The sequence below is a fragment of the Marinobacter sp. S6332 genome (assembly GCF_023016045.1).
In the GTDB taxonomy this organism is placed as follows: Bacteria; Pseudomonadota; Gammaproteobacteria; order Pseudomonadales; family Oleiphilaceae; genus Marinobacter.
The window spans coordinates 1-113,280 of the sequence record NZ_JALKAP010000001.1 but is presented as its reverse complement, the minus strand read 5'-3'; the positions used below and the strand labels follow the sequence as shown (position 1 = coordinate 113,280).

The window sequence follows — 113,280 nt, the reverse complement described above, 5'->3', positions numbered from 1 at the left end:
CATTTTTCGAAGACCTTCATTTGCTTGTCCACCTGATTTCGTTTGCTTATTACACTTTCCAAACGAGTGATGGCTTTCGGGTACATCAACTCCTCGAGGTGGAATTGGCTGGCGTTCCGGTAGGCATCAAATGCTTTATTAAAATCACCTCGAATTTCATAAATAACGCCCATGTTGTATAGCGCGGCGGCTCGATCCTCATCATTTTGGGTGCGCTCAGTGATCTGTCGGAATATTGACATGGCTTGTTCTTCGCGCCCCAGCTTTGCGTAGTCAGCACCAAGCTCAAGATGATCTGTATCGCCGAGCTTTAATTTATAGGTTTTGCGTACTCGGTACGGCGTTATATCCTGACTGATCTTCATGGCGAGAGTTGTCATCAGTTGCCGCTGGATTCTGGCTTCAGATTTAAGCTCAGCTTTTGCTGCGCTATAGCTATCTCTGGAGCTTTCTTCATCTGAGTATTCTTCGGTGTAGCTTTCAGACCAGGTTTGGCCATTCGCGCTCAGGGTGTAGCTGGCGGTGAGGGATTTTCGCACCTTGGCATGATAGCGATAGCGAGTTTTTCCTTTGCGCTTATATTTTTCTCGCCAAGTTTCATACTTTGTACGTGTTCCATCCAGCGAACCAACAATGTGCCCCTGTGCTCCCTTTTGCTTTAACTTAACGAAACCTTGCTGGGTTAGCTGGCCAGCTAAAAGGCGCGCAAAAGTAGTGCCATGCTCTCGACCTTCCCCTGTAAAGGGCTGAATTGAAACAGATTCCACAGCTATCCCTTTTTGCGACGGCTCCATGGCATCTACGCGCCACTTGGTATAACTCGCGCAACCCTGCATAACCATAACGATGAGAGCCAACAGCGGGATGCAAGCTCTTGTGTACTTGGAGGTCAGGTTTGAGGGGATTTCAGCTTTTGTATTCATTGAGGTTCCTTTTTTATTCGGTGTTCAAACGCATCGAGCCAGACTTTTCAGCTATCGGTTTTAGAAGAGAGTAATTGCTCATATTGGCTTAAGCGCCCCGTCACTTTTCGGAGGTAGTTTACAGTCTCTTCGTAGGGTAAATTTTTCAGCAAGTGGGTATAGACCTGCTCAGGAGACATGCCGTTGGCAATGGCAATCGCAGGGGTTAGTCTCATTTCTGCGCCTGTTAAAGCCGCCGAAACATTGCCAGGCCCGGTATTGTAGGCTGCAATGGAGCAATAAAGCCGCGATAGAGGGTTTTCGATGCCTCGAAAATACTGGTAATACAAAATATGAAAGTAAGCTGCCCCGATACGGATATTGTTATCCGCATTGTAAAGATAAGATGGCGCCAATATGCGAGGCTCGCCGAAGATCTTTTCCGTGGCGTCCTGGCCTGCACTTTGCGGCACAATCTGCATAAGCCCAAACGCCGGGATAGGTGATTTGGCCATAGGGTTGAATGCAGATTCGGTCTCGATGATTGCCAGTAGCAGCTCAGCAGAGAGGTCAAATTCGCGATGTTGTTTGTTAATGGCCTTGAGGAATGGCCTAGCTTGAGCTGGGAGGCTTTGCTGACTATCGGGTCCTATTGGGCGTGATTGCAACACAGCTCGCGCCCGCTTTTCAGCCGCGATTTGTGGTGGGCTAACGGTCTCTACAGGACGCTGCTTGGGTTTCTCTAATGATTTACCAGATGTGATCGGGAAGACCCAAGCTATCACAGACTGCCCGTTTTGCTTAACAGTGCTTTTCTCACCAGCGGCCATCATGGCATCAACCGCCATGTTGAGCTTTGCTTCCGAGACGTTACTTTCACCAAAAATGAAGCCTGATAGCAACTGATCAGAATCATCTATAGAGTCTGTTTCTAGGTGCCTGAAGTTGCGGCGGCTTTCTTCTTCAACTTCCTGAGCAACTTCATCTTGATCAAAAGCGTCTTGACGCGTCATGACCAATAAATTCGCTAACATCTCGCGAGCACTTGCACGGCTGAGCGTCGAAGAGCTAGCCAGACTCTCGGGTGTGGACCAGATAATTTGCTTCTTCTCGAAGTCCACAACCCGTTTAAGCTGGTATCCCTCTTGATAGTGTACCCAGCGAGTTTGTGACGATGTCTCTGGGTCTTTCCATATTTCAGATATGCGACCGGTGTATGCCTCGGATACCCGGTCATGCAAACCAGAGAACTCTGCAAACTCCTCCTGGACTGAGCGTTTGTAAGAGTTGAAGGCCTTCATTCTCTTCGCTTTGTACTCCGAAAAATCTTTGGCCGAGTTCTTCCAGGACGCTGACGTGTCATTGCCTGCGCCATAACTTTGCTGGCCAGCAACCAGCAATGGCAAGCTTAGCGCAAGCGCTGAGAGCGCAGAACGAAAAGGGATCACAGATTAGCCCCCTAAAGCGTTTTTAAGTTCATCGGCTGCGCGCTTGGCGCGGAACTCTTGATAAAGCAGAGCTTCGTTTTCGGGTGACATCTGACGGTTGGAACGATCGATAATCTGTTCAAAGATTTTACGATTCTTCTCAGGAGCCATCACGACCATGCTGCAGAACAATGTCGTATCGTTAGGTCCTTTTATGTAGTCAACACGCTCAGGAATGGCTCCACTCAACATTTGGTCGGTAACCTGCTTGGTGACACTGGAAAAGGTCGAACCGGAACCTGACTGCCCACCGTTTTCGGTTAAATCGCGGTAGGTATCGTCCATTGCTTGAACATTAACCTGAATTTGTTGTGCCAAATTTCCCCGTGCCAGAGCAATAGATTTGGCTTTTAAGATAGACATACCGGCATTGGCTGATACGCACTCAGTTGCTACCAGCGAGCCATCATCAACCAAGTTGCCAGGGGTGATAACCCACGCTGGAAGCCCGCTAGTGGCGCTGGATTGATCAGATGGTTGGGTGCTGGCACATGCGGCGATCAGGCTGGCTGAGCCAAGAACGGCTATGAATTTTGCGGTTAATTTGATCATGTTAACTCCTGAAACCCAGTTTATTGGTAAGCTGACAGGTAGTGCGCAAGGTCTGTCGGCCCTAGTATGGTTTTGCGAATTTCGGAAAGGCTAAGATTACCCCAGCCGTACAGATTGGGGGTTAAGGCCTCGCGGACATCTGAGCGAGCTTTATTCGTGTTTCCACCGGTGAGCTGTTGCTTGTAGAGTTCGCTTAAGCCAGTAGAGTTCTCGCCCGTGCCGTAGTTAATCCAACCCGCATAGGCGCTCTGGTTAAGTGAGCCTCCACCAAGATTGACGTTCTCCAGATAAAAAGCGCTGTTTTTGGTCCAATCAACGGCAAAGTCTTCTGGCATGCCTTTTAGGTCTGCAAATGTAACCTCCCCAAGAGGGCCTCCCCAGTCTGCAAAAGCGTCTGGGGCAAAGCCCTCTGCAAGGCTAATCACCGTAAAAGCACTTACTTCTTGGTCTCGGACGACTAAGGTTAGAAGGTATTTAGCATCGAAGTAATAAACTGCGCTGAGCCCATTACTAAGTTCTTTGCTCACCTGAGGGGTACCAAAAATTTCTCTCGCGTACTCCAAGTTGATGCCAGCCCGGAGATAAGATAGGTCTTTGTACTCGGGAATATTGGTAAAGGTTGAGACCACCCTGTCCACTGCGCTCTCAACAATCATGACGGCTTCGGAGAAGTTGCCCAATGCAATCACTGGCAGGGATAAGGCTGCCACCCAAGTGACTACCCGCTGGCGAACGCTGGACTTTGGAGTGGTTTCAGTTTGTGGTTTTGGTTGGCTCATGGGCAGCGATCCGAAATATGATAATGATGCTCAATACGCTGAGAAGTATAAAGAAATAGTGGTTTGGGACTCTCTCAGGATAAACGATGTGTAGCTTGATTGTTCATGATTTTGTTGGTGAATTGTAACCAATCTCCAGAGCGTGATTTGTTGGTATTGATGGCAACGCTTCTCCCAAAACCCGGCACTAATTAAGCTCACCACAGGTGCAGAGCTGCTGAGTTATTTCCGTTAGTATGGGTGTATGCCCCTGCCGGTGCATCGTGAGAAACATACAAAGCTCACGGCTTTAATAGAAAACAACCCCAGTGAAGGAGAGTTTTAATGACACAGTTTCAGGAGCAGCCTGAGGATCTCTATTTTGGTGAAGAGCCGGTAGACAACCGAATTGGCGTTTCTCTTCAAGAGAGTGAGAGATCTCTGCTAGATGCCGCCAGCCGTATTCTTGCTGCAAAAATTACGGCTGGAGGCAAAGCATCAGGGCCTATCGAGGGAGAGGATATAAAGGAGTCAGTCGCCACCGCGATTAAAATGGCGAGATTCATAGACAAAACGGTCCGAGCCGACAAAGAAAGGTAACCGGTAAATCATTATTTAAGGCCAAACCTTTTGGCTGAAATCGCATCATGAGCTGTTCTGATATTCTTGTCGGTGATGCAGTGCCTGCCGCCTAGGCAGGCCGGAATGTCGTAGCTTCTTCAATAAGCTGACGCACTCTGGCTTGAGTTTTGCCCAACGCGTTGGCGAGTTCCTCACAAAGAAATTCCATGCCAAGGTTCAGGTGCCTGCGGTCAGTCATGCTCAACGCATTTTGTTCTTGCATCACGCTTAGTCCTTTCACTACTTCAGCGTAGCCGTATGGGTCGCCTTTATCGATAGCAGCCTGATTTGCTGTTGACCGGGTTTTCCATTGCTCGCTTAGCTTGCCTTGCCAGCTCTTCAAATGATTAATGATCTTTTTTGCCTCTTTGGCACTCATTGGCATGCGAATCGTGCTGGGGATGTCGCTAGCGCGCACCAGCCAAGTGAGATCGTCACGCTCGAAATAGAATTTAACGAACTTGGCTTTGTCTTCGCCAAAAAAGCTCTTTTTGCGAATAGATTTAACAATACCGATGCCGTGCCCGGGGTGATAAATGCGGTCACCTTGATTAATAGTGATGATGTTCTCCTTGTTTTAGTTGTAGAATCCATTTTGATAAAAAAATAAATATAATCAGCATGTTACATTATTTTTGGTATTATCTCAAGGCGAGCTGCCTTGCAAGCTATTTTAGCTTGTGAAGCCTCCGCAGATCACCGAGATGACCTGAGCGAATCTATCTGAATAGATCGATTTCAATCTCGTAGCTGGGCTCAGGCTTCTTAAACAGGTACTCCCCATTACGAATCGATGCCAGTACATCTGCCCTCTGGCGAACGGCTTCAAATGGGTTGCTGGCATCCAGCACCAGAAAGTTGGCTGGCTTGCCCACATCCAGACCGTACTGGTCTTCAACGTTTAATGTTTTGGCGCCGTTGAACGTGATCAGGTCAAGGCAGGTATCAAGTTGCGGTAACGACATGGTTTGCGCCATATGAATACCGTTATCCAGAATATTCATCAGGTTTCCATTGCCAACGGGATACCAAGGGTCGTTAATGGAGTCTTGACCAAAGCATACATTTATATCGCTCTCCCAGAATTCCTTTACGCGAGTCATGCCCCGGCGTTTGGGGTAGGTGTCTTGCCGCCCTTGGAGGTAGGCGTTTTCAGTTGGCAGGGCAATAAAGTTCAGGCCAGACTGCTGAAACAGCCTCATCATGCGAAACGCATAGGCGTTATCTGCAGAACCGAAGGAGCAGGTATGGCTGGCGGCCGTACGGGGCCCGATGTCTTCGATCATGGCTAGGGCGTTAAGAAGCTCCACGAAGCGGCTCATCACATCGTCTGTTTCATCACAGTGCACGTCGATAAGCTTGTCATATTTGACGGCCAGCTCAACGGTTCTATGGATGGATTTCTCTCCTATTTCACGGGCCCATTCAAAATGCGGGATACTGCCTACGCAGTCGGCACCCATCTTCAACGCTTCTTCGACCATTTCGTCACCGCCTTTGTAGGCGTACATTCCCTCCTGTGGGAAGGCGACAATCTGAATGGTCACTTTGTCCTTTAATTGCTCACGAACCTCCAGCATGGCCTTTAACCCTGTCAGGTTCGGGTCGCACACGTCGATGTGGGTACGGATGAACTGCACACCCTTGGAGACTTCCTCGTGTATGCCTCTTAATGCACGAGCTTTGGCATCCTCAATCGATTGGTTCTTCTTTACATCGTGCCAGCGGGCTATGCCTTCGAAAAGAGTGCCTGTTTGGTTCTTGGCTCCTTTGCTTCCAGCGGTGTACACGTAGTCAAGATGCAGATGGGCGTCCACATAAGGCGGCACAACGAGCCGGCTTTTCAGATCGATGACTTCGTCTGCCGGAGGTAAGTCAGTCCCAATATTTCGAATAACACCATTTTCTACGAGGATTTCAGAAGCGTCGCTGTTGCGATACAGGTTTGCGTTGATAAATTTTTTCATTGTTGGGTCCTCGTGTGATGGATTGAGTGTGCAATGCTGGTCTCGCTGTAAAGCATCTCGCTGCGATGGTGCGCATGCAATAGTAGTTTAGACGCAGGGTGGTACTGGTGCAGTAAAGGGCGATCGAGCGGTTACATGTGCGCTTGAGCGTAGCAGACTTGCCTGAGTTGGGCTCAAAAGGCAACGTCAGCAAAATCCTCAACGGAGCGGAAGGGAAGAGGCTCACCCGCAAACACATGGAAGCTTTGGGAGAGCGCTTTAAAGTTTCTCCGGCTTTATTCTTCTGATTACAAGCCAAAAATCAGATCTTTGCTGCGTCCTCACTGCCAAGAAGTGCAATCAGGCAAAGGTCATAATTACCGTACCAAAAAAAACAGTTTAAATTCGTGGACACACCAGAGGCACTTTTTAGACACCGGAAATTAAAAAGGCCCTACGCTTTCACGTAAGGACTTGAAAAGTAGGGCGCGCCTGACAGGGTTTGAGCGTGTGCCCCCTGCCTTCGAAGGAAACCATCCGAAAATGGACAGCGTGCGTTACCAGATTTTGGGGGGTGAGTGTTCACTGAGCCTCACGCTCGCTTCAACAATGCAGTATTCCGTCATCCGCATAGCGACAGAATAAGATTCCCGCTGATGAACGATCAGCCAAAGGAGCTTGGTTCCTGCGCTCCGAGCCTATTAAAGACACTCTATCGCTACTACGAGCCAATCTGTCCTCAAATCATGCATTGATATTCTGAGGGGGCGAGGTCGTGGGTAGGCTAAAGCACTGAAAACTGGTTGTCGCTTGAGCTACGCAAAAAGTCGGGGCGAGTTATCTAAGCAAACTACGCGCGAGCATTGGTTTACAGTATTTTTCATCCAAAGTTGGATTTTGGATATTTTATCGGTGTAGACTGTCGAAGAAAGCCATGAGGGTGCGTCGAAACAACGACCACTCGGTGGTGTTGGGTATTGCAGAGGCCGAAACACTGTTTCGACCTGGATAAATAAAAAATACAATCCGGAGAAAACAAAAATGAAAGCAATCCTAAAGACACTGGCAATCGGTACTATGGCTGCAAGCTTGGCATTTCCTGCTATTGCCGATGACGTCAAGTTGCGGTTCGCAGGTGTGTTCCCGATTGATCATCAAGGCACAAAAATGATGGAGCAGGTCGCCGCAGAGGTGAATGCAGCGAACGTCGGTTTGGACATGACGGTGTTTCCATCTAGCCAGCTTGGTTCTGCTGAGGCCTTATTTGAAGATGTGGCGCGCGGCAATATCGATTTTGCGTCAGCCTTCATTTACTCAGACACGGATTCGCGTCTTGAATTTCTAAATATGCCGTTTTTGGTCAGTAATTTCGACGATCTAGAAAACGTGCTGTTAGATATGGACTCGGCTTACAACCAAATTTTGCAGAGCATTGCTAACGAATATGGGGTTCAGGTCATGGCCGCTAACCCCGAAGGTTTCGTCGGCATTGTTGCGACTAAAGAGCCTGCGAACTGGAGTAACTTCGAAGACAAAGACATGAACATTCGTGTTTGGTCTTCAAACACGGTTAAGTCGACGGCTGAAAGCTTAGGCTATCGTGCCACCACAATGTCATGGGGCGAAATTTTCCCGGCGTTGCAGTCAGGCATCGTAGACGGTGCGATTTGCTGCACAAAGTCAGCGACTTACTCAATGTTCGCTAAGTCAGATGTGGGCAGCCATTTCATCGAGTACAACGCTTTGCTCGAGCAGACGTTTTACTATGGCTCACAGCGCACTTTGAACAAGTTAAATGACGAACAGCGTAGAGTCATTCAAAACGCCATGTCTCGTGCTTCTGCCGATTTCTTTGCGTTTAACCGGGCTAGTGATGCTGAGTTCACACAAAAGCTTTTGGATAGTGGATACACCATTTTAAAACTCAATCCTGAAGAGCAAAAAGCCATGACTGAGCACGTTCGTGCCGAGGTTTGGCCGATGCTTGAAGACACCGTTGGTAAAGATGTGGTTGAGCAGGTTTTGACAGCCGTTCAACAATAATCAACCCCCAAAAGGCGGCATTCGTGCCGTCTTTTTGTTTGGTCTTGTATCCACTCTAATACCTCCGCAGGTGTGTCTTATGGTCCGAGTCACAGACGAACTGCCACGATTTATCGGTCTTCCGCTGACATGGGTGCTCTGGATCATGAAAGTTTTCGTGATTTTCTCGGGTGCCTTAATGGCCGTGACCTTCTGTTTAGTAGTCATTATTCGTTATGGTTTTGGGGGCGACCTGTTCGCTTACGAGGAATGGCTGCTTGCGATCAGTTTGGTTGGATTCTTCGCGGGCGCCGTCTTGGCGTCCGAACGCAAGCTGCACATCAACGCAGACATTCTGGACATGGTCATCAAGGACAAACGCTGGTTATGGCGACGTGACCTGCTGGTGCAGGTGATCGAGTTGATGGTCATTTTATTTATCGTGTACGCGTGCTTTGTGTCGTTGGCGGACGACTTCTCCTTCCCGCGTTTGCGCGCAACTTCGGCGCTACGAATTCCGTTTGTGTCATGGCGAATTGCCATTATGGTTGCCTTTGGTTTTATGGCTGTGTTTTCTGCAGCCCACTTATATGTCCACATCCGTATTGGGTTGGGCTTGCCCTTAAAATCTGAACTGGCACAGGGAGCAAGCCGATGATCATCATTGGTAGTCTAATCATTGTTTGTCTCATGCTGTTGCTTGGCGTCAGCGTTTTTGTCTCGTTTGGTGTGGTTCTAGCTTTTATTGCGTTGGTCGGCGACCAGTCTATTTCAGGTTACTTGCCGACCGGTGAAACGGGTTTGCGCTCGTTGGTCTTGTTGGCCATACCCTTGTTCATGCTGGCGGGTGGCATTATGGAGCGGGGCAAAATTGCCGCGCCTCTGGTGTCATTGTCGGCCATGTTCGTCGGCCATTTAAAGGGAGGGTTAAGTGCAGCGGCCGTGATGGCTTGTGGCTTGTTTGGTTCAATCGCCGGCAGTGCCAATTCAACGCTGATGTGCATTGGCAGCATTATGATGCCTCACTTGCGCAAGGCAAATTATCCACAGGGTAAATCCGCTGCGCTGCTGGTGTCGGCGAGCCCTCTGGGGCTGCTTATTCCACCCAGCGCTAACCACATTTTGTATGGCTGGATTGCTCAGCAGCACGTCCTTAAGTGTTTTTTGTCAACGGTCATCCCTGCATTTATCTTGTTGACCTTGCTAATCATCGTCAATCAGTTTTTGTTGCGTCGCCACGATGACATTAAGTTGTCTGACTTTCCTCGGCCTTTCTTGCCGGGCTTGATTGCTCAGGGGCGCGCTGCAGGTCCAGCCTTAATGATGCCGCTAATTATTTTGGGAGGGATTTACGGAGGCATCATGACTCCGACCGAGGCGGCTGGAGTTGCGGTGGTTTATGCGATCCCGATCGCTATCTATATCTATAAAGGCCTGACTTGGAAAACTTTGGCCGAGAGCCTGCACAAGTCAGGCATTACGATTGGCGTGGTCATGCTGATGATCTTTATGGTTTTGATTGTTTCCGACAATTTGATCGCACAGGGTGCGCCACAGATTGCCCAAAACCTCGTTTACGCGGTGTCCGATAACCCGATTGTGATTTTGTTGATGATTAACGTTGTGATGATTTTGATCGGAATGTTGATGGATGATATTTCTGGCTTATTGCTATCGACCCCGATTTTGTTACCCATCGCGCAAAGTGTGGGGATGGATCCGATCCATTTCGCGGCAGTGATTGCGGTCAACTTAGGCATGGCAAACATTACGCCGCCGACAGCACCACTGCTCTATCTCGGTTCACAGATTACCGATACCCCTATTGCAAAAATGTTGTGGCCTACACTGGTCTTTATTGTTTTTGCGTGGCTCCCGACCTTGATGTTAACCACCTTCGTGCCCTCTTTGTCGATGTGGTTGCCCGAATTTTTGATGGGCTAATTCCTAAACAGGCCCGCTGGTCCAGTGGGCTGAACGATTCCCCTAAAGATATATTGGATTTTGGATACAATCGTTGTATGGTGTCACCAAGCATCTGTAAAAGAGCTGTGTGCAATAAAAACTGACCGATTCAGGGTAGTCGGGCAGAACCTTAACGAGGAGGAGTTTCTTTATGTCTACAAATATCTTCACCGGTACCATGCCGGCGCTTATGACGCCCTGTAACGCTGATCGAACCCCTAACTTTGACGCGCTGGTCAAAAAGGGTAAGGAAATGATGGAAGCGGGCATGTCGGCGGTCGTTTATTGCGGTTCAATGGGTGATTGGCCTTTACTGACCGACGCTGAACGTATGGAAGGTGTTGAGCGTTTGATTGAGGCTGGCATTCCAACCATCGTGGGTACCGGTGCAATTAACACCAAATCGGCCGTTGCCTTAGCTGCACATGCGCAGAAGGTTGGTGCCGCCGGTTTGATGGTAATTCCACGTGTTCTGTCGCGTGCCACTTCAGTGGCTGCGCAAAAAAATCATTTTAAGGCCATTTTGAACGCGGCTCCGTCAGTTCCCTCGATTATCTACAATAGCCCGGTCTACGGCTTCGCGACTCGTGCTGATCTCTTTTTTGCACTGCGTTCCGAGCATCCGAATTTGATTGGTTTTAAAGAGTTCGGAGGCAAAGCGGATCAACGTTACGCGGCTGAATATATCACCAGCCAGGATGATGATGTGACTTTGATGGTGGGTGTGGATACTGAAGTTTACACAGGCTTTGTTGATGCCGGTGCCACCGGCTCGATTACAGGCATCGGTACTGCGTTGCCCAAGGAAGCGCTGTTGTTGGCCGATTTATGCCGTCTTGCCAGTGAAGGCAACGCAGAAGCCCGCGCTCGCGCACTCGAGCTGGAGGAGGCTATCTATGTGTTGGCCCTTTTTGACGAAGGAACGGATCTGGTTCTCTACTATAAGTATCTGTTGGTTCTGAATGGTGAAGAAGAGTACCGATTGCACTTTAACGAAACGGACGAACTCAGCACCGCTCAGCGCCGCTACTGTGAGCAACAGTACACGCTATTCCGGAACTGGTTTGCCGATTGGTCAAAGCAAGGCGGAGTGATCGACCAGTGCATGTAGTTGATAGTCATACAGGTGGTATGCCCACCCGCGTGATTGTGAGCGGAGGGCCCTCACTGTGTGAGGGCCCACTGGAGCAGCAGGCGAAAGATCTGGCTGACAATCATAAATCGTTCTGCGATGCCGTGCTGCGCGAGCCCCGAGGGCAACCGGGCATGGTAGCCGCATTACTCGTCAACCCAACTGACCCACAATGCACCACAGGCGTGATCTATTTTGATGTCGATGCTGTTTTGGGCATGTGCGGTCATGGCACCATCGGATTGGCGGTCACCTTGGCCGACATGGGGCGTTTAAGCTTGGGTGTTCATAAAATTGAAACACCCGTGGGCATTGTTACTGTTGAGCTGCACGACGCCAACACTGTGTCAGTGACCAACGTAGACAGTCGGCTGGTTAAACCCGATGTCGCGGTTAAGCTGAACGATGGGACTTGGGTAACTGGCGATTTTGCGTACGGTGGAAACTGGTTTTTTATCGCCCCTGCGCCTATTCCTGTAGAAGCCACCAACATTGACGCGCTAACGGACTTGGCCATTTCGATTCGATCAGCCTGTCATGCCGCATTAATCCAAAGCCCCGAAGGTCAGCCGGTAGATCACGTGATTTTAGTTGACCAGAATAACCATGGCTCGGCATGGAGTCAGAATTTCGTTTTGTGTCCGGACAACGAATACGACCGATCCCCGTGTGGCACTGGCAGTTCGGCACTTATCGCGTGTTTGGCAGCCAAGCAAGAGGTCGAGGAACGCCAGACCGTAACCTTCAAAAGTGTGATTGGTAGCAACTATCAAGTGTCGTATCAATCAAACGGCGACAATACAATTCGCCCCACTATTAAAGGTCAAGCGCATGTGATGGCGAAAAGCGAATTGGTGTTCTCTCCAAGCGACCCCTTTATTAGCGGCATTCGGTAAGACCTGTTATTTTTCGGGAGGTTTAGGTGACTAAAAAGATCTGCGTTATTGGTGCAGGTATTGTCGGAATTAGTGTCGCACTCAAGCTATCTCAGCAAGGCCATCAGGTCACTGTGCTGGATCGTGAAGGTGTCGCGTCTGAGGCCTCCCAAGGAAATGCCGGGGCGTTTGCATTCACCGATGTGCTGCCGCTGGCTTCACCTGGAATTATGCGCAACGCACCAAAGTGGCTGCTGGATCCTTTAGGGCCGTTGTCAGTTTCGCCCAAATATGCGCTTCAGATTGCACCCTGGTTGTTTCGGTTTTGGCGCGCCAGTTGGCCTGACCGACACGAGGCCTCGTTGCAGGCGCAAACCCAGTTGATGGCTCTGGCCAAAGCAGCTCTGGAGCGCCAGATTGCAGATAACAAAGCTGAACACATGATTCGTCGCGAAGGTCAGCTGCAACTTTATCAGGGTGAGTCCTCTTATAAAGCCAGTTTGCCAGCCTGGGAGTTGCGCCGTGAACGTGGCATTCGGTTTGAGTTGCTGGAATCGCCGGGTGCGATTGCCGACATTCAACCCGGTTTGGATTCGTCCTTTACCCATGCCGGTTACACGCCAGACTGGATGAATGCGACGGATCCTAAAGCCTGGACTGACTTTCTGGCCGAGCGCTTTCTGGCCTCGGGGGGGCGCATTGATATAAGGCAGGTCGAGTCCCTCGAAGGTACGGAGTCCGGGGCTCGTATTCAGTGTCAAGACGGGGACGTGGTTTGTGATCATGTGGTGGTCTGTGCGGGTGCCTGGTCACACCGCTTGGCAGCGACGGTTGGGGACCGGCTTCCGCTCGAGACAGAGCGGGGGTATAACACAACCTTGCCGGATCATGAGCTGGATTTACGTACACACCTGACATTTCAGGACCATGGTTTCGTGGTATCTAAAGTAGCTCAAGGCGTACGAGTTGGAGGGGCAGTTGAGTTTGGCGGGCTGACTTTACCTCCGAACTACAAGCGGGCGGAAGCGTTGCTGAAAAAGGCGCAGGTTTTTATTCCTAAGTTAAAGGTGAGTGGAGGCCAGCAATGGATGGGTTTCCGTCCATCTCTCCCTGATTCGCTGCCAATCATTGACTGCTCTCCCAAGGCGCCTAATATTTTTTATGCGTTTGGCCATGGGCATTTGGGCCTAACTCAATCGGCGGCGACCGCAGAATTGATTAGCGATTTAATTAGTGGTGAGGCTCCATCGATATCGATGAAGCCTTATGCAGCAAGTCGCTTTGTTTAATCAGCCTTCAAGACTCTTCAGGTCCTCGTACAAAGCTTGAGGGATCTCTACGTAGCCACGCGCGAGGTTGGTCGCGCGTGCTGCGAAGCGTCGTTGTGAGGGTAGTCGCGCGCCTTGGTCGACAATTTCATTGAACAGGTGCTCGGCAGCGTCGTTGTCTGTGTCTTCGGGGTCGTAACCAAAGCGTGCCGGATCAAAGGCCAAAACAATTTGCCCGTGGTAAGGAGCAACGCCTGGTATCTGATCGGAAAAGTCAAGGCTGCCAAGACTGGTTAGATCGTTGATAAGCGGGCCTGCCATTAATTCAATCATAATCGCTAAAGCCGACCCCTTGTGACCTCCAAATGTGAGCATTGCGCCCTCCAATGCTTCATCTGGGTCGGTCGTGGGCTGACCGGCGGCGTTGATCGCCACGTGGTTCGGCAAGGGCTTTTGAGCGCGTTGGTACAGTTCGATTTCGCCTCGAGCAAAGGCACTGGTAGCAAAGTCGAAGGTAAAGGGGTGGCGCCCCGGCCTCGGCCAAGAGAACGCAATGGGGTTTGTGCCGAGCGCACCTCGCTTGCCACCGGCCGGCGCGACCCAAGCATGACTTGGGACCATCGATAGGCCGACTAAGCCTTGGGCAGACAGTTTTTCGACCTCTGGCCAAAGTGCTGAGAAATGAAAGCAGTGGTTGATGGCCATCGCGGCCAGGCCATACTTTTTGGATTTTTCAACCAGCAAAGGAAGGCCGGAATTAAACGCTAGCAGAGACATGCCGTCTTGAGCGTCGACCTTAACGATGGCGGACTCGTCGCTGCTAACTTTGGGTTTCGCCGCCCCGTTTATTTTGCCGGCCTGCATCGTGCTTTGGCAGCTCAGCAATCGGTATACGCCGTGCGATTGGCAGTCATCCAGTTGGCAGGTATACAGCATGTCGGCGATGGCCTCGCTGTGTTCTCGGTTATAGCCTGACTGAATGAGTATTCGATAGCTTAAGTTACGGACTTCATCCAGCGACACTTTAACGGTGGGGGTCATGTCTTGCTCTCGTCAATATTGTATATTGTATATTGGATATTTTGAGCTAGATGATACATAAGTGGGTTGAGATTACAATGCCAGCTGCTTCGCCTTAAGCAAAAAAAACGGTTATTATCCGCTGTTAAATAAATGGATCCAAAATTCGAGCGAGAGTATATGCCAGTCAAACGACTCATAAAAAAAGAAAGCCTACCGGAGATAATTGCCAATGATCTGCGCCGGCGCATCTTGTCTGGCGAGTTATCGGAAGGCGAGGCGATTCGCCAAGAAGCTCTAACCGAGGAGTACGGAGTGTCTCGAATGCCGGTGCGCGAAGCGCTTAAGCGTCTAGCGGCTGAAGGACTGCTGAACTGGGAAAATAATCGCGGTGGGTCTGTCGTTAAGCATTCATTGAGTGAAATCGGCGAGATATTCGATCTACGGGCCTTGTTGGAGGTCGATCTCTATCGTCAGTCAGTGCCTTTGCTGGAGTCTTCAGATTTTGCCTTGTGCGAGCGCTTGTTAGACGAGATGGAGATGTCCTATGCGGCTGATAACGTAGGCGACTGGGGGGATCTAAACCATGCGTATCACGGTGCTCTGTTCGCGAAAGCCAATCGACCGATGACCATGGAGTTTCTCAAGCGCTTGAGTCTTCACTCGGACCGTTACGTGCGAATTCACCTGAGTGTTATTAAGCAGCGCGAGCCCGCAAAAGCTGAGCATAGGGCATTACTCGAACACGCTAAACACGGGCGGATTGAGGATGGAACTCTGTTGCTGGAGAGCCATATCCGTCGAACACGAGACGAGTTGCTGGAAATGGTCGCAAAACAACGCCAGCAGTAGATGGGGTTTGATTTTCGCTTTATATTGGATACAGTATACAAATATGAGTTGGTGTATAACATCTATCGAGTAGAGTTGTCCTGACTCCCATCATTTGAAGCGAAGAGAGCTTTCACCATGCCCCCATTTGATAATCTTTCCCTAAGCGGTCGCCACTTAATCGAGGGCCGCTGGCTCGACAGTGATCGTACCTTTGACGGTGGCCAAGGTCGCCGTGTCTTTGTCGGCACAGAAGCCATCGTTAAGGCCGCCGGTCTAGCCGCTGAGGCCGCCTTTGAGCGTTTTTCTGCAACTTCTCGGGCGGCACGCGCTGAGTTTTTGCGTGCGATTGCGGAAGAACTGGACGCACTGGGCGACGCCATAACCCAAGCTGGGGTGGCAGAAACCGGATTGCCTCAGGCTCGGCTTGAAGGTGAGCGAGGACGCACAACGGGGCAACTACGCTTGTTCGCTAGCCACATTGAATCCGAAGACTATTTGGATCTACGCCACGACCCAGCCATGCCGGAGCGCACGCCGTTGCCTCGGGCAGATCTAAAACTGATGCAGCTTCCAGTCGGTCCCGTGGCCGTATTTGGCGCGTCAAACTTTCCGCTGGCCTTCTCGGTAGCAGGCGGCGATACAGCCGCTGCGTTGGCGGCAGGTTGTCCGGTGGTTGTGAAAGGACATGAGTCGCACACAGCAGTGGGTGAGTTGGCGGCTTTGGCCATTCATAACGCCATCAAACGGTGCGAGATGCCCTCGGGCGTGTTTTCGTTTGTGCAAGGTGGTGGCCACGAGACTGGCGCGAACCTAGTGCAGCATCCGGCGATTAAGGCCGTCGGGTTTACCGGTTCTTTGAAAGGCGGTCGTGCGTTGTTTGACCTATGTGCCGCGCGGCCAGAGCCGATTCCCTTTTTTGGGGAGCTCGGCAGCGTTAACCCCGTATTCATGTTACCAGGGGTGTTGGCGGATAAAGCCAGCTCGTTGGGAGCAGCTTGGGCTGGTTCTCTGTTATTGGGCGCAGGTCAGTTCTGCACTAACCCAGGCGTCGTTTTGGTGCCCGAAGGCCAAGATGGCGATGCCTTCGTTGATTCAGCAGTCTTGGCCTTAAGTCAGGCTGGAGCACAAACCATGCTTTCACAAGGCATTGCCGACAGCTGTGCCCGAGGGGCGCAACAGTTACAAGCAGCCAAGGGCGTCGAATGTCTAGTCGAGGGCATGGTTAATGAGCGTGAAGTAACGCCGTCGGTGGTTGCCTGTGATTGGGCGACTTATTCGGCCAATCCAGAATTGTCCCATGAAGTATTTGGCCCGGTGGGTGTGATTGTCCGAGTCAAAGACGTGAACGAAATGGAGAAATTTTTAGATGCCTGTGTCGGGCAGCTTACGATGACCCTGCATTTGACAGACCGTGACCACGACGCGGCGCGCAAATTAATGCCAAAACTGGTTCGTAAAGCGGGCCGAGTTTTGGCAAATGGCTTCCCGACGGGCGTGGAAGTGTGTGACTCTATGGTTCACGGTGGCCCCTATCCGGCCTCCACTAACTTCGGCGCGACGTCGGTCGGTACGATGGCGATTAGACGCTTTTTGCGTCCAGTCTGTTTCCAAGACATCGACCGCGCACTGTTGCCCGAGGAACTGCGCTAACGGAGCCTGTCAAGGGGTTGGCTGATACCTGTCGGCCGCCCCTATACCCATCAGGGTGACGCCCATTAATTTCTTGAACATCGCAATGGATGAAGACGCACTACCATAGCCTAAATCCAGAGTAATGCTCTCTACCTTGATACCTGACTCAAGACGTTTCATAGCTGCAACTATTCTGAGCCCTTGACGCCACTCAGAGGGAGGCCCCCCCCAATCCCTCTTTGCCCTTCGCATAACGGTTCTTTCTGTGGTGTGGAAGAGCCTCGCCAATTGAGAGAGATTGAGTATCACCCGGATTTCACTCAATGAAGTCCAGAGCCCGTATTGTGACGGCACGAGGTAACGGTGTTTGCCAATCTTCACCTCCTTTACACCTATGTACGAGTATACAAATTCACCGGAGGTAAACGATGGAACACAGAAAAGCACCAGATGCTCAAGCATTTGGGCTTATGGTTTTATTTTGTGTGATGCTTAGCATGCAACAAGTCGCCCTTAAAGCCGCTTCCGAGGACGTGGTTCCTATTCTTCAGATTGCGATCCGTTCCGGTATTGCAGCTATTCTGGTTTGGGTCTACATGCTAGTGCTACGCGAACGTGTATCGCTTAACAGTGGAAACTGGAAGCCGGGCCTATGGGTAGGATTACTATTTGCCCTTGAGTATCTGTTCCTGGGCGAGGCACTACGCTTCACTTCTGCTTCCCATGCCGTGGTGTTTCTATACACAGCACCCGTGTTTGCGGCTCTAATTCTTCATTTCTTGATTGCATCGGAGCGTATGAACCGCATGCAATGGGGTGGTATTGTATTGGCAGTTTCAGGGACGGCTCTAGCCTTTCTCGGCAACAAATCTGGTTCGTCGCCAGAAGACCTTTCAGATATTCTTATCGGTGATGCACTAGCCATACTCGCGGGCGCTGTCTGGGGCGCAACTACTGTGGTGATTCGAACCTCTCGATTGTCCGAAGTGTCGCCACGAGAAACTCTGTTATATCAGCTCTTGATGGCGTGTTTCCTGCTCTCAATTGCTGCCTATGCAACAGATCAGCTTGGTTTTGTTCCGAGCACGGTTGCTATCAGCAGCATTGTATTTCAGGCTGTCTTTGTCGCATTTTTGGCTTTTCTGATCTGGTTCTGGTTGCTCCGAAATTATCACGCCTCGCCAATCGGCATAATGTCGTTTATGACTCCTATCTTTGGCGTTTTACTTGGTGCCTGGCTGTTATCCGAGCCGTTAGAGCCGAGCTTTTTGGCAGGGAGTGCTCTGGTTATTGCGGGCGTGATTCTCGTCAGTGGTGAGAACCTTATAAGGAGGTCTCTGAAGCGACTTGTAAACTGACAAACTTCTCACGGTGTCGACCTACTGACTAGAGCCTGCGCTTTCAAAAAATGAAACAAAGGGAAGACGGTGCACGTAATTTCACGAAAACCGTTCAATGGTGCTGCGCAGCAGCACCCGAACGACAGGGATGCTCTGATCAACGTCTATACAACATTGCGTGACGGGTAGTTTGAAACGCCCGCTCAGTTACGCCAGGTATTCCCTTCACTGGATAACTTCAAATACAGGGATAAGTGGTGGGCAATCGACATAGGCGGCAGCAACCTTCGCCTGATCGCTTCCATCGAATTCCGTGACAAACGCATGTACGTGAAACATATTTGCAGTCACGCCGAGTATGACCGGCTAACTGACAAGTACCGCAGAACCAAGGAGTAGAGCCATGTTAAACACCGCTTTGATTCAGCAGCTCCGCACTGTTCTGGGTGAGCTGCCATTCATGGCTCACATAGAAACCCAGAAGGACTACGAAAACGCCTTGGCGATGATGGATGACCTTATTGAAGATTACGATACCAATAAGCCGCTCATCGAGATCCTCGCTGTTAGCATCGAGCGCTGGGAAGACCAAGCAGAAGAGTTCAAGGACTTTAACGCCGCAATAGCGGGCGCTGACAATGGCATTGCTGTCTTGAAAACATTAATGGATCAACACAATCTAGGCGTAGCAGATTTGCCAGAACTGGGCTCAAAGGGCAATGTCAGCAAAATCCTCAACGGGGCGGAAGGGAAGAAGCTCACCCGCAAACACATGGAGGCCCTGGGGGAGCGCTTTAAAGTTTCTCCGGCTCTCTTCTTCTAGCCACAAGCCAGAGCCGGGCTATTTCTGCGCATCAGTGATCAATTCATTATTCCTTAACTGGGCTGGTCACATCCATTCAACCACTTCAGTTATTCGAATTCGGCTTATGGTAAGGCTCGGAAGCTACTTCGTCCATTAAGCTCTTAATCTCACTTTTGTTGCTGCTACCCTAAGCAAAGAGCATTCAAGTGGAAGTTGCGATGTGCCCGAATAGGCTGAAGTGAAAATCTAGGCAGGAGTCATGTGATTAGGGTGCTACCGATATGCAAAAAAATCTTGGGCACACCCAAGGCACCATTTGGGCACAGCCAATTAAAAAGGCCCTACGCTCTCACGTAAGGCCTTGAAAAATATGGCGCGCCCGACAGGATTCGAACCTGTGACCACCGCCTTCGGAGGGCGGTACTCTATCCAGCTGAGCTACGGGCGCATTCGAATGCGACGGCTGTGCGTCAATTTCGAGTGCGCAATCTTACGTGTGCGAGCCTACTCTGTCCAGCCCCGGCACGCTGGTCGGGGCAGCCGTTCATCACGGGAATAGCGGGGCCGGGGTAATGCTTGCCAGTGCGCCCTCATTACTGAAAGACACTTCACCATCCTGAATAGTCACCTGGAAACTCATGTTGCGTTCAGCCAGTCCAGCAAGGACTTCTGTGGACTCACTCGGCAATTCAACAATTCGCAGGTTATCGAAGCGGCGCAGTTTGCTCTGGTTTTTTTCCAGCCATACGGGTACCGCGCGTGAACCATAAGCGTACAGAATAACCTGACGTGCGCGGCTGCAGGCTTTGCGTAGGCGGCTTTCGTCGGGCAGGCCTAGTTCAATCCACAGTTCAATCTCGTCACTTAAGCTTTTTTGCCAAAGCTCTGGCTCATCGTCTGTGCTTAGGCCCTTGGTGAACTCCAGATTTTCATGTGCATTCAGGGCGAACGCCAGCAGGCGAATCATCATGCGCTCGTTATTCTCTGACGGGTGTTGAGCTATGGTGAGCTGATGATCTGCATAATAGTGCCTGTCCATGTCGGCAATATTGAGCGTGGCTTTTAAAATGGTTGCTTTGAGCGCCATGGCCGTCCTGCATTGGTATCAAGATGTTGGTTTGCGCTAGTGTAAAGCAATTCTTCAGAGGGTGAGCAGGGCGATATGTCGATGTTGCGTGGTTTTCTGATATTGGTTCTATTTTTTCTGTTTGGCGAAGCCCTGAGGCTGGTTTTTTTGATACCGGTCAGCGGCGGTGTGCTAGGTATGATTTTGATGACATTAACGCTAATGCTGCGAGGTCGAGTTAGCGATGCGTTGGCGTCGGCCAGCCAAGCGCTCGTTTCCGTTCTGGTGTTGCTGATCATGCCCGGTGTGGTTGGGGTGTTCTTTATGGCCTCGCAGTTTTCCGGGCAATGGCTGGCGGTATCGGCAGCCTTGTTGCTGGGCACTTTTCTGAGTGTGTTGACGACTCTTTTGTTGATGAAGCAGATGGTGCGTTTGTCTGCGCGGAGCCGAACACATGAATGAGCTTGCGGGTCGCTTTATGGCTATTCCTGATATTTTGTCAGCTAGCCCAATATTCGCAATCGGTCTTACGCTGAGTGCATTTTTTGCCGGTAACTGGCTGTTTTCGCGCCTAGGCAAGCCCTTATGGATGCCGCCGGTGGTGCTCTCTGCGGTTATGTTAGCGGCAGTCATCGCGGTTTTTTCGTTGGACTATGTTCGTTATCAGGAAGGAGCCCTTTGGATTACTGTGTTGCTTGGCCCTGCCACCGTAGCTTTGGGGATTCCCCTGTATCAGCAAATTCACCATATCCGAGCCATGTGGAAGCCGATTGTGGTTACGCTGCCGCTGGCGGCAACCATGGCTGCTGTTTACGCGGTTGTGATCGCTTGGGCGATGGGTGCCACGCCGGAGGTGTTGGCGTCGCTGGCGCCTAAATCTGTAACCGCCCCCATTGCTATCGGTATTACAGAACAGTTGGGTGGCTCTGTGCCGTTAATGATGGGTGGGCTGCTAATTACCGGTGTTGTTGCTGCCCTGTTTGTCGACCTGCTAGCACAATGGCTCAAGATTGATGATGAGCGCATTGTTGGGTTTGCGCTGGGTCTCAATGGTCATGCCATAGGTACGGCCAGAGCCTTCGAGATTAGCCATACCGCAGGCGCCTTCGCCTCTTTGGGTATGGGGCTGACGGGTGTTTTTACGGCACTGATCCTACCTTTGGTATTTCGTCTTTGAGAGGCTGGCGCAAGCCGCTATTCAGCTCACGAATAACCGTAAGTTGTAATTTCGATTGCGGTAGGTAGTTTCCGGGACTAGTTTCTATGGAAGACGTCCGGGGCGCCTGAGTGTCGGTGTGCCCGAAAAAAAGTGCCGAAAAATTCTTAAAACAACGACGGGAAACGCAATGAAAAAACTACTTGCAGCTTTAGTTGGTACCATGGCTCTTGCCACGGCACCTGTTGCTCTGTCAGCGGAAGCGACGAAAGAGCTTAAGATGGCGTACGATGCCGACCCGGTAACCCTCGATATTCACGAGCAGCTCTCGGGAGGCATTCTGCAGTTGTCTCATATGTCTTTTGATCCGCTTGTGCGTTGGACGAAAGACCTTGGTTTTGAAGGCCGCCTAGCAGAAAGCTGGGAGCGTGTTGATGACAAAACCATGCGTTTCAAACTCCGTGAAGGTGTGAAATTCCATTCGGGTAATGAGTTCACCGCTAAGGATGTGAAGTTCACTTACGATCGGCTAAAAGAAAGTCAGGACTTTAAAGCCATCTTCCAGCCGTTCAGTGGCATAAACGTTATTGATGATTACACCTTTGAACTGGTCACTAGCGAGCCTTTCCCGCTGCTCCTCAATACCGCCACTTACATTTTTCCGCTCGACAGTCAGTTCTATTCCGGCGAGACAGCCGATGGCAAAAAGAAGAGCGCAATTGTGAAGCACGGCAACTCGTTTGCCTCGGATAACCTGTCTGGTACCGGCCCCTTCGTGGTCAAGTCCCGCCAGCAGGGCGTGCGCATGGAATTTGAGCGTTTTGCGGATTATTGGGATGAAGAATCCCCCGGCAACGTTAAAAAAATTGTTCTAACTCCGATCAAGGAAAACAACACTCGGGTATCAGCACTGCTCTCTGGCGGCGTTGATTTCATTGCCCCTGTGCCACCTACGGATCTTGATCGCATCAAGCGCGACAAGAATTCGGAGCTGGTCACCATGAGTGGTACCCGTATTATCATGTTCCACATGAATCAGGAACGAGTGGAAGCCTTCAAAAATCCTAAGGTTCGTCAGGCTGTCGCTTACGCCATCAACCAGGAAGGCATTGCAGCCAAGATTATGAAGGGCTTTGCTACACCCGCTGCCCAGATGTCGCCAGCTGGCTATCAAGGCCACAACGAGTCTCTAAAGCCCCGCTATGATGTGAAAAAAGCTCAACAGCTGATGAAAGAAGCGGGTTATGAGGATGGCTTCACCATCACCATGATGGCGCCCAACAATCGCTATGTTAACGATGACAAAATCGCACAAGCTGCCGCTGCCATGCTGGCACGCATTAACATTAAGGTAGACCTTAAAACCCTGCCGAAAGCCCAGTACTGGCCCGAGTTTGATAACCGTTCAGGCGATATGATGCTGATTGGTTGGCACGCAGACACCGAAGACTCTGCCAACTTTTTTGAGTTCCTAACCTTTTGTCCAGAAGCTGGTAGCGGCGCAGGCCAATACAATGCCGGTAACTACTGTAACCCGGAAATCGACGCGCTGGTTGCCAAAGCCAATGTAGAAACCGATTTAGAAAAACGCAGTGCTATGCTGCAAGAGGTAGAGAAGCGCTTGTACGACGATGCCGCTTTCGTTCCGCTGCACTGGCAGGATTTGGCATGGGCCAGCAAGAAGAACGTAAAGATCGAGCCGATTCTTAACGTAATGAACTTCCCCTTCTTGGGCGATCTGGTCATAGAGTAACTAGGGGCTGCCCCCTCTCTCCAACCTCTCTCCCGCAAGGGGAGAGAGGCTTTAATGGCTCATCATCGGTGAATTTTTCATGCTAGCGTTTTTGGTTCAGCGCATATCCCAGGCCGTGCTGGTCATGTTTGTGATCAGTGTGATCGCGTTTGCTATACAAGACGGCCTTGGTGACCCGCTTCAGGAAATGGTGGGCATGTCTGTCTCTATGGAGGAGCGGGAGGCTCTGCGTGAGGAGTTAGGGCTAAATGACTCCATGGTGGTGCAGTACCTGCGCTTCGCGGGCAATGCACTCCAAGGCGACTTGGGTAACTCTTATTTTTACGGCAAGCCGACTCTTGAGGTTATTGCTGAGCATCTACCAGCCACTTTGGAGCTGGTGATTGGGGCCAGCTTAATCATTATGTTCTTGTCTGTTCCTATTGGTGTCTACGCCGCCATAAGACCACAGGCATGGTTGGCCAAGTTTTTTATGGGCGTGAGTACTGTGGGTATATCCATCCCGGTATTCCTCACGGCCATTGTTCTTATCCAGATCTATTCTATCGGTGTGACCATTGAGTGGTTCCCCGAAGACACCGGTTGGGGCCGGTGGTTAAATGGTGCTTTTACAACCGAAGGCGGGTTGCCGTCGTACGGGCGTGGTGATGAGCTCACCCACCTGTTTGGTACTTGGTACTCCGGCTTTTTCTCCACAGACGGTCTCATGCATCTGGTGCTGCCCTGCGTATCGCTGGCGTCCATTATGTTGCCGTTGTTTATCCGCTTAATCCGCGCAGAAATGATGGAAGTGCTACAAAGCGACTACATCCGCTACGCTCGAGCCAAAGGTTTGAGCTCAATGCGAATCAATTTTCTCCACGCCCTCAAAAACACCATGCTGCCGGTTATTACCGTGGGCGGTGTGCAGGTGGGCGTTATGGTGGCCTACACCATTCTTACAGAAACCGTTTTCCAGTGGCCTGGAGTTGGGCTGATGTTTCTGGAGGCCATCACTCGCAGTGATATTCCTTTAATCGTTGCCTATTTAATGGTGGTGGGCCTGATTTTCGTGATCACTAATACGCTGGTGGATCTGGTTTACGGGCTAGTGAATCCCACGGTGAAACTGACAGGTAAGAAAGCATGACAACAGCGACCCTTTCACGCTGGAATCGCTTTCGCGAGTCCTTCCTCTGGTACAGCTTCAAGCGCGACAAAGTGGCGATTGTTAGCTCCATCGTGCTGCTCTTGATGGTTTTTGCAGCTGTTTTTGCACCTCTATTTGCCCCAACGGACCCTTACGATTTGGCGCAAATTGACATCATGAACTCGGAACTGCCGCCGGTAGGAATGTCGGGGGCTGATGCGGCCTTCCCTCTAGGTACCGATGCTCAGGGCAGGGACATGCTCTCCACCATTCTTTACGGTACTCGCGTATCCCTATTGATCGGTTTTGGTGCAGTGGTGCTGCAGGCAGCCCTCGGCATACTCTTCGGCCTATTGGCGGGTTATTTGGGTGGCCGGGTAGACTCAATCCTGATGCGCATTGCCGATGTTCAGCTCTCCTTCTCCACCTTGATGGTGGCGATCATTGTGGGCGCGGTGTTCAAGGCAAGCTTCGGCAACCTGATGTTTGGTGAAATCGCCATTTATATGCTGATTTTCATTATCGGTGTGGCGGAATGGCCGCAGATTGCCCGAACCGTTCGAGCGTCTGTGCTGGCGGAGAAGAAGAAGGAGTACGTGGATGCGGCCAAGGTGATGGGGTTCCGCACTAACCGCATTATGTTCCGCCATATTCTGCCTAATACCCTGTCTCCTATTTTTGTTATTGCCACCGTGCAAATCGCCAATGCGATTATTTCTGAAGCGGCTTTGTCGTTCCTAGGATTAGGCATGCCGGAAACCCAGCCGTCGCTGGGCTCTTTAATTAAATCCGGTTTTGACTACATCCAAAGCGGCTCCTGGTGGATTACGCTGATTCCCGGCCTGGTGCTGGTCGTGCTCGTGCTAGTTATCAATCTATTAGGTGACTGGTTACGGGATGTTATGAACCCACGGCTGTACAAGGGCTAAACCACCATGAAAAGCGATACACCACTGCTGGAAGTAAAGAATTTGGATGTGCGATTTGCTGTTCGTGGCGGCGACCTTACAGCCTTGCGCGGCATTAGCTTTAGCCTAGATAAAGGCGAGCGGCTGGGCTTGGTGGGGGAGTCGGGTGCGGGTAAATCTGTAGCGGCCTTTTCTATTCTCAATCTGATTGCACGCCCGGGATATATTGCCGGTGGGCAAATTTTGTTTGAAGGCGAAGATCTCGCGGCTATGAGTGAGCGGGAGCTGCGTAAAATTCGCGGCAATCGTATTGCTATGATTTTCCAAGATCCCATGATGACGCTCAACCCAGTGCTCAGCATAGGCACGCAAATGGTTGAAGCTATCAAGGCACATCGCCGGATTGGCACCAAAGCAGCGCGTGAAATTGCCGTGGGCAAACTGCGTAAGGTCCAGATTCCATCGCCGGAGAAACGTCTCGATCAATACCCCCACGAGTTGTCTGGTGGTATGCGTCAGCGTGTGATTATCGCCATCGCTCTGTTGCTGGATCCCGAAATTATTGTAGCGGACGAGCCCACAACCGCGCTGGACGTGACCATTCAGGCGGAGATCATGGCTTTGTTGCTGGATTTGTGTGAGCAGGAAAACGTGGCATTAATGCTGATTACTCACGATTTGGGAGTGGTCTCGCAAGTGACCCAGCGCATGTTAGTAATGTACTCCGGCCGCATCATCGAACAAGGGCCCACACGGGAGATCATCAACGATGCCCAGCACCCCTACACCCAAGGCTTAATCAACGCTTTGCCGCAGATGGGCGAGCCCGGCGCGCGGTTGTTCCAGATACCCGGTTCTATGCCGTCTCTAAAGAACGTACCCTCCGGTTGCCCTTTCCACCCACGCTGCGATTTCGCCACCGATCAGTGTCGGCAAACCATGCCCGAGTATGTTCGCTCCGGAAATGTGGATGTGGCGTGTTACGAGGTAAGCAACTTGATCGAGCAGGAGAAACGCATGCAGGAGGCAGGATCATGACCTCCCCATTAGTCGATATTCGTGGTCTGGAGAAGCGTTTCGATCTCTCTGGCAGCTTTTTGGAGCAAATCACGTTTAAAGGTGGCCGCTTCCAGCGTAAACAAGAGGCTGTGCATGCTATCAACGGCGTGGATTTACAGGTGCAAAAAGGCGAGGCTCTTTGCGTGGTGGGCGAATCTGGCTGTGGCAAGTCCACGGTGGCCCGCACAGTTATGGGCTTGCTATCGCCCAGCGCGGGCGAAGTTCATTACGGCGGTCAGCGCATTGATAATCTGAAAGGTGGGGACGTGCTGCCGTACCGCCGAAAAATGCAGATGATATTCCAAAACCCCTACGCCTCTCTGAACCCCCGGATGACGATCCAGCAAACGCTGGAAGAGCCAATTCATTTCCATCGACCGGAGTTGGCCCGCAGCGAGGTGCGCGAAAAAGTTCAGGAAGTGATGCAATCTGTGGGAATAGACCCGGAGTGGGGTAGCCGCTTTGGGCATGAGTTCTCAGGTGGTCAGCGTCAGCGTATTGCGATTGCCCGAGCTTTGGCAGTGGATCCCGAGTTTATTGTGGCGGATGAGCCCATCTCGGCACTGGATGTCTCCATTCAGGCGCAGGTGCTGAATCTGCTGATGGAGGCGCAGGAAACCCGAAACCTGACCTACCTGTTCATTACTCACGATCTTGCTGTGGTGGAACATTTTGGCACCCGCGTTGCGGTGATGTATCTGGGGCGGGTGTGTGAGTTGGCAGAAACTAAAACCCTATTTGCCGAGCCTCGCCATCCCTATACTCAGGCGTTGCTCTCGGCAATCCCTAGGTTAGAAGACGACAGGCCTAACTACATAAGGCTGCAGGGCGAAGTGCCAACACCGGTAAATCTGCCATCCGGCTGTGTGTTCCATGGCCGCTGCCCTTATGCGAACGAGCGCTGTCGCCAAGAAATACCCCGGCTCATTGTCACGGATGGTGGTTCGCAAGTGGCTTGCCATGCTGTGGAAGAAGGGCGGTTGTAAGAGTACAGGTTTTAAGAGTGTGGATGCGATAGGCTATGATGCTTGCAGTGAGTAGCCTATGAAATACCATCACCCTTCACCTGTTCTCTTTACCGTTGTTCGCTGGGGAATCCATGGAAATACGTTGGCTGGAAGACTTCATGGCACTGGCCCGCGCGCGCCATTTTTCTCGCGCAGCTGAGCTGCAACATGTCAGCCAGCCCACATTCAGTCGCCGCATCAAACTGCTTGAAGAAGCCATGGGCGCCACTTTGATTAATCGGCAGACCCTACCCTTATCTTTGACCCCCGCTGGCGAACGTTTTTTTGAATTGTGCCAACGGGTAACGCGGGATGTTCGTGATGTGCGAAGCCAGATTGCGGATATGGAAGCGGAAGTCTCTGCACGTATTAGTGTGGGATCCACTCAAGGGCTCTTTTCTCACTTCTATCAGGGCTGGGCTAGCGAAGTAGGTGTTGCAGACCGCCTTCAACTTAACCTCAAGGCGACCAGTTGGGTGGGAGAGCAGTTTCTAGATGCCCTTGATGGTGGTGAGTGTGATTTGGTGCTGTGCTATTGGCATCAAGACTTGCCGTGGGCTGAGCGGCTGGGCCGTGGCGAGTATGAGTCCATCGTTATCGCCCGCGAATGGCTTGTGCCGGTGAGTGTTGCTGCCGAAAGCGGTGAACCAAGATTCCCCCTGCCGGGAGCCGCGGGGCAAACTGTGCCGCTAATTGCCTACCACTCACGAGGCTTTTTGCAGTCTGCTATTGAGGCGCATTTGTCGCGCAGCAAAGAGTTTGTAAACCTCCTGCCGTTGAACGAGAACACCCAGTCGGCAAGCATTAAAGCGCTGGTGAAACAGGGCTTTGGCATGGGCTGGCTGCCCAGCCGGATGACGGAAAAGAGCGAGCATTTTGGCAGCCTTACAAGGGCTGGCGACGAACGTTGGGATGTGCCGCTGGATATCCGATTGATCCGCTTGCGAGAGCCACGTACAGACGATCTTCTAACTCTCTGGAAAACACTGGAAAACCAACATGCCTGACACTGAGCTTTTAACTCTCCAGATTGATCATGTGGTTATTCTGCAGAGCCGCTATGAGAAGGTTCTGGAAGACCATGGTTACGACGGTTTACTGATAAGTTCAGGCGCAGCCCCAATGCGTTATGACGACGATCAGTCGTGGCACTTTCAAGGTTATGGCCCGTTCCTGCACTGGACCGGGTTGGTCGGGTACGAGCATGCTTGGTTGCTGATTCGCAAAGGCCGAAAGCCTTTGCTCTCGCTGTATCAGCCGGTTGACTTTTGGCATGCAAGTCTAGAATTAGCCGAAGAACCATGGCGCAATGAATTTGAGCTCCGATTCAGCGAAAGCCGCTCGGCGCCTGAGCTGGATGGCCTGAGCCAGTTAGCCGTTCTCGGTGATCCGTCTTTGCTGGCAGGCATTTCGGGCGATGAAAACCCGGGTGCCCTTTGCGCGGCACTCAATGAAACCCGAGTGCACAAGACCGCTTATGAAATTGCTTGCTTGGCACATGCCAACAAGCTGGCCGTGGCTGGTCACCGCGCTGCTCGGGATGCCTTTTTGGCCGGTGCTAGTGAGTTTGAAATCAACTTGGCCTACCAGCGGGCAACGCAACAGCGTGAAGCTGACGCGCCTTATAACAGCATTATTGGGCTCAATGAGCACGCTGGCACGTTGCACTATCAATATTACGATACGGCGGCACCAGCCAAATCCCGTAGCTTACTCATAGACGCTGGCGTGCGTTACCGGGGCTATTGCTCTGATATTACTCGCACTACAGCGGGTGTTGGGGAAGGGCGGTTTGCCGCACTCGTGCAAGGGCTTGAGCAGCTGCAATTCCGGCTTTGCAAAATGGTGGCGCCCGGCGTTGATTATGTGGATATACACCGTAAAACCCACATGGGCATTGCTGCGTTACTGGATGCGGCGGGGCTGGTAAGCGACCTGAGCGATCAAGATATGGTTGCTGAAGGCGTTACCCGTGCCTTCTTTCCTCATGGAATTGGCCACTTCCTTGGTGTTCAGGTGCACGATGTTGCAGGAAAGTCTGTTGCGCCTCCCGCTGATGCGCCCTTTCTACGCCTGACGCGAACGCTGGAGCCGGGCATGGTGGTGACTATAGAGCCGGGGTTGTATTTCATTCCCTCGTTACTTGAGCCGCTGCTGTCTGGCCCTCTTGGGCGCCACATTAACCAGCCATTGCTTGATGAGTTACAAGGCTGTGGTGGAGTTCGCATAGAAGATAATCTGGTGGTAACAGACTCCGGCTACCGAAACCTAACGCGAGAGGCCGAAGCCTGAAACAACCTGTTGCACAAAATTAACACAGAGGGCTTGCAATCCTTGATGCTAATGACAATAATTATCACTAAGATTGTTGTCGTTGGTGGAGTTGCGTTATGTATGTATGCCTTTGCCACGGAGTCACAGACCGGGACATCCGTGAAGCTTCAGAAAATGGTGTTTCATCCATGCGCCAGCTTGGTAAAGAGCTCGGCGTGGGCACGCAGTGTGGGCGTTGTGCCTCAATGGCACGCGGCATACTGCGCGAAAGTCGTTCACCGGACTATTTGGCCCTTGCAAACATGCTAGCAAGCCCTGCCTGATACGATTACGGTTTATTTCCTTTCCGCATTTTTGTAATGCGCCCTAACGCGCTATCCTTGTCGAGTGATGAGAGAGCTTTGAAAGCTCACCGAACCCGAACCAATCAGCCAGACAAGCCTTTGTTAGAGAGGGTTGAGTTGGTTGGCTGAGATCAAGGAGTGCTGCAATGAAAGGCGACAAAAAAGTCATACAATTTTTGAATAAAGTTCTTGCCAACGAGTTGACCGCAATCAACCAGTATTTCTTGCACTCGCGCATGTATAAAGACTGGGGCATCACTAAACTTGCGGCCAAGGAATACGAAGAATCCATCGACGAGATGAAGCATGCGGATCAATTGATCGAGCGTATCTTGTTTTTGGAAGGCCTGCCCAACCTGCAAGATCTCAACAAGTTGATGATCGGCGAGAACGTTGAGGAAATGATTGCCTGTGACCTCAAAATTGAACACATCGCCCACGTGGACCTGAAAGAAGCGATTATATATTGCGAAGAGGTTCAGGACTTCACTAGTCGTGAACTGTTCCGCAGCATTCTCGACAGCGAAGAAGAACACATCGACTGGCTGGAAACCCAGCTTGAGATGATCAATCAAATGGGCATTCAAAACTATATTCAGCTTCAATCAGCTGCCTCGGAGTAAGTCAGACAATGGATCTGTCCTGTTTTAAAGCCTATGACTTGCGCGGTAGCGTGCCAGAGCAGTTAAATCCTGCTCTGGCCGAGCGCATTGGGCGAGCCTATGTGGAAATCACGGGCGCAACAAAAGTCATCGTCGGTTACGACATTCGCCTCTCAAGCCAAGAAATCACCGAAGCTCTAAGCTCCGGCCTAATGGCAGCGGGTGCAGACGTGTTCGATATTGGCTTGTGCGGCACGGAATACGTGTACTTTGCCACCAGCCACTATGGAATGGATGGTGGCATCATGGTCACTGCCAGCCACAACCCCAAAAACCATAACGGAATGAAAATGGTAGGGCCGGAATCCCGACCCATCAGCTCCGATAATGGTTTGAATGATATTCGGGACAGGGTACGGGAGCCCTTTGCAGACGCGCCGGTGCAGGGCAGATACGAGCCGCTAGAAGTCACCAGTGCTTATATAGACCACTTGCTGGGATACATCGAAGCGAGCGCTTTGGCGCCGATTAAAATCGTTGTTAACGCTGGCAACGGCGGCGCAGGCTTGGTCATCGACCAACTCGAAAAACACCTGCCGTTCGAATTCATCAAAGTGCATCATCAGCCCGACGGAAACTTCCCCCACGGAGTACCCAACCCCATCCTCGAAGAAAACCGGGAAGCCACTGCCAACGCCGTCATCGAACACGGCGCCGCCATGGGCATCGCCTGGGACGGTGACTACGACCGCTGCTTCTTCTTCGACGAAAACGGCCGTTTTATTGAAGGCTACTACATCGTCGGCTTGCTGGCGGACCAATTCCTACGCAAAACCGGCCCCGGCAAAGTCATCCACGACCCAAGGCTGACGTGGAACACCCAAGACCTAGTAAAAGCCGCCGGCGGCGAAGCCATCGAAAGCAAAACCGGCCATGCCTTCATCAAACAACGCATGCGCGACGAAGACGCCGTATACGGCGGAGAAATGAGCGCACACCACTACTTCCGCGACTTCGCCTACTGCGACAGCGGCATGATCCCGTGGCTGCTGCTTGCAGAACGCCTCTGCCAATCCGGCAAGCCCTTCTCATCCCTCATCGACGCTCGAATCGAAGCCTACCCGGCCAGCGGCGAAATCAACCGCACCATCAACGACCCGGCGAAAGTCATCGCTGCGATTGAAGAAAAATACGCGCCCGGTGCAAAAAGCGTTAGCTACGTCGATGGCTTGAGCATCGAATTCGACAACTGGCGATTTAACCTGCGCATGTCCAACACTGAACCTGTGGTTCGTTTGAACGTGGAATCCCGTGCTGACATACCGCTGATGAAAGAGAAAACGGAAGAACTTCTTGCGGAAATGGAGCGGTTGAATAACTAAAAGCGAAGGGTAGTGGAAGGCTATTCCAGAGCAGGGGCCGGGGTGCCGGTATAAGTTGCGAAAACTGTGCGGAGCCATGGATGGCGGAGCCAAGCGTACATGGAAGTATTCACAGCGTGTTTTCGCAACTTATACCGGCATCCCGGCAAACTCCGAAGCTAAAGAAAGCTCAGAGCCAATCGTTCAACATAATCCCAATCCCGAATCGCTCAATCCGATGATTGTAATCAATCAAACTCTCCCCATACCCATTGTAGTACTGGAAAAATCCCTTAATCGTACCCCCCAACGGAAAACTATAGCCAAACTCCAGCGATGTGCGATTATCCGAGTGCAAGTTATTCATTAGCCTAAGCGAAAAAGTCCGATCCTCCGCCAGCTTATAAACAACATTGTAATCGGCATATCCAAGGTAACGATGAATATCTTCATTATCATTTTCCTTGTCCTCCGGAATCCGATACCAAGGCTGCAAACTGAACAGCCAGCGCCCGCGAGTAAAAGCAGCGCCCGCCATAATGCGGTTCCAACTCCTTGAACGAGGCTCCGACTGACCGTTCGATTGGTGATTGATGCCAACCGACATACCATTGAACGTTACAAAACCTAAATCCCAATTGGCCAAATGGCGCAAAAAAATCTCCGGCTCATAGTTCGTCTCACGAAAAGGTGCTGAATCATCCTGATTGAAAACCTGCCAAAACGAACGCTGGGTATACCCAAACCACAGAGTCGTATCGTCCTCCAGCCACCCAGTCAGCAGCGGAACTTTAAAGCTAATTTGATACTTGGCCTCCTCGTTTTCGACCTCATAGTCGTAGCCTGTAGTCCCCAGTCTGGGGCTTGATGGTTGTTGATTCTTATCGTCCATTCGGGTGACGGGCAAGATGTAGGAAGGGCGATGGCTGATAAAACTGCCCGAAAAAGAAAACAGCGCTTTTTCTGCCTTTACGCTACGCTCCACCATATTCGTCATCACGCCTGCGTCAGGGTCATCTCTGTCCAGCGCTTCAGCGGCACGATTTTGTTGCTCACTCGAGGGAGCCAAGGTTTCAGCGTTTTGCTCCGCTGCCTCAACATCCTGCTTGGATGCGTTTTCTCTTGCTATTTTCGGGTTGTTGAATGAGTCATAGCAAGCAAGCCGTTGCACACCTTCACGTATTAACGCGCAGTCTTCCGGGGAGGAGGCCTGAATGTCATCGGGTGATCCACCCTCCTTGGCGAGAGTTAGTGCTGGCCATAGCAAAGCAAGCGTAGCTGCCGTTGAAAGCCACGCGCAGGGGCGTTTTTGCATTCTTTGGATCTCTCTATGCCGCATTAAGGCTAAGCCACGTACTGGCAATGCCGTAAACCCAAACGCTGATCAGGGTAAGTGCCAGCAGTGAAAAAACGAATTTATGCCGAAGTTGGTTGGCTGCGCTTGCCGCCACAACCCAGCGTAAGTACATAAGGCCAATAAAACTGATAAAAACCCCGAGGCTTGCAAAGGCAGGTATCAGCAGCCACGCCGGGTTGATAGTATGGCCGGTGTTTGTTTGGCTTGAGAACCACCCCATAGATGCCAACAGCAAAGCCAGCGAGCTAAACTCTGTAATCAATAGCGCTTTGCGTAAGGGCTTTGGGGAGGGTTTCTCCGAGTTATTCATGGGTTGAATCCTGAAGTTCTGGGGTAAGCTGCAACATGGTAACCGGATGTTGTAAAAGAGTCTCCAAGCATACCAAATGGCAATAAAAATGGTGGAAATCAATTTATGATTTTGCTATTCGGTTTTTTTGCCGGGATTCAGTCGCTATAATGCGGCAACCAAAGATTATAACGCTCAAATGCGAGGTGCATTGTGAAGATGAAGAGAGTCCTGGCTGTTGTATTGCTCGGTTTCGGCATTACTGCCGGTGCCGTCATGGCAAATGTTGACGACGAAATTCGTGCGCGGATCCAGCCGATTGGCGAAGTTTGCCTGCAGGGTGAGGAATGCGGTGAAGCCGCTGCTGCCACTGAAACTGCCAGCTCTGGCCCCCGTTCAGGTAGCGAAGTGTACGATGCCGTATGCATGGCGTGCCACACCACCGGCGCTGCAGGTGCACCGGTAATCGGTGACTCCGCAGCATGGGCGCCGCGAATCGACCAAGGTATGGAGACTCTGTTCAGCCATTCTCTCAACGGCTTCAACGCCATGCCGGCCAAAGGCGGCTGTGCAAGTTGCCCGGATGAGGAAATTACAGCTGCGGTAGAGCACATGGTGGCAGAGAGCCAGTAATCCCGGAGCTCCCATCGTTAAAACCCCGCCTATGTAGCATACAGTGCGGGGTTTTTGCGTTTTTATAGCCCCAAATCGCCAAGCAGGGCACTCAATGTCGCCTTGCCTTTTTTCTGGTTGGCCTCAACATCTAAATCTCCGGTGCCTTCCCAGCGTACATCGTCTTGCGGCAACTCATCGAGAAATCGGCTAGGGATGGTCTCGATCTTTTCTCCATACTGCCTGCGTTGGGCGGCATAGGTTAGGGTTAGCGTTTCTTTTGCGCGGGTAATTCCCACATACATCAGCCGTCGTTCTTCCTCAATGTTACCTTCTTCAATACTGGATCGGTGGGGCAGAATTTCTTCTTCAAGCCCAAGAATAAATACATGAGGGAACTCCAAACCCTTGGATGCGTGTAGCGTCAGTAGTTGCACTTTGTCGCTGTCATCCTCTTCTTCCCGCTGCTCCATCATGTCGCGTAGAATCAGTTTGGTAATCGCATCTTCTATGCCCAGCTCATCCGCAGTACCTTTGCCATCGTCCAGCATGCGTTGAATGGAATCCACCAAGTACCAGATATTCTCCATGCGCCGCTCGGCCTGCTTCGGGGTGCCGGAGTGCTGATGCAACCATTCCTCGTACTCAAGGTCGGTGAACAGTTGTTTTATAACGGGCACAGGGTTCTCGCTGTGCAGGCGCTCGCATGTAGTGTCCACCCAGTGGGCAAAGCGTCGCAGCCGGTCTAGTCCCTTTTCAGTTACGTGGGACTCCGCCCCCATATCACCCAGCGATTTAAACAGGCTAACGTTACGCGCTCGGGCATAGTGGCTGAGCTGCTCAAGGGTGCGCGGGCCAATTTCCCGCCGAGGCACGTTCACCACACGCAGGAAAGCAGCATCATCATCCGGGTTAATCAACAGGCGCAGATAGGACATGGCGTCTTTGATCTCGTTTTTCGAGAAAAACGACTGACCGCCCGAAATACGATAGGGAATCTGGTAGGCCTGCAACTTCATTTCCAGCAGGCGAGCCTGATGGTTGCCCCGGTAAAGTACAGCGAAATCCCTGAATGCCAGGCCCTTTTTCAGCTTTTGGTCAAGAATTTCTGTGGCCACACGTTCGGTTTCGGCGTCTTCGTTACGGCAGCGCACAATACGGATTTCGTCGCCAATGGTGTGGTCACTCCACAGAGATTTTTCGAACACATGAGGGTTGTTGGCTATAACCGTGTTAGCGGCCCTCAGAATGCGTGATGTGGAGCGATAATTCTGCTCAAGCTTTACAATCTTCAGGCTTGGGAAGTCTTCTTTTAGCTGGGCAAGATTTTCCGGCCGTGCCCCGCGCCAGGCATATATCGACTGGTCGTCATCGCCAACCACGGTAAACGCAGCGCGCTCGGCAACCAGCATTCGCACCAATTCATATTGGCAAATGTTGGTGTCTTGATACTCGTCCACAAGCATGTAGCGGATTTTTCTGCGCCACTTTGCCAGCGCCTCCGGGTTATTCCGAAACAGTTGCACTGGAAGCAGAATTAGGTCGTCAAAATCGACGGCATTGTAGGCTTTCAGGTATTCGCTGTAGTGCTTGTATACGATGGCAATACGTTGCTCCCGCTCATCGGCGGCTTTGCTGTAGGCTTCCGCTGGTCCCCGCATGGCATTTTTCCACGACGAGATGGTCACCTGTACATCGTTCAATTCATCGCCTGCGTCGGCACTGGCCTCCCGCAACATCAAGTCTCTTAAAAGAGCTTTGGCGTCTTCCGCATCAAAAATGGAGAAGCCGGGGTGATAACCTAGATGCATGTGTTCTTCGCGAATTATGTTCAGCCCAAGGTTGTGGAAGGTAGAAACAATCAACCCCCGCGTTAGCTTGCGGTCCACAATCTTGCCCACCCGCTCTTTCATCTCTCTGGCAGCTTTGTTGGTGAAGGTAACCGCAGCAATGTGGCGACCGGGAATACCAAGATGTTCAATCAGATAGGCGATTTTTCGGGTGATTACGCTGGTCTTGCCGCTGCCGGCACCGGCCAGCACGAGCAAAGGGCCGTCCGTGTAGCGGACAGCTTCATTTTGTCGCGGATTGAGTTTATTCACGAATACAATGCCAGAATGATTTGATACGGAGGTTCTCTCACTAAGGTATTAGTCTACACCAGCCAGACTTACTGTACCTTGTCGATCTATCAGCTATCCTTTTAATTGAAGAGGTTTGTTGCTCACGCACACATGGACTTTGCTCAATGACCCTGCCACAGGAAACCCCCGAACACGACCAGCTTCGCCTGTTGGTCCTGACGCCAGATTACACTGATTTTCTCTGGGTCAATGCGTTACTAGCGAAGGATACGGAGATCACTGCGGATTCAACCTGGTGTCCAGATCTTTTGGATTGTGACGATCTTATCCACAATGCGAAATTCGACATTGTGGTGTGGAACTGTGTAGTTCATGGCGGCTCAGAAACCGCTTTTTTGCAGTATTTGGCCGTTGCCACTGGCGATTGTCCGATTTTGGCACTAAGTGCCGAAACGCCAGATGAGCGAGCGAGTGATTTGCTAACCGGTGGCGCAGCGGATTACTTGAGTCGTCAGGAACTTGATCACTGGAACTTTCGTCGGGCAGTAAAGTGCCTGTGGTATCGCGAGCAGTTGGCAAATTCAACCCATACCCAGTTAGGCCGTGGCGTCGCCAGCGGCTTTATTAACCGGGATCTATTTTTTGATAGGTTGCAGCAAGCCTTGCATCGAGCAAAGCGGGGCAACCATCGGCTGGCGCTTTTGCATCTCAATATTGACGATTTTCGCAGTATCAACGAGTCTTTTGGCTACCAAAAAAGCGACCAACTGATGATAAAAGTGGCCGCTCAGGTGCGTCAGGGGCTGCGCCGCGTGGATTCTCTAATGCGAATAGGTGGTGACGAGCTCGCCATAATCGTAGAAAAGATAGAAGACTCTCTGGATATCACCCAAGTTATACGCAAGATTGTTAATGCGCTAGACGAGCCGATAGCAATTGATGGCCAAAGCGTAGTTGTCAGTGCCAGTCTGGGTGTTGCCACCTACCCTGAAGCAGGAAATAGCCCTGAAAATCTTATGCGCCGCGCAAACCGAGCAATGTTTGAGGCAAAGAGGGACCCGGGCACCAGTTACCGATTTTACGATCGGCAACTTCATATATCTGCAGGCTATCAGCTCAGGCTGGAAGCGGATCTCCGCAACGCCCTTCGCGGCAATGAACTAGAACTCTATTACCAGCCAAGAATTGATCTCGATAGCAATGACGTGCGTGGCGTTGAATGCTTGTTGCGTTGGAATCACCCGGAGCGGGGCCTTGTTGGGCCAGACGAGTTTATCCCGGTTGCTGAGCGCAGTGGTTTGATCGTTCCTATCGGCTACTGGGTGTTGGAACAGGCTTGTAAGCGGCTAAAGGAGTCCGCTGAGATTGGGTTTCCGGAGCTGGTGTTTGCGGTCAACCTTTCGTTTCGCCAGTTTTATGATCGCAAGATGACTGAGACCATATTCCGCATTATCTTCAACGCCAATGTTGATACCAGCCTGTTAGAGTTGGAGCTAACGGAAAGCGCCATGATGCATGATCCTGAATACGCCCAGCGCTGCCTGCGAGAGCTTAACCAGCTTGGTATCAGCTTTGCGCTAGATGATTTTGGCACAGGCTTTTCCTCCCTCAGCAACCTTCAGCATTTACCGATTTCGCTGGTGAAAATCGATAAGTCATTCGTGCAGGCGCTGGGTCAGTCTGCAGATGCAGAGCACATTATCCGCGCGATTATCAGCCTGGCTCATAGCCTTGAAATCAGTGTGGTAGCCGAAGGCGTCGAGACTGAAAGCCAGCTGGAATTTCTGCGACAGCAACACTGTGATGAAATCCAAGGTTTCTTTTATGCCCGCCCCATGCCTTGGCCTGACCTTGTGCAATTCCTGAACAAGCGTGGCCAGTCCGCTTGCCTGCAACAGTAAGCCGCTGTACCTTTGCTGCTTTACCAGAAACGTATCAGACAGAGGTTGCATGAACAGTATCTTCAGGCGCATTGCGGACGAACTCGGTGTACGCGAACAACAGGTTAATGCCACCGTCGCCCTGCTGGACGAAGGCTCCACGGTTCCGTTTATTGCCCGTTACCGTAAAGAGGTAACCGGATCTTTGGATGACAGCCAACTGCGCACGCTTGAAGAGCGCCTGCGTTACCTTCGGGAACTGGAAGATCGTCGTGGCACCATCCTCAAGAGCATTGAAGAGCAGGGCAAGCTGACAGACGAACTGCGCAATAACATTCAAGATGCGGACACCAAAAACCGGTTAGAAGATCTGTACTTACCTTACAAGCCCAAACGTCGCACCAAGGCTCAAATTGCGCGAGAGGCGGGCTTGGAACCTCTGGCCGATAGCTTGTATAACGACCCGACTCAGGACCCGGAGGCGACCGCGAAAGTCTATATAAACGCAGACGCAGGCGTTGCCGATACCAAAGCCGCCCTCGACGGTGCCCGTTATATCCTGATGGAGCGTTTCGCGGAAGATGCCGAGTTGCTGGGTGAGCTGCGTGATTTCATTTGGCAGCAGGGGCAGCTAAAAGTCACAGTTATAGAAGGTAAAGAAAACGAAGGCGCCAAGTTCCGGGATTATTTCGATCATGTGGAGCCTCTGAAGAAGGTGCCCTCGCACCGGGCGCTGGCCATACTGCGTGGGCGCAATGAAGGTATTCTCTCCTATACGCTTGTAGTGGGCGACGCTGACGACGATCGTCGTCAGCCACACCCTGCCGAGCAACGCATTGCTGCGCGCTACAATATTCGTGATAACGGGCGCGCTGCCGATAAGTGGTTGTCGGATGTGGTGCGCTGGACTTGGCGGGTAAAGCTGTCTACGCAGATAGAAACAGACCTTATGGCGCAGGTGCGCGAGGCGGCAGAGACCGAAGCGATCAACGTGTTTGCCGCTAACCTGAAAGATTTATTGTTACTGGCCCCTGCTGGGCCTCGCCCAACCCTCGGCTTGGATCCCGGGCTGCGCACAGGCGTAAAAGTTGCCGTTATCGATGGCACTGGCCAAGTGGTTGGGCATGGTTCTATTTTCCCCCATGCGCCCAAAAACCAGTGGGATAGCTCTATCGAAAAACTCGCTGCCTGGTGTCGCGAATACAGCATTGAGTTGGTGGCCATCGGCAATGGCACCGCCTCCCGTGAGACCGAAAAATTGGTTGGGGATCTTAGTAAACGCTACCCGGAACTGAAGCTGGCGCGGATTGTTGTCAGCGAGTCCGGTGCCTCGATCTATTCCGCGTCGGAGTTTGCCTCCAAAGAATTGCCTGATCTGGACGTAACCATTCGCGGTGCCGTCTCCATTGCCCGCCGATTACAGGATCCCTTGGCCGAGCTGGTGAAAATCGAGCCCAAATCCATCGGTGTTGGCCAATACCAGCACGATGTGTCTCAGGTTCAGCTTTCCCGCAGCCTTGATGCGGTGGTTGAAGATTGCGTTAACGGTGTCGGTGTTGATTTGAACACTGCGTCCGCACCTCTGTTGTCGAGGGTGTCAGGCCTCAATCACACCATCGCTCAAAACATTATTGAGTTCCGCAATCAAAACGGCGTCTTCCGTAACCGTAAGCAGTTGTTGAAAGTAGCTCGGCTGGGTAACCGGACGTTTGAGCAGGCCGCAGGCTTTCTGCGTATTGCCAGTGGCGAGAATGCGCTAGACCGCTCATCGGTGCATCCCGAGGCCTACGGTATTGTTGAAGCCATTGCGGCGAAGAATAACCGCAAGGTTGAAGGGATTGTCGGAGACGCAGCGTTTCTGCGTGGTCTGAATCCTCAGGATTACGTAACAGACCAGTTCGGCTTGCCGACAATTCGCGACATTCTCTCCGAGCTTGAAAAGCCGGGCCGGGATCCACGTCCCGAGTTCCGCTTTGCTAGTTTTGAAGACGGTGTGGAAACCCTGAGCGATCTGGAACCCGGCATGATCTTGGAAGGCTCTGTCACCAACGTCACAAATTTTGGCGCGTTTGTGGATATCGGGGTCCATCAGGATGGTCTGGTGCATATCTCTGCACTTTCCCATACCTTTGTAAAAGATCCCCGGGAGGTGGTTAAGGCCGGGGATATTGTTAAGGTGAAAGTGATGGAAGTGGACATCCCCCGCAAGCGAATTGCGCTGACTATGCGGATGGATGATCAGCCCGGTGAGAAAGCAGAGTCGAAAAGAGGCACTTCAGCACCTCGTCCCGCCGCTAAATCAGCGCCTCGGGGTCAAAATAAAGGTGCGGACCAAGGTGCTATGGCCGGTGCTTTGGCGCAGGCGTTTGCGTCGGCGAGTAAAGACAAGCGTTAAGCGGTTTCAATTATTTCCATCAGCCAGCAAAGCCCATAAGGCACCGCTGGCTGCAGCAGGAGTCAAACATGGCCGAATCCCGGCACTCTATTTTTCGTCAATTCGCCGCGAGCGACTGGAATGGGTTTCTGAAAGGAGTCGAGAAGGAAGGTCTGCGCGTTGACCGCAATGGTTTTATCGCTCAGACGCCCCATCCGGAGGCTTTGGGCTCAGCGCTGACGCACCCGTCTATCACAACTGATTACTCAGAAGCTTTGCTCGAACTGATTACGCCGGTATGCAGCAGTACATCCGAGATGCTGGAATCTTTGCGCAATACCCATCGCTTTGTGCAGCAGAATCTAGGTGATGAGGTTTTCTGGCCTGCGAGCATGCCCTGCGAACTGGACGGCGACGCCAGCATCCCCATCGCGGAGTATGGCTCCTCCAACACCGGTCGGCTAAAGCACGTATACCGGCAGGGGCTGGCGGTGAGGTACGGGCGCATGATGCAAAGTATCGCCGGTACCCATTACAACCTCTCGCTGCCGGACAGCTTCTGGGGTATCTGGCAGAACGCGCTGGGCGAGCAGCAAAGCATGAAAGACTTCAAGTCTGAGCAATATTTCTGGCTAATTCGAAATTTCCGTCGCAGAAGCTGGTTGCTGATGTTGCTCTTCGGCGCCTCGCCAGCTTTGGACGCAAGCTTTGTTGACGGTGTGCGTCATGACCTTAACCGGTTTGACGAGCGTAGCTGGTTTGGCGACTATGCAACCTCACTGCGCATGGGTGACTTGGGTTATCACAACAATGCCCAGTCGTCGTTGAATATCTGCTTTAACAAGCTCAGTACCTATACCCAAACTCTGGATAGAGCCATTCATACCAATTGGCCAGCCTATGAAGCTTTAGGTACCCAGCGTGACGGCCAGTTTATCCAAATCAACACCAGCGTGCTGCAGATTGAAAATGAGTACTACAGTGCCGTTCGGCCTAAGCGCACGGCTCAAAGCGGAGAAAAGCCGATTCATGCTCTTGAATCTCGCGGTGTGGAATATATTGAAGTGCGTTGTTTGGATCTCGACCCCTTTTCGCCGGTAGGGGTTAATGAAGCTCAGGTCGATTTTCTGGACCTCTTCCTATTGGATTGTTTGCTCTCAGAATCGCCTCGAATCGACGACGCAGAGTGCAGTTTGTTGGATGACAACTACAAAGATGTTGTGTCCAAAGGGCGTAATCATGAGCTGACCCTTTGCAGGGCTGGCGAGCGTACGCCCATTGGGGAAGCGGCTACGGAAATACTTGACCGCCTAGAGCCGCTGGCAGACCTGCTGGACGGCTGGAATGGCGGTGACGTGTATCGTCAGGCTCTTTCAGCTCAGCGGGGTGTTCTGTCCGGCGATAACCAAGTGCCGTCTGCCCGGGTTATTGATGCTATGCGGGCTTCCGGGCTTGGCCACAAGGACTGGACCATGGATATGGCGCTAAAACATCAGAGCATGCTTCGTAAAGAAGGTATGGATGCCAGTGTAGAGGCGGCCTTTGTTGCGGCAAGTAAGGACTCGATAGCCGAACAGAAACGAATTGAGGCATCGGACACTCTGACGTTCAGTGACTTTCTTGAACAATACCTGCGCTCCTGAAACGGGGCGCAGAAAGTGTCGTTATGTTAGGTGGTTTCAGGTGGTTCTCATCATTGACGGACATGCTTCACAGAAGCAGAACAAAAATTTGTCACTTTCTGACGCTGGTGCTAAGTTCAGTAGCATCAGTTTAAGGGAGAAGCGATATGGTAAAGGATATGAAACTCGGCTTGGGCATCGAGGCCTTGAACAAAGCCTATCGTCAAGGCCACTTGGCTGCTTCCATGGGCATGGATAAAAGCCGTTGTCCCTATCGTGGTGAAGTTGTTGTTGCTGCCTGGGAGGCAGGTTGGGATGACGCCGGTGAAATTCTCCGGGAAGAAGCAGCTACAGCGGAAAATGATCTGTTCTCCCGGATTGCTTAATACGATCTGGTTCTGCCCTACTTTTGCACTACGAATTCTGTAAACAGCACGCCGGTTATTGCTTCGCCGGTTTGCTGTTCCTCCAGCACTGCATTTATTCTTGATTTGGCTTCCTCACGTAGCGCCTGTTGGCCATCCATAGTGGTTAGTTGGTCTGTATCTGTCTGCTCGCCAAACAGCATCACCAGTTCATGGCGTAGCCTTGGCATGTGGGCGTCCACCGCGGGCCGTGTGGTCTGCTTTGAGGCCCTGAGACTGATGGTTGCTTTCAGGTAGGTTAATTTGCCGCCCGGGCTTCCAACGTGAGTTACGAAGGCCGGTTCCATGGCAATATAATCAGTAATGCCCGATTTTTCTGCGTCTCCGTTGTCGCCATTTGCGGCGTCTTCTGCCCAGGCGTTAGGCAGCTGGAAAAATAGTAATAAGATAAGGAATAAAACGAATTTTGGCTGAGGTGTCATAAGCTTGCAGTTCGTTGTGGTTTAGGGTTTAGTGACAAATTCAGCAGCGTTTCCGCCGGATAAACCGAGAATAGCAGGCCAGGCAGCGCATTTGTGTAAAACTGAGGAAACTTTGTGAAAGTAAGAGCACTCTTTGCACTCGTTTTTGTTACCTGCGCCGGGTTATTGGGCGTGGCATTTTATATGGAGCACGTTATGGGGCTTGAACCTTGCCCGCTTTGCTGGCTCCAGCGCTTCGGTTTTATGGGGGTGGGGCTTGTGAGCCTTGTGGCGGCTCTGCATGGCCCCAAATCACTAGGATTGCGTGTGTACGGCTTTTTGCTGGTAGCAACAGCCGGTGCTGGGCTGGGCGTTGCAGGCCGACAGCTATGGCTCCAGAACTTGCCACCGGATCAGGTGCCTGCCTGCGGGCCCTCGGTGGATTATATGCTGGAAGTGCTGCCGTTTATGGATGTGCTGACGACGGCACTTAAAGGGACGGGCGACTGCGCCGCTGTTGTTTGGCGATTTCTGGGTTTGAGCATTCCCGGCTGGAGCGCTGTATTTTTTGTGCTTTTGGTGATTTTGGGTTTGATCATGCTTTTCCACAGGGGAGCATCGAAAAACCAAATCGCGGGTTGAAACGGTTGCGGCCGGAAGCCAGCATGGGGTAAGTTGATCCGGACTTAACAAAAATCAGCACCAAGCATCAGCACTATGGCTGAACAGTAGGATTTTCAAGCGGAGATCAGGCGTTATGTTGGAAAACTGCCGAAATGCCAGGGAGCGCTGGGGTGGCGTCAGCGAACTTATTGATCGTTGGCTCAAGGATCGTCAAGAGCTTCTAGTTCACTACTGCGATTTGTCCGGCGAAAGCGATTTCTCGCAAACAGAAGCCCTCAAAAACAAGTTTGTGCGGTTATGTGAAGTGTTGGTTGACTATGTTTCGACCGGCCACTTTGAGATTTATGAGCAGCTAGTCAGAGAGGCTCGTGAGTTCAACGATGGAGGGGTGGAGCTGGCAGCCAAGGTATACCCCCGTATTGAACAAACCACAGAAGTGGCGCTTAATTTTAACGATCAGTTGGGCGAAGCTGACTTGTCTGAAAAAGATGTGAAAGCACTGTTTGAGCAGCTTTCCCATCTGGGTGAGACGCTGGAAAGCCGCTTTGAGATGGAGGACTTTTTAATTGAGCATCTGCACAACGTGCATGGGGATAAAGTAGCCCCAGCGTGAGTTGATTTGGTTTAGGCGATCACGAAAAAGCCTCAGCACCTACAAGGTTGCTGAGGCTTTTTTTGCTTCAGGCGGGCTGAAGTTTGCGCCCTAGATTGCTTTCTAGATTATTCGGACGCAGAGTCTTTTTCGTCTGCGCCTGGGTTCACTGCCAGTAGCTCCACATCGAAAACCAAGGTTTCGTTGGGGCCAATTGAGCGGTTTCCGCCCGGGCCGTAGGCTAGATCAGAAGGAATGTACAGCTTATAACGGGCGCCTTCGCTCATGAGCTGCAGGCCTTCGGTCCAGCCCGGGATAACCTGATTCAGGGCAAATGTAACTGGCTCGCCGCGCTCGCGGGAGCTGTCAAAAACCTCACCTGAAAGCAGTTCACCGGTATAGTGGACTTGTACAGTATCGGTTGCACCCGGCTGCTCGCCGTTACCCTCTTCTAAAATTTCGTACTGGAGCCCGGAATCGGTTGTTTCGACACCATCGCGCTCAGCGTTCTCAGCAAGGAAGGACTCACCGGCTTCACGGTTTTTCTCTGCCAACTCTTCTGCTTGCTTGCTCTGCTCTTCTTGCAGCGACTGTTGGTATTCCATCAAAGCCTTCTGGATCTCTTCGCGGCTCATGCGCTTGGCTTCCTCGTCGCCTGCATGTCCGTGCTGAATCCCTTGAAGGAATTGATCCATTTGAAGGCTTGGCAGGTCGTTACCCATCCGCTCACCTAGCACAAGACCCATGCCATAACTGACTTTTTCGTCGGTAGAGTCTAGCTTCGGGTCTGCTGGAGTCTCAGGGGGCGTTGAGCATCCAGCAACCACGCCAGTCATCGCCAGTGCAAGTAGCGTTTTTTTCATTACATCATCCTTTCGGGTTGGTACGGAGTGGGCTGAGACCCACATATTGTGTTTGTCGAAGGGCAAAAGGTAGCGGGTTAAGAGCGCAGATTCCACTGAACATCTGTTAAGGCGCTACAGATTGTTCTGTGGAGCTGCGAATAGGCCGTTAGCTGCCATTGCTGCCGGCATTTGGGCTGAGCGTGAAGGGCGCACTATAGGGGGATTGCCAATCGGTTTCAGGATTCGAGATTCTCGCCGGCGCCCAGTTTTTATCAGCTCTCTCGATAGCAAGCGTATTCCATGGGCCTTGCTCCGGCGGCTGGTCAGCATAGTGCCAGTTGCCATCGGTATCTTTCCATTTGAAAACTATGTCGGGGCCTTCTGTCGGGATCGGCGAGGGGACCAGCCCCTCGAATGCTGGAATTTCCGACTGAGTTTCTTCCGCAACAGGCTCGGATATTTGGTCTGGCTCATTTAGGCCGAAGACTATAAGTAGCATCAATAAGCCGAGAGCTGGGAACGAGAGCCGAACAAGCCATTTGATCAGCATGGCGTCGCGCCTCCGGGTTGAAGGGTGGAGATGATGTCGCGCAAAATACCAAGCAATTGTTTGGCTTCCGGGCTTGTACCTGCTGCCGGTGCTGCAGCCGTTAGATTAGACTGGATAAGCTCGTCACTTGCATACATAGTGCTTGGTTCCGGGTGGGGGGCTTTGGAATTCCGCCAGACTAAGGCTAGTTCAATTCGTTCTGCCTCCAGCTCAAGATTGGCGAGGTTTGTGCGCAGAGGTAAGTAAGCTTTCTGCGCTTTCGGCACAGATCTGCGAATGCTGCGTAGGCTGCCGGTTACACGGTTACGCCACTCTGTTACCGTAGCCACCTCGATTCCGGTGTAGGCTCTGCCGTTGAGGGCAAGCCATCCGGCGCATAAAATTCGTGTTACGCTCCAGCCCTCATCCTGAAGTGCCAAACAGGCTTCTTGCGCCGCTGGGTGCTGCCAAATTGCCAGTGCAAATCGCCAAAGAGGATTGTCCGGTTCTAAGTCTTCCGGTAACTCTATGGTTTTTAACGGTAAATCTTGGGAGACGAGCGAGCTGGCTGACATGAGCATTGAACCGTCCCTGACAATTTCACCTTGATTATATGACAACATGTTAACGATAACCGATCTCAGTTTACAACGGGGTGGCGCCTGGTTGCTAGATTCCGTCGCCCTAACGGTTCAATCCGGCCAGCGTGTGGCGGTTGTTGGTGCCAATGGTGCTGGCAAATCCAGCCTCTTCCAGTTACTGCTAGGACAACTAGCGCCGGAGCAGGGCAGCGTGTCACTTCCTGGCGGCTGCCGTATTGCGCACATGGCGCAGGAAGTGGCGGCGACAGAGCGAAGCGCCAGAGACTTCGTTCTTGATGGAGATCTGGATTTACGGCGGCTTGAGCGCGAACTTGAGCAGGCGGAAGCCCGGGGCGATGACAACGCCGTTGCGCACATACATGGTGAGCTAGATGTACACGAGGCTTGGTCTGCCGCGCGGCGTGCAGAATCTTTGCTCCGGGGCCTAGGATTCCGGAATGAAGACCCAGACCGGCCAGTCTCCGCATTCTCGGGCGGATGGCGTATCCGTCTGAACCTTGCTCAGGCGCTCATGCGGCCTTCCGATCTTTTGTTGCTCGACGAGCCAACCAACCACTTGGATCTAGATGCCTGCCTTTGGCTAGAAAACTGGCTGCGCCGTTACGATGGAACCCTGTTGTTTATTTCCCACGATCGTGACTTCATGGATAGAGTGGCCACCCACGTAGTGCATTTTGATCGTCAGAAGCTAGAGCTGTATACGGGTAACTACTCAGCGTTTGAAGGCCAGCGCAGCGAACGAATTGCGCAACAGCAAGCTGGCTTTGAACGGCAGCAAGCGAGAATTGCCGAAATCCAGCGCTTTATTGATCGCTTCAAAGCGAAAGCCACAAAGGCTAGGCAAGCACAAAGCCGAGTAAAATCTCTGGAGCGGATGGAGAAAATTGCCCCTGCGCACATAGATTCGCCGTTCAGCTTCGAATTTCCTATGGCAGACAAAGTATCCAACCCGTTGCTCTCGATAAGGCATGGACAGGCAGGGCATGGTGACACCACGATACTTAGTGACATTAACCTGACCCTTTTGCCCGGAAGCCGTATTGGATTACTGGGTCCCAACGGTGCCGGTAAATCAACGTTGATGGATGCGCTGCTAGGGCAGGGCGAGCAAGGTACAGCTAGCACCTTGTTATCCGGTGAGCGCACCTGTGGCGAGCATCTGGCGATAGGGTACTTTGCGCAACACCAGCTGGAATCACTCGATCTTGATGCAAGTCCCTTTCTTCACTTGCAACGCTTAGCTCCCAGAGCGTCTGAGCAGAGCGTTCGCAACTTTCTCGGTGGCTTTGATTTCCATGGTGATGAAGCCCTGAGCCCCATTCGCTCATTCTCTGGCGGAGAAAAAGCCCGTGTTGCTTTGGCGGTTATCGCCTGGCAAAAGCCCAACCTGCTTTTGTTGGATGAGCCGACCAACCACCTTGATTTGGAAATGCGCCAAGCCTTGACTATGGCACTGCAGAACTTTGAAGGCGCTATTGTGGTGGTGTCTCACGACAGGCACCTGTTGCGTAATACCGTTGACGAATTCTGGCTGGTGAATGATGGCCATGTTGTGGAGTATCAGGGTGATCTTGAAGATTACGAGAGCTGGTTGGCGGATCGCCGTAAAGACGATGCCGAACCACCAAAGCGACAGCTAGGCAGTGCCGCTGGTTCCGCAGGCGCAGCATCGGCACAAGCAGACACAGCTGTAGGGGAAAGTGCTGAAGACAGAAAGGCCCGCAAACGCGCGGAAGCCGCGCTCAGACAGAAGCTGAGCCCTTACCGTAAGAAGCAGGCGACACTAGAAAAACAGATGGAAACTCTGCATGAGACGCTGAGCGATTTGGAGTCGGAGCTCGCCGATCCTGTCCTTTACGGTGATGAGTCCAAAGGCCGCTTAAAAGACCTGCTAGGTAGGCAGTCTGCGGCAAAGGGTCAACTTGAAGATGTCGAAGCTCAGTGGCTTGAGGTCAGTGAAACAGTTGAGGCAATGGAGGATGAGCTGGCGGGACAGTGAAGCGAAGTGCTCCGTCAGCCGCCAGCCAGCTCAAGCACAAAGTTTTGCTTGGCTAGGTAGTCTTGTTCATTCATCAGGTCGGCATAGGTTAGAGGGCGCTCATCAAACCAGCCCTCGGGAAACGTCACTAAAAGGCCTTGCTCCCTAGGTTGGAGAGTGAAAGCCGGTGGCGGTTCCAGATTGCGGGAGTGCTGAATCAGTACGGCCAAACGTACCAGTATGCATAAGTGCCGCAGGCGCCCTAGATCGCCTGGGTCGACGCCATCGAAAATGGATGAGCTGAATTTTCGGCGATGACCGCGCACCAAAATGGCCAGTTCCCGTTGCGCCTGCTGCGTAAAGCCAGCGAGGTCAGAGTAGTGCAATAGGTAAGCGCCGTGCTTGTGGTATTGGCTATGGGAAATCGCCAAGCCGATTTCGTGTAACCTGCAGGCCCAGCGCAGGGTCTCCTCGTCTGTAGGTGTGTCCAGCCCCCAGTGTTCTGCAATTTGCTCCCAGGCTGCGACCGCCGTTGCTTCTACGGCAGCCCCGTGGTTTTGATCCGCCTGATACCGCTCTTGTAGCGCTGAAATACTGCGCTCACGCACATCCTCATGCTGAATTCGCCCGGCTATTCCGTATAGTAGGCCCTCTCGAAGTGCTCCGTCGGTATAGGTCAGTTCCTGAATGTTCAGAGATTGGAACGCCCCCATAAGAATGGCAAACCCGGCGGGGAAAATATTCTGTCGATCTGGCCGCAACCCCAACTCGCCCAGCTTCTCGACACTGCCCATATCCACAAGCCGTCGGCGTAGCTCCTCCATAGCACTCCAGGTAACAGTGCCATCGGTGATTTTAAGCGTCGCCAAAACGTTGCAAATGGCCTTGATAGAGCCGGATGCACCTACCGAGCTTTCCCATCCTATAGAGCGGAAGCGCCGGCGAATGCCTAATAGCTCTTGCTCTGCGTGGGTAATGGCTTTGTCCATTTGTTTGCGGGTAATTCGGCCATCGGAAAAGTACCGGTTCCGAAAAGACACGCAGCCCATGTGCAGGCTTTCCAGCTCCTGTGGCTCAAACCGCTCGCCAATAATCAGTTCCGTGCTGCCTCCGCCTATGTCGATCACCAAACGCCGTCCGGCATCATCTGAGAGCGTGTGCGAAACGCCCAGATAGATCAATCGGGCCTCCTCCCGCCCGGCGATGATCTCTACCGGATAGCCCAGCACCTCTTCTGCCCGTGCGATAAACTGATTGGCATTGCGTGCCACCCTGAGCGCATTTGTACCTACAATCTGAACACCCTCGGGAGGCGTACCGTTAAGGCGTTGGGCAAACCGCCGTAGGCAGTCCAAACCCCGCTGCTGCGCCTCTTCTGTTAGATTGTTTTCAGGATCAAGGCCGTCGCCTAGCTGAACTTTTTCGCCCATTCTTTCCATGGTGCGGATTTCGCCCTGCACAAGCCTGGCCACAACCATGTGGAAACTGTTTGAGCCCATATCGATGGCCGCAAGCATATCCGGTGGCGTAGCTGCGATTTCGGCGGAAGAGGTGGCCGTCACGGTGATCTGAATCCTGTGGTGAGAATCTGCGCGTACTATAAGCCATAATCCCGGGATATGTCAGTCAATGCGCGGCTTTGACTCTAGTAGAAAGTCGACCGAATTGACCGGGGTCAGAACATTGAGCAATGAAACTGGTGGATCTACCGCTTCACATACGCGGGATCAATCGCGTAAAGTAGCAACCAAAGCACTAATCAGGAAAAACGAAATGAGCGGAAATATTGTAAACGTAACAGATGCCTCCTTCGAACAGGACGTACTTCAATCTGACGTTCCCGTACTGGTAGATTACTGGGCGGAGTGGTGCGGCCCCTGCAAAATGATCGCACCCGTACTCGAAGAAATCGCCGACGAATACGATGGCAAACTGAAGGTCTGCAAGCTCAACATCGACGAAAACGAGCAGACCCCGCCCAAGTTCAACATCCGTGGTATTCCGACGTTGATGCTGTTCAAGAACGGCAACGTTGACGCCACCAAAGTTGGCGCACTGTCCAAATCCCAGCTCGCGGCCTTCTTGGACAGCAATCTCTGATTGCATCCTGAAAGCCTGAAAACCGCCCCTGGGCCCTGCTCTTGGGCGGTTTTTTTAGGCCTGGATTCACCATGACCGAAACAGCCTCCAAAAACACCTGCGCCCTTCTACTCGCTGGCGGTGCAGGAACCCGCATGAACGGCAAAGACAAAGGCCTAATGCACTGGCACGACCGCCCCATGGCCCACTGGGTAGCAGAAGCCCTCAGTGCTGTGACCACGCCATTACTCATCAGCGCCAACCGATCCCTAAAAGACTACCGTCTGCTCGGCCACGTACTGCAAGACGCCCCGGATCTAAAAGGCCAAGGCCCCCTAGCGGGCCTACTAGCGGGCCTAACTGAAGCCCAAAAACAAGGCTTCGACGCCGTACTCGTATGCCCCTGCGATACCCCGGGTATACAACCAGAAGTATTCCGGCAATTAATAGACGCGTGGCACGAACAGCCTGAATACCCCGTTATCGCCCAATGCGCCGGAAGATCCCACCCCTTGCACGGTGTTTACCCGGTGTCACTTATTAGTCTGCTGGAAACCCAGTTACGAGACGACAACAGAAGGGTAATGGTATTCGCTGAAGCCGCAGCAGCTAGAACTCTGGATTGCCCAGATGCTGCTGATGCGTTTAAAAACCGAAATCGGCCAGAAGATTTGGTGACCTGAGGGGTAGTTGCTAGAGGGACTTGCACTATTCAGGGCTTTGGCGTGGACTGCTCCGCCGAAAATGTGCGGAGCCATGGATGGCGGAGCCAAGCGTACACGGACGTATCCACAGCGTTTTTCGGCGGAGCAGTCCACGCTAAAGACCGGCCGTCAAACGCCAGAATCTAGGTCTTCCAGACCTCCCCCCGAGCAACATCCGAAGCCTTCTGCTCCACCCAATGCTCCCCGGCCTCCGAAAGCTCCTTCTTCCAAAACGGCGCCGACGTCTTTAAAGCGTCCATAATAAACTCGCAAGCCGCAAACGCATCCCCCCGATGGGCACTGCAAACACCCACAAACACAATTTGTTCCTGCAACAACAACCGCCCGACTCGATGAATCACCCGCGCCTTGCGCACATCCCAGCGCCGCGAAGCCTCATCAATCAGCCCCGCAATCACCTGCTCCGTCATCCCCGGATAATGCTCTAAAAACAACCCGGATACGTCTTGAGTATCGCCGTTATCCCGCACCAGTCCCGTAAACGTAGCAATAGCCCCCGTACCGGCACCGCTATCCCGCAGTGCCGAATACTCAACACTCGAATCAAAATCCTCAGATTGAATACTGATCATTTTAGCCCCCCGTTACCGGCGGGAAAAAAGCCACTTCATCTCCGGCCCTAACCGGGGTGGCAGGCTTCGCCATCGCCTGATTAATCGCAATCATCACCGGCTGACCGCTTTGCAGTTGCGCCCAAGGGCCGCCGCGGCTAGCCAGCTCAGCCAGCAAATCACCGGCGGTCTGATCCTTTTCTGCCGGCAAGGTGAGTTGCTCAGTGCCCAACTCCTCTCGGAGGCGGGCAAAAAAACGAACAGTTAGGGTTTGGTTAGTCATATCAACTCAATAGCTCTGTGAATGGGTAATAGGTTATCAAGTCGCCCTCTGCAACCATCTCGTGTTCCGGAACCACAGCCAAACCTCCGGCCCAACAGGCGGAACTGAGAACGCCCGAGCTTTGGTTAGGGTAAGCGGTTACCTGAACCTTACCCTCAATAAGCTCGGTGCGGGCACGCAAGAACTCCCTGCGCACCGAGGGGGAGGTCACATTCAATGCAGCAGGCACTTGTTGCCCCACAGGATGAACCTGAATGCGCCCCTGACAGGTGCGTATGTAAGGCATACCCACAACCAAAAACGTAACCAACACTGCCGCCGGGTTGCCAGGTAAGCCAAGCACCGGTGTGCCCTGTATTGAGCCGAACGCCAACGGCTTGCCGGGCTTGATCGCCATGCGCCAAAGTGTCAGCTCACCAGACTCTTCCAGCACCGCCCGAACGTGGTCTTCCTCACCTACAGAGACGCCCCCGCTGGTAATGATCAAGTCTGACAGTGCTGCCGCGCGCTCTAGTTTCTCGCGGGTAACAGAGCGAGTGTCTCGAAGGGTCTCGCACAGCACCACCTCACAGCCAGCCTCGGCCAGAAGACCAAGCAGAGTAAAGCGGTTGGTATTGTAAATCTGCCCCGGGCCCAACGGATTGCCGGGGTCGACCAACTCATCACCGGTGGACAGAATCGCAACCCGGAGCTTTTTCACCACAGTAACGTCGGCTACGCCCATAGACGCCAAAAGGCCCATTTCCTGAGCCCTGATTTTTGTGCCCTTTGGTAGCGCAAGGCTGCCTTCGGCAAGATCTTGGCCACGTCTGCGGATATTTTGATCGGGCTTTACTTCTGCGTTGATCAGGATGCCATTTTCAGTAACATCCACTCGCTCCTGCATAATCACCGTATCGGCGCCCTCGGGAACCTCTGAGCCGGTAAAAATGCGCGCAGCCGTACCGGGCTTTAACGGGCCGGGAGCAGAGCCAGCAGGGATTCGGTCTGATACCGACAGAGTTTGACCCGGCGCATAATCCTCAGCGCGAAGGGCGTAGCCATCTACCGCGCTGTTATCCGCTGGTGGTACATCTGCGGGCACTTGGTAATCTTGCGCCAGTATTCGCCCCAGACTTTCAGTGAGCGGCAAGCGCTCGTTTTCTGTCACCACCGGAGCCCCGCTCAGAAGGTGGGCAATAGCCTCTTCAACCGGTGTCAGGTTGGCTGCCATGTCTTTCTCCGTATTCAGAATTAACGAGCGGCGCGAGTGCCAATACCCTGCTGCAGGCGCTCTATAGCTCGCTCTGGCTTGCGGCCGACCAGTGCGGAAAAATTGCAAGGGCCATGGCGGCTGTCGAGTTGCGTCTTCAAAATGCCATTCCATCCCGTACGGCATGCTCCGGTGGAGCCAGGCAGGCAGAAGATAGCCGTATGATTGGCAAGGCCGCCAAAGGCTCGGGATTGAATGGTTGATGTGCCGATCTCGGCAGCTGACTGTCGGCGGAACTCTTCGCCAAACCCTTCAATCGTTTTGTCCAGCAGAGGTGTAACGGCTTCTGGTGTGCTGTCGCGTTCGTGGAAGCCGGTGCCACCTGTAATGATCACTGCATGAACATCCGGATCTGCTATCCAGACCGACATGGCCGCGCGCACTAAGTAGACATCATCCGGGAGAATGCGCCGTGAAATCAGCGTATGTCCGGCTTCAAGAACACTGTCTTCAAGAAACTGACCGGAAGAGTCCTCGTTCGGGCCTCGAGTGTCGGAAATCGTAAGGATGGCGATATTGAGAGGTTTGAGTTCGCTGGTGCTTTCACTGCTCATGGGTGGGCTCCGAAAATCACAAAAAGTCTATGCATCAGTATCCTTGTCAGAGGTAGGGAATGGAAGGGAGTAACCCATCAGGGGGAGGCCAGTAACCTCGCCTGTAGGCGTTTTTACCGAAAAATTGGTTCTAATTTCGCTACTACACTTGACATTGGCCAGCAAGGTAGCAGATTATCGGTCTCGCCCTACGAACGATTGTACCCACTCTACTGGCTTCTGTTATTTTCCGGATTAAATCCGCACCGGTTGCTCCATCTGGCCAGCATCTGTTTTGACAACGAATTTTATAATCTGTTCAGGGGCACCCCTGTCATACCAACTTCCGTTTAATTCCATTCCTGAAAAATCTAATAACCTATGAATCTTACTGAACTCAAGCAGAACTCCATGCCCGAATTGCTCGACATCGCGCAAGAGATGGGCCTCGATAACCTGGCACGTTCGCGTAAACAGGATGTTATCTTCACCATACTGAAGAAACATGCCAAAAGCGGCGAAGACATTTACGGCGACGGCGTACTGGAGATTCTGCAGGATGGTTTCGGCTTCCTCCGCTCCGCGGACGCCTCCTACTTGGCCGGGCCAGACGACATTTACGTTTCTCCCAGCCAAATTCGCAGGTTCAACCTGCGTACCGGTGATACCGTTGCTGGCAAGATTCGCCCGCCGAAAGACGGCGAGCGCTATTTTGCTCTGCTGAAAGTCGCAGAGATTAACTTCGACAAGCCGGATAACGCCCGCAACAAAATCCTGTTTGAAAACCTGACTCCGCTGTTTCCCGATGAGCGCATGGCGCTTGAAACCGGCAACGGCAGCACGGAAGACTTGTCTTCCCGTGTGTTGGACCTGGTTGCACCTATCGGTAAGGGTCAGCGTGGTTTGATTGTATCGCCACCCAAGGCTGGTAAAACCCTGCTGATGCAGAGCATTGCGCAGTCTATTACGCGCAATCATCCGGAGTGCCACATCATCGTTCTGTTGATTGATGAGCGTCCGGAAGAGGTCACTGAAATGCAGCGCACCGTGCGCGGCGAAGTGATTGCCTCCACCTTTGATGAGCCGCCTGCGCGTCACGTTCAGGTTGCTGAAATGGTCATCGAGAAGGCCAAGCGTTTGGTTGAGCATAAGAAAGATGTGGTTATCCTGCTGGATTCAATTACTCGTCTTGCTCGTGCTTACAACACGGTTATCCCATCTTCAGGCAAGGTGCTGACCGGTGGTGTAGATGCCCATGCGCTGGAAAAGCCTAAGCGCTTCTTTGGTGCGGCCCGAAATGTAGAAGAGGGTGGCAGCTTGACCATTCTTGCGACGGCTCTGGTGAGCACAGGTTCCAAAATGGACGAAGTGATCTACGAAGAGTTCAAGGGCACAGGTAACATGGAAATCCACCTTGATCGCAAAATTGCGGAGAAGCGTGTGTACCCTGCCATCAACATCCGTAGCTCGGGCACGCGTCGTGAAGATTTGCTGATGACGGAAGCGGATATTCAGCGTGTGTGGATTCTGCGTAAGCTTCTGCACTCAATGGACGACGATACCGCAGCCATTGAGTTCTTGCTGGACAAGCTGAAAGATACCAAGACCAACGATGAGTTCTTCCAGTCTATGAAGCGCCGTTAAGAAGTCGAGTCTATGCGCCTCTGGGATGTTGAGCTTGGCCGTACCGGGGACACCCTCCCCGAACACGCCGTGAATACGTCCCTGTAGGCTTGGTCTTGCCATCCCTGGCAAGACACAGTCCGGGGAGGGTGTCCCCGGTACTGCTGATCTAATTTTGGGCGCGCGCCTTTATGGGGTTACGGTTTAGCTTTTGTGCTTTTGCCTTGAGTTAACTGGTGATTTCGTGAACGCGGTGAGGGCCTGCTTTCCCAGACTGTGTCTTGCCAAGGATGGCAAGACCAAGCCCCCATGGATGGGTTTACGGCGTGTCTGGGAAAGCAGGCCCTCATTGCGTTCTGGCACTGGGCAAGAAGTCTGGAAGGCAGCGAACTCCGTATTAAGAAGCTAACCGGAAACGGAGCCAACGATGAAATACAACGATCTGCGGGACTTCATTGACCAGTTGGAAAAACTGGGTGAGCTGAAACGCATCTCAGTGGAAGTGGATCCCCATCTGGAAATGACCGAAATCTGTGACCGCACGCTGCGGGCAGGTGGGCCTGCGTTGTTGTTTGAAAACCCGAAAGGCTACGACATGCCCGTGCTTGCCAACCTGTTTGGCACCACCAGAAGAGTCGCCTTGGGCATGGGGCAGGAAAACGTAACCGCGCTTCGGGATATCGGCAAGCTGTTGGCTTACCTCAAGGAGCCGGATCCCCCTAAAGGCTTCAAAGACGCTATCGAGAAGTTGCCATTGCTTAGGCAAGTTATGCGTATGAGCCCAAAAGTGCTCAGGTCTGCGCCTTGTCAGGATGTGGTGATTGAAAAAGACAATGTCGATCTGTATCAGATACCCGTACAGCACTGCTGGCCGGGAGACGCCGGGCCGCTGGTGACCTGGCCTTTGGTGATTACCCGCGGTCCCCACAAAGAACGACAGAATCTCGGGATTTATCGGCAGCAGGTGATTGGCCGCAACCGGCTGATCATGCGTTGGTTGAGCCACCGTGGTGGCGCGTTGGATTTCCAAGAGTTCCAGAAACAAAATCCAGGCAAGCCCTACCCAGTTGCAGTCGCCCTCGGCGCCGACCCGGCCACGATTCTTGGTGCCGTAACGCCAGTGCCCGATTCGCTCTCCGAGTATGCGTTTGCAGGCTTGCTGAGGGGCAGTCGCACCGAGCTTGTAAAGTGCGGGCTCAGTGATTTACAGGTTCCGGCCAGTGCAGAGATCGTTTTGGAGGGGTTTATTTACCCCGACGACTACGCGCCGGAAGGCCCGTTTGGAGATCACACGGGTTATTACAACGAAGTGGACGAGTTCCCGGTGTTCACTGTTGAGCGGATTACCCACCGCAAAGACCCTATTTATCACAGCACCTACACCGGCAGGCCACCGGATGAGCCTGCCATTCTGGGAGTCGCGCTGAACGAGGTGTTTATTCCCATCTTGCAGAAGCAGTTCCCTGAGATCGTGGACTTTTATCTTCCGCCGGAAGGCTGCTCCTACCGTATGGCGGTAGTAACCATGAAGAAGCAGTACCCCGGCCATGCTAAGCGTGTGATGATGGGTGTATGGTCTTTTTTACGCCAGTTTATGTATACCAAGTTTGTGATTGTCACCGACGACGACGTGGATGCCCGTAATTGGGAAGATGTAATCTGGGCTATTACCACCCGCATGGATCCTGCCCGCGATACGCTGTTGGTGGAAAATACGCCGATTGATTATTTGGACTTTGCCTCGCCTGTTTCTGGCCTTGGTTCCAAAATGGGTCTGGATGCCACCAATAAATGGCCGGGTGAAACGACCCGCGAGTGGGGCGAGCCGATTTCTATGACAGACGCGGTAAAACAGCGAGTGGATGAGCTCTGGGGTAGCCTGGGCATTGAAACCCCGGTTAATCGCTCCGACTGATATGAGTAGCAGGCGTTGGAAGATTGGTCTTGAGCCATCTGGCATTCGCTATGCGACAGCTGCTGATGAAGATTTACTAAGCGCGGCAGCAGGTGCAGGCGTTGCTGTTCCATCTGCCTGCAAAAATGGCGTATGTGAGCTCTGTGAAGCGCGTTTGCTCAGCGGCTCTGCTTTGAACACCCGAAACCAACAAACGATTCCGGTCGGCGCTCGGCTGATGATGTGTAGAACCGCAGCGCTCGATCACCTTGAACTGGAGATAAGTGCCGTTATGGCCGCAGGAAACAACCAGCCCCGCAAGTTTCAGGCAAACGTGGTGGATGTAAGTTCTATAAATCACGATGTATATCGGGTAGAACTTCAACTACCACGGCGGCGGGAGTTGTCTTTTCATGCTGGTCAATATTTGTCGGTTAACCTTCCGGATGCTGAGCCTTGCTACTTTTCCATTGCCAGTAGCCCTGCAGAGCAAAATCTGGAACTGCATATTCAGGCTTCTCCCGAGTGGGTGTCGGCGCAAAAGGTTATTGATGCACTAAAATCTGGCCAAGCAGTCAGTTTGGAGCTGCCACACGGTAAAGCGTGTTTGGACTGCGCTCCGGGTAAACCATTGCTATTGGTTGCTGCAGGTACCGGATTCGCCCAGATGAAAAGCTTGGTGGATTATTTGCGAGGTACCTCTTATTCCCGGCCGGTAAAGCTATATTGGGGCGTACGTCGCCATGAGGATATGTACCTCAGGTCTATGGCTCGGCAGTGGGAGGAAGAATGGCCGGAATTCAGTTTTCAGCCGGTTGTTGGTGATGATGATGACAGCGAGTGGAGTGGTCATCACGATCAGCTCGTGCGGGTTGTGTTAGCCTCCGGCATGGATTTGAGTAACGTGGAAGTGCACGCCAGTGGTTCACCAACCATGGTATATACGCTGATGGATGCCTTGGTGGAGGCCGGGCTACCACCTGAGGCATTCTTTTCTGATGTATTGGAGTATGCACCTCGTAATTGAGGTGCTGTTGCCGACTCTGAAAAGAAACTGCCGAAGAGAAATTACCGAAGCGAGTTAGGCTCTGGGCATGGGCAGCTTCGGGAGCCCATTGTCGGTTGCTAGTCCCTGCATCATAAGCTTGATGCTTAGCTCTTCTTCGCCCATGTGAGCACTTAAACGGCTTAGCTCTGCTAGAGCTTCCCGGCTGCGACGTAACTTCAAGCTTGTTTCGAAATACTCCCGGGCTTTGCCCCATAGCTCATTTCTGAGGCTTAGGCGGCCCAACGCTAAGAGCAGCTCTGCATTGTTGGGGCGGTCTTTTAGCCACTGCTCGGCAGTAAGAAGCTGCTCATCCGGTTTGCGGCCCTCTATACGGCCATACAGATTAACCAATTCATCGCTCCAGTGGCTTTGCAAAACCTTGCGTAGCAACGTTTCGGTCTGGGCTTCATCGCCAAGACTGGCCAGCTGGCGTGCATAGTCACCGATGGTTTTCTCATCTTTACGCAAAAAGCTCGGCAGCTCGTCCCAAAGGCGGGTGAGTGGTTCTAAAGATGCGTTGGTGTCGTCCTTTTGCTGGCGCCGACAGTCTTCAGCGGCTTTCTCCAGCAGGTTGTGCCATACCAGACGCTCTAACTCGCTGAGTTCAGATTCTGGCATCACACTGCGTTTACGCAACTCAGGCAATAGCTTTGAAAGCTCGCGCCAGTCTTCTAGGCGAAGGTAAGTATTTTTCAGAAGTTTGAGTACAAAAGGGTGATGCGGTGATTGCTTGCGTAAGCGCACCAATGTTGCCAAAGCCTGTTCCAGACGGTTGCCGGAAAGCTGCAGCTGGGCCTGAGTGATACCCACGGCCATATCCGACCCGGGTGTGCTCTCATACGCTTTTCTCAAAAGCTCATCGACAGCCTCGTGATCGCTGCACTCAAAAGCTGCCTGAGCGGCTGCCAAGTAGTTTATTAGAGGTGTGTCTGCGTGGCCAGCTGCCGATGTAAGCATTTTGCGGGCTCTTGGCCAGTTACCTTCTGCCAATGCAAGCAGGCCCTTGGTAGTTCGACGGCGGGCACGACGTGCCTTGCTGCGGGATAGCCAGTTGGCCACCAGCCCGGTGCCTTCCCGCATGCGACGGAACATGTTAATCGCGAGCACAATGAGTGCAACCACCACGATAATGAGGGCAAGCCCCACCCAGAAATTGGTTTCTACCAGGTAATTGCCGAGGCTGATGCGAATGTACCCGAGATCATACTGCAGACCGAGGGAGAGCGCGGTGCCGATAAGCAGGGCGAACAGAACGATCAGAAGCAGGCGGATCATGAATCGCGGCCTCCATTTGCTTCGCTGTTGCCGTTGCTATTGCTGAGACGGCCTGAAAGCCGCTCTTTGAGCAGATCCAGAGATTTGCTGATATCAGGTAGGTCTGGGGCTACGTTGCGGGTGCTCAGTTCACCAAGGGTTTTAGTGAGGGCGCTTACCCGTGGATTGCTTGCATCGTACCAGTCTTCAACCGCAGCTTGCGCTTTGACGAGGGCTCGCTCATACAATGGTTGGTTGCCCCTGAGCACTGCCATTTCGGCTTCTTCGAGCATCAGTTGCAGGTTTAGGCGAGCGTAGGCACTCTGGTCTGGCGACAGCAGCGGTTTTACCGACTCATCAAGGCGACGAACGACAACGACCTGCATCAAGGTAGACTTGAACTTTCTCCAACCTTTTACCAGCATACCCGGCTCTCCGCCTTCTTCGGGTTCTGCTCCGGGCTGTGAATGACCGACAAACCCGGGCGCTTGTTCGCTGATAAGTGCCTGATCGGTGAGCTGGTGTACGCTGTCGATGGCGGCTTCGAGAGTAAGGTAAAGTCCGGTTCTGTCGACGCTACTAATGCCTTTAAGGGATAGTATTTCTCGCGCCAGCTGCTGGCGTACAGGGTAGACGCCGATATCGTCCGATTCAGTCAGCACGTCGTCTGCGGCTTCAAGGGCAGACAAAGCTCCGCGAATGTCTTTCTCGATCATTAAGCGCTGGTTTGCAATGCGTAGCAGATATTCCGCCTCTGCCAACAACCAGTCGGTGCGAGTGCGGTTTCCAGCTTCAAGCAGCTCGCGGGCATTGTGATCGATTTGCCGCTGTTGGGTAGCAATCAACTCGCGTTGGGACGCCAGTTTATCTTCCAAAGCTTGCAAGCGTTGGCTCTGCTGGCCGCCCCTATCGCCATAAAGGCTTTCGAGTTGCGCGGTATCCTGTTGTAGGCTTTTCAGCGCCTGCATTGTCGTTTGGTTTCCGTTCCATTGTTGCCAGTTCCACAACGCCAGTACGGCAACACTGATCAATGCAATGATGGCGATAACCCAGATTGGCCAGACTTTCTGCCGTGTGGGTTGTTCTTTGGCAATCGGTGCGGGTAATTGTTTTGTTGTTTCAGTCACGGGCGTCCTTACTTAGCTCTTCCGGTGCCACCGTCGCGGCCGGTCAACTGTTCTGCTACGGCGGCCACAATGTCGTTGTCGGCAAGGCTTTCTGGTATACACGGAGCATTGAATCCCGCTGCACGGGCCTGATCGGCAATACGCCGGGCGGGTACAATAACGGGGCTATCGTATAGATTATGGCTGCAATTCGAACATAGTGCGATGAGATTGTTTAGGGTTTCTCCAGAGAGCGCAATAATGGCGTCTGGCGCAAACTCCTCCAGTGCATTGTGTATCTGTGCAGGCGTGTAATTTGGACAGAACCTGCGATAAAGCGGCATCACGGTGACACGTGCACCGCGCGCCTCAAGCGTTTTCCGGGTTAGCTCCCGGCCTTCCTCGCCTCTGGCAACCAGTACCCGCTCCCCCTCAAAATGCGCCAAAGAGGGCAGTTTGAGCAAGGCTTCACTGGTCCAGCCTTCATCTGGTTTGCGGGGATTCACCCCATACTCTGAAAGAGCTTTAGCTGTGCCAGCCCCCACGCCATACCAGTTTAGCCCAACAGGTAGTTGAGGCCACCAGATATCGAGTTCGTCTAGTAAAAGGCGGGCTGCGTATGGGCTAACAGCAATGACGTGGGAGAATTCATCAAGGCTAAGGAGAGTGCTGCGCCGTTCCGGAGTTTCGGGGAGGGGCTCTCTCTCAACCAACGGAAATACATGCACTTCAGCACCGGCAGCTTGGAACTGCCGGGCCAACCGGGACGCTTCCGGCTCTGGCCGACATATCAGAACGCGTCGGCCAGCCAGACTGGAGGAGTCAGCGGGGAGTGTGACCATAAATTTCAGCCAGCACTTTGTCTGCGCCCAATGCTAAAAGGTCTTCTGCCAGTTCACGGCCCAAGCGCTCGCCTTCAGCACGAGGTGCCCGGCCTTCAACCCGGAGTATTTGAGTGCCGTCAACGGCGCCAACCAATCCACGTAGCCATAGAGTGTCGTCGTCTTCCAGCAGCGCATAGGCAGCGATAGGCACTTGGCAGCCACCTTCAAGGCGACGGTTAAGGGCTCTTTCTGCTTTTACCCGATCGGCTGTGTCCGCATGGTTCAGCGGCTCAAGCATCGCCCGAAGCTCGTCATCATTGAGCCGACATTCGATACCAAGGGCACCTTGACCTACGGCGGGTAAAGATACGGTGTCTGGCATGGAGTAACGAATCCGGTCATGAAAGCCTAGGCGTTTTAAGCCAGAGCTGGCTAGCACGATGGCGTCGTAATCACCGGCGTCCAACTTTGCCAGACGGGTATTAACGTTGCCCCGTAACACTCGAATTTCCAGATCGGGTCTGTAGGCACGGAGCTGGGATTCCCGGCGTAGGCTGGCAGTGCCAACTATTGCGCCTTGGGGAAGGGCGTCAACGTTAGCGTATTGGTTGCTAACGAAGGCATCGGTGGGGTCGTCCCGTTCACAGATTGCAACCAGCCCCAGGCCCTCGGGGAAGGCCATGGGCACATCCTTCATCGAGTGCACGGCGAGGTCTGCACGGCCATCAAGCATGGCTTCCTCCAGCTCTTTCACAAACAGGCCTTTGCCGCCGATCTTGGCGAGTGGCACATCAAGGATTTTATCGCCCTGAGTTTTGATCTTTACCAGCTCAACAACCACGTTGTCGTGGAGTCGTTCCAACTCGGCCTTGATAAATTCTGCCTGCCACAGCGCCAAGGCACTGCTGCGGGTTGCGACACGAAGGGTTCGTTTAGACATGATGCTCACTGTCGATTCTGAAAAATGTTCGCCAAGGTTACCCTGTGGCGCCGAAAAAGTCCCGTGGGACCCTAGCTCTGCAGACCCTGAAGCCATTGGCGCACGTTGCTGGAGTGTCGGCGGCTTACTGGTAGTTCGCCCAGATCATCTCTTAACTGTAGTAGGTTGTGGCCATCTGGTGTTCGGCGCAAGGCCTGTATGAAGCGCACACCCACCAGCGTGTTGCGGTGAATCCTAAGCAGCTGGCTTGGGTAAGCGCTTTCCAGTTCTTTTAAGGTGTAGTCGGAAATAGTCTCACCACGGGAATGGTGAATGGTCACGTATTTCTGATCCGCCTGACAATAGCGGATCCCGGCTATATCAATCAGCTCGGTACCCCTGTGAGTACGCACTGCGAGTTGCTCATCTTCGGTTGTTTCACGATCCGTGTTATTCCCCGCGATGCTGGCGGACAGTGTTTGTATTTGTACCCGATTGACCCGACCAGCGCGCCCCAGCGCCTCAGCAAGTGCGTCCTTGCGCACAGGCTTGAGCAGGTAAGCCACGGCTTGCACATCGAATGCTTGAATAGCGTAGTTGTCGTAGGCGGTGCAGAAAATAATCGCTGGTGGATTGTTGTGTTGGCTTAGATTTGCCGCAGCCTCCATTCCGTCCATGCCGGGCATTCTTATATCCAGCAATAGAATGTCCGGGTCCAGTTCGACAACCTTCGCAAGTGTCGCTTCACCATCACCGGCTTCACCGCATACCTGATATTCCGGCATGCTCTCTACCAAACGCCTGAGACGTTGCCGGGCCAAAGGCTCATCATCGGCGATGAGTATCTTCTGTTTAGTCATGAATGCTGTATGGTTTTTGGCAGCCTTAAGGTCACCGTATAAACCTCTCCCTGATGGCTGTGTTTCAAAACGGAAGCCTCTCCAAATAGTGCATGCAATCTTGCCTGAATGTTACTTAAGGCCATGCGGTTGCCCTTGTGCTGGTCGCAATCGTCTTTGGGTTTGGGGTTTTGTACCAATAAATACACAAAGCTACCGCGCTCTTCTGCTTCGATGCGCACGATGCCGCCCTCCGGCCGCGGCTGAATGCCGTGATATACCGCATTCTCAACCAGTGGTTGAAGCGTTAGCGGAGGAATTGCCTGTCGCTCCAAGCCGTCGGCAATATGCCATTCTAGTTTCAGGCGCGGGCCAAGGCGCAGAGACTCAATGGCGAGATAACGTTTGCAGAGGTCTAGCTCCTTTGCAAACGGTATAAGCCGGTCGCCGGTGCGTAAGCTGGCGCGAAACAGCTCAGATAAGTCCAGAACGGCATCTTCTGCCAACTCGGGGTCTGTGGCGATAAGGCTGGCGATGGTGTTCATGCTGTTGAATAAAAAGTGCGGTTGTATACGCGCTTGCAGCGCTGTTAGGTGCGCTTGCATTTCTGCTTCTCGCTGCTGTTGCCATTGGTGCTGCAAATAGAAATAACGCAGTACCATCAGAACAATAAGTAGCGCCAGAAGTAGCTTCTTGGCAATAGCTTGCCAGCCGATGATACCCGGTTGCGGATGCAAAACACTGTCGGCGAACAGACTGAATGCCAACACATCCAACAGCACGATAAATGCAATGGCAAGGGTAGCCCGGGCTACAGACAGCTTGGCTAGCCGCGAGCGCAAAAGGCAGATCAGCGCAGCGCTGGTAAGGGTTGTCCACTGCACAAATAATGACAGAAGCGCAAAATAGTTCCAGTCAATCCAGCCGTCGCTCGCCTGAACAATGGCCAGAACCAGCACCATTAATTCGCTGGTGATGAGCAGCATAAATACAGAGCGCACCCGGCACAGATCCGGCACGAAAAAATCCCGCATCACGACGGCTTTGGATCTGTTTAGAGGAGTCTCTTTTCTCCGAATCAGAATGTTATACTCCTGCAACGTTCAATGTACCCAGTTCCCGCAGATAATGCCGGGCTGTCAGCAGGAAATATAGACCATGTTTTGTACTCATAAAACTGTAACCACCACTTTATGTCTTGTCTGATGAATGTGGACTAACGTTCGTCTATTGCTTTCTGATCAGCTGAAAGGGCACTAGGTTTGTTGGCTAAGTGTGATTGGTTGAACCTTTATAAATGTTGTAACAGCCTCATTTATTCAATGGTGGTTTATTGGGCACGAGATCACTCGGCGCACATTGTAGTTGTTCAGCTAGTAAATAAATCTTTTCGATTGTGATGTTAACTTCCCCTCGCTCAACCTTTCCCAGATAGCTTCTATCGACCCCTGCTTCATGCGCCAATCGCTCTTGTGAAAACCCCTTCGATTTTCGAATAGCCCGCAGATTCTGGCCAAACGCCTCACAAATTGGTGAGCCCATATCTTGCCCTCACAAAAAGCAAGACTATGGTTTCTTGAGGCATGACAGGCCACGGCATATACTACCCATTTTTCAGGGTCGACCAAATCGACCCAAAGACCAAATGGGCCTTCGGATGGAAAAGTCACAGTCACTGCAAGTCGATAACACACTGATCGAACTATTACGAAAGCAAGCAGGCACCCCTTTCTCTACTACCGATATTCGGGATCTCTACGTCCTTCAAATTCCCGAAGGGCAGCGACCGGGTCGCAACCAACTACGCAAGCATGTTTATAGAGAGCTTCTGCGGCTTGAATTGGCCAAGATGATTGAGCGGCATGGCGGATCCACAGGCCGTGGGTGCAAGTTTATCTTCTGTCCAGAACATTCAAGTGTTGAGATCGAGGCCAGGCCCTCGCCGTTCGAAACCAGTGACCCTCATGTTGAGTCACCGATGGATGTTAAGACACAGCGAGCACTGCAAGAAGAGCTCTCTCAAAGGCGAATCGAGCTTGTCGCCAGCATTGGTGAAGCGGAAGAATACCAACGACTTTATAACAAATACCCAGCGCTTCGAGGGGCCGTGAAGGAGCAATATCTGGAGTCCAGAGAGAAGAGCACGAAACTCCTGGGTCAACTGCGCGCTGTCGAGTCCGTGATCACGAAAGTTGGCTTTCCCTCATGATGCAGTTGCGCGCGTGGCAGAGTGAGTGTATTGCTCAGGCTCTGAAATCTTTTAAACGCCAGTCCCACTTTCTATGTCATGCGACACCCGCGGCCGGGAAAACTGTCATGGTTGCGTCTGTCGCTAAGGCCCTTTTTGAACGGGGCAACATCGATTTTGTCGTATGTTTTTCACCTTCGCGAGCAGTAGCACAAAGTGTCGCCACAACTTTTAGTCAAATTCTGGGAAAAAGCTTTAACGGGCAGATTGGTGCTGCGGGTGGGTCATACACATATCAGTCAATGAACACGTTACCCAAGGAGCTTTGGCGTGTATTGCGCGACCATCGCGTACTCGTGGTATTGGACGAAATTCATCATTGTTCCGGGGCTGGCTCGGATGATTTCCTCGTTGGCAACAGTTGGGGGAGAACCATTTTAGATAGAATTCAGGGGAGAGCATCCTACACAATTGCACTATCTGGAACGCCATGGAGAACAGACGACACTCCTATCGCTCTGGCACGATATACCCAACCCGATGGCGAGCTGTATTGTGATTATGAATACGGCTTGCGTCGGGCGATCTCAGATGGGGTATGCCGGGAACCTAGAATTGTGCTTACCGATAACCGCGAGATTCACTTGAGTTCGTCGGAGCGCGGCGTTCAAACCTACTCCAGTATCCGCGATACCATTAAGCATGGTCACATTTCTTATCCTGAGTTTCTTTTCCGAGATGAGGTAATCGACCATACGCTTTCAGAAGCATCAAAAAAACTATCAGAGATCCGACAGCACATCCCCAATGCGGGTGGTTTAGTTGTCGCAGCGACAGTCGCGCATGCCGAGCATATTGCGTCCAGACTCGCTGGCCTGGGTGAACGGTCTGTCGTTGTAAGTTGTCGAGCACCAAACGCACACCAAACAATCGAGAATTTCAGGGCATCCAAGGATCGCTGGATCATCTCAGTGGGGATGATTACTGAAGGAACAGACATCCCGAGACTGCAAGTATGCTGTCACCTCAGCAGAATCAGGACAGAACTTCATTTTCGGCAGGTTCTCGGAAGAATCCTTCGGCGCCAAGCCGGAGAGCCGTCCCACATAGGTGGCTGGCTTTACGTCCTTGCAGAACAAAATCTAACTGAATTCGCCCACAGAATTGGTGACGACCTTCCGGAACAAACAGTGGTTTCACTCTCACCAAAACCGCTAAAACACAACTTCGATGGCCTCAACGAACGGATTAACCTCACCCATAACACCGATACTTCGCAGAGTGACATTAAGCTCGATATCGGCGGCACATGGGGTGCTGACAAAGGTATCGCCCCACCTAGCGAATCGACGGCCCTCACAATCAGCAATCATTATTGGAACGAGATATTATCTTTATTCGAGGGTCAGGTGGTGTGACCCTTTACTCAGTATATTTTGGGCAAAACACTTAACCTGCTCAGGAGTTTCTAGGCCAGTACGGTCTGAACTCACTGCCGGCAAGGATGCCAGGCGAGCGCGACACCTGCATAGTGGTGTGACTGCCAGGGAGAGGCCTGGCTTCGTCGCCTGTAACACAACTAGACAATCCCGCCCTTCTCAAGTAACCATGTTCGCAACCTTTCGAGCCCGCCCGTTGGAAGCACCAATGCTGTTCGATGTGGTGCTTATCCGGGGACGTAAAGGATATCGAAGGTAAACCCATTACAGAGAGAAAACGCTATAACCTGGACGAGCTAATAGCTCAATGTGACACGAATACTCCGGCGTCCGAAGCATTTCAGGAATGGGAGCAGGCACCAATGATTGGTGCTGAGCAAGCCATCACCCGTTACGCTCTCGATGTCATCGCTCAGGCGATCCGGGTTTGGGAGTCACGGGAGCAAGCATTGGAGTGGCTTCAAGGCAGGGTTTCAGCACTCGATGATGAACGCCCTTGCGACCTGCTAGGCACGCAAGAAGGCTGTCGCCGGATATGCTCGGCGCTTAGTAAAATTGAGCATGGAGATTTCAGTTGAGAGCAGTCTCGCACTATTCCTGATCTTTAAGGGGCTGGTCACGATCTTCCATAAAGTCCTCACTAACGCCTTCCTCAGAATAAAAGAATTCATCCCAAACCGGATCAGTTGGTCGATCATAGCGTTTTACAGAGCCTTTAAGACGCTCCAGAGGCATTAACTCCTGCGGCAGCGGCTGGGCTATCTCATCCGCATGAGCCGTATGGGCATCTAGCCCGTCCAGCAACTCTGTCTCGGTCAGATGATTTTTGCTCATAGTGATGCACCCCATAGTTACCAAAATCAACCCTAAATGACGACGCTGATCGTGATTCAAGCTGACCCAGATCGAATCTGGCGCACCAGTTCAATCAGTTTCTCGGTGCTTGGCTCATCAAGAATATGCGAACGAATCGAATTTCCGTTGAGCCCCCACAAATGTATAGGCTTCTTGAACCACTCGTCGGCCAATTCTTGGTGGCCAGCTGGCGTCAGACAGACCAAAGCTTTATGCAGCCCCAAAAGGAGGCCCATACGCTCGATCACCGATTCAGCAAACTCGGGACTTTGGTCATCGGTGCTTTGAACTGCTGCTCGCCAATTCTTCAGTGTCGTCTCTGTCACTCCGAGAAGACTTGCCAGTTCGCTATCAGCAAGGTGCCAACGTTCGGCTTGATTAACAAGCCACAGTAGGCCGGCTTTGCCATGGTTGTTGGTGATGTTCGTCGATGGATTCATTGCTACTCCGGTCCATTATCCGAGCCTTCCTAACTTATAGCACTCTTTGAGAGAGCCTTGGCGGACAGTAGTCGGCATTCGCAGCTGCTGACAGCAACTAGAGAAAAGTCATTTTAGGCTTACCCGCTTTTGGCGGCAATCTGCTAGAAAAGACTTATACCAAGACGACTCATGCAGTGCTGGCTTCAGGCCGTAGAGCTTCATGATCCGAACGAACCTCGCCACATAGCCGCATTGGCCAGCGGGGGGCAGCCACTCATCCGGCCCTTTTGCGCCTTTGCTTCCTATAACAATATAAACTATCCCAAATGATCGTGTGAGTGAGTGAATAAGCACTTTTAGGTTTAGTAAGCATACCAATCTAAAATCCTAAAAGTTAGCTGAAAGAAACCATGGCGTGACTTCTGTTCATGTAGTAGCACGCAAAAAAATCACCCCACGTTTTCAAAGCGGACCTTTCTGGACGTTCAGTTAAGCTCAAGCTCTTAAACAAAAGCGGACATTCAAGTTAGCCTCCGCTCAGGGCCGACGAGCAAATCACTTATGCTTCATACAGCCTAATTGATGGAGCAAATCACGGACGCCAGACGATCACATGGAAAGGAAGCTGGGTGCAGGTCAGGGGTTTCAGCTAGCTTTGGGATGCCTGAACCAGTCTAAACTGTGGGGCCGATCTAATCTCAGCGTTCGTTCTTTAATCGAAACCAAAGGGCATAAAGCGCCGGCACAAACAATAGCGTGATCAGAGTGCCGACCGCCACGCCACCGATAAGGACATAAGCCAGCGGCCCCCAGAACAGGTCAAAGGTCAGAGGTACAAACGCCAGAACGGCCGCCAGGGCGGTGAGTACCACGGGGCGGGCACGTTGGACTGCCGCTTCGACAACGGCTTCCCGGGCAGCCATTCCTGCTTTGAAGTTGTCCTGCACCTGCTGCGTCAGAATCATGGTATTTCGCATCAGGATGCCGCCCAGGCCAATCAGCCCCAGCAGCGCGGTAAAGCCAAAGGGTTGATTAAACAGCAGCAAAGCCAGCACAGCCCCAATCAGCCCCAGTGGCGCGGTGGCAAGAACAGTCAATGTGCCGATAAAGGAACGCATCTGAAGCATGATAAAGATCAGCATCAACGCCAACATCACCGGTTGTAATGTCTGGATTGAAGCATTGGCTTTGGCTGATTGTTCCACCGTACCGCCGATTTCAATACGGTAACCCTCCGACAACTGTTCGCGCAGGCCCGTCATCGCACTCCATATCTCCTTGGTGACATCCGGTGGCTGGGCACCTTCTACATCGGCCTGAACGGCCAGGAAGGGGTCACGGTTGTAACGCTTTATGACGGGGTCCTCGTAACGAACCTGCCACTTGCCCAGTTGCTGTACGGAAAGTTTGCGGCCGTCGCGGGTTTTGATCTCAAGATCTTCCGGCATGATCACTTCGCCACGTGCATTACGCGCCACCAGTTGAACGCTCCTTATGCCCTGGCGCAGTTCGGTGACGGCCACTCCGCGGAGTTGGAACTGCAGTTGCCGGGCAACCTCTGCCGGAGTCAGGCCCATCCAACCCAGATTTTCCGGATCCATATCAAGATAGAGAGTGGGCACACGCTCATCCCATTCGAGATGCGGCATGACGATGTTCGGATGCCCGGTCATGAGAGTGCGGATCTGGTGCGCGATCTCTCTGAGTTGATCGGATTCCGGACCCAGCACACGAAAACTGACCGGCCAGACCACCGGGGGACCGTACAGCAAACGCGTCACCCGCACTCGTGCCTCCGGAAATTCACCCGCCGCGATTCTGGTTTCCAGCGCCGAGATGATGCGATCGCGCCCTTTAACGTCCTGCCCAATGGCAATCAACTTGGCAAATGCCGGGTCCGGCTGCTCGGGGTTGGCCGATACGAAGAATCGGGGCGCACCGGCACCGATGTAAGCGGAAAGGCTTTTCACCTCCGGCATGTCCATCAGAATCGCTTCCAGGCGTCTGACACTTTGATCCGTGGTGGCAATAGCGCTCCCCTGCGGAGCGTAGACACTGATCAGAACTTCGGGGCGATCAGAACTGGGAAAAAATTGCTTCTGCACCTGGGTTGCCATCCCGAAAGCACTGATCGCCAGCAAACCCACTGTGATAAAAACGACGGTTTTCCGGTACTGAACACACGCTGTGATCACCCCACGCAACCGCTGATAAAACGCGCTTTGGTAAAGGTCCTGGCCCATATGCCCGGTGTAATCGGGCAAGAGCTTGACGCCCAAATAAGGCGTAAAAGTTACCGCCACCACCCAGGAAATCAACAACGAAAAAGCCAGCACCCAGAAGATGTTGCCGGTGTATTCTCCCACTCCGGACTGGGCAAATCCGATGGGGACAAATCCGGCCACCGTCACCAGCGTACCGAACAGCATGGGCGCGGCGGTTACGCTCCAGGCATGACTGGCTGCCCGTACCCGGTCCCAGCCGCTCTCCATCTTCACGATCATCATTTCAATGGCGATGATCGCATCGTCCACTAACAGACCCAGTGCGATAATCAACGCACCCAGGGTGATGCGGTCCAGGTTTATGCCCGCCATTTTCATCAACAAGAAAGTCAGGCCGAGGGTCACAGGAATCGCAATGCCCACCACCAAACCCGCGCGCAGACCGATCGCCAGTATGCTAACCCCCATCACCACGACCAACGCAACCAGAAACTTGACCTGAAAAAGATCAACCGCCTGAGTGATGGCTTCCGCCTGATCGGTCAGGGTCTGTATTGACATTCCCAGCGGCAGCCTGCCCTGTTCGGTACTGACAAACTCGCGCAGCCGCGCGCCAAATTCCAGGCCATTTTCACCCGCACGCATGACCACACCCAGGAGGATCGCATCCTCACCGTTGGAGCGGACGATGTAGCTCAAAGGATCTTCATACCCTAAACGCACCTCGGCCAGATCAGATACGGTAATAAGCTGGTCGCCGATACGGAGAGGTACTGAGGTGAGGCGCTCAAGGTCAGACAGGTCGATGTTGCTGCGGACATAAACCCGCGGGCCGGCAAGATCAACAAAGCCAAGAGGCTGAAGACGGTTGTTGGCCTCTATCGCCTGCAACACCTCTTCTGCCGACAAACCGAGGTTGTTGAGCCGGTCCTGATCAAATTCGAGATACACCCGCTCAGGACGCTCCGCCAGGAGCTGTGCTTTTTGCAAGCCGGGCAGCCGTTGCAGGCGATCCCGTATCGATTCTGCCTCGCGGGTCAGTTCACGCATTGGCATCCCGGGTGCCGTCAGCGCCAGCAGGGAGAAATACACATCCGCGAAATCATCGTTGACGATGGGGCCGATCACACCCTGGGGGAGGTTGGGTCGCTCATCGAGCATGCGCTTGCGGACTTGATAGAAGAGGTCCGACACTTTTTCACTCGGAGTAGAATCCAGGAATCGGATAACCATGGCGGCCTGCCCGGGCCGAATGGTTGTCTCAATATTATCGAAATACACCACCTCCTGGATTCGCTTTTCCAAACGATCCACGACCTGGTTCTGCAGCACCTCGGGGGTTGCCCCTGGCCAGACGACAGAAACCACCATCGCCCGGACGGTGAACGCAGGGTCTTCCGCCCGACCCAGGGACGAGAACGCGTAGAAACCGGCAACAACGGACAGCAAAAGAAAAAAGAGGGTGACCGAACGCTCGCGCACTGCCAGCGCGGAAAGATTCGGTAAGCTCATTGAACCAGCTCCCGCACTGCCATGCCAGGCGTGAGCAGGTGTGTCCCCAACGCGACGATGGGCGTTCCCGCCTTGATGTCGACCTTGATCTTCGCATACTCCTCACCCAGATCGATCACCTCGACCGCCAGGGGCGTTACCGTGCCGTCGGAAACCAACCAGATCTGCGGCGTTTGCCCTCTCTCATCCAGGGCACCCAGCGGTACGCGATGGCTGGGGGCGGTTTGCTTCTGCGCTAACCGCACACTCACCACCGACCCCAGGGTTAAAGACGAGGGGTAGGGCCCCTCCAGGCTGTATCGGGCACGCCAGCTCCGGCTTGCGGGGTCGGCAGCCCCGGCAATCTCTCTCAAGCTCACAGCAAGCTGTTCGCCATTGGGTAAAGGGACATAACCGCGCATGGACGGGTTACTGCCCTCTGGTAAAAAAACCTCGACTTCCAGCGATTGATCTTCGGCCAGAACGGCAAGGGTTTGTCCGACACCCACAACCTGGCCAGGTTCAACGATGACCTCAGTGACCACGCCTGCATGGGCGGCTTTCAGTTCCGCATACCCCAGGGCATTCTGAGCCTGCTGATTGCGTGCAGAAGCGGTTTGCACCTGGCTGCGCGCCTCACGCTCTGCCAACTCAAGGCGTTGCAGGGTTTGTTCGCTGACAAACTGATGCGCCACAAGTTGCTGCTGGCGCTGGAGTTCATTGGTGGCAATTGCCAGGGCCGCTTTTGCACGCTTAAGATCCACGGCGGCGACCCCTGCGGCTGCCACCAGGTCCCGTGTATCGAGCTTGAACAGTAAGTCGCCTTTTTCCACGCGCTGACCGGCATCGATATAACGATGCTGAATCCGACCGGCGATCTGAAAGGCCTGAGGAACTTCGTGGCGGCCTCGCAGGGTTCCTGAAAATCTCTGCGCTGTTGGGCCGGCGTCCTTTAGTTCAACTGTTTTTACCCAGGGGATAGGGGCGCGGGCATCTGGGGGCGGTTCCGAAGACTGCTGACAACCAGACAGCATGAGCAGCGAGATAAACAGGGTCAGCATACAGCGCATGGCAGGTGTCCCGATTGGCAAAATCCAGATTTGAGTATCAGCTCTCACGGTAGCCGGACAAAACAAGTTGCAGGATGGCATCGCGAACGGTTTCCCTCCGCTCCATAGGCAGAAAATGAGTCGCCTCGCCGAGGACATTTACGTCAGCCTCAGGCAGCAGGATCTGCAGGCGTTTTCGCGCGGCCGGCGAGAAGGTTGACCCGCGTTCCGCCGCCAGCACGATAACCGGGCACCGCAACTGACGAATACCGGGCCAGGGGTTGTGTTCGGTATGGGCAAAAGTGGTGCTCTCCCACTCCGGCGCACACGCCAACTGAACTTGATCTTCCTGCGGTTCGAAGGCGTGCTGGATATAGGCTTCCAGCCATGCTTCGGGCCAGGTCTTGAAGCCACCGCGGCCCCGATAGTTGTCCAACGCAGCAGCGTGCGAGTCGAATACCGGGCGCCGACGTGCGGCTCCGGCGGCCAGTGACAACCGATGTGACTGGCGTAGCAGCTTGGCCAGCCACAACCTCAGGCCCTGCCCCGGATCCATGATTACGGGTTCCGCCAGAATCAGGCCCAGCACTTTGTCTGGCCGTCGGGCAGCGGCCATGATGCTGGTGGTGGCCCCAATGGAGTGGCCGGCAAGCCAGACCGGCTCATCCAGGCTATCCAGCAGAGCGGTCATGTCGCGATAGTAGGTTTCCCAGCCCCGGAATGTCGAAAAGTTCGCCGCACCGGCGCTGGCCCCGTGCCCCCGCATGTCCCAGGCCAGGACATTGACGTCCGTGGCAAGCTCATCAAGGAGGGGGCGGTACAGGCGGCCATGGAAACCCGTTGCATGCGCCCAGTGCAACGTGGGGCGCGCTTTGGATTGCGGCCAGCGCCACAGGGCGATCTCCGCGCCATCCGGCGCCTGGAATTGGTCGCGTTCAGGGTTGTTGTGCTTATTGTCCATGAAGATCTGCTTCTTTGGCCGCCATTGTCGGGAGCAACAACTGAACCTGACCGCTGGCGATCGGCTTGCGCTTATCGCCCTGCCAGCAGGTCACCCGGACCAGGCTGCTCCGCCTGCCTTGCCGGACAATTTCGGCGCTGGCGAACGTCGATCGGGCCTGCGCGGAGCGGAGGTAGTTAATGTGGCTGTCGAGAATGCGTGGGCAACGTTTGTCTGTATCCTGGCGTTGCGCAGCGACCCGCGCGGTAAGCTCCATCAGGGCGCCAAGCACGCCGCCATGGAGAGCAGGTAGCATAAAGTTGCCAATCAGCGCTTCACGACACGGCATATGAACCACTAGACCTACATCGTCGCGTTGAACCTCAAGACCAAGGTGCCGTGCGTAGGGAGTGCGCTCCAGCAGGGCCTGCCAGTCGGAACATTCTTTCCCGCTTTCTTGCCCGCTTTCGGAAGGGCCTGAGATGGGTTGTGCCGAATCGCCAGTCGTACTCATGCGCCCTCCTTTTTTCGTCCACCGGCCTGAAATTGCTGGCCCTGGGTGTTGCGCATGAAGGTGGCGCTTGCCGTCGCTAACAGCTCACTGTCACTCTCGCTGAGGATGTCGCAATGGATGAACGCGACCTCGTCCGTTAAATGACGACAGGTGGCCACCGCTACCAGGGCACGGTCGCCGCTGGCAGGCCGCAGATAATCCATGCGCAGATCCAGCGTGGCAATGGGCATCAGCTCCAGGGCCCCCGCAAATACCGCCAGGCCTCCGGCGGAGTCTGCCAGTGAGTAGAGCACGCTGGTGCAGATTTCTTTTGTATCCTCTTCGGCGAACATCCATGGCTGTGGGGTCAGGCGCATACAGACCTGGCCCTTATCGACAGAGACAACCTGCATACCCAGATCCCTGCCGTGGGGAACCTGTTCGGTGAACTGCCACGCCGTCGTCACAGCGTCACTGTGCTGAGCTCTGTTCGACTCCGTCATCAGATCTGCCCACCCCGGTTTGCATTTCGCGCAGGGGTGGAAGTGGGGGGAAACAGCTGATTTTGATAGGTCATTGCCATGTCAGTTTCTTCCGAATAACATTGTTGCTGGATTTTGGTTGGTTAACCAACCAAATGTCAAGAATCTGTTGTGGCAAATGGCACGCCACCCGTGCGATGGCGCACCACCAATGCAATGAGTCAGGTGGTTGCCGCTCTGATGAACAAATAGCTGGCTTGCTGAGGAGATGTTTAAGCCATGGTTAACAGACAGATGACTCCTGCAAGCAAACTGGGCGACCAGGGCGACGTTTTGTCTAACGCAGCCCGGCTTTTTCGTGAGAAAGGCTTTGAAAGGACGTCGCTCAAGGAGATTGCCGAGGCCTGCAATATGCTGCCCGGAAGTCTGTATTATCGTTACAACAGCAAGGAAGCGCTGCTTGTCGAGCTGATGCGCCGGGGGGTGGACCTGGTTACCGCAGAGGTCGAGTCGGCTTACGCCAGTTCGGATGACCCGGTTGAACGGTTGCGTCTTTGTATCAACGCGCATCTGCGAGCCCTGTTGGTCGATTCGGACGCGGTTTACGTGCTGCTGTTTGAATGGCGAGCGCTGGGCCCGGAGGCCCGCGAGGAAATCATCGAACTGCGTGACCAGTACGAGTCCTTGTGGGCCGATATCCTCGAAACGATGATTGCACAGGGCGTGATCCGGAAGAATGTTGACGGCCGTTTGCTCCGCCTGATCGGCCTTGGGGCGCTCAACTGGGTTGCAACCTGGTTCGACCCGAACGGGGCTCATTCACTCGACGCCATTGGCGACTTGATCTGGCAGATCGCGATGGACGGTGTGATCAATAAAGGGGGGCAGGCATAGGTTCTGGCTTCACAAACGCAAGCAAGTAGCCTCTGTTTATGATCGCTAATCATGCGGATGCACGGTTTGTCATCTGACATTTTGCCTGAACTGCTCAGGCGACTGGTCAAACCAGCGCTTGAAGGCGCGTCTGAAATTGGCAATGTCGTGATAGTTCATCAACGCGGAAATGGCCTCGATTGACAGTTGGCTTTCACGCAAATAGGTCGCTGCCTGCTGGGACAGAATCTCGTCGCGAACTTTCCGAAAACCGCTGCGTTCCTGCTTGAGTTTGCGTGCCAGAGTGCGTTTGCTCATGAACAACGAGGCCGCTGCTTCGTCTTCACTGAGCGTTCCGGGCGGTCGGGACAACATCATCATCTTCAGCTGGGTCTGATAGCTCGGTTGATCCGACTGAAGTTGCACAAGCATCGATTCACACTGTTGCAAGGCCAGACGATAGTTTTCGTGATTGGCGGACGCATTCGGTTCCCGACACAATGACATCGGCAACGTAAGTTTTACCTGATCGCAATCATAGTGAATCTGCCCGGATAAAAAATCGGCATACATTGCCTTATACTTTGGTTCAGGATGAGCGAAGTATATTTCAGCCTCATGCAAAGGGCGACCAATTATAAATTCGCCAAATTCAAAAAGGGCCTTAATCATCGCATCCGACAGGCACTGCTGTATGTCATCGTCCAGCGACTCCTGATAGTCCAGAATACACTCCAGGCGCTCGTTGACTTGCTGCAAATGCAGGTGGATGAAGCTAGCACGCGTGGGCAGAAAAGTATGAATCGCCTGCAGCGCAGTGAGAAAGTCGGGGCTGCTGTAAGCAACGAACCCCATTGCTCCATGGGTTGCCGGTGTCAGTCGCTTGCCGAGCCGCAACCCGAATTCCGGCAGGCCGGACAAGTCCAGTGCGTTGCGCAGAATCCGCATCTGCTGAGCTGCGGTAAGCAGGCTTTCCTCACTCAATAATTGCGCCACACCAAGCCCGGTGCCGAGCAGCAGACGTGGCAGTTGTTTGGCTGTTAAATCAAGCTCACGCGCAATTAGCCGTGAGTAATTCGATGGAATACCTGGACCGGTTTTTTGCAAATCACCCGCCTTCTGCGTCGTCATCATTGATCATCTCCGTCCTGAACGACCACTATTTTGTCTTTAAATGACTCTATGTTGTCAAGAAATGACCTGACAGAAGTATCGCCAGACAGCCAATATCTATCGGTGAATACTACGGGCAGGAGAACAACAATGGGTAAGATTACTTTTATAGAACATGATCAAACTAAACATGTCGCTGAGTTCAAAACTGGTTCCTCGGTAATGCAAATCGCCGTTGACAATCTGATCCCCGGTATTGACGGGGACTGCGGGGGGGAATGTGCCTGTGGCACCTGCCACGTCATCGTCTCGGACGATTGGTTCAGAAAGACAGGTACGCCTGGTGGTGAGGAAGAGCAAATGCTGTCAATGACCCCGGAGCGGGAGAGCACTTCGCGCCTGGGCTGCCAGGTGGTCATTACTGATGAAATGGACGGCATGACCGTGCATTTACCCGAGTTCCAGATGTGAACATAGGAGGACGCATGCCAACACTGTCTAAAACATTTGACGACATTCAATCCCGAGTGATCAATGCTACCTCCAGGGTGGTACCGATGCACAGGCAGATCCAGGGGCTGAAACTGTTAATGAGCGCCAAGAAGAAGGCCTTCGGCCCACGCCGGCCGGTGCCCGAATTTGTTGAATCAGTCATCCCGGACGTTAACACGCTGGCCCTTGAGGACATCGATGTCAGCAATCCATTTTTGTATCGGCAGGATCAGTGGCGCGCCTATTTCAAACGGTTGCGCGATGAGGCTCCGGCGCATTACCAGAAGAACAGCCCCTTCGGCCCCTTTTGGTCGGTGACTCGCTTTGAGGACATCATGTTCGTAGACAAGAGTCACGACCTGTTTTCCGCCGAGCCGCAAATCATATTAGGCGACCCTCCAGAGGGGCTGTCGGTGGAAATGTTCATAGCCATGGATCCGCCAAAACACGATGTGCAGCGCAGCTCGGTTCAAGGCGTGGTGGCACCGAAGAACCTGAAGGAAATGGAGGAGCTGATCCGATCGCGTACCGGCGATGTGCTTGACAGCCTGCCTCTGGGCCAGCCCTTCAACTGGGTGCCCACTGTATCGAAGGAACTCACCGGTCGCATGCTCGCAACCCTTCTGGATTTTCCTTACGAGGAACGTCACAAGCTGGTTGAGTGGTCGGATCGGATGGCCGGGGCAGCATCGGCAACCGGCGGCGAGTATGCCGAAGAAGAGATCATGTTTGACGACGCGGCTGACATGGCCTGGTCCTTCTCCAGGCTCTGGAGGGATAAGGAAGCGCGCCGCGCGGCGGGCGAAGAGCCCGGTTTCGATTTGATCAGCCTGCTACAGAGCAACGACGACACCAAAGATCTGATCAATCGCCCGATGGAGTTTATCGGCAATCTGACGCTGCTTATCGTTGGCGGCAATGATACCACTCGCAACTCAATGAGTGGTGGCCTGGTGGCCATGAACGAATTCCCAAAGGAGTTCGAAAAACTGAAGGCAAAACCGGAACTGATTCCGAACATGGTGTCGGAAATCATCCGCTGGCAAACGCCGCTGGCCTATATGCGCCGAGTCGCCAAGCAAGATGTTGAGCTGGGCGGCCAGACCATCAAAAAGGGCGATCGCGTTGTGATGTGGTACGCCTCGGGCAACCGTGACGAGCGCAAGTTCGAGGACCCCGATCACTTCATTATCGATCGCAAGGACGCACGAAACCATATGTCATTTGGCTACGGTGTTCACCGTTGCATGGGCAACCGCCTGGCCGAATTGCAACTGCGTATCCTATGGGAAGAGATTCTCAAACGCTTTGACAAGATCGAAGTCGTCGGCGAGCCGGAGCGCGTGCAGTCCAACTTCGTGCGGGGCTATTCGGAGCTGATGGTCCAGCTGACACCAAAAAGTTAATGAACAGGCTAACCAGGATGACGACCGAACAATTTGACTATGTCGTGGTTGGCGCGGGCTCGGCCGGATGTGCTGTCGCCAGCCGCCTGTCGGAGAGCGGTCGCCATTCTGTGCTGCTGCTTGAAGCCGGTCCGGAGAGCCGCCGCAACCCTTTCGTGAACATGCCGCTGGGTTTCCTGCAGCTAATGTTCAGCCGCCGCTACAACTGGCAGTTCAATACCGAACCGCAGCGTCACATGCACGACCGGGCGCTTTTTCAGCCGCGGGGCAAGATGCTTGGCGGTTCCAGCGGCATGAACGCGCAGGTCTATATTCGCGGGCATGCCCGGGACTACGACGAGTGGGCACGGCTGGGGTGCAAAGGGTGGTCATACGCCGAGGTGTTGCCCTACTTCCGCCGATCGGAACATTTCGAGCCCAAACTTACGCCGAATGAGGCAGAATTTCATGGTCAGGGTGGTCCGCTGAACGTTGCCGAGCGCCGCTATACCAATCCGCTGAGCACGGCGTTTGTCGAGGCGGCGACCCAGGCAAAGTACCGGCTCAATACAGATTTCAACGGCAGTGAGCAGGAGGGCGTGGGCTTCTACTACGCCTACCAGAAAGACGGCACACGCTGTAGCAACGCGCGGGCCTATCTCGAACCCGCCACGGCGCGTTCCAACCTGACGGTTTGCAGCGGCGCGTATGTCACCCGGGTGCTACTCGAAGACACCCGCGCCACCGGTGTCGAATACCGCGATACAAAGGGGCTGACGCAGGTCCGTGCCGGGCGCGAAGTTGTGCTCTGCGGCGGCGCGTTCAACTCGCCGCAACTGCTGATGCTGTCCGGGATCGGTCCGCGGGAGGAACTGTCCCGGCATGGCATAGAACTGCGCCATGCGTTGGGGGGCGTCGGGCAGAATCTTCAGGATCATATCGACGTGTTCGTGCGCGTCAGCGCCCGCAGCCGCCAAAGCATCTCGATGCATCCGAGTTACTGGCTCAAGGGGCTGTGGGGCGCTCTGACGTATCTGAGCGGCCGGCGGGGCGTGCTGTCGAGCAACGGCGCCGAGGCCGGCGGGTTCATCCGCTCCCGGCCCGAGGAGCCGGTACCCGACCTGCAGCTGCACTTCGCGCCAATGCTGTACGACGATCACGGGCGAGACCTGAAGACCGCGATGAGCGGTTATGGCTACGCGGTGATGATCTACGGGCTCAGGCCGTCGTCGCGCGGGCGCGTCGGTCTGCACAGTGCCGACCCGTTTGCCGCGCCGCTGATCGACCCCAACTACATGGCCGAGTCCGCCGATGTCGAGCGACTGGTGCGCGGTGTCCACCTGGTGCGCAAGATCCTGGCGCAGGCGGCGTTTGCCCCGCACCACGAGGTTGAGGTCTTGCCCGGGCCGGCGCTGCAGAATGACGACGATCTCGCCGCATGGGTACGGCGCAGCGGTGAATCAGCGTACCACCCGGTTGGCACCTGCAAGATGGGTGTTGATCCGATGGCGGTGGTCGATCCGCGCCTGCGCGTGCATGGCCTGCAATGCCTGCGGGTGGTCGATGCCTCCATCATGCCGACGCTGGTCGGCGGAAACACCAATCAGCCGGCAACCATGATCGGCGAGAAAGGTGCCGCGATGATACTTGAGGATGCCGGGGAGATGGTCGGCTGAGCTCCGCGCGCGCGGGCGTCACAGGGCTCAGTTGGCATCTGGACTTCTGATCAATCTGATTCCAAAGAACAGTAGAAAGAGACAGGCTATGGCAAACCAACAGAAAGAGACGACAGTCATCGTTGGCGGCGGGCACGCAGCAGGTGCGCTCCTGACAACCTTGCTGCAAAAGAAATATCAACATGAAGTGGTCCTGGTGGGCGAAGAGCCACATCCACCCTATCAGCGGCCGCCCCTGTCCAAGAACTACCTGGCAGGCGAGGTGGATCAGGAGTCGCTGTACCTCAAGCCGCGCTCGGTGTACGAGAACGCCGGCCATCAGTTGCGGCTCGGTGTACGTGCCGAACAAATTGATCGGGACAACAAGACCATCAGTTTGTCGGACCAGAGCACATTGAAATACGATCGACTGGTCCTGGCCACGGGGTCACACGTTCGACGCCTGAACGCACCCGGGGCTGACTTGAAGGGCATTCATTACCTACATGACATAGCTGACTCGGATGCCCTGCGTGAACAACTGGTTCCGGGGAAACGCTTGGTCATCGTGGGTGGTGGTTACATTGGCCTTGAAGTGGCATCCAGCGCTACCAAAAAAGGCGTTGATGTCACGGTACTGGAAGCGGCCGAGCGTCTTATGCAGCGTGTAACAGGCCCGGAAATGTCGGAGTTTTTTTACACCAAACACAGTAACGCTGGCGTGGATCTACGCCTGAACACGGCGGTAACCGGTTTCGAAGCTAGCGATCAGGGGCATGTGGCTGGCGTGACATTGGCGAGCGGCGGCACTGTACCGGCCGACATAGTGCTCGTTTCAGTGGGTGTGGCGCCAGAAACCGCCCTGGCTGAGGCCGCCGGCCTGCCCTGTGATGACGGCATTATTGTTGACGAGTTTACCCGCACAGAAGATCCAGCCATCCTGGCGATCGGCGACTGTACCCGCCACCGGAATCTTTTCTTCGAGAAGATGCAGCGCCTTGAATCTGTCGCCAACGCGGTTGATCAGGCCCGGACAGTGGCGGCAACCCTGATGGGCGAGAAGAAACCCTATAATAGCGCTCCATGGTTCTGGTCGAACCAGTATGACGTGCGTCTGCAGATGGTGGGGTTGTCGCAATATCATGATCAGCGTGTGCTGCGCGGAAGCCCGGAAGACAAGGGATTTGCGGTGTTTTATCTCCGCGACGGCTGTGTCATTGCTGTTGATGCGGTTAACCTGCCCATCGCTTTTATGGTCGGCAAGACCCTCGTTCAACAACGCAGGCAGGTCAATCCTGAAATGTTGAAGGATCCGGATATTGAACTGAAGTCCTTGGTGAGCGGTCAGTCCATAAATTGAAATTGACGACCGAGTAGAGCTGTGCCCTTAGTTTGCCCAAAATTGCGAAAGCAATGCACAACTCATACGGCCTATGGATATCATATCCTACGACCGACAGCTTTCAGTGAGCGCAAAGAATGCGTGAGCCACAACCGGCGGAATTTCCCGTAGCCAGACACATTACTGTTGCTCTGGTAAACCGAGAGCACCATAGCGGTGAAATAATTCTCTATATATCCCACTAATAACCTCACCTTGCAATTACCGACGAAAATATGAACTTGATTTTATCCACAAAGATAAAGCGAAGTCTCTATCGGCCATTATGGGTAGAGGTTCCGATCACTCAATCCTTCATAAGCAACATCGCCCATTCGGTGTCGACCTCTTGTTTTGGTTCATCTGAGCATATGCTTTTTCATGCGGATGGGTGGTGGCAGCCAAGACAGGGCTTTTCAGACTGCAAGCTTCAAGCGGTGTGTAAATCAAACACAGTAAGATTCCGGCTTATTGATGGTGGACATCAAGAACCGATAGTTACGAGCGGTATTAATGTTAAGACACTTGCTCGATTAAATGAAACTTGCGGGACTACTGAAAAGGTTTTCTATAGTAAGGACGTGCCGGTCCTGATGGCTATATACTACTCGACTAAACGATACGAGACCTTTAAATGATGTATAAGGCTGGGGCTATATACCTAAGGAAGATCTGAATAACCGCTGGTTTTTGCCCCTTTTCCGCAATCTTGGCGGAAAAGGGGCGCATTGGTCTTACGCTGCAGGTTTTTTATCAATCAGCAGGTTGCTGAAAGCGACCAGCAAATGCAGACGGTTGGTATACTTGGCATTTAAAAGCGATATGCGACTCCGATGCTCACGATAGTGGGGTCCACTTCCACTTCTGCCTGAACAGGGGCCGGGCCCAGGTTACCGGTGATATCCGCCTTGAAGGGTGCATATCTAACGTCAAAATTTGCCGACCAGTTATTGTGTATCTTCCAGCGAAAACCAGCCTGAACCGCAGGGGCCCATGTATCTTCGACGTCGAAGTCGGTTAGTGCGCGATCCTTTTCATCTAAAAAGAGAATCCGTCCTACACCCGCTCCAAAGTACGGAGAGAAGTTGCTACCCGTCAAGACATGATACTGAAGCGAAAGAATTACCGGACCATAATCTGTTTGACCAAGAAAAAGACCGGAGAGAGACTCTTCGCCCTGGAGGTCCGCACTAGCGGGAATGCCGCCAAAAATGTTGAATGCCAGCTGATTACTCAGAAAATACGACACGTCGAATGATATGGTCGTATCGTTGTTAATAGACAGGTTGGAATTTGGAACGGGGGCACCCCCCGCAGAGGCTGATCGCAAATCTTCATCGGTTAGAACTCTAGTGGCATTCAGCCCAACCACCCAGTCGCCTCTACTGTAAACCGGCTCAGATTGAGCGTTGGCCAGGCTCGCAGCAAGTGAAAGTAAAAGGAACGCCACTAACGAGACTTTACTAATTATTTTAGGTTTCATTTTTTTATTATCCTTTTTGGTATTAAAACAAATTGGCTTTAGGTAAAACTGCAATTTTTCGTAACACAAATGTCACTCATTGATGCTAGCTTGCCGGTTTACTGACTAATACTTCCCCATACTCAGAACGCAGCTTGTTTTTTAATACTTTCCCAGTGGCATTGCGTGGCAATCCTTCCACAAAGATCGCGCGATCCGGGATCTGCCACTTGGCGACTTTCCCCTGATAATGAGCAAGAAGTTCCTCCTCAGTAATATTTGCGTCGGGTATTTTTACTGCCAACAGGATCGGTCGTTCGTCCCATTTATCATGGGAGGCCGCCACTACGGCAGCTTCATTGATGGCAGAATGGCCCATTGCGATTCCCTCCAATTCGACTGTAGATATCCATTCACCACCAGATTTAATAATATCTTTTGAGCGGTCACGTATTGTCATAAATCCATCATCATTGATCGAAGCAACATCACCTGTCTCGAACCAACCGTCTTCCTCAAGAGTCTGATTTGGTTCAACACCGAAGTAATCGGCTACCACCCAATGACCACGGATGCGGAGATTTCCCTGAGCAATGCCATCTTCGGGCAGTTGATGACCGTCTTCTCCTACAATTTTGAGCTGCACCCCGTAGGGAGGCCGTCCCTGGCTTTCACGGATTTTGTTTCTTCCTTCCTCCGAAAGAGTATTGTGTTTCGACAGCAGTGCGTTGACGGTCCCGATCGGTGATGTTTCTGTCATTCCCCATGCATGGACAACTTCTACGCCATACTTACCACGAAACTCCGACATCATTGAGGGCGGACAAGCGCTACCCCCTATCACCGTCCGTTTAAGCGACTGTGCCGAGGAGCCAAGCTCGTCCAAAGCCGAGAGAAGTCCCTGCCAAATCGTAGGCACACCCAGCGCAATCGTTACGCTTTCTGAATCGATCAGCTTGACCAAACTTTGCCCATCCAGGCCAGGACCAGGCAACACCAGTTTGGCTCCAACCATCGCCGTAATGTAGGGTACCCCCCACGCATTTACGTGAAACATAGGAACAACCGGCATCACCACGTCCCGTGCCGATAAATTCAGTGCGTCGGGTTGAGCAGCTACCAGCGCGTGCAGAACGGTGGAGCGGTGTGAATAGAGCACCCCTTTGGGATTTCCGGTGGTGCCCGATGTATAGCAGAGGCTTGAGGCCTGGTTTTCGGCGATTTCAGGCCAATTCGCGTTAGGCGTTCCTCGCTGGAGAAACTCTTCATAAAACAACAAGCCTGGAAATTGCGCTGCAATTTCTTCGTCCGGTTCGGACATCAATACAAATTTCTCAACCGTCTCCAGTCGGTCTCGGATATTTGAAACAATGGTAAGGAACGTTTTGTCAAAGAATATGACTTTGTCTTGAGCATTGTTGATAACGTAAACGAGTTGTTCTGGAAACAGTCGCGGGTTAATGGTGTGACACACCATCCCGCCACCAGAGATGCCAAGGTAACATTCCAGGTGCCCCACGTTATTCCAACAAATGGTCGCGCACCGATCCCCCTGGACATAGCCTGCCGTTCGAAGCGCTGACGCAAGTTGTCGCGACCGCTCCGAAACAGTTGCCCAGTCAGATCGACTGGGATTTCCATCCGTTCCTATCGACACAATCTCAGCGTCTCCATGGTAGCGAGCAGCATGGTCGATCAAGGAATTCACGGTGAGCTCCATGTTCATCATTTGGCCAAGCACGTTTATCTCCTGTCGTTTTTGTAGTTGGTTGACGCGAGTATCTGGCGTCATTAAGGTCCAATGTAGAAGGCATAATCCGGGTTTGAACCTAAACATTTCCCAAGAGGATGTCGGCTGCATTTTCGGCAATCATCATGGTGGGTGCGTTGGTGTTACCGGCAACCAAACTGGGCATTATCGAGGCATCGACAACTCTTAGCCCTTCAATCCCTCTGACTTTTAATTCCGGATCAACGACTGAATCCGGATCCGCGCCCATACGACAAGTGCCAACGGGGTGGTAAATAGTCTCTGCATTTTCCCGGATAAAGTCCGCAATCTGACTGTCCGAAGACACCGAGTTTCCGGGCTTAATTTCTCGTTTACTATGTAAAGCCATTGTTGGTGCCCCGAGTATCCGTCGTCCAAATTTAACGGCCGAGATCATTGTTTTGATGTCTTCGGGGTTACTGAGATAATTGGGTTGAATCAACGGGTCGGCCAATGGGTCAGGGCTTTTGAGACCAATAAAACCGCGGCTTCTGGGCATTAGATCGCAAATATGCAAGGTGTACCCATACCCGGCCATCACTTTTCGTCCATGATCCTTCAGGTAAGTTGGCAAAAAGTGGAATTGCACATTTGGCCGTTCGCACGAGCGCTCGGATTTAACAAAGCCTCCGGACTCGGCAACATTACTGGTAAGAAATCCACGTCGCGCAAAGATATATGAGAATAATGCGCTCACGCCCCGAAACAGGAAACTGGGAGCAACGCCAATGGGCAAACGTGAGTTTGCCGCGTGCATGATCGTAATATCCAAATGATCAACCAGATTCTGGCCGACCTCAGGAAGATGATGCACAAGGGGGATCCCGTGTTTTCCAAGCTCTTCGCTATCACCGATTCCCGAAAGCATAAGTAGTTGTGGTGAATTAACCGCACCACCAGACAATATGACTTCACCGCCGTTATTGAGTCTAAGCTGGCGATATTCGCCCCCCTGGTTCAGTGTCACGCCGACTGCCCGCTTACCGTCCATTACCACCCGGGTTACCCGCGCGTCCGTTAGCACATCAAGATTAGGCCGGTTCTCCGCGACACGCAGAAATGCCTGCGCTGAACTCCAACGGCGACCATTTTTTTGTGTCACCTGGTAGAGTCCCAATCCCTCTTGCGTCTCTCCATTAAAGTCCGTGTTTATCGGGAGCTCTACATGAGGTGCCGCTCGAACAAAATCTCGACTCAACGGATTGACTGATTTGAGTTCACTTACGGTGAGCTCACCGCCCTCCCCATGGTAAGAATCTGCGCCAAAACGTTTATTATCTTCCAGTCGACGAAACAATTTTAAAGCGCGATCCCATCCCCAGAGGTCGGTCCCGGCAACTTGACCCCAGTGGTCATAATCGGCTTTGTGACCTCTGATATAGACCATGGCGTTGATAGAAGAGGACCCGCCAAGTGTTTTCCCACGAGGCCAAAACAGGCGGCGCTCCTTCAGATGTTCTTGAGGTTCGGTTTCAAGAGCCCAATTCAGCTTTTTACTATTGGAAAGGAGTGCTATACCTATAGGCATATGTATGAGTGGATTTTTATCCTTTGGGCCCGCTTCTAGCAACGCTACTCGCTTTGAAGAGTCCGCCGTAAGCCGATTGGCCAATACACAGCCCGCCGATCCCGCACCGACAATAATGTAATCGTACATAATAACTCTCTTATTATTTGATTATACTCAGCCCAGAATACGAACAGCAGCCTCTATAAGACGCCGGACCCAGGCTGTATAGGGTGGAAAAAGAAGATGCATAAGAGAATGTTTATCCTCCATCAACGCCTTTTCATGCGAAAAAGCGCGGAAACCGTATTCACCGTGTGCCGCCCCTATCCCGGAATTATTAACTCCACCAAACGGCAGGCCCGGATGTAGAAAATGCACAACTGTAAGGTTGACTCCTACAGCGCCGGAGCTCGTTCGCTCGATAATATCCGTGGCAAAAGCCTCGTTTTTGTCGAATATGTAAAGCGCAAGCGGTTTAGGGTTATCGTTGATTTTCTTGATAACCAGATCAATATCGTCGAATTCAATAACGGGTAAGATCGGGCCGAATAACTCCTCACGTGAAATATCCATGTCGCTCGATACATTTGAAATCAACGTCGGAGCAATAAAATTCTCTTCAGCATCTGTAACACCGCCTTCAAAGACTCTTGCACCTTTGTTTTTGGCATCATCTATCAGGTTTGAAACTCGCTGGAAATGACGTCGATTTACAATCCGGCAATAGTCGGCGGTCGATTTCTGGGCTTCTGGTGTTTTTCCATAGACTCGCCCAATTTCCGTTTTAAGTGCTTCATTGAATTGATCTGCGATATTAACGTGCACAAAAACATGATCTGGGGCGATACAGGTCTGTCCATTATTGGCAAACTTACCCCAGACAATGTTTCTCGCAGCCCTCTTTATGTTGGCATCTGGGCCAACAATGGTCGGGGACTTACCCCCCAATTCCAGTGTCACTGAGGAAAGGTTCTTGGCGGCAGCCTCCATGACCACCTTGCCTACCGCAGGACTGCCCGTGAAGAATATGTGGTCGAAGGGTAAGGCCAACAGTTTCTGCGCTACCGCGGCATCACCCTCAATCACGGAAACCAGATCGGGAGGGAAGGTTTCGGCGACAATGTTGGCAATCACCTTTGAGGTATGTGGTGTCATTTCCGAGGGTTTAATGATGGCTCCGTTCCCTGCAGCCAACGCTGAGACGAGAGGTCCGAGCGCAAGATTGAGCGGATAATTCCACGGTGCAATAATCAGGCACACTCCCTTTGGTTCTGGCCGAACATAAGATTTCGTGCCCAGAACACCAACGGATGCAGCCACTCGCTTCGGACGCATCCATTTACGCAAGTGTTTTTTAGTGTGTCGAATTTCCTGAAGCACCGGCAGGAGTTCAGTTAATTTGACTTCTGGAGCGGGTTTTCGAAAGTCCGCCGCGCAAGCCGCAATGATGTTTGATTCGTAGCGTTTAATTGAATCCCGCAGCTGGTCGAGCTGCGCTATTCGAGCCTCCAAGGTAAAACTTCCGCGACGCGCAAGTTGTGCCCGCTGTAGGGCCGCGAACGTTGAATCAATCGTATCGCTGGTTGACACATTGGGCAGCCCAACCTTCGCCAGACTAGCAATCTGCATTATAAAATCACCTCTTGCCGAACGAGACTGTTGTTATTTTCCATCGGATTACTAGTCTTCATAGAGGACATAGTCCTCTTTTGTGGCACCACAGTCCGGACAGCACCAATCGTCTGGAATATCTTCAAAACGAGTGCCGGCAGGGAAGCCTTCGGCTTCATCTCCGAGAGCTTCATCGTAGATATGGCCGCAAGTGATGCAGACCCACTTCCGATAGGTATCTTTTTGAGTCGAGTCTTTCGGCGATTTTGAAGAGTTAGGCTTGGGTTTCGCTTTGGGCTTTGTTTTATTTTTAGCTGAAGGAGTAGATGCGCCCGTTGCTTTCTGCGATGCTCCCTCGGTCTTAGCTTGGCTGGCAGGGCGGACCGCTGTATTGGTTGCGGACACCGAAAGTTCCGGGTTCGCTTCTTGAAGCGCAACGAAGTCAACCTTATCCCTGACGGCACAGTCTGGACAGGACCAGTCTTCAGGAATTTTTTCCCATGTCGTTCCTGCAGGAAAGCCTTCGTGCGGATCACCAACCACTTCGTCGTATACATAACCACAATCAGGGCATTGATACTTAGCCATTTAGAGCACCTTTCAAACGATATTATTGTCTTTGTTTTGGTAGCGCCCGACGCGCACCCTCTTTCAGGTGCACGTCAGAGGCTCTTTTTCTGCAACGTAAATAAAGTAAACGAGGTATATAAGTTCCGATTAGCCGATCATTTAGCCGCGGCGGTATCGACTGATTCAGAATCAGTCCCACCAAATTTACGCTCATAGAATTCACGCTTGCCGGGTTGAATCTGAATCTTATCGAGATCTCCTTTAGCCCAATCCAGCACCCGGTGGTCCATTATCGAACGAAACCATGAGGGAAACATTGCGGCCAGGAACATCCCGGGATATCCCGATGGTAAGGAAGGCAGGTCTTTGAAGTCGCGAAGCGATTGATAGGACCTTGTAGGATGGGCGTGATGGTCGGAATGTCGTTGCAAATGAAACAGAATCAGGTTCGACATAATATGGTTTGAGTTCCATGAGTGGTGCGGTTGTTGACGCTCATAACGTCCATCCGACATCTTCTCGCGCAGCAATCCGTAATGCTCAATGTAGTTGGCGCTGGTCAGCTGCCACCAGCCAAAGGCCATTTGAATGGGCAAAAAGATCAGCATTAAGGGACCAAAAAACGCCAGCAATCCCGCATAAAGCACAGCGGTCAAAATCATAGGCTGAAGAACTTCGTTCTCCAGGCTCCAGACACTTTTTCCACAACGACTGAGGCGCTGTTCCTCTAAATCCCATGCCCGCTTGAAAGCACCGGGAATTTCACGCAGTGAGAATGAGTAAATGGACTCACCCATGCGGGATGTCGCCGGGTCCATCGGCGTAGCCACATCACGGTGATGCCCCTTATTGTGCTCAATGAAGAAATGACCATATCCGACCACGGCGAGGACAAGCTTCGCCATCCAACGGTCAAACGTTTCTTTTTTATGGCCAAGTTCGTGGCCTGTGTTCAGAGCCAGACCATTCACGATTCCCAGGGAAAGGGCCAATGCCAGAAACTCGAAAACATTCATTGGTTGCGTGGATACCCACCAGGCACTGACAATCAAGGCCGCATAATGAATAGGAACAGTTAAGTAGGTCAGTACCCGGTAGTAACGATCCTGTTCAAGCCGAGGCACGGCCGACTCGGGGGGGTTGGAAAAATCCTCTCCAAACATGGCATCAATCAAGGGAACTGCGCCATACCAAAGGATCAACACCAATCCGTACCAAATGCTCCATCCAGTTTGGGATACCAAATAAAGGCCAATAAGAGGCGTCGCTGGCCACAGCACAGAAAGGACCCACAGGTGGCGTTTTCTGTCCACATAACCTTCGGCATCAGGGTCTCTCTGAAGAGACTCTGTTGTTAAGACATTTTCTGACATTGACATTAGGATCACCTTATTGTTTTTCAGCTTGATCATTTTTCTACATTGTGCGAACACCGAGTCCCTCAGGTGAACGGACAAGTTGTAGGCATGAACAGGTTTGGCCAGAACCGGAGATCAAACAACTACTCTAAGGGGTAGTTTTCGCACTAGACATCTATCAATATGCTTTCACCCCATAGCGCCCTCGCGTTTCGGGGAGACGAAGCAGGAGATCGGATTGTCATGACCCGCCATAGCTTGGAAGACTGGTGTCGGAGGATGTCTGAAAGGATGTGGGCTCGTCAGTGTTTCATTACTCAAGGGTGTTTAGACCGCTATTGCCTGAGCGCTTCTGCTACGCCTGAATCAAAGGTAGTTCTGTATCGGGCCCCGCCAGGCTATGGAAAATCTGTACAAGTGGCCTTGGCAGCAAACACTCGCGAACTGGAACTTGAGAGCGCCGTTTATATCAATACCCGGTCGTGCCCTGACTCATGTGACGTTAATGGCAGTTTGTTTGCAGCGTTAGTTTTATATCAACTCGAAGGAGTTGAATCCTGGCGCACGATAAAAAGTGACATCGACACCATCGAAGTTCTTCGAAACGCACTGTGTAATGCAAAAAAGACGATAAGAATTTGCCTTGATGGGGTTGGCGAGGCTAAACATACCGCGGATTTGATTGAGGATTTAATCTGTGAAACACCGAGCAATGTGAAATTTTTCATTGCACCGAGTCGCGTCGGGGCGTTGCCACGTTTGTCTATGATGGCGGGTGTTGTAACGTATGGTGCTGATGAACTTGTATTTACAGAAGAGGAGGTTAGTGAATTATCGGGTATGGGTGGCCCCGAAGCCAGCAACATCATAAAAGCGACCGGTGGATGGCCAGCACTTGTCAGGCTTATGTGCCGAACCCCAAACCCAAATCTCCCCGCAGCGACTTGGCCGGAAACTCGCTCGTATTTCAGGGACAACCTCTTAACTGCGTTACCCAATAGTACGAGGACCTTTCTTTGCAATGCAGCGATGCTCGAAGTAATCAGCGCTGAATGCTATGGCTATGTCTATAAGACAGAAGAGGCCGACCGGGAAATTACGTTTCTTAACGAACATTATGCTCTTTTAGCTCCCACCGGGACTTCTGCTGATCGTATGGATATGCACCCTGTGCTGCGAGAGTATTTGCGTAGTTTATTTAACACCACCCAACGAGAACGTCGCTCGTATGTACTGAAACGGGTCGCGTTCTGGCATTGGCGTAGGGGAGAGTACCTCCATTCAATCAATGCAGCTCTGGAAGCCAGTGACCATCGATGGGCTCGCGTCGTAAGTGACAGCATTATCCTGGACGTGGCACTCAGACAGGGTGAAATCGAAGTACTTCGTACCTGGTTTGGAAAAGTACCGGCTCGTACGATAAAAAAAATCGCTGCCTTGAGCATAGGTTACGCGTGGATTTTGTATTTCAGCCAACAAGCTCGTCAAGCAGAGGAAATACTGGTTAGTTCGCTTCATCCGAGCTCCAGGGGGGTGGGCGATCTTGATGAGGAAGGATGGCGGGAATTGGTTAATGCGATAGGCAAAGCTACACAGGATAAATTACTGGAGAGTCAGGTTCTCTGTCAAAAATGGATAGACGCCTTTGGCGACCGTAACATGGTTGGCAAAGGCGCAGCACTTACTTGCCAGGCATTCATTGCCTCCAGTGGACGCCATTTTGAAGAGTTGGAGCGATTGTCCCATCGAGCGGCTGTGGCCATCCAGTCATCCAATCAACATTACGCTTTTATTTGGCTTAAAACTGCAGAAATTCAGGGTGAACTGTTCAAGGGGGACATCGCCCGAGCAAGGAGTGTGTTGCTTCAAGCGAATAAAACAGCAGAAAAGATTCAGGTGCCAAAAACTTTTTTAAATAAAATGTTTGGCACCCTTGAGTTACAAATCCTGCACGAACAGAACCATCACCTGGTTACCCAGGAATCTGCACAGGCTTCGTTCGATTTCGCTTTGAACTATGGCGTTACAGATATTCTGTGGGGGTGTACACAGGCCTACAGCCGTTTTCTGTACCACCAAGGGTTCCGAGATAGAGCCATGGCCTTGTTGGAACAATCCCGCTTAGCCTCCTGCGAGCGAGAGCTCTCTCGTCTAAATATCCTGACTAAAGTTCAGTTAGCTGAGTTTACTCTCCTGAACAACGAGGAATTGGGTCCACCTATACTCCCCGATGAATGTGAGCTGACGTTCCTGCCAAATCAAAACCAGGCCATTCAAGCACGTATGGCCCTGGTAACCTCAATGTATAGACTACGGCTTGGGAAACAGTTTGGTGTCGCCGAAAAATATGCCAAACAAGCACTACAAAGCGCCAGCGCAATTTCAGACGCTAGAACCAGGATCGCCGCCCACTATTGTCAGGCCCTGGCAGCGTTTGCCCTCGGTTCATCAAAATCGGCGAAGCGCATGATTCTTGATGCAAACCTACTTTCGGAACATTTGAACTGTCACTTCACACGGCTCTGGATCAAAGAAGCGCTACTTTCTCTTAGCCCCCTTGCTCAGGATCTTTTTAACGATCTGCCAGACGACTCTGAAGCTAAAGCTACGAAGGATCCCGATGTCAGAATAGAAGACTCCAGCGTGCCACCTGTGCCCGGCAATGCCCACTCAACTATCACGATAAAGCAGATTTCTCTGTTGAAATGCGTAAGCAACGGAATGACCAACAGAGAGATCGCTGAACGGCTTCTTGTGACGGAGGATACCGTCAAATGGCATATGAAGAAGATTTTCAGCGAACTTAAAGTAACCAACCGGGTTCAGGCAGTCACTGAAGCTCGACTGCGCGGACTTTTATAGTGCTACAAAAACAAAAGAGGAATCGAGCGAATATGCAAAAAATAGTTATCATTGGCGCTGGAATAGCCAGCCTGACCGCCGCAGAGGCTCTCCGCCAGAATGGATTCGACGGAACGATTACCATTTTGGGCGAGGAAAACACGCTGCCTTACCAGCGTCCCCCGTTGTCCAAAGCCTATTTGACCTCAGATGAGTTGCCCTCGCCAACTCCGATCCGTTCTCCTAATTTCTTTCGGGACAACAAAGTTGAATTTGAACAAGGCGGTAAAGTAATAGCGCTTGAACGATCGGCAAAGCAAGTAGTGATTCAAGGCGGCAGGAAAATTAAATACGACACGCTGATTTTGGCAACAGGAGCGAGGCCACGTCCTATTGATTTACCTGGTGAGAGCGCAAAAAATGTTTTCTATCTCAGGAATCTTGACCACTCCACCGCATTACGTAATGCCCTGTTAGCCCCGGAATGCGAGAAGGTGGCCATTCTCGGCGCGGGTGTTATCGGGCTTGAAGTCGCCTCCGCTGCCAATCTACAGGGAAAACAAGTCTCTGTGTTTGAGGCCAACAGCCGAGCGATGTGTCGAGTAGCGTCACCATTAACAAGTAATTTTGTCAGAAACCGCATGGCCTCCGCCGGCGTAATGTTCTACTTCAATGCTAGCGTCAACCAGATTCTCACTGAGGGAGACCGAGTTTCCGGTATCCGTTTGTCCGACGGCACTACCAAACCCGCAGACGTCGTTGTTATCGGTATAGGAGCCATCCCCAATGCCGAACTTGCGCAAGACGCAAACCTGGATTGCGACGGTGGTATTATAGTAGACAGCGGCATGCGTAGCTCCGACCCTGACATATTTGCGATCGGAGATTGCGCTAAAGCCGTCAACGTTTCCACCAATACACCCATCCGAATAGAAACTATTCACAATGCCATGCTTCAAGCACAAATTGCGGCGGCTCATATTTGTGGTAAACCGTCTCCGCCTGCCTCTCCTCCTCGTTTTTGGTCAGATCTCAACGGCATGAAAGTCCAGTGTATTGGAATCGCCACTGGATACGACCGAATTCAGCGGCGTCCCACAGAGAGTGACAATGCCTGTGAATTCTGGCTCTTTTCCGGAGACCGGATGATCGCAACTGAAACAGTCAATCTTCCCACCCGGCAAGCCAAGCTATCTAAAGCTCTCTCCGGGTAAGTGTAAGAAAGATGGGATCCCCCTCTGTCAAGGTAGTTGGAACCCCACCCGATGTTAGACTTTCTAAATGAAGTGGGGCGAGACAGAGGTTTTCATGAAGTATTCACCGGAGCGCCGCGAAGCTATTCTGCGCAAGTTACTGCCACCGAATAATTCGCTTTCACCTTGGTGCCATCCAGAGCGATCCGGCCTAGCTTCACCAGACTCATTTCCCACGCCAGCAGCAGAACCTGGACAAACAGAGCCTCAACCTGAGGAAGGAAACGACGGCGGAAGGTGACAATCGTGTCATCATCCGGATGCGTGTTGGCCGCCAGATAACGGAACGCAATCGAGTCGTGGGTGGCGCGTTCAATCTTGCGGCTGGAGAAGACACCGGTCGCGTATCCATAAATCAACAAGCTGAGCAATACGGCAGGATGATGAGCCCGCGAACCGCGCCCCGTATATTGCTGGGTGAGCTTAGACAGATCGAGTTGATCAACCACTTCAACGACAAACCGGGCCAGGTGATCCTCAGGCAACCAATCCTGAATGGAAGGAGGAAGCAGAAAGTCAGTGTCCCGATCAGCGAGTACAAAATGTCCCATCATTGAAGTCCGGTTGCGGCCCATGGTGTAAGGATTATCTCATTTCGATGCGGCTTGATTAAGTCCGACAGGCTGCTAGAGCGGGTATAACCAGTGGCGGGAGGAAGGGGCCGCTTGAAATATATAGATGTCTAATGTTAAGACTGTAAGCCTAGTTCACCCGATTCTGGCCAACCAACCATGAGATTCGCCCATGAAAATCGTTAGAGTTCAGGACATCATTGGTACCGAGCGTGAAGTCAGCGACAAGCAGTGGACCAGCCGCCGTCTGCTGCTCAAGAAGGACGGAATGGGATTCTCCTTCCACGAAACCATCATCAAGGCAGGCTCCGAGCACACTTTCTGGTACAAGCACCACCTATAAGCCGTTTACTGCGTTGCGGGTAACGGGCGCATCAAGGACCTCGCCACGGGTGAAGTTCACGAGATTACCGACGGTACCCTCTACGCCCTGGACAACCACGACAAGCACATCCTGTACGGTGGCAGCGAGGACATGCGCCTGATCTGCGCCTTCAACCCGCCGGTGACCGGCCAGGAAGTCCATGACGAGGACGGCGCTTACCTGCCGGACACCAGCGATAGCTGATCCGCCCTGATATGGCGGCTGACCTGGCCGCTGGCACTGCCACCAGCGCGCCTGCTGCCGGTGGCAGTGCTTTGGCTGGCACGGTTATCCGGCCTCTGCCAGGGCACTGGTACATAATGAGACGGGCTATGACCACAACATGGCTGCGGCTAGCATGTGAAGGCGCTATCGGAAGCACACAAGTGAGGTAAACAGAGTTTCCACAGAGGTCGATACCACCACAATAGAGGAGGGGTCCATACACGTCCAATAATTTCATATTGTGACATGGGCCCGTGCAAGCTGCTGTAAAGCGCGTTTTCAAAAATGAAGGGATCTCAACGGCGGAAGTAACCACCTAGAGATTAGTGGCAAAGGATCGTTAAGACCAATTATGGTTTTGCGCCCCGACTGAATGTTCGCTTTGCGACCTCAGCATGCTTAAGCTCCCGGAATCTCGGCGACAAAAAAGGTCCGCTTTTTATCAAGAACAGTCAGTCTGAAAAGGTCCCGCTTCTATCAAAAAAACGGACGTAGCCTCGATTTCAATTGAGGGCTCTGCCCTCTCGCCGCAAGCGGCGATTCGCCCGAGGTATTTAAGGACCAGCGATTTTATCGCCGGATTCTGGCGCACGGCGCTCTTTCCGATACCGATAGCGTTGGCGACTTCGCCACGGTTTAGCTGGCCCCGAAAGACGATTTGCTTTAAATCGTCCTCGGTTTTCGTAGCGGCCCAACGCTGAAAGGCAACAAGGTTTTCGCGAGCTTTTTCTTGTCCGTTAGCCATTCTCGATACTCAACGCTTTTTCAAGGGCATCCACAAAACCGTTTCTGAGGACAACCTTGCCGTTTTGGTCCTTGATGCTGCCGCGTTCTGTTTTAGTCCAGCCCTTTAATTTAAGGGACTCCTCAGAGATGGCGTCTCTCAATGCATCAATCTCGTGACTCAACAGGCTCGGTAACCTCGATTCAGATTTGTCTTCAGCACCCGCTCGGTAGTCAATTTCCAATTTCTTGATCGATGCAAACCTTTTATTTTCGGCCCTCAATTTACGGACCTTCGAAATCAGGTCGAGTATGAGGAAGCGGTGAGTTTTATTGCTTACCTCATCAACCCAATCGTACTCGCCCGAGGGCGTGGTCTGTGCTTTGATCGCTTTCTTTTTCTGGTCTCCAAGCGCCTGCCAAGCCTCAATGACCGCTCTATAATGTTCTCCGGTTTTGTTTCGGATGGTCTGCTCGCTAGGAGCGCCACGACTGGCTCCTAGCTTCGCAATCGTTGAGATTCTGAAATCAACCGAGCCTGACTCATGATGTTCCTTGCAAACGGCGTGAAGGGCCTCCAGGGACTTCCTGGAACGAGAATTTTTCAGTTGGCCCAGTATGGCCTCGTAGACTTCGTTCGGTTCACTCATTGCAACTCTCGATTTCTAGCGGGAATTTCAAAGACCCGTTCATGGCTGACTCGATCTCTTGGCGCACATCACCTAGCTGTAGTGGTTCGGCGAGATCTTCCAAGGTGATTTGCCCATTGATCAACTGGTCAGCGACGTGCCAGTTATTCTGTGTCACTTGCATAATCAGCCGGACGACCTGATTGGCAGCTTCGAGCTGCTGATCCTCGGTCAACCGAAATATCGCGGGTGCAATCCCATTGGTGTCCGCCAATTTGTCGAGCATCTGACTGAGCAGGGGGCGTGCCCTGGAGGCACTGGCGCTCTCGTAAATTTCAGCGTTGGCACAGACCTCAGCGAGCAACCGAAACTCGCTGCTTTGCTCCTCCAAATGCATCTCCATTTCCACGTAATTGTCGCTGACGATCAGTTGGTGCTGGCCTGTCTCGGAGGTCTTCAGCAGTTCGGTAGATTGAGAAATCAGGCGGTATAAGTGCTGGAGATCCGTGAGAAGCATGTCGAGCTTTTTGGCTTTTTCCTCATACGCCGAGGTGATCTTTTTCAGCGTTCGCTCTTTACCAAAAACCTGTCCCGAAGACTCGGTATCGTACCGCTCGTCATCGAGCGTCTGCCTTTTTTCTTCGAGTTCGTGGTATTCATTGCGGGCGACATTGATTTCCAGAATGATTTCGTTGGCAATAGCCGACAAACCGCCCAGAAACGCCGGGCCGGTAATGAAGAAGCGGCATTGGGGACAATTTCGAGTCCCAAGGTAGCCATTGGGCACCGGCGCGTACTGTGCTTCAACCTTTCGCTCAACCAGCGCCATGCCACCTTGGTCACACTTGTTGCCGCTCATGGGGCAGATTCCGAAACTCATAAGTTGGAAGGCTCCAGAGGGCCAACTAGGTGTCAGACACTGATCCATGATGCTTCGGTCTGTGGCGATTAATTCCGGACGCGCCTCTTCGATTTTCTTCTGGAGGATGAGGTCTTCGTAACGATAGTGACTCTGCTCAAGTGCCCGTTTTTCAGCCGCCGCCATCTCCAGCCGCATTTTGCTGGCTCCTACCTTTGTGTAGTAAATCGTCATCACCAGCGAGGAATGACCAACCAGCTTTGAAATCACGGCTATGGGCGCTCTGCCGTCGACAATGTAGGCAGTGATAAGGCTGACGCGGAGAGCGTGAGGGGTAAATTGGCTCTTGTAATCCACGCTGTTCTTATTTTCGATTTTCTCAGCGAAGTCCTCACCGGGCCTCTGACTATGAAACAACAGAGCAGGCAGCGTTCGTGTAAACGCGGTTGTCGTAAATATGGGCGACACCTTCTCATCACAGGTAATTGACGCCGGATCGCGAAAAAGGAACGCTTGTTTACCACGCCGTTTGAGGATGTCTTTGTTGGTCTTTTGCTTCAGCTTGATTTGCGTCCACGGTGTGAGTGCTTCGATAGGATTGTATTTGGACTGCCACTCCCGAAGCTGGATAACCCAATACGCCAGGTCTTCCGGCATAAAGGGAACTTCGTAGCCGCCAAGCTTCTTTCCGGTTTTGTTCGTCGTGATGTAGGCACTCAACTCACCGTCATCGTTCCCTTTCCGAATAAAGCCTTGGTTTCGCTTTCGGGTTGCAATCGGGTTTAAATTCTTGATCCAGTGGACCTTCCCATCACGCCATACCGGAAGGAATTCATCCCCCTCTCCGCTATCGAGCCAAAGGATCTGTTGACTGCGCAATGGAATGGACAGCAACGTGTAGAGAGCAACAATTTTCACGGGCGACCATAACTCGTACACCTCTTCAGAATAGCGCTTGCGACCTCGCTTCCGTTCTTTTGTCACTACTCGACAAACGCAGTTTGGGTCGTTCTCATCGATTAACTGAGGATCAACCTCGAACCAGCAGTCTTCGAGGAAGGGATGCAATTGATATAGATCGCGAAACGACGTCGCCTCTAGCGGAACAAGATGCTGCTTGGCTCGTAAAATGGCATCCATGGGTAATGCGGGCTTGTTTGATTCACTGCGCCTGTAGCTGGGCAACTGGTCTAACAAGCCCTTGAGAACGGTTCTCAGAGGATTGCGGTAGCCGGGCAGAACTATCAACTCACCGTTATCGTCCTCGTCAGAGCAATAAGTCTCCAAAATCCACTCGAAAAAAGCGGAACAGGCGTTATGCCTTGATTTTTTTACAGTATCTGCGGTGGCATTTATAAAGTTTTCGTACGCTCGCTCATTAAACGGGATATCCCTTGACAGCATGGCTCCCGGATCGTCAACCAAGCCCAACTTGTCGACGTAAAATCTAAGGAATGCTCTCAAATGTGAGTATTTGTTGGATTGGCCTGTACCAGCCTCTACATAACACTGAATGGCTTTCCAAAACTCGGGGTATTTGCTGGTCAGTTCTCGATTAATGGCGTTTTCGTTGCCCAGGAAGTGAGGCCAACTTATCCAATCTTCGGCATAAAATTGGTTTGGGGTCGATACCAGCTTCGGGTCTTTTTCGTAGCCCCTGAAGTATTCCGCCCCTGATTTAAACCCCAAGCGTTGAGCGGCTTCGGACGCCTCGGCGACAGTGGCGTACCTCTTCACGGGGCGCTCAATGCCAAGGTAGCTGTACCAATCATCCCAATCTTCGGCATAAAAGTCGTTGGGAGATACTGTCAGCTTCGGGTCTTTTTTGTAGTCCTTCTGGTATTCCTTGATTGATTTGAATTCCAGGCGCCGAGCGGCTTCGGACGCCTCGGCGAGGGTCGCGTACTTTTCTCTGGGGCGCTCATTGCCAAGAAAACTGTACCAATCAGCCCAATGTTTGCCATAGATTTCGTCGGGATGGGATGGCAGCTTCGGGTCTTGTTTGTAGCCCTCTTTGTATTCTGTGGACGTTTTGAATCCCAAGCGCTGAGCGGCTTCGGACGCCTCGGCGAGCGTCGCGTACTTGCCGTCGGGGCGTTCAGTGCCAAGGAAGCTGTACCAGTTACTCCAATCTTGGGCATAGAATTGATCGGGAGAAGCTGGCAGCTTCGGGTCTTTTTGGTAGTCCTCTAAGTATTCCGTCTGTGTTTTGACCCCCAAGCGTTGAGCGGCTTCGGACGCCTCGGCGACAGTGGCGTACTTCTCACTGGGGCGTTCAGTGCCAAGGAAGCTATACCAATCATCCCAATCTTCGGCATAGAAAACTGCGGGTTGTGATGGCAGCTTCGGGTCTTTTTGGTAGTCCTCAAAGTATTCCGTCTGTGTTTTGAACCCCAGGCGCTGAGCGGCTTCGGACGCCTCGGCAAGCGCCGCGTACCTCTCGGGGCGCTCAACGCCAAGGAAGCTATACCAATCATCCCAATCTCCGGCATAACTTCGGTGGGGATTCGATGGCAGCTTCAGGTCTTTTTGATAGTCATCAAAGTATTCGGTGCGTGTTTTGAAGCCCAATCGCTGAGCGGCTTCGGACGCCTCGGCGAGCGTCACGTACTTTTCTATGGGGCGCGCATTGCGAAGGAAGTTGGGCCAATCAGCCCAATCTTCGGCATAGTGTTTGTCGGGAGCTGCTGGCAGCTTCGGGTCTTTTTTGTAGCCCTTGTTGTATTCATCTCTTATTTTGAATCCCAAGCGTTGAGCGGCCTCGGACGCCTCGGCGACAGTGGCGTACTTCTCACCGGGGCGCTCAGTGCCAAGGAAGCTATACCAATCACCCCAATCTCCGGCATAGAATTGGTCGGGATTTGCTGGCAGCTTCGAATCGTTTCGGTAGCTCTTCTTGTATTCCGGCTGCGTTTTGAATCCCAAGCGCTGAGCGGCTTCTGAGGCTTCGGCGAGCGTGGCGTACTTAGTTGTCATGAATGAGTTCTTTCTTGATTGGAGAAATTAAGCCGTGCTCGGGCGACAATCTGCTCAAATGCGCCCGCATCTGCTTATCAGTGAGTTCGGTGTAGACCTGCTGACTTTCTATCGATTTATGGTGTAGGGCGTTTTTAATGATCAGAGAATCAGCGTTTGCATCAGCCAGAGCTTGCCCATACGAGTGTCGGTGGGCGTGCGCTGTCGTTCCCGCTTCTTTTGAAAACGGTAAACCAATTCTTTCAACGGCTCTTTTAAGCGATTGGTTATAACCTTTGATTGAGTGCGGAGCGCCTGATTGCGTCGTGAATGCAAACGGATGTTTACCGCCATCGGGGTATCGCTGGTAGGTCAGGTAAAGCCGCCAAAGGTCGTTAAAGGTTTCACCAGCACTTCTTGGAAACCACCAAACCTGAAGAAAGTGGCGACTTTCATTGTCCTCTTTGGGCGCTTTCCAACCTGCATGCAGCGTATGGGATTTCGAATATTCAAATCGCGGTTGCATCCCATACTTGTTGAGCAACTCTTCGCGCCTGCTGGGGCCGTTTGGACGGGGCCGCCCTTTATCGGGATGAAAAATTTTGACCAGTGCGGTTCCGTCCTCCCACGGCACGACATCTTCTACCCAAAGGTGAAAGCACTCGCTGAGCCTGAGTCCGCCGTAATGCATCAGCATGGTAATGAGCACATTCTTCAGGTCCAGGCGCTCATGAACTACGTCGCTCGTTTCAAAGCCATATCGCGTAAGGCCACTCCACAAGAGGTCGTCAATTCGTCCAGGAGGAAAGCTTTTCTTACCCTCATTGCCGTTAGAACGCGACACCCTCCTGGGCATAACCTTCCGGAAATAAGCAGGGGCTGGTTTGTTAGCCCAAAGGTGGGAAAGAAAAGCCCGCCGTTTCTTTTGGTAGAAGGCTGCGAGGCCCATCCACTCCTCGTAACGAGTAGGTTTCACCGTTGGGTTTATCTGAAGCTTTTTCTCTTCATACTGCTCAGAGAGCCAGTCTGTGTATTGTGTTATGAGGCTGATTAGAAAGTTCGCGTCCTTATCCTCGCGTGGTTTCCACCGCAGCCAACTCGGATCGCTACCGTCCTCGCCAATCGTTCCGGTGTAGAGGCTGTTTGAAAACTCCTGAAACAGTTGGTGAGGAGTTTCAAAGCAGTCTTTATTCTGATTCGTGTAATCGATGAGGAGTCGAACCGCAAACGCGCTCCTGTCTTTCCAGCTCCGAGACTTGTATCGATGAACGATCAAATAATCCAAATAACTTTTCAGCAAACCATCTTGGGTGACGATCACCGGAAGACTTATCTTCGTCCCCGTGTTGTCTACTTTGATATTTGCCTCTATGCAGACGCTGTTCAGCACGCAATTTCCAATTGGTAAAATAGTATGTTCTTAATTCCACTATATATGCGTGTATGCTCAAAAAAAACCAGATTTCGACTTCTGGCATAGGTTTTTGATGCTTTTTAGGATATTTTTTCTATTCCACTAATGCTTCGGTTAAGGCTCGCCTCAACCGGCAGTAGATTTTTCGGATCGTTAGCAAAATGTTCGCGCTTCTCCTTAGACCAATTCTTTGCTCCGCGCTCCCAAGCCCAAGCTAGTGGCACAACGTGATCAATGTCGACATTTGACGCATTCTGAAGTACCTCACCGGTGAAAGGACTAATCCAGCGGCCAGTCACGACTCGACAACCCTTTGCGCTAGCAAATCGGACACGAGTGGTCGAGGTATTAATCAGAGCCTCGGCTCGGCTATCACGACAATCGCCATCGGCATCATCCCAGCCGTGGCCAAAGGCAGATCGTTGATATTGGCTAGAAGCAGCTTCAGCGCCCTCTTCGAGACTACCCAAGGCCACCCCTTTAGGCAGCCGACCACCCGCTTTCAGGCAGGCCTGGAGGCCGTTAAAAGGCTTGTAATTCTGGGTTCTGTCGTACCAACTGCTTTGAGGCGGATGACAAAGTCCACTGGCTGACATTTTTACGGTACTGGCGAAAACGGGCGTTGTCGCCTCAATAAGCACGATTACTAGAAATGTTAATAGAATCAGGTATTTCATCGAACGCTGGCTTGGGATAAAGGACACTGTGGGAAGGCCTAGTGAATTAGAACCACTAAGGCTCGCTGTTGAAGGCCGCGAGGGTATCCGGTTAACACCTAAAAATTCAAGCTCGAGGGGCCATACAAAACCCAAACGATTTCGTTCAGAGTTGACCCCCTACCGAAGCCTCATCACAACATCAGAGTATGCGTAGCGGAGATGACTTGGATTTAGGAGGATGAAAGAGTCGCCATTAAACAAAAGCGAACGTTCGCGCACCTCGGTTCGATAAATCTGCCTATCTTTTCGTAGTGTCCGCAGTGACGGGGTAGAGCCTCAAGAGGTCGATTGGTTCAGAAGCTAATCCCTTTGGCTTTTTGTTCCAATGTCTCCCTCATGTAGAGATGCAATGAGCGGGCACGCGATGCTGTCCGGCCGTGCGTGGCATTGACTGACCATGTCGCTCAGAGCCTTCTCAATTTTGACCAGCCTTTCGATCTTTTCACGCACATCCTTCAGCTTGTGCTCGGCGAGCGCACTGGCTTCCTGACAGTGAGTGCCATCTTCCAACCTTAAAAGGTCGCCGACCTCGTCGAGACTGAAACCCAGCTGCTGCGCCGTTTTAACAAATGTCAGCCGATCAATATCGGCGGAACCGTAGCGTCGAATACCACCTAGAGGTCGTTTGGGTTCCGACAACAGACCTCGCCGCTGGTAATAGCGGATCGTCTCGACATTTACATTGGCCGCCTTGGCCAAGCCGCCAATAGTCAGTGAACTGGCTTTAACCGACATACTGCTTGACTCCGTACTTGACTACGGAAGTAACCTTATCGCATCGAGTCCATGGGCAACAGGTGTCAGCGTCATGTCGAAATTCAAATCTAAATCCGGAGGTGCTTCTCTCGCTGTCGGGGGCATGGCTGGACTTCTCGCCTCGGCGTGCTGTCTCGGGCCATTGGTGCTTATCACTCTGGGCGTTTCCGGTGCCTGGATCGGCAACCTGACAGCTTTGGAGCCCTATCGACCGCTGTTCATTGGCGCGGCCACCGTCGCCATGTTCTTTGCCTGGCGACGAATCTATCGCCCTGTAGAGCAATGCTCACCCGGTGAAACGTGTGCGATCCCTCAAGTCCGAAAGACCTATAAGGTGATCTTTTGGGTAGTTACGGCTCTGGTACTGGTCGCATTAGTGTTCCCTTACATTTTGCCTCTATTCTACTAAACGGAGATTTTTCTCATGCGTAAACAGTTTGTACTTGCCATGTTCCTCACTTTGCTCAGCATGTCCTCCTGGGCTGCGTCTCAAACAGTAACTCTCTCGGTGCCTGACATGACCTGTGCCGCGTGTCCGATCACCGTCAAGTTGGCCTTAAGTAAGGTGGAAGGGGTGTCGCAAGTTTCCGTGAGCTACCCTGATCGAGAAGCCGTCGTCACCTTTAACGATGCGCTCACTTCCATAGAGGCGCTCACCGAGGCCACGAGCGACGCTGGTTACCCCTCCACTCCCACGGCCTCAGAGGCGACTCCGGAGGGGCAATGAAGAATCCGAAGAACCTGCTCAGGGTCGGCATAGTAGGGACTATTCTGGTTGCACTATGCTGCTTCACACCGATTCTGGTCATTTTGATGGCCACCGTGGGACTGGCCGCCCTGACGGGCTATCTCGACTATGTGCTTCTTCCGGCACTGGCGGTATTCATCGGCCTGACGGTTTATGCGTTCTGGCGGAAAAAGCACTATGACGCCAGCTACGAGAGCAACTTCAAAGCTCCAAGGAGTTTCCCGAGTGAAAAATGACAACAAACTGCATATTGCGGTAATCGGCAGTGGTGGTGCCGCCATGGCGGCTGCCCTGAAGGCAACAGAGCGCGGTGCCCGCGTCACCCTGATTGAACGTGGGACTGTCGGCGGCACCTGCGTAAATGTTGGCTGCGTGCCCTCGAAGATTATGATTCGTGCAGCACATATCGCGCACCTGCGAAAAGAAAGCCCGTTTGACGCGGGCATCAGTGCTGAGGCTCCTCAGGTAGACCGAGCAAAACTGCTTCAGCAACAGCAGGCACGAGTGGAGGAGCTGCGTGACACCAAGTACGAAAAGATACTTCGAGAACACAAGGACATCACAGTCCTGAACGGTGAGGCCCGGTTTGTCGATACCAATAGCCTGGTAGTCACGCTGGCTGAGGGTGGTGAAAAACCGGTTCATTTTGATCGCGCCTTTATTGGAACCGGAGCCAGACCGGCAGAGCCGCCAATAACGGGGCTGGCAGACACTCCTTACCTGACATCAACCAGTGCCTTGGCGCTGGATACCGTTCCCAAACGGCTGATCGTGATTGGTGCCGGTTTCGTTTCCTTGGAATTGGCTCAGGCATTCGACAGACTCGGCAGCAAGGTTACCGTTTTAGCCCGGAGCCGTGTGTTGTCCAGCGAAGATCCTACGATCGGAGAGGCCATAGAGGCGGCTTTTAAACGGGAAGGGATTGAGGTGCTTCGCCAGACCACGCCCAGCAACGTGGACTATAGCGACAACGAGTTTATCGTCGAGACGCCTGCCGGCACCTTGCGAGCCGGCCAACTACTGGTGGCGACCGGTCGAACGCCCAATACCGAGGCCCTGAACCTGGCGAGCATTGGCGTGGAAACTTCACGCGGCGCAATTCAGGTGGATGAGCATCTGCAAACCACGGTCACCGGAATATACGCTGCTGGTGACTGCACCAATCAACCGCAGTTTGTCTATGTCGCAGCTGCCGCAGGCAGCCGAGCCGCCGTCAACATGACGGGAGGCGAGGCCAAACTCGACCTCAGTGCCATGCCCGGGGTCATGTTCACCGATCCTCAAGTCGCCACCGTTGGCCTCACTGAAGCCGAAGCAGTTGCTCGGGGTTATAGCGTGGACACCAGGCTGCTCGACTTGGAAAACGTGCCGCGTGCGCTAGTAAACTTTGACACCCATGGATTTATTAAAATGGTAGCAGAGCGCAGCACAGGCCGTTTGCTCGGGGTGCAGGTTGTCGCAGCGGAAGGCGGTGAAATTATCCAAACGGCAGTGATGGCGTTACGAGCAGGTTTGACCGTTCAGGAAATCGGCGATGACTTGTTCCCTTATCTGACCATGGTTGAAGGACTCAAACTCTGTGCGCAAACGTTCACCAAGGATGTAAAGCAGTTGTCCTGCTGTGCCGGTTAATCGCTCCGGCTCTGGTCAACGCGAGCACTGTCCAAAATTTGAACGTTCGCTTTGCGACCTGACTGTCATCCCCTGCTCAAAGGCCCGAAACAAAAGCGAGTGGTCGCGTTGCTCCACTTCCTCCACCTATTCATTGGAATAGCTGACGCCATCGCGTCTCTAGCGCAATATGCACGGTTGGAAGGCTCTGATCAGCGGTGCAACCAAAGCTGGGGCAACGCGTCAGCATAGTAACCTTCGGCTAAACTCATTGAATCAGCATATTGAAAGGACTCGGGGTGAGGCATGCTCAACTTCCAGATTAAATTTTTCTTATCCTTGGCTTTGTTCCTGGTTTTTAATAGTCAGGCCACCGCCATTACAAAATGCACTGCTCCAGACGGCTCTATTTCTTACGTGCAGGGTAATTGCCCCACTCTTGGACAAGGCAGAGAAGAGGTAAGAGTTTGGGACTCTGGAAAGGGCATGAAAATTGGCCCGGATCAAACGCCCCCTCTGAACCAGCCGGGGCGCTCGATTTCAAATGACCAAGCCATAAACGTCGAGCCGGAGCGACGAAGAAATTCTCGACACCCGTGTAATTCCACGTCAACGAATCCCGTCCAGTCGCGATTGGCAACACAAGCATGTGTCGTTCTAAATGGTCCACATGACCCCGATAACCAAGCATGCCGATTGTTAGCGAGCGGGGATTGGGAGTTTAATATCGAAAAAATGACAGTATCAAGATATCGAAGTCTTACAGAGAGATGCCGAGCCACCAGTGGCAATATGGGGTACGGTGGTGTGCAAGCTCCGGACTGTAAAGAGATGACGATCGTAAAACCGACCCCATTCCTCGGCAATCGTGATGAGATATTTCAACTCAGTGATAGGTCAGTTTGGGAGGTTACTGATGGTTTCCGTTATCTTCATGAGTTTCGCCCAGATGTCGTTATATGCCCCAGAAAGGAAAAAATGATGGTAGATGACGAAGTGGTTTCGGTCCGTCGCATAAATTGAAGCGGACTTACCCTGACGCACTGGGCAACCGGATGTGAAAACTGGACTTATCCCGATATACATGACATTTCACACCCAATACAGCGCCTAGCGTTCGCTCGTGTCAAATGGACATTATCTAATTCGTATTGACCGGCCGCCCCAAATGTCCGCTTTGCGACCTTAACGTAACGCCGATTATGCGCAGTGTACTTGGGAGACCACCAGAGCCTGAAGCGGGTTCCAGGGCACGTCCTTGTGCCGACTTCGTTATTTTTTCTTCCGAGACGGTTTACTCTTTTCACCGACGGTTTCCCGCGGGTGTTTCTTGGCAAAGGTCTCGGTTACATAACGGCCTGTTACAGCGCTTCGGTATTTTTTGGACATGCGTCACCTCACATCAATGAAAAGATTCTAGCGATGCCGAGGGATGTCCTCGGCATCATCCTCATTTAGCGGTTTGGCCAACTCCGGAAATGGGCGCAAACACGCTGAAGCGTGCCGTTGACCATTCGGAAGTAGGCTCGAACGTAGACAGCGGGTCTGATGACCATGGCTGATCTCCTGTACGAGATAGCCAGTGAGGTGACGGTAAGAGGCGTAACGATCACGGGACGATAGATCCAAAGGGTATTGGCATACAAGCGCCTCGTTTTGTACAGCCGGTGTAGATGGCCAGACGATTCAGGACTTTGATCGAGACTTAAGTAAGAACCTCTATCTAATTTGGAATCGGATGTCGTCCGGCAGCTATTTCCCACCGTCCGTCAAAGCAGTTCCAATTCCGAAGAAAAGTGGAGGAGAAAGATTGCTCGGGGTACCCACGGTTAGCGATCGTATAGCGCAAACTGTGGTTACTATGACGCTGGAACCTATCCTGGAACCTGTCTTTCATGTGGACTCGTACGGGTATCGGCGCGGGAAATCCCCGCATGATGCGCTTGCGATCACGCGAAAGCGGTGCTGGGAAAGGGACTGGGTGCTGGAGTATGACATCCGTGGCTTGTTTGATCATATTGATCATGAGCTATTGCTCAAGGCCCTTGACCACCATTGCTCTGAATCCTGGGTGCTGCTGTATGTGAGGCGCTGCCTAACGGCACCGATGCAGACGAAAGATGGTAAGCAGGAACGACGGAACGTTGGCACACCACAAGGTGGCCCGTTATCGCCAGTTCTGGCAAACCTGTTTCTGCATTATGCATTGGATCGTTGGCTGACCGTTCGTCATCCGGATATCCCATTCTGCCGATATGCAGATGACGGAATACTGCGTTGTCGAAGTGAGCGTGAGGCTCAGTATCTGCATTCCCAGCTAGATATGCGTGAGGTGGACCCAATAGCTATTCACAGAGATGCCCAACAAACGAGTATACTGGCCTGTGTTTGTCCAGGCTGCTCGGATAAATCACCATCAGCTCCTTGCTAAGGCCAGGCTCACTCACGGGAATAGCCACCAGACTTCCATTTTGGACCTCCTCCCGTACAGAACTTTCAAGCACCAACGATGCGCCAAGTCCGACCTTAACCGCTTGCTTGACGGCTTCGGTGCTACCCAGCTGCATAGATACCGTCGGAAATGGCCCATGCTCACCGAAGTAGGTCGCCAAAAGCCGGCCAGTGCCGGTGCCGGGTTCGCCGCCGATCAGAGCCATGTTAGACAGCGTATCGCGGTCGATATCGGTTCGACGGGCTAACGGGTGACCAGGCGGAACGATTAGAACAACGGGCTCGTTACGCCACGCCTGAGCATGGAATCCGGGTAGATCATGCCACCACTCCATAATCGCCACGTCCAGCTCACCGTCCGATAAATGCCGTGCAATAGTCGGATTGGAATCTATTACCACATCCACCTCGGGCCCTACGCCCAGCTCCTTGTAACGACGGATGTAGGGCTGGAGCATATAAATCCCAATATTGGAGCTCGCCCCAACGCGAAGTCGAGCCTCCATAATGGAAGATCTCGCCTGCTCCTCCAGCCGGAGCAGACTTCGGGCAAAAGGCAACAAGGTTAAGGCAGCCCGGGTTGGCTCACAGCCAGAGCGCCCCCTGTGGACCAATAAAACGCCATGTTGGTTTTCGAGTTTTTGAAGGTGCTGGGACAGTGTGGGTTGTGCGATGTCCAACTGGCGGGCTGCGGCCTGAAACCCGTTGTGGTCCAGCACCGCCACGAAACTCTTCAGCCAGACAAGATTCAGCATGGGCCGCTCTCGCGGCCACTGGGATCATTGATCGCATCACCCGGCCGCTCACCCCGAAGCACTTGCAGAATGTTCCGAGCAGCGCGTTGCTCGATAGCCAGACGCACCTGGCTGACTGCCGATCCGATGTGAGCAGTAAACAGCGTGTTGGGGTGGGCCCTGAGCCCCTGGGCGATCTCCCTCGGACGATCTTCTCTCGCCCAATCTTCCATCTCAAACACATCAGCGGCGTACCCCCCCAACTGACCGGATTGAAGCGCTTGCAGAACACTACCCTCATCCACCACAGATCCACGGCAGGGATTGATAAGGAATGCGCCCGGTTTCATTCCTGTTAGCGTTTCGCGATTAATGGTGTGGAGGGTTTGCTCATTGAGCGCCAGTGCCAGGATCACAATATCTGACTGGGCCAGCAGCATCTTGAGGGGAGTATGGGACAAACCCAGTGCCTGCTCATGCTGCACGGGTAAACGTTCCGGCTGGGAATAGATTAAATCCGCTCCCCATCCGTTCAGGCGCTGCGCCACCGCTTGGCCGATGGCCCCCATACCCACAATACCAATCCGTGAGCCTTCGATCCCCTGCCCATAGAAGCGTGGTGTCCAGCCAGTAAATTCACCGGATCGAACGAAGTGGTCCGCCGCCTTGACTTGTCGGGTGAGACTGATCGTCAGCCCGACCGTTAGCTCTGCAGTAGGCACGGTTAGCAAATCCGGTACAAATGTCAGCCAAACCCCATGACGCGTGCAGGCATCCACATCAAAGTTGTCATAGCCTTTCAGGGCTGCACCAATCACCTTCAAGCGCGGACACCCCTGTAGGAACTCCACTCCAACTCGGTCTGGCATGAACGCCATCATCGCATCAGCGTCTGCAACGCGCGCAGCCACTTCCTCCTGGGGCAACGTGGCGCCGGATTGGTTGGTGACCAGCTCGCAATCTTGGGCAAGTTCATCCAGAACACTGTCATGGACCTTATGGGTTATCACAACCTTGGGTTTCATCGACGCTCCTTATTTGAATTTCTTACGAAGGCGGCCACTGAGACTGTCCACGACGGTGACCATCAACAAGATGACAATGAGAATGGCGCTGACTTCCTGATACTGCATGATTCTCAGCGAGCCCATCAATTCGAAGCCAATACCACCGGCACCCACCATGCCCATTACGGTCGAGGCACGGAAATTGTATTCCCAGCGATAAATGGACACGTCCGCGAATTGAGGAAGTACTTGTGGCAGCACGGCGTGATAGAGCACCTGCAAGCGAGTAGCGCCGGCAGCATCGGCCGCTTCCACTGGCGCCTCATCTACATGCTCAATCGCTTCGGCAAAAAACTTTCCAACCATGCCAATGGAGTGAAGACCGAGCGCCAGTACGCCAGGCAACGCCCCAAAACCAACAGCAGCCACGAAGATGATGCCCATGATCAGTTCCGGGACTGAACGCAAACCGTTTAAAAGGGTTCGAGTTACTTGGAACACCACCGGATGTGGAGAGGTGTTGCGCGCAGCCAGGAATGCCAGTGGCACAGACAAGGTTACTGCAATGGCAGTACCGGCAATGCTCATCGCAAGCGTGTCGATTAACGGCGACACCCAGCTGGCCACATTGGTGAAGTCAGGTGGAAGAGATTCGCCAATGAGTGTGCCTATGGCTGGCACGCCATTGGCAAGTGTATTGAAATTGAGCAGCCCTACGTACCAACTTGCGACAAAAATGATGAGCAGCACTAACAGCGACTGTCCGAGTTTTTTCCGCCAGCCTTTCGCGTGCTCATCCAGCACGGAGGCCGACGGGGCCGGCGACAGAGTCGCCGGTTCCGTCGTTGTATAGTTCATGGGGCACTCCTCACATTTTTGCGAAATCAAGATTGAGCAGGCCACCCATAGCGCGGATGACATCGTAATCTTCGTCGGTAATTGCCGCGAATCCCTCAGCCTTCAGGTTGTCGAGAATCTCCGGGTCATCGATCTGCAGAAAGGCTTTCTGAATGTTGCTCTTCAGCTCAGGGGCCAGGTTCGAACGCATGGCCCAGGGGTATTGAGGAAAGTCACCGCTGTAGCCCAGCACTTTGACCTTGCTCCGATCAATCAAACCGCGGTCCATCACATGCTCGAAGATAACTTCGGACAACCCTCCGGCGTCGGCATTGCCATTGGCGACGTTAACCGCAACAGCGTCATGGCTACCGACGAAATGAGCCTCATAGTCCTTTCCGGCTTCGAGCTCTGCCTTCTCAAGGAGTACGGTCTTGGGGATCAGGTGGCTGGAAGTGGATGCGCGGTCACCGTAGGCCATTTTCTTGCCTTTGATATCCGCGAAGGAGCCAATGCCAGAGTCCGCATTGGCAATAATGATGGAGCGATAAGTCGGCTTCCCGTCTACCACCATGGCGGCAAAGGGTTCAATGTCACTCTTACTCTTGGCCATCACATAGGACAACGGACCAAAGTAAGCCAGGTCAATTCGGCCAAAACGCATGGCTTCGATCATGGAGGAGTAATCGGTGGTAACAATCAGTTCTACTTCCTTACCAAGAGTGGTTTCCAGGTAATCCTTCAAAGGTTGGTTTCGCTTGATCAGTTCTGACGCGTTCTCATCCGGCAGCAAGGCAACTTTCAAAAGATCAGGGTCTGTATCTGCGGCATGGGCTGACCAATGGATGCCGAGCATCATTATCAGAGCCAGCAAAGAGTGAATCATTGTCTTCATTGTGCTATCTCCAGTACGTCTGTCGTTATCGGGGTGGTCTTAGGTTTATGGATGGCTGGTTTGCCTTCCGCAGCTACCACGCTGGGTGAACGGTGGTAAATCTCGTCCAGGTGTTTCGATTTCAGGTTTTCAGGAGCATCGTCAAAAACGATATGAGCGTTCGAAAGGCCGATGATCCGGTCTGCAAAACGCTGGGCGTATTCCAATTGGTGCAAGGAAATAACCGCGGTGATTCCATCTTCCTGACAAATATCGCGCAGTAGGCCGAGTACCTTTTCAGAAGTGGCCGGATCCAGGCTGGCAACGGGCTCATCGGCAAGAATCATGGATGGTTGCTGCACCAATGCTCTGGCGATTCCAACCCGCTGCTGCTGGCCGCCGGACAACTGATCTACTCGGGAAAGCGCTTTGTCAGCCAGACCTACGCGGTCGAGGCATTGCAGAGCCAACTCCAGGTCCTGCCGGGGCAGGGGAAGCAGGCTTCGCCAAGTACCGTGATACGCAAGTCTGCCTGTCAGCACATTCTGTAACGCGGTGTATCGTTCGATCAGCTGGTGATGCTGGAACACCATGGCGGTGCGGCTGCGGTGCTGTCGCAGGATTCTACGGTTGGTCAGTTCACCAAACTCGCCAGACACAACCTTCCCGGTTGTGGGCTTAACCAGGTGATTCAGTGAACGAAGCAGAGTGGATTTACCCGCGCCTGAAAGTCCCAGTAGCACGGTGAATTCGCCCTTGTGAAAGTGAACGTTGGTGGGTTTGAGCGCGAGGACGTTTCCCGGGTAGGTTACGCCCATACTCTCGACTCGAAGCATCACATTGGTTGATTGAGTTGGCGCCACAGGATCACCTTTTGCAATAAATAAGCTCGCCGTATTGCGAGTTACAATTGAACGGTAAAGCTGAGAGATGACACCGTCGTGTCACTGACGTGACAGGTTGATGAAGTGCTTTTGGTTCGCAAGGATTTTCCGAAGGGCTCTGTGAAATACATGGAGCTCAGCCAAAGTGGAACGAGCCACCCAGGAGCTTAAGCAACAAAAATTGCGTTCCACCGTCAGTCGGCGAATCTCACGGTACAGTTCGTCCGTGCTGAGTTCATCGAATTGCTTACCGACTATACTCTTGCCTTCGAGGAGGTCGGACGCGCTCTCCAATAGGTCGCGCTTCCAGGTGCTGACTATGGTGGGGTGGATCTGGAAACGGGCAGCAATTCAAGGTGTGGCCTTAAGGGTGGGCAAGGACAGCCTTGCACTTAAGTGATGCGCTGTGTTGTTTGCGTCACTTTCTCATGATTCTCCTCCTTGTGGAGCTGGTGAATCAGAACTCAGGCACCTGTCCAAAATTTGGGGTTAACTTTGATATGTGCAAGCCGAACAGATTTGTCCAAGAGGGTGGGGCAAATAAATGAATATTCGATACAGTGAGGAGCTGATCTTGGTCTCGGTTACGTATGAATTTTGAATACCGACTGTCCCGCTCACGCGCCTTGTAAGATCGATAGCTTTTCCAGTGCGATTTGTTTTTCGCATAGCAAAAAAGATAGCTAGATGTGCTAACGACACCTGGGTTTATCGCCTTCGGCCCAGACACCGAGCTTTGCTTAAATGTGCAAAGGCTTACACGATTTTTTCTTCCGAAAATTTCGTCCATCAAAACTATGGCGTAAGCCAGTTCTTCATCGTCCAAGTGCACAACGATTGTGCCGTCCTCCGCCAATAGCTGATGCAAGAGGACTAAGCGTGGGAAGATCATTCCTAGCCATATGGAATGCTCCAAATTGTCATCGTAATGCTCGAATGCTTGGCCTGTGTTGAAGGGCGGGTCGATGTAGATGCATTTTACTTGGCCAGCGTAATAGGGGGCAGCTCACGAAACGGAAAAAATCGTACGCTAAGACCTCTGCAGTGTTCGTAACGATCGGTACTTTCCTTGTTCGACCTGTTTGTCCTGCTGCCAG

General features: G+C 52.7%; 109 protein-coding genes, 1 tRNA gene and 4 pseudogenes (2 of these 114 cut by a window edge). 55 read left to right on the top strand and 59 right to left on the bottom strand.

All coding sequences use genetic code 11. The features are described 5' to 3' along the window. Positions 1–3, bottom strand: the 5' end (the start) of a protein-coding gene (locus tag MWU62_RS00565; protein WP_247112928.1) for a hypothetical protein. 525 nt of this gene lie to the left of the window's left edge; the window shows 3 of its 528 coding nt (coding positions 1–3); its start codon is at positions 1–3; its stop codon lies beyond the left edge, outside the window. Next, positions 1–923: the 5' portion of a DUF6340 family protein gene (locus tag MWU62_RS00560; RefSeq protein ID WP_247112927.1), read on the bottom strand. Its footprint begins 1 nt before the window's first position; the window shows 923 of its 924 coding nt (coding positions 1–923); the start codon lies at positions 921–923; its stop codon straddles the left edge of the window (only 2 of its three bases are visible, at positions 1–2). Before MWU62_RS00560 ends, MWU62_RS00565 begins: the two co-directional genes overlap by 4 nt. 47 nt (positions 924–970) lie before the next feature. Next, positions 971–2,350, bottom strand: coding sequence for a murein transglycosylase domain-containing protein (locus tag MWU62_RS00555; protein WP_247112926.1), 1,380 nt, complete (start codon positions 2,348–2,350; stop codon positions 971–973). A gap of 3 nt (positions 2,351–2,353) precedes the next feature. Then, positions 2,354–2,941 (bottom strand): LPP20 family lipoprotein, encoded by a 588-nt coding sequence (locus MWU62_RS00550; RefSeq protein WP_247112925.1) that lies wholly within the window; start codon positions 2,939–2,941, stop codon positions 2,354–2,356. Positions 2,942–2,961: 20 nt separating this feature from the next. Next, complete coding sequence (locus MWU62_RS00545; RefSeq protein ID WP_247112924.1) at positions 2,962–3,720, bottom strand: ETEC_3214 domain-containing protein; 759 nt, start codon at positions 3,718–3,720, stop codon at positions 2,962–2,964. A gap of 324 nt (positions 3,721–4,044) precedes the next feature. On the opposite strand from MWU62_RS00545, the gene MWU62_RS00540 reads away from it, so the two are divergent. Next, positions 4,045–4,299 carry a hypothetical protein gene (locus MWU62_RS00540; protein WP_247112923.1) on the top strand — a complete coding sequence of 85 codons (255 nt, stop codon included), beginning with the start codon at positions 4,045–4,047 and terminating at the stop codon, positions 4,297–4,299. Positions 4,300–4,390: 91 nt separating this feature from the next. Here MWU62_RS00540 and MWU62_RS18975 read toward each other — a convergent pair whose 3' ends face one another. Further along, complete coding sequence (locus tag MWU62_RS18975) at positions 4,391–4,663, bottom strand: hypothetical protein (RefSeq protein ID WP_348645615.1); 273 nt, start codon at positions 4,661–4,663, stop codon at positions 4,391–4,393. Here MWU62_RS18975 and MWU62_RS18970 point away from each other — a divergent pair, their 5' ends adjacent. Then, the gene (locus tag MWU62_RS18970; RefSeq protein WP_348645614.1) at positions 4,664–4,930 is read left to right on the top strand and encodes a hypothetical protein; all 267 of its coding nucleotides are present in this window, start codon (positions 4,664–4,666) and stop codon (positions 4,928–4,930) included. It abuts the gene before it with no gap. A gap of 109 nt (positions 4,931–5,039) precedes the next feature. On the opposite strand, the gene codA is transcribed toward MWU62_RS18970, so the two are convergent. Then, on the bottom strand, positions 5,040–6,287 hold the full coding sequence (gene codA / locus MWU62_RS00530) for a cytosine deaminase (RefSeq protein WP_247112922.1): 1,248 nt from the start codon (positions 6,285–6,287) through the stop codon (positions 5,040–5,042). 1,056 nt (positions 6,288–7,343) lie between these two features. Between codA and dctP the strand changes: the two genes are divergently transcribed. The 6 genes from dctP to MWU62_RS00500 all read left to right on the top strand — a co-directional run bounded on the left by dctP (position 7,344) and on the right by MWU62_RS00500 (position 13,549). Next, positions 7,344–8,309 (top strand): TRAP transporter substrate-binding protein DctP, encoded by a 966-nt coding sequence (gene dctP / locus MWU62_RS00525; RefSeq protein WP_247112921.1) that lies wholly within the window; start codon positions 7,344–7,346, stop codon positions 8,307–8,309. 79 nt (positions 8,310–8,388) lie between these two features. Then, positions 8,389–8,946, top strand: coding sequence for a TRAP transporter small permease subunit (locus tag MWU62_RS00520; RefSeq protein ID WP_247112920.1), 558 nt, complete (start codon positions 8,389–8,391; stop codon positions 8,944–8,946). Further along, positions 8,943–10,232 carry a TRAP transporter large permease gene (locus MWU62_RS00515; RefSeq protein ID WP_247112919.1) on the top strand — a complete coding sequence of 430 codons (1,290 nt, stop codon included), beginning with the start codon at positions 8,943–8,945 and terminating at the stop codon, positions 10,230–10,232. The genes MWU62_RS00520 and MWU62_RS00515 overlap by 4 nt, the downstream gene beginning before the upstream one ends. Before the next feature lie 172 nt (positions 10,233–10,404). Beyond that, positions 10,405–11,364: a dihydrodipicolinate synthase family protein gene (locus tag MWU62_RS00510; protein WP_247112918.1), complete on the top strand. Its 960-nt coding sequence runs from the start codon at positions 10,405–10,407 to the stop codon at positions 11,362–11,364. After that, complete coding sequence (locus tag MWU62_RS00505) at positions 11,355–12,281, top strand: proline racemase family protein (protein ID WP_247112917.1); 927 nt, start codon at positions 11,355–11,357, stop codon at positions 12,279–12,281. The genes MWU62_RS00510 and MWU62_RS00505 overlap by 10 nt, the downstream gene beginning before the upstream one ends. 26 nt (positions 12,282–12,307) lie before the next feature. Then, complete coding sequence (locus MWU62_RS00500; protein ID WP_247112916.1) at positions 12,308–13,549, top strand: FAD-dependent oxidoreductase; 1,242 nt, start codon at positions 12,308–12,310, stop codon at positions 13,547–13,549. Here MWU62_RS00500 and MWU62_RS00495 read toward each other — a convergent pair whose 3' ends face one another. Then, a complete protein-coding gene (locus tag MWU62_RS00495) occupies positions 13,550–14,569 on the bottom strand; it encodes an Ldh family oxidoreductase (RefSeq protein ID WP_247112915.1) in 1,020 nt (339 codons plus the stop codon). Positions 14,570–14,728: 159 nt separating this feature from the next. Between MWU62_RS00495 and MWU62_RS00490 the strand changes: the two genes are divergently transcribed. Together MWU62_RS00490 and MWU62_RS00485 are read left to right on the top strand one after the other, a co-directional pair. Continuing rightward, positions 14,729–15,400 carry a GntR family transcriptional regulator gene (locus MWU62_RS00490; protein WP_247112914.1) on the top strand — a complete coding sequence of 224 codons (672 nt, stop codon included), beginning with the start codon at positions 14,729–14,731 and terminating at the stop codon, positions 15,398–15,400. A 117-nt stretch (positions 15,401–15,517) separates the two neighbouring features. Then, entirely contained in the window at positions 15,518–17,032 is a 1,515-nt protein-coding gene (locus tag MWU62_RS00485) for an aldehyde dehydrogenase (NADP(+)) (protein ID WP_247112913.1), read from the top strand. A 9-nt stretch (positions 17,033–17,041) separates the two neighbouring features. On the opposite strand, the gene MWU62_RS18880 is transcribed toward MWU62_RS00485, so the two are convergent. Further along, positions 17,042–17,476 carry a helix-turn-helix domain-containing protein gene (locus MWU62_RS18880; protein WP_281494722.1) on the bottom strand — a complete coding sequence of 145 codons (435 nt, stop codon included), beginning with the start codon at positions 17,474–17,476 and terminating at the stop codon, positions 17,042–17,044. On the opposite strand from MWU62_RS18880, the gene MWU62_RS00475 reads away from it, so the two are divergent. The 3 genes and pseudogenes from MWU62_RS00475 to MWU62_RS00465 all read left to right on the top strand — a co-directional run bounded on the left by MWU62_RS00475 (position 17,443) and on the right by MWU62_RS00465 (position 19,177). Then, positions 17,443–18,372: a DMT family transporter gene (locus MWU62_RS00475; protein ID WP_247112911.1), complete on the top strand. Its 930-nt coding sequence runs from the start codon at positions 17,443–17,445 to the stop codon at positions 18,370–18,372. The two genes, MWU62_RS18880 and MWU62_RS00475, sit on opposite strands and share 34 nt — an antisense overlap. Positions 18,373–18,555: 183 nt before the next feature. Beyond that, positions 18,556–18,753: pseudogene (locus MWU62_RS00470) on the top strand (type II toxin-antitoxin system HigB family toxin); the annotation flags it as partial. Positions 18,754–18,757: 4 nt separating this feature from the next. After that, positions 18,758–19,177, top strand: a complete 420-nt coding sequence (locus MWU62_RS00465) for a transcriptional regulator (protein WP_247112910.1) — start codon at positions 18,758–18,760, stop codon at positions 19,175–19,177. A gap of 353 nt (positions 19,178–19,530) precedes the next feature. Here the strand turns inward: MWU62_RS00465 and MWU62_RS00460 are convergent. Continuing rightward, a tRNA-Arg gene (locus MWU62_RS00460) sits at positions 19,531–19,607 on the bottom strand. Between the two features lie 99 nt (positions 19,608–19,706). Further along, positions 19,707–20,246: a YaeQ family protein gene (locus MWU62_RS00455; RefSeq protein WP_247112909.1), complete on the bottom strand. Its 540-nt coding sequence runs from the start codon at positions 20,244–20,246 to the stop codon at positions 19,707–19,709. 75 nt (positions 20,247–20,321) lie between these two features. On the opposite strand from MWU62_RS00455, the gene MWU62_RS00450 reads away from it, so the two are divergent. The 12 genes from MWU62_RS00450 to MWU62_RS00395 all read left to right on the top strand — a co-directional run bounded on the left by MWU62_RS00450 (position 20,322) and on the right by MWU62_RS00395 (position 31,839). Beyond that, the gene (locus tag MWU62_RS00450) at positions 20,322–20,687 is read left to right on the top strand and encodes a CidA/LrgA family protein (protein ID WP_247112908.1); all 366 of its coding nucleotides are present in this window, start codon (positions 20,322–20,324) and stop codon (positions 20,685–20,687) included. Continuing rightward, positions 20,680–21,402 carry an LrgB family protein gene (locus MWU62_RS00445; RefSeq protein ID WP_247112907.1) on the top strand — a complete coding sequence of 241 codons (723 nt, stop codon included), beginning with the start codon at positions 20,680–20,682 and terminating at the stop codon, positions 21,400–21,402. Before MWU62_RS00450 ends, MWU62_RS00445 begins: the two co-directional genes overlap by 8 nt. Before the next feature lie 169 nt (positions 21,403–21,571). Then, positions 21,572–23,134 carry an ABC transporter substrate-binding protein gene (locus MWU62_RS00440; RefSeq protein WP_247112906.1) on the top strand — a complete coding sequence of 521 codons (1,563 nt, stop codon included), beginning with the start codon at positions 21,572–21,574 and terminating at the stop codon, positions 23,132–23,134. 79 nt (positions 23,135–23,213) lie between these two features. Further along, positions 23,214–24,263 carry an ABC transporter permease gene (locus MWU62_RS00435; protein ID WP_247112905.1) on the top strand — a complete coding sequence of 350 codons (1,050 nt, stop codon included), beginning with the start codon at positions 23,214–23,216 and terminating at the stop codon, positions 24,261–24,263. Beyond that, positions 24,260–25,192 (top strand): ABC transporter permease, encoded by a 933-nt coding sequence (locus tag MWU62_RS00430; protein ID WP_247112904.1) that lies wholly within the window; start codon positions 24,260–24,262, stop codon positions 25,190–25,192. Before MWU62_RS00435 ends, MWU62_RS00430 begins: the two co-directional genes overlap by 4 nt. Before the next feature lie 6 nt (positions 25,193–25,198). Continuing rightward, positions 25,199–26,209, top strand: coding sequence for an ABC transporter ATP-binding protein (locus tag MWU62_RS00425; RefSeq protein WP_247112903.1), 1,011 nt, complete (start codon positions 25,199–25,201; stop codon positions 26,207–26,209). Next, a complete protein-coding gene (locus MWU62_RS00420) occupies positions 26,206–27,216 on the top strand; it encodes an oligopeptide/dipeptide ABC transporter ATP-binding protein (protein ID WP_247112902.1) in 1,011 nt (336 codons plus the stop codon). The genes MWU62_RS00425 and MWU62_RS00420 overlap by 4 nt, the downstream gene beginning before the upstream one ends. A gap of 113 nt (positions 27,217–27,329) precedes the next feature. Next, on the top strand, positions 27,330–28,244 hold the full coding sequence (locus MWU62_RS00415; protein ID WP_247112901.1) for a LysR family transcriptional regulator: 915 nt from the start codon (positions 27,330–27,332) through the stop codon (positions 28,242–28,244). Next, positions 28,237–29,529, top strand: coding sequence for a Xaa-Pro dipeptidase (pepQ, locus tag MWU62_RS00410; RefSeq protein WP_247112900.1), 1,293 nt, complete (start codon positions 28,237–28,239; stop codon positions 29,527–29,529). The genes MWU62_RS00415 and pepQ overlap by 8 nt, the downstream gene beginning before the upstream one ends. 98 nt (positions 29,530–29,627) lie before the next feature. After that, complete coding sequence (locus MWU62_RS00405) at positions 29,628–29,834, top strand: bacterioferritin-associated ferredoxin (RefSeq protein WP_247112899.1); 207 nt, start codon at positions 29,628–29,630, stop codon at positions 29,832–29,834. A 167-nt stretch (positions 29,835–30,001) separates the two neighbouring features. Continuing rightward, on the top strand, positions 30,002–30,478 hold the full coding sequence (gene bfr, locus MWU62_RS00400) for a bacterioferritin (RefSeq protein WP_247112898.1): 477 nt from the start codon (positions 30,002–30,004) through the stop codon (positions 30,476–30,478). Between the two features lie 8 nt (positions 30,479–30,486). Next, positions 30,487–31,839, top strand: coding sequence for a phosphomannomutase (locus MWU62_RS00395; RefSeq protein WP_247112897.1), 1,353 nt, complete (start codon positions 30,487–30,489; stop codon positions 31,837–31,839). A 169-nt stretch (positions 31,840–32,008) separates the two neighbouring features. Here the strand turns inward: MWU62_RS00395 and MWU62_RS00390 are convergent, their stop codons facing one another. Next, complete coding sequence (locus MWU62_RS00390; protein WP_348645613.1) at positions 32,009–32,989, bottom strand: phospholipase A; 981 nt, start codon at positions 32,987–32,989, stop codon at positions 32,009–32,011. A gap of 157 nt (positions 32,990–33,146) precedes the next feature. Then, complete coding sequence (locus MWU62_RS00385; protein ID WP_247112895.1) at positions 33,147–33,485, bottom strand: hypothetical protein; 339 nt, start codon at positions 33,483–33,485, stop codon at positions 33,147–33,149. Between the two features lie 198 nt (positions 33,486–33,683). On the opposite strand from MWU62_RS00385, the gene MWU62_RS00380 reads away from it, so the two are divergent. Then, the gene (locus tag MWU62_RS00380) at positions 33,684–34,097 is read left to right on the top strand and encodes a cytochrome c5 family protein (RefSeq protein WP_247112894.1); all 414 of its coding nucleotides are present in this window, start codon (positions 33,684–33,686) and stop codon (positions 34,095–34,097) included. 62 nt (positions 34,098–34,159) lie between these two features. Here MWU62_RS00380 and rep read toward each other — a convergent pair whose 3' ends face one another. Next, complete coding sequence (rep, locus tag MWU62_RS00375; RefSeq protein ID WP_247112893.1) at positions 34,160–36,178, bottom strand: DNA helicase Rep; 2,019 nt, start codon at positions 36,176–36,178, stop codon at positions 34,160–34,162. Positions 36,179–36,324: 146 nt separating this feature from the next. Here rep and MWU62_RS00370 point away from each other — a divergent pair, with 146 nt between their 5' ends. From MWU62_RS00370 to MWU62_RS00355, 4 genes are all read left to right on the top strand, one after another. Next, entirely contained in the window at positions 36,325–38,061 is a 1,737-nt protein-coding gene (locus MWU62_RS00370) for a bifunctional diguanylate cyclase/phosphodiesterase (RefSeq protein WP_247112892.1), read from the top strand. A gap of 49 nt (positions 38,062–38,110) precedes the next feature. Continuing rightward, the gene (locus tag MWU62_RS00365) at positions 38,111–40,435 is read left to right on the top strand and encodes a Tex family protein (RefSeq protein WP_247112891.1); all 2,325 of its coding nucleotides are present in this window, start codon (positions 38,111–38,113) and stop codon (positions 40,433–40,435) included. A gap of 68 nt (positions 40,436–40,503) precedes the next feature. Continuing rightward, complete coding sequence (gshA, locus tag MWU62_RS00360; RefSeq protein WP_247112890.1) at positions 40,504–42,057, top strand: glutamate--cysteine ligase; 1,554 nt, start codon at positions 40,504–40,506, stop codon at positions 42,055–42,057. 146 nt (positions 42,058–42,203) lie between these two features. Further along, positions 42,204–42,422, top strand: coding sequence for a hypothetical protein (locus MWU62_RS00355; RefSeq protein ID WP_247112889.1), 219 nt, complete (start codon positions 42,204–42,206; stop codon positions 42,420–42,422). Between the two features lie 17 nt (positions 42,423–42,439). Here MWU62_RS00355 and MWU62_RS00350 read toward each other — a convergent pair whose 3' ends face one another. Continuing rightward, on the bottom strand, positions 42,440–42,883 hold the full coding sequence (locus tag MWU62_RS00350; protein ID WP_247112888.1) for a flagellar basal body-associated FliL family protein: 444 nt from the start codon (positions 42,881–42,883) through the stop codon (positions 42,440–42,442). Positions 42,884–42,997: 114 nt separating this feature from the next. Between MWU62_RS00350 and MWU62_RS00345 the strand changes: the two genes are divergently transcribed. Next, the gene (locus MWU62_RS00345) at positions 42,998–43,504 is read left to right on the top strand and encodes a disulfide bond formation protein B (protein WP_247112887.1); all 507 of its coding nucleotides are present in this window, start codon (positions 42,998–43,000) and stop codon (positions 43,502–43,504) included. Between the two features lie 115 nt (positions 43,505–43,619). Further along, entirely contained in the window at positions 43,620–44,099 is a 480-nt protein-coding gene (gene rsd / locus MWU62_RS00340) for a sigma D regulator (RefSeq protein WP_247112886.1), read from the top strand. A 107-nt stretch (positions 44,100–44,206) separates the two neighbouring features. On the opposite strand, the gene MWU62_RS00335 is transcribed toward rsd, so the two are convergent. The 3 genes from MWU62_RS00335 to MWU62_RS00325 form a co-directional block, all read right to left on the bottom strand. Then, positions 44,207–44,941 carry an FKBP-type peptidyl-prolyl cis-trans isomerase gene (locus MWU62_RS00335; RefSeq protein WP_247112885.1) on the bottom strand — a complete coding sequence of 245 codons (735 nt, stop codon included), beginning with the start codon at positions 44,939–44,941 and terminating at the stop codon, positions 44,207–44,209. A 148-nt stretch (positions 44,942–45,089) separates the two neighbouring features. Next, positions 45,090–45,473 (bottom strand): DUF4124 domain-containing protein, encoded by a 384-nt coding sequence (locus tag MWU62_RS00330; protein ID WP_247112884.1) that lies wholly within the window; start codon positions 45,471–45,473, stop codon positions 45,090–45,092. Next, complete coding sequence (locus MWU62_RS00325; RefSeq protein ID WP_247112883.1) at positions 45,467–46,033, bottom strand: TIGR02444 family protein; 567 nt, start codon at positions 46,031–46,033, stop codon at positions 45,467–45,469. Before MWU62_RS00325 ends, MWU62_RS00330 begins: the two co-directional genes overlap by 7 nt. A 40-nt stretch (positions 46,034–46,073) precedes the next feature. On the opposite strand from MWU62_RS00325, the gene abc-f reads away from it, so the two are divergent. Continuing rightward, positions 46,074–48,053 (top strand): ribosomal protection-like ABC-F family protein, encoded by a 1,980-nt coding sequence (gene abc-f / locus MWU62_RS00320; protein ID WP_247112882.1) that lies wholly within the window; start codon positions 46,074–46,076, stop codon positions 48,051–48,053. A gap of 14 nt (positions 48,054–48,067) precedes the next feature. Here the strand turns inward: abc-f and ppx are convergent, their stop codons facing one another. After that, positions 48,068–49,594, bottom strand: a complete 1,527-nt coding sequence (ppx, locus tag MWU62_RS00315) for an exopolyphosphatase (protein ID WP_247112881.1) — start codon at positions 49,592–49,594, stop codon at positions 48,068–48,070. Positions 49,595–49,805: 211 nt separating this feature from the next. Between ppx and trxA the strand changes: the two genes are divergently transcribed. Continuing rightward, on the top strand, positions 49,806–50,132 hold the full coding sequence (gene trxA / locus MWU62_RS00310) for a thioredoxin TrxA (RefSeq protein WP_008169901.1): 327 nt from the start codon (positions 49,806–49,808) through the stop codon (positions 50,130–50,132). A gap of 71 nt (positions 50,133–50,203) precedes the next feature. Continuing rightward, on the top strand, positions 50,204–50,794 hold the full coding sequence (gene mobA, locus MWU62_RS00305; RefSeq protein ID WP_247112880.1) for a molybdenum cofactor guanylyltransferase MobA: 591 nt from the start codon (positions 50,204–50,206) through the stop codon (positions 50,792–50,794). 164 nt (positions 50,795–50,958) lie between these two features. On the opposite strand, the gene MWU62_RS00300 is transcribed toward mobA, so the two are convergent. From MWU62_RS00300 to moaB, 4 genes are read right to left on the bottom strand one after another with little or no spacing between them, the layout of a single operon-like run. Then, positions 50,959–51,408, bottom strand: coding sequence for a molybdenum cofactor biosynthesis protein MoaE (locus MWU62_RS00300; RefSeq protein ID WP_247112879.1), 450 nt, complete (start codon positions 51,406–51,408; stop codon positions 50,959–50,961). A gap of 1 nt (position 51,409) precedes the next feature. Next, entirely contained in the window at positions 51,410–51,670 is a 261-nt protein-coding gene (moaD, locus tag MWU62_RS00295) for a molybdopterin converting factor subunit 1 (RefSeq protein WP_247112878.1), read from the bottom strand. 1 nt (position 51,671) lies between these two features. Beyond that, entirely contained in the window at positions 51,672–52,883 is a 1,212-nt protein-coding gene (gene glp / locus MWU62_RS00290; RefSeq protein ID WP_247112877.1) for a gephyrin-like molybdotransferase Glp, read from the bottom strand. A 20-nt stretch (positions 52,884–52,903) separates the two neighbouring features. Further along, the gene (moaB, locus tag MWU62_RS00285) at positions 52,904–53,476 is read right to left on the bottom strand and encodes a molybdenum cofactor biosynthesis protein B (RefSeq protein ID WP_247112876.1); all 573 of its coding nucleotides are present in this window, start codon (positions 53,474–53,476) and stop codon (positions 52,904–52,906) included. A gap of 360 nt (positions 53,477–53,836) precedes the next feature. On the opposite strand from moaB, the gene rho reads away from it, so the two are divergent. The 3 genes from rho (at position 53,837) to MWU62_RS00270 (ending at position 57,999) form a co-directional block, all read left to right on the top strand. Continuing rightward, positions 53,837–55,099, top strand: a complete 1,263-nt coding sequence (gene rho, locus MWU62_RS00280; RefSeq protein ID WP_200362945.1) for a transcription termination factor Rho — start codon at positions 53,837–53,839, stop codon at positions 55,097–55,099. Positions 55,100–55,505: 406 nt separating this feature from the next. Beyond that, positions 55,506–56,993, top strand: a complete 1,488-nt coding sequence (gene ubiD, locus MWU62_RS00275; RefSeq protein ID WP_247112875.1) for a 4-hydroxy-3-polyprenylbenzoate decarboxylase — start codon at positions 55,506–55,508, stop codon at positions 56,991–56,993. 1 nt (position 56,994) lies between these two features. Then, positions 56,995–57,999, top strand: coding sequence for a 2Fe-2S iron-sulfur cluster-binding protein (locus tag MWU62_RS00270; RefSeq protein WP_247112874.1), 1,005 nt, complete (start codon positions 56,995–56,997; stop codon positions 57,997–57,999). A gap of 54 nt (positions 58,000–58,053) precedes the next feature. Here MWU62_RS00270 and MWU62_RS00265 read toward each other — a convergent pair whose 3' ends face one another. From MWU62_RS00265 to MWU62_RS00235, 7 genes are all read right to left on the bottom strand, one after another. Next, a complete protein-coding gene (locus MWU62_RS00265; protein WP_247112873.1) occupies positions 58,054–59,295 on the bottom strand; it encodes a heme biosynthesis HemY N-terminal domain-containing protein in 1,242 nt (413 codons plus the stop codon). Further along, complete coding sequence (locus MWU62_RS00260; RefSeq protein WP_247112872.1) at positions 59,292–60,401, bottom strand: uroporphyrinogen-III C-methyltransferase; 1,110 nt, start codon at positions 60,399–60,401, stop codon at positions 59,292–59,294. Before MWU62_RS00260 ends, MWU62_RS00265 begins: the two co-directional genes overlap by 4 nt. A gap of 8 nt (positions 60,402–60,409) precedes the next feature. Beyond that, positions 60,410–61,222: a uroporphyrinogen-III synthase gene (locus MWU62_RS00255; protein ID WP_247112871.1), complete on the bottom strand. Its 813-nt coding sequence runs from the start codon at positions 61,220–61,222 to the stop codon at positions 60,410–60,412. Further along, positions 61,203–62,144 (bottom strand): hydroxymethylbilane synthase, encoded by a 942-nt coding sequence (gene hemC / locus MWU62_RS00250; protein ID WP_200362931.1) that lies wholly within the window; start codon positions 62,142–62,144, stop codon positions 61,203–61,205. Before hemC ends, MWU62_RS00255 begins: the two co-directional genes overlap by 20 nt. Before the next feature lie 71 nt (positions 62,145–62,215). Then, on the bottom strand, positions 62,216–62,983 hold the full coding sequence (locus MWU62_RS00245; RefSeq protein ID WP_247112870.1) for a LytTR family DNA-binding domain-containing protein: 768 nt from the start codon (positions 62,981–62,983) through the stop codon (positions 62,216–62,218). Continuing rightward, positions 62,980–63,996 carry a sensor histidine kinase gene (locus tag MWU62_RS00240; RefSeq protein ID WP_247113281.1) on the bottom strand — a complete coding sequence of 339 codons (1,017 nt, stop codon included), beginning with the start codon at positions 63,994–63,996 and terminating at the stop codon, positions 62,980–62,982. The genes MWU62_RS00245 and MWU62_RS00240 overlap by 4 nt, the downstream gene beginning before the upstream one ends. Before the next feature lie 277 nt (positions 63,997–64,273). Then, positions 64,274–64,504 carry a helix-turn-helix transcriptional regulator gene (locus tag MWU62_RS00235; protein WP_200362925.1) on the bottom strand — a complete coding sequence of 77 codons (231 nt, stop codon included), beginning with the start codon at positions 64,502–64,504 and terminating at the stop codon, positions 64,274–64,276. 115 nt (positions 64,505–64,619) lie between these two features. On the opposite strand from MWU62_RS00235, the gene MWU62_RS00230 reads away from it, so the two are divergent. The 3 genes from MWU62_RS00230 (at position 64,620) to MWU62_RS00220 (ending at position 67,167) form a co-directional block, all read left to right on the top strand. Next, positions 64,620–65,171: a hypothetical protein gene (locus MWU62_RS00230; protein ID WP_247112869.1), complete on the top strand. Its 552-nt coding sequence runs from the start codon at positions 64,620–64,622 to the stop codon at positions 65,169–65,171. Continuing rightward, positions 65,168–66,568 carry a DEAD/DEAH box helicase family protein gene (locus MWU62_RS00225; protein ID WP_247112868.1) on the top strand — a complete coding sequence of 467 codons (1,401 nt, stop codon included), beginning with the start codon at positions 65,168–65,170 and terminating at the stop codon, positions 66,566–66,568. Before MWU62_RS00230 ends, MWU62_RS00225 begins: the two co-directional genes overlap by 4 nt. A gap of 239 nt (positions 66,569–66,807) precedes the next feature. Then, positions 66,808–67,167 carry an antitoxin Xre/MbcA/ParS toxin-binding domain-containing protein gene (locus MWU62_RS00220; RefSeq protein WP_247112867.1) on the top strand — a complete coding sequence of 120 codons (360 nt, stop codon included), beginning with the start codon at positions 66,808–66,810 and terminating at the stop codon, positions 67,165–67,167. Positions 67,168–67,180: 13 nt separating this feature from the next. Here MWU62_RS00220 and MWU62_RS00215 read toward each other — a convergent pair whose 3' ends face one another. From MWU62_RS00215 to MWU62_RS00180, 8 genes are all read right to left on the bottom strand, one after another. After that, entirely contained in the window at positions 67,181–67,423 is a 243-nt protein-coding gene (locus tag MWU62_RS00215) for a hypothetical protein (protein WP_247112866.1), read from the bottom strand. A 56-nt stretch (positions 67,424–67,479) separates the two neighbouring features. Then, positions 67,480–67,884 (bottom strand): hypothetical protein, encoded by a 405-nt coding sequence (locus MWU62_RS00210; protein WP_247112865.1) that lies wholly within the window; start codon positions 67,882–67,884, stop codon positions 67,480–67,482. 108 nt (positions 67,885–67,992) lie between these two features. Beyond that, entirely contained in the window at positions 67,993–68,244 is a 252-nt protein-coding gene (locus tag MWU62_RS00205) for a hypothetical protein (protein ID WP_247112864.1), read from the bottom strand. A 320-nt stretch (positions 68,245–68,564) separates the two neighbouring features. Further along, on the bottom strand, positions 68,565–71,603 hold the full coding sequence (locus MWU62_RS00200; protein WP_072678648.1) for an efflux RND transporter permease subunit: 3,039 nt from the start codon (positions 71,601–71,603) through the stop codon (positions 68,565–68,567). Further along, on the bottom strand, positions 71,600–72,652 hold the full coding sequence (locus MWU62_RS00195) for an efflux RND transporter periplasmic adaptor subunit (protein WP_072678647.1): 1,053 nt from the start codon (positions 72,650–72,652) through the stop codon (positions 71,600–71,602). The genes MWU62_RS00200 and MWU62_RS00195 overlap by 4 nt, the downstream gene beginning before the upstream one ends. A 37-nt stretch (positions 72,653–72,689) precedes the next feature. After that, entirely contained in the window at positions 72,690–73,592 is a 903-nt protein-coding gene (locus tag MWU62_RS00190; RefSeq protein ID WP_091642674.1) for an alpha/beta hydrolase, read from the bottom strand. Beyond that, positions 73,582–74,085, bottom strand: a complete 504-nt coding sequence (locus tag MWU62_RS00185; protein ID WP_091642677.1) for a PaaI family thioesterase — start codon at positions 74,083–74,085, stop codon at positions 73,582–73,584. Before MWU62_RS00185 ends, MWU62_RS00190 begins: the two co-directional genes overlap by 11 nt. Next, positions 74,082–74,567 carry a PaaI family thioesterase gene (locus tag MWU62_RS00180; protein ID WP_091642679.1) on the bottom strand — a complete coding sequence of 162 codons (486 nt, stop codon included), beginning with the start codon at positions 74,565–74,567 and terminating at the stop codon, positions 74,082–74,084. Before MWU62_RS00180 ends, MWU62_RS00185 begins: the two co-directional genes overlap by 4 nt. A 258-nt stretch (positions 74,568–74,825) precedes the next feature. Here MWU62_RS00180 and MWU62_RS00175 point away from each other — a divergent pair, with 258 nt between their 5' ends. Beyond that, complete coding sequence (locus tag MWU62_RS00175; RefSeq protein WP_091642682.1) at positions 74,826–75,440, top strand: TetR/AcrR family transcriptional regulator; 615 nt, start codon at positions 74,826–74,828, stop codon at positions 75,438–75,440. A gap of 69 nt (positions 75,441–75,509) precedes the next feature. On the opposite strand, the gene MWU62_RS00170 is transcribed toward MWU62_RS00175, so the two are convergent. Beyond that, on the bottom strand, positions 75,510–76,553 hold the full coding sequence (locus MWU62_RS00170) for an AraC family transcriptional regulator (protein WP_091642684.1): 1,044 nt from the start codon (positions 76,551–76,553) through the stop codon (positions 75,510–75,512). 129 nt (positions 76,554–76,682) lie between these two features. Here MWU62_RS00170 and MWU62_RS00165 point away from each other — a divergent pair, with 129 nt between their 5' ends. From MWU62_RS00165 to MWU62_RS00150, 4 genes are all read left to right on the top strand, one after another. Further along, positions 76,683–77,003, top strand: a complete 321-nt coding sequence (locus MWU62_RS00165; RefSeq protein ID WP_091642688.1) for a 2Fe-2S iron-sulfur cluster-binding protein — start codon at positions 76,683–76,685, stop codon at positions 77,001–77,003. Positions 77,004–77,017: 14 nt separating this feature from the next. Continuing rightward, the gene (locus MWU62_RS00160) at positions 77,018–78,430 is read left to right on the top strand and encodes a cytochrome P450 (protein WP_091642690.1); all 1,413 of its coding nucleotides are present in this window, start codon (positions 77,018–77,020) and stop codon (positions 78,428–78,430) included. A gap of 17 nt (positions 78,431–78,447) precedes the next feature. Further along, on the top strand, positions 78,448–80,085 hold the full coding sequence (locus MWU62_RS00155) for a choline dehydrogenase (RefSeq protein WP_227663913.1): 1,638 nt from the start codon (positions 78,448–78,450) through the stop codon (positions 80,083–80,085). 88 nt (positions 80,086–80,173) lie between these two features. After that, complete coding sequence (locus MWU62_RS00150; RefSeq protein ID WP_091642696.1) at positions 80,174–81,424, top strand: FAD-dependent oxidoreductase; 1,251 nt, start codon at positions 80,174–80,176, stop codon at positions 81,422–81,424. 832 nt (positions 81,425–82,256) lie between these two features. On the opposite strand, the gene MWU62_RS00145 is transcribed toward MWU62_RS00150, so the two are convergent. The 7 genes and pseudogenes from MWU62_RS00145 to MWU62_RS00115 all read right to left on the bottom strand — a co-directional run bounded on the left by MWU62_RS00145 (position 82,257) and on the right by MWU62_RS00115 (position 89,742). Then, the gene (locus MWU62_RS00145; RefSeq protein WP_091642699.1) at positions 82,257–82,928 is read right to left on the bottom strand and encodes an OmpW family outer membrane protein; all 672 of its coding nucleotides are present in this window, start codon (positions 82,926–82,928) and stop codon (positions 82,257–82,259) included. Positions 82,929–83,013: 85 nt separating this feature from the next. Further along, complete coding sequence (locus MWU62_RS00140; protein WP_227714495.1) at positions 83,014–84,699, bottom strand: long-chain-fatty-acid--CoA ligase; 1,686 nt, start codon at positions 84,697–84,699, stop codon at positions 83,014–83,016. Between the two features lie 37 nt (positions 84,700–84,736). Then, positions 84,737–86,335 carry a choline dehydrogenase gene (locus tag MWU62_RS00135; RefSeq protein ID WP_091642703.1) on the bottom strand — a complete coding sequence of 533 codons (1,599 nt, stop codon included), beginning with the start codon at positions 86,333–86,335 and terminating at the stop codon, positions 84,737–84,739. Between the two features lie 27 nt (positions 86,336–86,362). Next, a complete protein-coding gene (locus MWU62_RS00130; protein WP_011783983.1) occupies positions 86,363–87,817 on the bottom strand; it encodes an aldehyde dehydrogenase family protein in 1,455 nt (484 codons plus the stop codon). Between the two features lie 51 nt (positions 87,818–87,868). Beyond that, positions 87,869–88,204, bottom strand: coding sequence for a rubredoxin (locus tag MWU62_RS18965; protein ID WP_345799565.1), 336 nt, complete (start codon positions 88,202–88,204; stop codon positions 87,869–87,871). A gap of 33 nt (positions 88,205–88,237) precedes the next feature. Next, a pseudogene (locus MWU62_RS00120) lies at positions 88,238–88,387 on the bottom strand (rubredoxin); the annotation flags it as partial. A gap of 137 nt (positions 88,388–88,524) precedes the next feature. After that, on the bottom strand, positions 88,525–89,742 hold the full coding sequence (locus MWU62_RS00115) for an alkane 1-monooxygenase (RefSeq protein ID WP_053115583.1): 1,218 nt from the start codon (positions 89,740–89,742) through the stop codon (positions 88,525–88,527). Between the two features lie 228 nt (positions 89,743–89,970). On the opposite strand from MWU62_RS00115, the gene MWU62_RS00110 reads away from it, so the two are divergent. Next, positions 89,971–92,589 carry a LuxR C-terminal-related transcriptional regulator gene (locus MWU62_RS00110; protein WP_104270339.1) on the top strand — a complete coding sequence of 873 codons (2,619 nt, stop codon included), beginning with the start codon at positions 89,971–89,973 and terminating at the stop codon, positions 92,587–92,589. 32 nt (positions 92,590–92,621) lie between these two features. Next, the gene (locus MWU62_RS00105) at positions 92,622–93,782 is read left to right on the top strand and encodes an FAD-dependent oxidoreductase (protein ID WP_011783987.1); all 1,161 of its coding nucleotides are present in this window, start codon (positions 92,622–92,624) and stop codon (positions 93,780–93,782) included. Between the two features lie 146 nt (positions 93,783–93,928). Here MWU62_RS00105 and MWU62_RS00100 read toward each other — a convergent pair. After that, positions 93,929–94,372: pseudogene (locus tag MWU62_RS00100) on the bottom strand (transposase); the annotation flags it as partial. A gap of 193 nt (positions 94,373–94,565) precedes the next feature. On the opposite strand from MWU62_RS00100, the pseudogene MWU62_RS00095 reads away from it, so the two are divergent. Continuing rightward, positions 94,566–94,961: pseudogene (locus MWU62_RS00095) on the top strand (ectoine synthase). A gap of 463 nt (positions 94,962–95,424) precedes the next feature. Here MWU62_RS00095 and MWU62_RS00090 read toward each other — a convergent pair. The 6 genes from MWU62_RS00090 to merR all read right to left on the bottom strand — a co-directional run bounded on the left by MWU62_RS00090 (position 95,425) and on the right by merR (position 103,016). Beyond that, positions 95,425–95,727 (bottom strand): hypothetical protein, encoded by a 303-nt coding sequence (locus tag MWU62_RS00090; RefSeq protein ID WP_247112863.1) that lies wholly within the window; start codon positions 95,725–95,727, stop codon positions 95,425–95,427. Continuing rightward, positions 95,720–96,355 carry a gamma-mobile-trio protein GmtX gene (gmtX, locus tag MWU62_RS00085; protein ID WP_092033911.1) on the bottom strand — a complete coding sequence of 212 codons (636 nt, stop codon included), beginning with the start codon at positions 96,353–96,355 and terminating at the stop codon, positions 95,720–95,722. The genes MWU62_RS00090 and gmtX overlap by 8 nt, the downstream gene beginning before the upstream one ends. Then, a complete protein-coding gene (locus tag MWU62_RS00080) occupies positions 96,348–100,169 on the bottom strand; it encodes a VPA1269 family protein (protein WP_247112862.1) in 3,822 nt (1,273 codons plus the stop codon). The genes gmtX and MWU62_RS00080 overlap by 8 nt, the downstream gene beginning before the upstream one ends. Then, complete coding sequence (gene gmtY, locus MWU62_RS00075; RefSeq protein WP_247112861.1) at positions 100,159–101,538, bottom strand: gamma-mobile-trio recombinase GmtY; 1,380 nt, start codon at positions 101,536–101,538, stop codon at positions 100,159–100,161. The genes MWU62_RS00080 and gmtY overlap by 11 nt, the downstream gene beginning before the upstream one ends. A gap of 104 nt (positions 101,539–101,642) precedes the next feature. Further along, positions 101,643–102,239 carry an HNH endonuclease family protein gene (locus MWU62_RS00070; RefSeq protein ID WP_247112860.1) on the bottom strand — a complete coding sequence of 199 codons (597 nt, stop codon included), beginning with the start codon at positions 102,237–102,239 and terminating at the stop codon, positions 101,643–101,645. Positions 102,240–102,581: 342 nt separating this feature from the next. Continuing rightward, the gene (gene merR, locus MWU62_RS00065; protein ID WP_011783479.1) at positions 102,582–103,016 is read right to left on the bottom strand and encodes an Hg(II)-responsive transcriptional regulator; all 435 of its coding nucleotides are present in this window, start codon (positions 103,014–103,016) and stop codon (positions 102,582–102,584) included. 73 nt (positions 103,017–103,089) lie between these two features. Here merR and merT point away from each other — a divergent pair, with 73 nt between their 5' ends. The 6 genes from merT to MWU62_RS00035 all read left to right on the top strand — a co-directional run bounded on the left by merT (position 103,090) and on the right by MWU62_RS00035 (position 107,827). Continuing rightward, positions 103,090–103,446: a mercuric ion transporter MerT gene (merT, locus tag MWU62_RS00060; protein WP_011783480.1), complete on the top strand. Its 357-nt coding sequence runs from the start codon at positions 103,090–103,092 to the stop codon at positions 103,444–103,446. Between the two features lie 15 nt (positions 103,447–103,461). Then, complete coding sequence (gene merP, locus MWU62_RS00055) at positions 103,462–103,764, top strand: mercury resistance system periplasmic binding protein MerP (RefSeq protein ID WP_011783481.1); 303 nt, start codon at positions 103,462–103,464, stop codon at positions 103,762–103,764. Beyond that, entirely contained in the window at positions 103,761–104,021 is a 261-nt protein-coding gene (gene merF / locus MWU62_RS00050) for a mercury resistance system transport protein MerF (RefSeq protein ID WP_014421551.1), read from the top strand. Before merP ends, merF begins: the two co-directional genes overlap by 4 nt. After that, positions 104,011–105,417, top strand: coding sequence for a mercury(II) reductase (gene merA / locus MWU62_RS00045; protein WP_348645612.1), 1,407 nt, complete (start codon positions 104,011–104,013; stop codon positions 105,415–105,417). Before merF ends, merA begins: the two co-directional genes overlap by 11 nt. 285 nt (positions 105,418–105,702) lie before the next feature. After that, positions 105,703–106,419: a hypothetical protein gene (locus tag MWU62_RS00040; protein ID WP_247112859.1), complete on the top strand. Its 717-nt coding sequence runs from the start codon at positions 105,703–105,705 to the stop codon at positions 106,417–106,419. 715 nt (positions 106,420–107,134) lie between these two features. Further along, on the top strand, positions 107,135–107,827 hold the full coding sequence (locus MWU62_RS00035) for a reverse transcriptase domain-containing protein (protein ID WP_247112858.1): 693 nt from the start codon (positions 107,135–107,137) through the stop codon (positions 107,825–107,827). Here MWU62_RS00035 and MWU62_RS00030 read toward each other — a convergent pair. The 6 genes from MWU62_RS00030 to MWU62_RS00005 all read right to left on the bottom strand — a co-directional run bounded on the left by MWU62_RS00030 (position 107,742) and on the right by MWU62_RS00005 (position 113,156). Further along, positions 107,742–108,602: a LysR family transcriptional regulator gene (locus tag MWU62_RS00030; RefSeq protein WP_230715892.1), complete on the bottom strand. Its 861-nt coding sequence runs from the start codon at positions 108,600–108,602 to the stop codon at positions 107,742–107,744. The genes MWU62_RS00035 and MWU62_RS00030 overlap by 86 nt on opposite strands. After that, the gene (locus tag MWU62_RS00025; protein WP_026949874.1) at positions 108,596–109,606 is read right to left on the bottom strand and encodes a phosphonate dehydrogenase; all 1,011 of its coding nucleotides are present in this window, start codon (positions 109,604–109,606) and stop codon (positions 108,596–108,598) included. The genes MWU62_RS00030 and MWU62_RS00025 overlap by 7 nt, the downstream gene beginning before the upstream one ends. A gap of 9 nt (positions 109,607–109,615) precedes the next feature. Further along, on the bottom strand, positions 109,616–110,446 hold the full coding sequence (phnE, locus tag MWU62_RS00020) for a phosphonate ABC transporter, permease protein PhnE (protein WP_011783501.1): 831 nt from the start codon (positions 110,444–110,446) through the stop codon (positions 109,616–109,618). Positions 110,447–110,456: 10 nt separating this feature from the next. Beyond that, positions 110,457–111,320, bottom strand: a complete 864-nt coding sequence (gene phnD, locus MWU62_RS00015) for a phosphate/phosphite/phosphonate ABC transporter substrate-binding protein (RefSeq protein WP_138435719.1) — start codon at positions 111,318–111,320, stop codon at positions 110,457–110,459. Next, positions 111,317–112,135 carry a phosphonate ABC transporter ATP-binding protein gene (gene phnC / locus MWU62_RS00010; RefSeq protein ID WP_020833797.1) on the bottom strand — a complete coding sequence of 273 codons (819 nt, stop codon included), beginning with the start codon at positions 112,133–112,135 and terminating at the stop codon, positions 111,317–111,319. Before phnC ends, phnD begins: the two co-directional genes overlap by 4 nt. 505 nt (positions 112,136–112,640) lie before the next feature. Further along, entirely contained in the window at positions 112,641–113,156 is a 516-nt protein-coding gene (locus MWU62_RS00005) for a site-specific DNA-methyltransferase (protein ID WP_348645619.1), read from the bottom strand. Between the last annotated feature and the right edge of the window lie 124 nt (positions 113,157–113,280).

Excerpts from the sequence above, each read along its gene's own strand:
- abc-f (WP_247112882.1), top strand. The coding sequence starts at position 46,074 with ATGTTAACGATAACCGATCTCAGTTTACAACGGGGTGGCGCCTGGTTG.
- hemC (WP_200362931.1), bottom strand. The coding sequence starts at position 62,144 with ATGTCTAAACGAACCCTTCGTGTCGCAACCCGCAGCAGTGCCTTGGCG.
- MWU62_RS00025 (WP_026949874.1), bottom strand. The coding sequence starts at position 109,606 with ATGAAACCCAAGGTTGTGATAACCCATAAGGTCCATGACAGTGTTCTG.
- MWU62_RS00220 (WP_247112867.1), top strand. The coding sequence starts at position 66,808 with ATGTGGTGCTTATCCGGGGACGTAAAGGATATCGAAGGTAAACCCATT.
- MWU62_RS00380 (WP_247112894.1), top strand. The coding sequence starts at position 33,684 with ATGAAGAGAGTCCTGGCTGTTGTATTGCTCGGTTTCGGCATTACTGCC.
- MWU62_RS00430 (WP_247112904.1), top strand. The coding sequence starts at position 24,260 with ATGACAACAGCGACCCTTTCACGCTGGAATCGCTTTCGCGAGTCCTTC.
- MWU62_RS00215 (WP_247112866.1), bottom strand. The coding sequence starts at position 67,423 with ATGAGCAAAAATCATCTGACCGAGACAGAGTTGCTGGACGGGCTAGAT.
- MWU62_RS00435 (WP_247112905.1), top strand. The coding sequence starts at position 23,214 with ATGCTAGCGTTTTTGGTTCAGCGCATATCCCAGGCCGTGCTGGTCATG.
- MWU62_RS00330 (WP_247112884.1), bottom strand. The coding sequence starts at position 45,473 with ATGCTGATCAAATGGCTTGTTCGGCTCTCGTTCCCAGCTCTCGGCTTA.
- MWU62_RS00210 (WP_247112865.1), bottom strand. The coding sequence starts at position 67,884 with ATGAATCCATCGACGAACATCACCAACAACCATGGCAAAGCCGGCCTA.
- MWU62_RS00170 (WP_091642684.1), bottom strand. The coding sequence starts at position 76,553 with ATGATGACGACGCAGAAGGCGGGTGATTTGCAAAAAACCGGTCCAGGT.
- MWU62_RS00485 (WP_247112913.1), top strand. The coding sequence starts at position 15,518 with ATGCCCCCATTTGATAATCTTTCCCTAAGCGGTCGCCACTTAATCGAG.
- MWU62_RS00030 (WP_230715892.1), bottom strand. The coding sequence starts at position 108,602 with ATGCTGAATCTTGTCTGGCTGAAGAGTTTCGTGGCGGTGCTGGACCAC.
- ubiD (WP_247112875.1), top strand. The coding sequence starts at position 55,506 with ATGAAATACAACGATCTGCGGGACTTCATTGACCAGTTGGAAAAACTG.
- pepQ (WP_247112900.1), top strand. The coding sequence starts at position 28,237 with ATGCCTGACACTGAGCTTTTAACTCTCCAGATTGATCATGTGGTTATT.
- MWU62_RS00545 (WP_247112924.1), bottom strand. The coding sequence starts at position 3,720 with ATGAGCCAACCAAAACCACAAACTGAAACCACTCCAAAGTCCAGCGTT.
- merT (WP_011783480.1), top strand. The coding sequence starts at position 103,090 with ATGTCGAAATTCAAATCTAAATCCGGAGGTGCTTCTCTCGCTGTCGGG.
- MWU62_RS00510 (WP_247112918.1), top strand. The coding sequence starts at position 10,405 with ATGTCTACAAATATCTTCACCGGTACCATGCCGGCGCTTATGACGCCC.
- MWU62_RS00475 (WP_247112911.1), top strand. The coding sequence starts at position 17,443 with ATGGAACACAGAAAAGCACCAGATGCTCAAGCATTTGGGCTTATGGTT.
- rsd (WP_247112886.1), top strand. The coding sequence starts at position 43,620 with ATGTTGGAAAACTGCCGAAATGCCAGGGAGCGCTGGGGTGGCGTCAGC.
- dctP (WP_247112921.1), top strand. The coding sequence starts at position 7,344 with ATGGCTGCAAGCTTGGCATTTCCTGCTATTGCCGATGACGTCAAGTTG.
- MWU62_RS00105 (WP_011783987.1), top strand. The coding sequence starts at position 92,622 with ATGCAAAAAATAGTTATCATTGGCGCTGGAATAGCCAGCCTGACCGCC.
- MWU62_RS00225 (WP_247112868.1), top strand. The coding sequence starts at position 65,168 with ATGATGCAGTTGCGCGCGTGGCAGAGTGAGTGTATTGCTCAGGCTCTG.
- MWU62_RS00155 (WP_227663913.1), top strand. The coding sequence starts at position 78,448 with ATGACGACCGAACAATTTGACTATGTCGTGGTTGGCGCGGGCTCGGCC.
- glp (WP_247112877.1), bottom strand. The coding sequence starts at position 52,883 with ATGGCAGCCAACCTGACACCGGTTGAAGAGGCTATTGCCCACCTTCTG.
- MWU62_RS00235 (WP_200362925.1), bottom strand. The coding sequence starts at position 64,504 with ATGGGCTCACCAATTTGTGAGGCGTTTGGCCAGAATCTGCGGGCTATT.
- MWU62_RS00035 (WP_247112858.1), top strand. The coding sequence starts at position 107,135 with ATGTCGTCCGGCAGCTATTTCCCACCGTCCGTCAAAGCAGTTCCAATT.
- MWU62_RS00130 (WP_011783983.1), bottom strand. The coding sequence starts at position 87,817 with ATGCAGATTGCTAGTCTGGCGAAGGTTGGGCTGCCCAATGTGTCAACC.
- MWU62_RS00175 (WP_091642682.1), top strand. The coding sequence starts at position 74,826 with ATGGTTAACAGACAGATGACTCCTGCAAGCAAACTGGGCGACCAGGGC.
- MWU62_RS18880 (WP_281494722.1), bottom strand. The coding sequence starts at position 17,476 with ATGCTTGAGCATCTGGTGCTTTTCTGTGTTCCATCGTTTACCTCCGGT.
- MWU62_RS00190 (WP_091642674.1), bottom strand. The coding sequence starts at position 73,592 with ATGGACAATAAGCACAACAACCCTGAACGCGACCAATTCCAGGCGCCG.
- rho (WP_200362945.1), top strand. The coding sequence starts at position 53,837 with ATGAATCTTACTGAACTCAAGCAGAACTCCATGCCCGAATTGCTCGAC.
- MWU62_RS00365 (WP_247112891.1), top strand. The coding sequence starts at position 38,111 with ATGAACAGTATCTTCAGGCGCATTGCGGACGAACTCGGTGTACGCGAA.
- MWU62_RS00415 (WP_247112901.1), top strand. The coding sequence starts at position 27,330 with ATGGAAATACGTTGGCTGGAAGACTTCATGGCACTGGCCCGCGCGCGC.
- MWU62_RS00490 (WP_247112914.1), top strand. The coding sequence starts at position 14,729 with ATGCCAGTCAAACGACTCATAAAAAAAGAAAGCCTACCGGAGATAATT.
- moaD (WP_247112878.1), bottom strand. The coding sequence starts at position 51,670 with ATGACTAACCAAACCCTAACTGTTCGTTTTTTTGCCCGCCTCCGAGAG.
- MWU62_RS00540 (WP_247112923.1), top strand. The coding sequence starts at position 4,045 with ATGACACAGTTTCAGGAGCAGCCTGAGGATCTCTATTTTGGTGAAGAG.
- MWU62_RS00040 (WP_247112859.1), top strand. The coding sequence starts at position 105,703 with ATGCTCAACTTCCAGATTAAATTTTTCTTATCCTTGGCTTTGTTCCTG.
- trxA (WP_008169901.1), top strand. The coding sequence starts at position 49,806 with ATGAGCGGAAATATTGTAAACGTAACAGATGCCTCCTTCGAACAGGAC.
- MWU62_RS00325 (WP_247112883.1), bottom strand. The coding sequence starts at position 46,033 with ATGCTCATGTCAGCCAGCTCGCTCGTCTCCCAAGATTTACCGTTAAAA.
- moaB (WP_247112876.1), bottom strand. The coding sequence starts at position 53,476 with ATGAGCAGTGAAAGCACCAGCGAACTCAAACCTCTCAATATCGCCATC.
- phnE (WP_011783501.1), bottom strand. The coding sequence starts at position 110,446 with ATGAACTATACAACGACGGAACCGGCGACTCTGTCGCCGGCCCCGTCG.
- MWU62_RS00395 (WP_247112897.1), top strand. The coding sequence starts at position 30,487 with ATGGATCTGTCCTGTTTTAAAGCCTATGACTTGCGCGGTAGCGTGCCA.
- MWU62_RS00350 (WP_247112888.1), bottom strand. The coding sequence starts at position 42,883 with ATGACACCTCAGCCAAAATTCGTTTTATTCCTTATCTTATTACTATTT.
- MWU62_RS00385 (WP_247112895.1), bottom strand. The coding sequence starts at position 33,485 with ATGAATAACTCGGAGAAACCCTCCCCAAAGCCCTTACGCAAAGCGCTA.
- MWU62_RS00145 (WP_091642699.1), bottom strand. The coding sequence starts at position 82,928 with ATGAAACCTAAAATAATTAGTAAAGTCTCGTTAGTGGCGTTCCTTTTA.
- MWU62_RS00150 (WP_091642696.1), top strand. The coding sequence starts at position 80,174 with ATGGCAAACCAACAGAAAGAGACGACAGTCATCGTTGGCGGCGGGCAC.
- gshA (WP_247112890.1), top strand. The coding sequence starts at position 40,504 with ATGGCCGAATCCCGGCACTCTATTTTTCGTCAATTCGCCGCGAGCGAC.
- MWU62_RS00550 (WP_247112925.1), bottom strand. The coding sequence starts at position 2,941 with ATGATCAAATTAACCGCAAAATTCATAGCCGTTCTTGGCTCAGCCAGC.
- merF (WP_014421551.1), top strand. The coding sequence starts at position 103,761 with ATGAAGAATCCGAAGAACCTGCTCAGGGTCGGCATAGTAGGGACTATT.
- MWU62_RS00270 (WP_247112874.1), top strand. The coding sequence starts at position 56,995 with ATGAGTAGCAGGCGTTGGAAGATTGGTCTTGAGCCATCTGGCATTCGC.
- MWU62_RS00110 (WP_104270339.1), top strand. The coding sequence starts at position 89,971 with ATGACCCGCCATAGCTTGGAAGACTGGTGTCGGAGGATGTCTGAAAGG.
- MWU62_RS00370 (WP_247112892.1), top strand. The coding sequence starts at position 36,325 with ATGACCCTGCCACAGGAAACCCCCGAACACGACCAGCTTCGCCTGTTG.
- MWU62_RS00425 (WP_247112903.1), top strand. The coding sequence starts at position 25,199 with ATGAAAAGCGATACACCACTGCTGGAAGTAAAGAATTTGGATGTGCGA.
- MWU62_RS00070 (WP_247112860.1), bottom strand. The coding sequence starts at position 102,239 with ATGAAATACCTGATTCTATTAACATTTCTAGTAATCGTGCTTATTGAG.
- mobA (WP_247112880.1), top strand. The coding sequence starts at position 50,204 with ATGACCGAAACAGCCTCCAAAAACACCTGCGCCCTTCTACTCGCTGGC.
- gmtX (WP_092033911.1), bottom strand. The coding sequence starts at position 96,355 with ATGAGTGAACCGAACGAAGTCTACGAGGCCATACTGGGCCAACTGAAA.
- MWU62_RS00515 (WP_247112919.1), top strand. The coding sequence starts at position 8,943 with ATGATCATCATTGGTAGTCTAATCATTGTTTGTCTCATGCTGTTGCTT.
- MWU62_RS00165 (WP_091642688.1), top strand. The coding sequence starts at position 76,683 with ATGGGTAAGATTACTTTTATAGAACATGATCAAACTAAACATGTCGCT.
- MWU62_RS18970 (WP_348645614.1), top strand. The coding sequence starts at position 4,664 with ATGATTAATGATCTTTTTTGCCTCTTTGGCACTCATTGGCATGCGAAT.
- MWU62_RS00160 (WP_091642690.1), top strand. The coding sequence starts at position 77,018 with ATGCCAACACTGTCTAAAACATTTGACGACATTCAATCCCGAGTGATC.
- bfr (WP_247112898.1), top strand. The coding sequence starts at position 30,002 with ATGAAAGGCGACAAAAAAGTCATACAATTTTTGAATAAAGTTCTTGCC.
- MWU62_RS00300 (WP_247112879.1), bottom strand. The coding sequence starts at position 51,408 with ATGATCAGTATTCAATCTGAGGATTTTGATTCGAGTGTTGAGTATTCG.
- MWU62_RS00230 (WP_247112869.1), top strand. The coding sequence starts at position 64,620 with ATGGAAAAGTCACAGTCACTGCAAGTCGATAACACACTGATCGAACTA.
- MWU62_RS00195 (WP_072678647.1), bottom strand. The coding sequence starts at position 72,652 with ATGCGCTGTATGCTGACCCTGTTTATCTCGCTGCTCATGCTGTCTGGT.
- MWU62_RS00495 (WP_247112915.1), bottom strand. The coding sequence starts at position 14,569 with ATGACCCCCACCGTTAAAGTGTCGCTGGATGAAGTCCGTAACTTAAGC.
- MWU62_RS00080 (WP_247112862.1), bottom strand. The coding sequence starts at position 100,169 with ATGACAACTAAGTACGCCACGCTCGCCGAAGCCTCAGAAGCCGCTCAG.
- MWU62_RS00185 (WP_091642677.1), bottom strand. The coding sequence starts at position 74,085 with ATGAGTACGACTGGCGATTCGGCACAACCCATCTCAGGCCCTTCCGAA.
- MWU62_RS00440 (WP_247112906.1), top strand. The coding sequence starts at position 21,572 with ATGAAAAAACTACTTGCAGCTTTAGTTGGTACCATGGCTCTTGCCACG.
- MWU62_RS00355 (WP_247112889.1), top strand. The coding sequence starts at position 42,204 with ATGGTAAAGGATATGAAACTCGGCTTGGGCATCGAGGCCTTGAACAAA.
- phnD (WP_138435719.1), bottom strand. The coding sequence starts at position 111,320 with ATGAAGACAATGATTCACTCTTTGCTGGCTCTGATAATGATGCTCGGC.
- MWU62_RS00255 (WP_247112871.1), bottom strand. The coding sequence starts at position 61,222 with ATGGTCACACTCCCCGCTGACTCCTCCAGTCTGGCTGGCCGACGCGTT.
- MWU62_RS00140 (WP_227714495.1), bottom strand. The coding sequence starts at position 84,699 with ATGACGCCAGATACTCGCGTCAACCAACTACAAAAACGACAGGAGATA.
- MWU62_RS00240 (WP_247113281.1), bottom strand. The coding sequence starts at position 63,996 with ATGCGGGATTTTTTCGTGCCGGATCTGTGCCGGGTGCGCTCTGTATTT.
- MWU62_RS00135 (WP_091642703.1), bottom strand. The coding sequence starts at position 86,335 with ATGTACGATTACATTATTGTCGGTGCGGGATCGGCGGGCTGTGTATTG.
- MWU62_RS00420 (WP_247112902.1), top strand. The coding sequence starts at position 26,206 with ATGACCTCCCCATTAGTCGATATTCGTGGTCTGGAGAAGCGTTTCGAT.
- MWU62_RS00405 (WP_247112899.1), top strand. The coding sequence starts at position 29,628 with ATGTATGTATGCCTTTGCCACGGAGTCACAGACCGGGACATCCGTGAA.
- MWU62_RS00180 (WP_091642679.1), bottom strand. The coding sequence starts at position 74,567 with ATGACGGAGTCGAACAGAGCTCAGCACAGTGACGCTGTGACGACGGCG.
- MWU62_RS00455 (WP_247112909.1), bottom strand. The coding sequence starts at position 20,246 with ATGGCGCTCAAAGCAACCATTTTAAAAGCCACGCTCAATATTGCCGAC.
- MWU62_RS00090 (WP_247112863.1), bottom strand. The coding sequence starts at position 95,727 with ATGGCTAACGGACAAGAAAAAGCTCGCGAAAACCTTGTTGCCTTTCAG.
- codA (WP_247112922.1), bottom strand. The coding sequence starts at position 6,287 with ATGAAAAAATTTATCAACGCAAACCTGTATCGCAACAGCGACGCTTCT.
- MWU62_RS00465 (WP_247112910.1), top strand. The coding sequence starts at position 18,758 with ATGTTAAACACCGCTTTGATTCAGCAGCTCCGCACTGTTCTGGGTGAG.
- merR (WP_011783479.1), bottom strand. The coding sequence starts at position 103,016 with ATGTCGGTTAAAGCCAGTTCACTGACTATTGGCGGCTTGGCCAAGGCG.
- MWU62_RS00265 (WP_247112873.1), bottom strand. The coding sequence starts at position 59,295 with ATGATCCGCCTGCTTCTGATCGTTCTGTTCGCCCTGCTTATCGGCACC.
- MWU62_RS00245 (WP_247112870.1), bottom strand. The coding sequence starts at position 62,983 with ATGACTAAACAGAAGATACTCATCGCCGATGATGAGCCTTTGGCCCGG.
- MWU62_RS00445 (WP_247112907.1), top strand. The coding sequence starts at position 20,680 with ATGAATGAGCTTGCGGGTCGCTTTATGGCTATTCCTGATATTTTGTCA.
- MWU62_RS00200 (WP_072678648.1), bottom strand. The coding sequence starts at position 71,603 with ATGAGCTTACCGAATCTTTCCGCGCTGGCAGTGCGCGAGCGTTCGGTC.
- MWU62_RS00520 (WP_247112920.1), top strand. The coding sequence starts at position 8,389 with ATGGTCCGAGTCACAGACGAACTGCCACGATTTATCGGTCTTCCGCTG.
- merP (WP_011783481.1), top strand. The coding sequence starts at position 103,462 with ATGCGTAAACAGTTTGTACTTGCCATGTTCCTCACTTTGCTCAGCATG.
- MWU62_RS00115 (WP_053115583.1), bottom strand. The coding sequence starts at position 89,742 with ATGTCAGAAAATGTCTTAACAACAGAGTCTCTTCAGAGAGACCCTGAT.
- MWU62_RS00335 (WP_247112885.1), bottom strand. The coding sequence starts at position 44,941 with ATGAAAAAAACGCTACTTGCACTGGCGATGACTGGCGTGGTTGCTGGA.
- MWU62_RS00450 (WP_247112908.1), top strand. The coding sequence starts at position 20,322 with ATGTCGATGTTGCGTGGTTTTCTGATATTGGTTCTATTTTTTCTGTTT.
- phnC (WP_020833797.1), bottom strand. The coding sequence starts at position 112,135 with ATGCTTCGAGTCGAGAGTATGGGCGTAACCTACCCGGGAAACGTCCTC.